The sequence below is a fragment of the Amycolatopsis sp. SB7-3 genome (assembly GCF_041021335.1).
Lineage (GTDB): Bacteria > Actinomycetota > Actinomycetes > Mycobacteriales > Pseudonocardiaceae > Amycolatopsis > Amycolatopsis japonica.
This window is the reverse complement of the sequence record NZ_JBFPJQ010000001.1, coordinates 1,129,322-1,242,314: the sequence shown is the minus strand read 5'-3', so window position 1 is coordinate 1,242,314 and position 112,993 is coordinate 1,129,322. Positions and strand designations below refer to the sequence as shown.

Below are 112,993 nucleotides of genomic sequence, written 5' to 3'. Positions count from 1 at the left end.
CGGTCCCGGGCAGGTCGGTGCCGCGGTGATCATCGACGGCAAGACCGTTTCGGTGGATCGTGTGCAGCAGCTGATCGACAAGGCCGTCCGTGAGCACCCGTACGGGCAGCAGCTCGCCAGTGAGCACAAGCTCGACCTCGTCGGCCGCGAGATCGTCCGGCAGGAGATCCTCCACGACCTCACCGAGCGTGCCGCTCAGCGGGAAGGCGTCCGGGTCGACGAGTCCCTCGTCGTGAACGCGCTGCAGAACGACCCGCTGGCCAAGCCGATGGAGGCCAACCCGCAGAACGATCCCGCGCTGAGCGTGCAGCAGCTCGTGGCGCGGGTGCGGGACCACCGTGACGCACTGGTCGACGCGGCGCTGCAGACCCAGCTCGCGATGAAGTACCTCGACAAGCTCACCGTCACGTTCGATTTCAGCTCGGTCTCCTCGACCGACGCCACCGGTTCCGACGCGGACAAGCTGCGCGAGCAGGCGATCGAGAAGGCCAAGAAGTTCGCCGCGTCGCCGAACGCGGCCGCCGAGCTGATCGCGCAGGACCAGCAGACCGCCGACACGCAGGCGGGCACCGGCCAGAAGCTGCCGGCGATGCAGTCGCCCGCGACCGCGGCCACCGTCCTGTTCGGTCTCGAACCCAACACCGTCGCCGCCTTCCAGCCGACACCGCAGCAGCCGCTTTGGGTCGTCGTCGTGGTGCGCGAGCGGGCCGCCGACAAGCCCGTCGCGTCGGACCAGGCCGCGCAGCCGAGCGCTCAGCAGCTGGCCGGAGTGGGTATCCGGCTCCTCCAGCCGTACCTCGACCAGGTCGACCTCAAGGTGAACCCGCGCTACGGCGTGTGGGATGTTGTCGGCATGGACCTCGCGCCCAACGAAGCTTCGAAGAAGGGCATCGTGCTGCCTGTGCACGGTGCCGCGCCGCAAAACCCGTGACCGCTGCCGTCGTCGTGATCGCCCGCGGGGCGACACTGCCCGCCGCGGCACTTCCGATCCTGCGAAGCAGCGCCGCCGTGTACGCGGCTTCCGATGTCGATCCCGACGTTTTCGGGGTGCCCCCGCTCGGTGACACGCAGGTGCGCGACCTCGTGCTCATCGCGGGTTCGCGCCGGGAAGCCAAGGCCGCGGCGCTGATCAGGGCGGGCGCGCGGGTGATCGAAGCGCCCGTTCCGCCGCTGGTCGAAGCCGCCGAGGTGATGGACCGCCTGCGTTCGCCCGGCGGATGTCCGTGGGACGCCGTCCAGACCCACGAATCGCTGCGCCAGTACCTGGTCGAGGAGACCTACGAGCTGCTCGACGCGATCGAGGAGGGCGACAGGGCCGCCTTGCGCGAGGAGCTCGGCGACGTCCTGCTCCAGGTGCTCTTCCACGCGCGCGTCGCCGTCGAGGACGCGGCCGATCCGTTCGGGATCGACGAGGTCGCGTCCGACCTGGTCGCGAAACTCGTCGGACGTCATCCCCATGTCTTCGCCGACGCTCCTCGGGTCGAGACCGTCAGCGATCAGAACCTCAAATGGGAGGAACTGAAGCAGGCCGAGAAGAGCCGTCAGTCCATTGTGGACGGTGTGGCGCTCGGGCAGCCCGCCGTGGCGCTCGCCGGGAAGCTCGGCCAGCGCAGCGGCCGGGCCGGGATCCCGCTCGACCTGTTCCCCGACGGCACCGAGGCGGCGGCCCAGCTGTTCCGGGTGGCCGCGACCGCGCGCCGGGCGGGGATCGATCCCGAAGGCGAGCTCCGCGCCGTCGCGAAGCGGTTCGCGCGCGACATCCGGGACGCCGAACAAGCCGCCCGGGACGCCGGTCTGGAGCCGACGACGCTGGAGGCCGACGGCTGGCGCAAGTTCTGGCCGAGCTAGATCGTCAGCACGAGTTTGCCCCGGACGCGTCCGGACTCGCTCAGTTCGTGTGCCTTCGCCGCCTGTTCGAGCGGGAGGACCTCGGCGATCGAGACCCGTAGTGAACCGGCGTCGGCCAAAGTGGCGATTTCGGCCAGATCGGTTCCGGACGGGGAGACGTAGAACTCGTCGAAACAGACCCCGAGTTCCGCGGCTTTCCGCCGGACCTCCGTCCGGTCCGGGCCGTGCCCGACGATGTCGATCAGCGAACCGCCCGGTTCGAGTACGTCGAGCGACCGGGGACCGTAATCCCCGGAGATCGGGTCCAGCACGACGTCCACGACCTGCGATTTCGCGAAATCGTCGGCCGTGTGGTCGATGAGTTCGTCGGCGCCGAGGTCGCGCAGGAACGCGTGGTTCGCCGCCCTGGCGGTTCCGATGACGTACGCCCCGCGGGCCTTCGCGATCTGGACGGCGAGATGTCCGACCCCGCCCGCCGCGGCGTGGACGAGCACCCGGTGCCCCGGTCCGACCGGGAACACGTTGGTGAACGGCTGCCACGCGGTCAGCGCCGCGATGGGGAGCGCGGCAGCCTCGACGTGATTCAGACTTTTCGGTTTCGGTGCGAGCGCGTCTTCGCTGACCGCGACGTACTCGGCGTACGAGCCGTTCGGCGGGAACGTGACGCCGTAGACCTCGTCCCCGGGCTGGAACCGTGTCCCGGCCGAATCGACCACACCCGAGAAATCGAGGCCGACGGTCAGCGGCAGTTCGCCGATGACCAGCCCGTTCCGGATCTTCCAATCGGCCGGATTGACCCCGGCCGCGTGGACGCGCACCAAGACCTGGCCCGCACCCGGAACGGGTTTTTCGGATTCGGTGAGTTCGAGGACGCCGGGTCCACCGAAGGAGACTTGCTGGATCTTCCGCATGGAAACGAGCATTTCGCGGTCGGTACCTGTTGTGAAGTAGGCACTCCACTGATATCTAGGTACCTCATGGGTACCTTCGACGAGCGGCGGTTGTTCGAGGAATGGGTGGCCGTGCACGGCCGTGACTGCCCGTCCAGGACGGTCATCGAAGTGCTCGCGAACAAATGGGCGCTGTACGTCCTCGGCGCGATCCGGCGCTACGAACGGCCGATGCGGTTCAGCGAACTTCGCCGGTTGCTCGACGGGATCACGCAGAAGATGCTGACCCAGACGCTCCGCTCGCTGGAGCGGGACGGGCTGATCCGGCGCGACGTCTATCCCACCGTTCCGCCGCGGGTGGAGTACGGGCTCACGCCGCTCGGCGTCGACGTCGGCAGGCTGACGAACGCCGTCGCCGAATGGGCCGTCGAAAACGTCGACCAGATCCTCGCTTCACGTTCCGCTTTCGACGAGAAGGCCGCCGAAGCCGTCCGGCCGCTGTGACGCGGAACACAATCGGGTGAGAACCGGTTCGGTGATCTCGGCGTCTTGCCGGATGTGAAGGGAACGGAACCGGACGAAGAGCAGCTCGTCCGCCGCACCGCCAAAGGCGACCGTGCGGCGTTCGAGGAGCTCTACCGCCGCACGTCGCCGTGGCTCGCCGTGCGCCTGCGCCGTCGCTGCGCCGACGAGCAGATCGTCGCCGAGGTGATGCAGGAGACCTACCTCGCGGTCTGGCGCGCGGCCGGTGCGTTCGCCGGTGCGGCCGTCGGCGGAAGTGCCGTCGGCTGGCTGTGGACGATCGCCGCGAGGCGGCTGGTCGACGCCTTCCGCCGACGGGCGAAGTTCGCGCAGCCGCTGCCGGTCGCGGAAACGGCCGTTTCACCCGCGGCCGAGGACGAGGCACTGGCCGGTGCGGTCGGTGACCACGTCGGTGACGCGTTGCGACGGCTCGCTCCCGAACTCCGACAGGTCCTGCAGGCCATGGTGCTCGACGGGCTGACCGTCCGCGAGACCGCGGTGCTGCTCGGCGTGCCGGAAGGAACCGTCAAAACCCGCGCCAGGCGGGCTCGGATCGCGATGCGGGAGGCGCTGTCGTGAACAAGGAACACGTGTCCGAACAGCTCCTCGCCGGTTACGTCCTCGGTGACGACGGCTTGGCCGGTGACGAGGTCTGGGCGGTTGAAGCCCATCTCGAATCGTGCGCGGAATGCCGGGGGAGGCTGTCGGCGATCAGTCTGCCGTCGGTGTCTGCGCTGGTGGACGACGTCTGGGCCGGGCTGGGGCCGAAACTCGCCGAAGCGGGGCCGAGCCCGATGCCGAGGCGGTGGGCCGGACGGCTGCACACCTGGGTGACGCCGGTGATGCTGCCGTGGCTGGCGATGATCCTCCTGATCCCGGCGATCGGTGTCCTGCTGGACGGGGTCGGGTTCACCGGGAGCAAGGGCTACTCGTTCGTCCAGCTGTTCTCGCCGGTCCTGCCGGTGCTCGGGGTGGCGGTGTCGTGGGCGAAGGGGCTCGACCCCGCGTACGAACTCGTCACTTCGACGCCGAGGGCCGGGCTCTACCTGCTGCTCCGCCGGACGACGGCGGTCCTCGCCGTCGTCTTGCCGATCCAGGCTCTTTCGAGCTGGCTCGGCGGCGGCGGATTCGGGCTCGGGCTCCTGCCGAGCCTGGCCTTCACCACCGGGACGCTCGCACTCGGCGGGCTGATCGGCGTGGTGCGGGCGGCCTATGTCCTCGCCGGGGTCTGGGTGGCGGTGATCTTGGCGCCCGCGGTGGCTTCGCAAGGGCGTGCCACCGCGCTCGAACCCCGGCTGCTCCCGGTGTGGGGCGCGATCTTCGCGGTGACCGCGGTCGTGGTGGTGCTCCGGCGGAGCGTCTTCGGCCTGCTCACCGGGTCCGAACGGTGAACGAAGGGGAGAAACTGATGCGTGCTGTCGGGGCCGCGGAGGTCGCGCCGACGACCTACGCGTGGCAGATCAAGGCCGAGGGATTGAAGGTCCGGGTCGGCAAACGCAAGTTCGCCGTGAACGGGCTCGACCTGGACCTGGGCACGGGGGTGCACGGTCTGCTCGGCCCGAACGGGGCCGGGAAGACCACGCTGATCCGGGCACTGGCGACGGTGCTCCGGCCGGCGGAGGGAGGCCTGACGCTGCTCGGTGAATCCGTCGGGGGGTTCACCGATCAGCGCCGCCTGCGCCGCCGTATCGGCTACCTGCCGCAGAATTTCGGTTTCTACAAGCGATTCACCGTCCGCGAGTTCGTCGAGTACATCGCTTGGCTCAAGGAAATGTCCAAAGAGGACATCCCGGCGGCGGTGCAGCGGTCGATCGAACGCGTCGGCCTCGCCGATCGCGCCGACGACCGGATGAAGACACTGTCCGGTGGCATGGTGCGCCGGGTCGGGATCGCGCAGGCGATCGTCAACGATCCGGACATCCTCCTGCTGGACGAGCCGACCGCCGGACTCGATCCGGCGCAACGCGTGCGCTTCCGGGAGCTCATGCAGGAACTGGGCCGAGACGCCTGCGTCGTCGTCTCGACGCATCTCGTCGAGGACGTCGCGACGGCGTGCACCGACGTCGTCCTGTTCGAAAACGGGAAGCTGGTCTTCCAGGGCACGCCGGACGAACTGGCCGCCGCCGGGAGCGAGGAGCACGTCGGCGACAGCCCGATCGAGCGCGGCTACTCGGCGCTGCTGGGGCACGAGCCGGGGAAGGGGAACTGGTGAACACTCGCGTCCTGCGGACCGAAGCCCGCCGTTCCATCGCCCCTTGGGCCACGCTCGCGATCCTCGTCGTCGCGTTCGGCTTCCTCTACTCGTTCAGCGGTCCGTGGACGAAGGTGCCACTCGCCTGGGACGAGCACTGGACGCACGCCGCGGAATGGAGCCGGTTCCTGCTGGTGTTCCTGTGGCCGATCGCGATCGGCGCCGGGGTCATCCAAGGCATGCGCGACAAACGGTCCGGCACGGTCGAACTCATGGCCACCATGCCGCGCCCCGGCTGGCAGCGGGCCGCGAAACTCGCCGGCGCGCTGGGCGGCCTGCTGGTGCTGGGATATCTGCTGATCTTCGCCGTCGGTGCCGTCCAGGCCGCCTTCAACGGCGGATTCTTCACCTTCGGCTGGCTGCCGATCGTCGTGGTCGGGGTGCTCGCGATGCTCGCGGGCGCCTGGATCGGGCTCGGGATCGGCCGGTCGCTGCCGCATCCGCTGACCGCGCCCGCGGTGGCCGTCGCCGCGTTCGTGGCCGTTCTCCTGTTCCAGTTCGCCGGGGCGGAAGGCAGCGCGCTGGCCGGGTTCGTGCCGTTCCGGGTCTCCTTGCTCTCGCCCGCGATGGATGTCGTCAGGGATCCGTTCAAGACCACGGCGGGCTGGATGGATCTCGGGCAGGGAGTCTGGCTCGCCGGACTGGCCGTGACCGGATTTCTCCTCCTGGCAGCCCGCTCCAAGCGGGCGAAGTGGCTCGCCGTCGTCCCGGCGCTGGCGGCGGTCGTGATCGCTTTGCCCGTTCTTCCCGGCAGCACGGCCGAAGCCGAGGTCGCCGACCCGGACGCGACGGAGATGGTCTGCGACGGCCCGGTCTGCGTCCCCCGCATGCTCGAAGCCGAGCTGCCTCGCCTCGCCGGTCCGGGCAGGGAAGCGTTGCGGCTGCTGGGAACCTTGCCGGACGCGCCGGTGAAGGTCGCAGTACTGGACCGGCGGCTGGGCTACGACGAGGTGCCGCCGCGTGCCGCTGACACCGTCTACGTGGACCTGGTGGACTGGTCCATCCGTTCGGTTCTGAATTCGGACGACATGACGCGGACACTGGTCGCCGGCTCCGGGACGCCGACCTGCTACAGCCCGCGCGGTGTCAACAAGTCCTTTTTGGACGAACTCGCCGCGCGGTCCATCTCGGCGAGCTGGTTCCTCGGCGAATGGAAGGTGACCGGGGCTTCCTGGCTGAGCGACGACACGAAGAACGAGGTCGTGCGGAAGTGGGAGGTCTTCCGCGCCCTTCCGCCCGATGTGCAGCGAGAGCGGATCATCGCGCAGCGGCGGGCGGGCCTGACCTGCGAAGGTGACCAGCTCGGCATCCTGCTCGGCGGTGCGCGATGAGATGGGCGGTGTTGTACGCCCGCTCCCGCGCCGTGCCTGCGTCCTTCGCGGGGCTGGCGGTGAGCATGGCCGTGATCTGGTTCCTCGCGCGGGATCATTGGACGGAGGTCCCGGTCTCCCTGGCGCTCCTGGTGGCGATCGCGGTGACCGCCATCGGCCTCAGCGGGCAGGACGCCGACCTCGACCGGACCGCCGCGATCCGCTGGGCGCCCCGCCGCGTCCTGCATCTCCTGCTGATCGGCGGCCTCGGCGCCGGTGCCGCGCTGCTGCCGCGGCTGTGGGAGACGGGGCGGGTCCCGGTGGAGATCATCGTGCGGAACGCGGGCGGGCTGCTCGGTCTCGCCGGGATCGCCGCGGTGCTGTTCGGCGGGGCCTTCGGGTGGACGTTGCCGCTGCTCGGCTTCGCGGTCGCGTTCCTGGTCTGGGCCACCACGTCGAGTACGGAGAGCGCGCAACTGGTGATCACCTGGCTCTTCCAGCCGGCCGGTGTCGCGGAAGCCACGTGGACGGCCGTGGTGCTGGCCGCGGCGGGCCTCGGGATTTACGCGGTCTTCGGCAACCGCCGCTGAAATGTCATGAAAGGGCCGTTCCTGACGTTTTTCGTCAGGAACGGCCCTTTCATGACATCCGCAGGGCTCAGACGTTCCGGTTGTGCGGAACGAGATCGAGCGGATCGTGGTCCGGGTCGTCGACACCGAGGCTGATGATCCGCGACGGGTGGATCCGGATCACCGCGCCGTCGAAATGCCCGTCGGCCGTGCGGGCGCCGGTGAGCGCCTCGGCCCGGCCGCGGATCTCGAGGCAGCGGATCCGAGGCGGGTCCTGTGAAGGCATGTCGTCCACCACGAACGCGGCCTGCCCGTTCGCGGCCACGTTCCGGAACTTCTTGCTCTTCGCCAGTTCGTAGCCGGTGATGTCGATCGTCTTGGTCTCGGTGTTGTAGGCGTAGCCGACGGGGCTGACCTGCAGCGTGCCGTCCGGCTGCGCCGTCGCGAGCCGTCCGAGACCTTGGGCGGCGAGGTAGTCGAGTTCCGCTTCACTGAACATGGGCCCAGTGTGCGACCTCCACTTAACTGGAGGTCAAGAGAACAGGCCCTCGCCCCAGAAACCGCCTTCGCGCACGCCCGGCGGGACGGCGAAATGAGCGGATCCGGTGTGCTGCAGGTACTCCATCATCGCGTCCTTCGACGAAAGCGCCTGCTGCATCGGCACGAACTGCTTGCGCGTGTCCCGGTTGAAGGCGAGGAAGAACAGCCCCGCTTCGAGGTGCCCGACACCGTCGGAGCCATCGACGAAGTTGTAGCCGCGCCGCAGGATCCGTGCCCCGTTCAGGTTTTCGTGCGAGGCCAGCCGGACGTGGGAGTCCTCCGGGATCAGCTTCTCGCCGCCGGCGCCGCCGACCTGGAAATCGGGGGTGTCGAATTCGGCGGCCTGGCCCAGCGGCGCGCCCGAGCCCTTCGATCGGCCGACGATCCCTTCCTGCCCCTTCAGCGATTCCCGGTCCCAGGTCTCGATGTGCATCCGGATCCGCCTGGCCACGAGGTACGACCCGCCCGCCATCCACGGCTGCCCGTCTTCGGCCGTCGCCCACACCTGGTCGCGCAGGACGTCGGTCTCCTCGGCCTTGATGTTGCGCGTCCCGTCCTTGAACCCGAAGAGATTCCGCGGCGTGGACTGCGCCCGCGACGTCGACGAGCTGCGGCCGAACCCGAGCTGCGACCAGCGCACCGCCGTGACGCCGAAACCCAGCCGCACCAGGTTCCGGATGGCGTGCACCGCCACCTGCGGATCGTCCGCGCAAGCCTGGACGCAGATGTCGCCGCCGCTACGCGCGGGGTCGAGTTTGTCCTGGGGGAACAGGGGGAGATCGATCAGCGCGGCGGGCCTCTTCGAGGCGAGCCCGAACCGGTCGTCGAACAGCGACGGGCCGAAACCGATCGTCAGCGTCAGCGAGGACGCCGCCAGATCGAGTGCCTCGCCGGTGTCGCTCGGCGGGGCGGCGGGGGCGCCACCGACGGCGCCTCCCGTCCCGACCTCCTGGCCCGCGGTCATCCGCCGCGCCGCGTCCGTCCACGTGCGCAGCAGCTTGACCAGTTTTTCCCGATCCTTCGTCGTCACGTCCAGCGCGACGAAATGCAGGTTCTCCTGCACGGGAGTCACGATCCCGGCCTGGTGCTCGCCGTGGAACTCGACGACGCTCTGCGCCGCCTGCGCCGGGCTGTCCCCGCCGAGGAGCTGGTTCGCGCCGAAGCCCGCCGCAGCGCCGGTCCCGACCAGGGCGGCGCCCGCGCCCGCCATGCCGAACAGCTTCCGGCGGGTGACCGGGGTGTGCTCCGCGCCGGTCATTGCGCCGCGACCTCGGCGACCTTGCTCAGCGGTTCGCTCAGCGCGTCCACCGCCGACGCGAATTCCTTGACCTGGTCCTGGCTCAGCGTGGTGTACAGCTTGAAGCCGTCGCCTTCACGCTGCTTGTCCAGCAGTGCCTGCACGTTGCCGAACTCTTTGTCCAAAGTGGACACCAAGGCCGGGTCCTTCGCCTGCAGCAGCGGACGCAGCGAGGCGATCGCGGCCTTCGAACCGTCGAGGTTGCCCTGGAAGTCCGAGAGGTCGGTGTGCGAGAACGCCTCCTCCTCGCCGGTGATCTTTCCGGTGGCGATCTCGTCGAGCAGTTCCTTCGCGCCGTTGGCCAGGTCGAGCGCGTTCAGCTCGATCGACGCCGACTTGGTCACCAGTTCCTTGACGTCGGCTAGGAGCTGGTCGGCGATCTGCGGCGAGTCGGCCTGCAGACCGGTCACCCAGAGATCCTTCTCCAGCCGGTGGAACCCGGTGAACTTCTGGCCCGGTTCGAGGTCGGCCTCGCGTGCGTCGATCTTCGGGTCGAGGTCGCCGAACTTCTCTGCCACCGGCTCGACCCGCTCGAAGTAGACGCGCGTGCGGGCGTACGCGGCCTTCGCCTCGTCGACCTTGCCCGCCTTCACCAGCGCGACGAACTTGGCGGTCTCCTCGTCGAGCGCCTTGGTGTTGTTCGCGACGTACTCCGCGTAGCTCTTGACCGCCTGCGCCTTCTGCGAGTTCGGGTCGTTCTGCTTCGCGCCGCCGCCGGTGACGGTGAAGTCGCCCCGGATGCCGGTGCCGGTCATACCGGGTTTGCACGCGGTCTGGTACTTGCCCGCTTCGGCGACCTCGACGATGAGCCGCCGGTTCAGCCCTGGCGCGATGTTCTCGACCTCGCCCATGATCCGGTCGCCCTCGGCGTAGAGGTAGAACTCGGTGACCTTGGTGCCCTTGTTGGTGATCTCGAAGGTCACGTTGCCAGCGTTCGCGGTGGTCGCCGAGACGGCGCAGGCCGAGTCGGAGGCTTCGACCTTGATCGGGCCGCCGGCCGCGGTGGGCGCTTCCTCGCCGCCACCGCAGGCGGTGAGCACGATGGCGCCGACGCCGGCGAGCGCGACGAGCGGGAATCGACGAGACACGAGGGTCACTCCTTGATCGCGGCCGCGGCGGGTGCCGTGGCCTTCTTCTTGGGCCTGAGGAACAGCGGCAGCACGATCGCCACGTAGGCGACCCACGCGACGGCCTGCAGGACCGTCGTCTGCTGCGAGTAGTTGAAGATCCCCTTGAGCAGCGCGCCGTACCAGCTGTCCTCCGGCAGGACGGCCGAGGCGTCGAACGCGAGCGTGGTCAGCCCGGGCAGGAAGGCGGCCTCCTGCAGGTCGTGCAGGCCGTAGCCGAGGACGCCCGCCGCGACGAACACCAGCAGGACACCGGTGATCGTGAAGAACTTGCCGAGGTCGAACCGGACGGCGCCGCGGTAGATCAGGTACGCGAGCACGACCGCGACGAGGATGCCCGCGCTGAAACCGATCAACGGTTCGGTCGTGCCGCCCTGCGCGGTCTGCACGGTGGAATAGAAGAACACCGCCGTCTCCAGGCCTTCGCGGCCGACGGCGAAGAACGACAGGACGAGCACCGCGACCGGGCCGACGTCGAGCGCTTCGTCGAGTTTTCCGCGCAGTTCCGCGGCGATCGTCCTCGACGCCTTGCGCATCCAGAAGATCATCGCCGTCACGAAACCGACCGCGACGATCGACAGCGTGCCGCCGAGCAGCTCCTGCTGTTCGAAGGTCAGCTGGGCGGTGGAGTAGGTGAGGATCGCGCCGACCCCGACCGACAGCGCGACCGCGACGCCGACCCCGAGCCAGACCCAGCGCAGCGCGTGCCGTCGTTCGGTCTTGACCAGGAACGCGACGAGGATGCTGACGACGAGGGCCGCTTCGAGGCCTTCACGCAGGCCGATGAGCGCACTCGCGAACCACACGTCGTTCTCCCTGGTCGTGCCGACTGAACCTCCTGGTTTTAGGTAAGGCTTCCCTGAAAGTCCAGGGGGAGTGACACGGTCCAGAACTGGACGAAACGCATGAAGAGACCTTGATCGGACGGGGTGTTTCGAAGCATTCCCAGGTCAGCGTGAACTCGGTGCTTCAGATAACGAATCGGCCGCCGAGGACCGGTTACCGATTCGCTTTACCGTCAGTTGGCTTCGTAAGCCGAATGGGTCATCGCCCGGAAGTGTGGCGAAGTAACCTGTCCGGGTGGCCGAAACCGCCCAGAGCACCGACGCCCCGGAGCATCCAGCGCGCCCTCTGCCGCCGTACGTCCCCAGGCTCGCCTTCGCGGGCGGGCTCGTGCTCACGGGCGTGGTGCTGATCATGACGGTCGGGGTGAACCGGCCTGCCGGCGAGGAACCGCCTCCGGCACCTCAGCCCCAGCCCGCGCTCGCGGTCCCCGACCAGAAGCCGCAGCCCGGGGTGGCGACGCCGCGTGCCGGGCTCGCCGCGCCGCCCGACCGGCCCACCGTTTCCGACGCGGCCGAATTGGAGACCTGGGCGAAGCGCGTGGCCGCGAAGACCCGGCTCTCCGTCACCGATCTGTCCGCCTACGGCCGGGCCGAGATGTGGCTGCGGCGGCAGAAGCCGGGCTGCCATCTCTCGTGGGCGACCCTCGCCGGCATCTCCCACGTCGAGACGGCGCAGGGCAGGCCCGGTCCGATCACGCTCCCGCCCGAGATCTGGGCCAAGCACTCCGCCCGGGCCAGGAGCGACGGCAAGCAGCCGGATCCGAAGGACCTCGACGACGCCGCCTTCGCCACCGCCCGCTACCTCTGCGCCGCCGGCGACGACGTCGCCACCCCGGACGGCTGGTGGAAGTCGATGCGGGTGTTCAACCCCGCGGTGCCCTACGTCCAGGAAGTCTTCAGCGCGGCCGACACCTACGCGGACGCCAGCGTCGCGCCCTGATCTTCGAGCACCAGATCGAAGTTGAGCGCCGCCGCCATCCGGTAGGCGTCACCCGCCGCGACGACGAGCTGCGCCATCGGATCGACGACGTTCCCCGCCGCCCAGACACCGTCGACGTTCGTGCGGCCCTGTGCGTCCACCGCGATCGCGCCCGTTTCGGTCCGGGCGCAGCCGACCTGGGCGAGTAGCCGGTCGTGCGGGACGAACTTCGGGCCGACGAACACGACGTCGCGTTCGACGAATTCGCCGTCGACGAGCCGGACGCCGGTCAGCCGGTCGTTTTCGACGGCGAGCTCGGACACCTTCCCGTCGACGATCCGGACGCCCAGCCCGGTCAGCTTCGCCCGGTCCTCGGCCGAGAGCTGCTGGGTATGCGTGAAGAAGGTCAAGTCCTTGCTCCACTGCCAGACGATCAGCGCCTGGTGGACCGAATTCGCGGATGTGGCGAGCACGCCGAACCGCTGATCGCGCACCTCCCAGCCGTGGCAGTACGGGCAGTGCAGCACGTCGGCGCCGAAGCGCTCCGCGACGCCGGGGACGTCCGGCAGTTCGTCGGCCAGCCCGGTGGTCACCACGATCCGCCGTCCGCTGACGACCCGTCCGCTCGCCAGTTCCACCGCCTTGTCGTGCCGCAGCCGGTGGACGACGTCGTCGATGATCTCGACGCCGTACGCGCGGACTTCGTCACGGCCTATCTCCAGTAGTTCTTTGGGTGGAATGCCGTCCCTGGTCAGGAAACCGTGTGCGTGCGCGGCGGGCGCGTTGCGCGGAGTGCCGCCGTCGATCACGGCCACCTTGCGCCGGGCCCTGCCCAGCACCAAGGCCGCGCTGAGGCCCGCGACGCCACCACCGATGATCACCACGTCGAATTCTTCGTTCATGGTCCCGAGCATCCGGATCTCCGCGAAAGTTGGCAAAGTTCATTGCCGATTTGGCAAACTGAAGACATGGAGGACATCGAACGGCGGCTCGCCGAGGTCGGCCCGAAGCTCAAGGCCCTTCGCAAGGAACGCGGTACCACCCTCTCCGCGCTTTCGGAGGCGACGGGGATCTCCGCCAGCACGCTCTCGCGGCTCGAATCGGGCACGCGGAAGGCCACGCTTGAGCTGCTGCTCACGCTGTCGGCGGCGCATCAGGTCCCGCTCGACGAACTGGTCGGCGAACCCGAACCCGCCGATCCGCGGGTCCGGATGAAGGCACAGAAGTTCGGCCGGTTCACCGCGTGGGCGCTGACCGCGCAGCCCGGGCAGCCGCAGGCGTTCAAACTGCTGATCCCGGTCGAGGACATCGAGCCGGTGCAGCGCACCCACGAGGGCTACGAATGGATGTACGTCCTCAGTGGACGGTTGCGGGCGTTGCTCGGCGATCGCGACTTCACGATGGGGCCCGGCGAGGCCGCCGAGTTCGACACTCGGGTGCCGCACTGGTTCGGCAGCGCGGGGCCGGGACCGGTGGAGCTGCTGGTGCTGTTCGGCAAGCAGGGCGAACGGGCGCATCTGCGGGCCAGGTCGAAATGAGGCGCCCGGTCAGTCGCGCAACGCGATCCGCGCGCTGACCTCGCTGATCGCTTCCAGATACTCCGGGATCGGATGCATCGCCGACGCTATCCGCATCTGCGCGAGCGCCTCGGTCAACCGGCCGAGGCGCTGGAGGGTCCGTCCGAGTACGAACCGCGCGTAATGATCGGTGGGATCCAGCTCCAGCACCCGGGTGAAGGCACGCTCCGCCCGCCGCAACTGTGCGGAGTGGAAGTACGCGCGGCCCGCCAGCAACTGAACACTCGGTTTGTCGGTTTCGTGTTCCAGCAAGGGCTCGAGTGCCTTGAGCGCGTCGAGCGGCCTGCGGCTTTCGACCAGCGCCTCCGCCTGTCGGAAGGCGCGGAACCGTGACTCGCCGGACGGGTCCGGGCCGGGTTCTGGGGCGGGTTCGGCATCCATCATGGTCCGCTCCACGATACGCCTGGGCAGGGCCGATCTCGACTGCTGAAACGGTCATGGTGGACTGTCCTGCCATGAGCAGTACCGAAGCGGATAGGCCCGAAAACGAGCCCGGATACCTCGGGCTCGCGCCGTACCTCTACTACGCCGACGCCACCGAGGCGGTCGCGTGGCTGGTCAGAGTGTTCGGGTTCACCGAGGAAGTGCGCTTCGCCGACGGCTCGGGAGAGGTGTTCCAGGCCACGCTGTGCGCCGGTCCGGCCAAGATCCAGCTGGCGGGGGTCGGCCCCGAGTACTGGCAGGCCAAGGGCGTCGACGGCCCGGTCGGGCAGCTGAACATCGTCTACGTCGCCGACGCCGACGCGCAGTACGAGCGGGTCCGCGCCGCGCTGGGCGACGACGCCGACATCGACGCGCCCCAGGACCAGCCGTACGGCGCCCGCGTGTTCACCGTCTCCGACATCGGCGGCAACAGCTGGACCTTCTGGCAGCAGTTCTCCGACACGGTCGAGCTCCCGTCGGGCTGGAAGGAAGTCCGGGCGGACGAACCAGTCGAGGAATAGCCCGGTCGGCGGCTGATGTGGCGCGTGCCTCCAACGGGTGAACTGCGGTGACGGCTAGGCTGGGCCCGGTCACCGCAGGCACAACCCACATGAGGAGCATGGCGTGGCGCTCATCGAGCAGGTAGGCGCTCGCGAGATTCTGGACTCGCGAGGCAACCCGACGGTCGAAGTGGAGGTGGCTCTCGACGACGGCACGCTGGCGCGGGCCGCGGTCCCCTCGGGTGCGTCCACCGGCGAACACGAAGCCGTCGAGCTGCGTGACGGCGACACCGGCCGGTACAACGGCAAGGGTGTCGAGCGCGCGGTCGCGGCCGTCCTGGACGAGATCGGCCCGGACCTGGTCGGCACCGACGCCGTCGACCAGCGCATCGTCGACCAGAAGCTGGTCGACCTCGACGGCACGCCGGCGAAGTCCCGCCTCGGCGCGAACGCCATCCTCGGCGTTTCGCTCGCCGTCGCGAAGGCCGCCGCGGAGTCGGCCGAGCTGGAGCTCTTCCGCTACCTCGGCGGGCCGAACGCGCACGTGCTGCCGGTGCCGATGCTGAACATCCTCAACGGTGGCGCGCACGCCGACACCGATGTCGACATCCAGGAATTCATGATCGCGCCGATCGGCGCCGAGTCGTTCCGCGAGGCCCTGCGCTGGGGCACCGAGGTCTACCACTCGCTGAAGTCGGTCCTGAAGGGCCGCGGCCTGGCGACCGGCCTCGGTGACGAAGGCGGCTTCGCGCCCAGCCTGAAGAACAACCGCGAAGCGCTCGACCTGATCCTTCAGGCGATCGAGAAGGCCGGGTACGCCCCGGGCCGCGACGTCGCGCTCGCGCTCGACGTCGCCGCCACGGAGTTCTTCTCCGACGGCGCGTACACCTTCGAAGGCGCGAAGAAGAGCGCCGAGCAGATGTCCGCCTACTACGGCGAGCTCGTCCGCGACTACCCGCTCGTGTCCATCGAGGACCCGCTGAGCGAGGACGACTGGGACGGCTGGGTCCAGCTGACCACCGAGATCGGCGAGAAGGTCCAGCTGGTCGGCGACGACCTGTTCGTCACCAACCCGGACCGCCTCGAAGAGGGCATCACCCGCCGCGCCGCCAACGCGCTGCTGGTGAAGGTCAACCAGATCGGCACCCTGTCGGAGACCCTCGACGCGATCTCGCTGGCCACCTCCTACGGCTACAAGTCGATGATGAGCCACCGGTCCGGCGAGACCGAGGACACCTTCATCGCCGACCTCGCCGTCGCGACCGGTGTCGGCCAGATCAAGACCGGCGCCCCGGCGCGCGGCGAGCGGATCGCCAAGTACAACCAGCTGCTCCGCATCGAGGAGACCCTCGCTGACGCGGCTCGCTACGCCGGCGACCTCGCGTTCCCGCGGTTCAGCCCGGAGGGGTAATCAGCCATGGCGGACCGGGGGAGGGCGCGGACGACGACCCGTCGTAGCGGCGGGCGCGCGAGCGGTGGCGGCTCCAGCAGGGGCCGCCGGCCGGAGCGTGCCCGTCGCACGACGACGACGGAGGTCCGCGCCCGAACCCGGCTGCGCCGCAGCCTGGCGGCGAAACGGGCATCGGGTGCCGCGAAGGTGCTCGGCATGTCCACCACCCGCCGGGCCGCGGTGGTGGCGATCGTGGTGTGCGCGCTCGCGTTCACCATCGCCGTCCCGCTGCGCACGTACCTCAGCCAGAAGTCCGAGGTGAACGAACAGCAGCAGCTGCAGTCCGAACTGCAGCGCAGCGTCACCCAGCTGGAAGGCCGCAAGGCCGAGCTGAGCGACCCCGCGCAGATCGAAGCCGAGGCCCGCAAGCGGTTCGGTTTCGTGAAGCCCGGCGAGACGCCGTACATCGTGCAGCTCCCCGAGGACAAGGCGCCCGAGCAGGGACAGCCGCAAGGTCAGCAGCCGGTGCCCGCGGGCTCCTGGTACGAGAAGCTGTGGGATCAGGTCGCGGGCGGCTGAAGCACTCCCTTTAGCCTTAGGGGTGTGAACAGCACGGAAAAGTCTTCCTTCGAGCCCGTGACCGACGCCGACCGCGAGATCATCGCGGAACAGCTCGGCCGGGCACCCCGTGCGCTGCGCGCCGTCGCCGCGCGCTGCCCGAGCGGCCACCCGTCGGTCGTGCAGACCAGCCCCCGCCTCGACGACGGCACGCCGTTCCCCACGCTCTACTACTTGACCTGCCCGAAGCTGACGTCGATGGTCGGCACGCTCGAAGCGTCCGGGCTGATGAAGGAGATGACCGACCGGCTCGCGGAGGATCCCGAGCTGGCGGCCGCCTACCAGCGGACCCACGAGAGCTACCTCGCCGAACGTGACGCCATCGACTCGCTCGGTCACGAGGTCAGCGCGGGCGGGATGCCCGGCCGCGTCAAATGCCTGCACGTCCACCTCGCGCACACGCTCGCCGTCGGCCCCGGCGTGAACCCGTTCGGTGACGAAACCCTCGCGCTGCTCAAGGCGAACGGATGGCCATCGGGCGACTGCCAGGGGTAACACCGGCCACCGATGTACAGATAGTTCCTCCAGGTGGGTTAATTCACCCGATGTCGGCCAACTGGTCGTCCTCAATGGGGTGAAACCGGTCACCGCATGCGGCAGGCTGTGTACCAGTCGTGGGTTTGTCGGGGTGGGTTTACCGGATCACCGAGTCGTGATCCGCCGGGGAGGGTTCAGGGGTATGCGCGTGAGGCAGGTGCCAGGCGCGGTCTCCGGTCATGTCCGGAGACTTTGTCTCCGGCACCGCACGATCGCCGCGGTGGCCGGAGGTGTCCTCGCCATCGTCCCGGCCGGTGCCGCGGTCGTCGGTACCGGCAGCTGGGCCGCGACGGCGAGCACGATCCACACCGACAACGTCGCCCTCGTCGGCGGCTACGACCCCAAGAACCCGCTGGTCCAGCAGATCGGTGTCGACGGCAGCCTGCCGAACGCGCCGACCCCGCTCCCGCTCCCCGCGGACGAACTCCCCAACGGACCGCTCGGCATCCCGGTCACCGCGCTCGCCGCGTACCGCAACGCCGCCGACATCCTCATCGCCGAACAGCCCGGCTGTCATATCGACTGGGCGCTGATCGCGAGTATCGGCCGCATCGAGTCCAACCACGCGCGCGGCGGTTACGTCGACGCGAAGGGCAACACCCTCGAACCGATCCTGGGCCCGCAGCTCAACGGCGCCGGCCCGTTCGCCGCCATCCCGGACACCGACGGCGGGAAGTTCGACGGCGACACGGTCTGGGATCGCGCCGTCGGCCCGACGCAGTTCATCCCGTCGACCTGGGCCCGCTACGCCTCCGACGGCAACGGCGACGGCGAATCCAATCCGAACAACATCTTCGACGCGGCGCTGGGCACGGGCCGGTACCTGTGCTCCGGCGGCCTCGATCTGTCGAAACCGGATCAGTTGCGCGCGGCCGTGTTCCGCTACAACAACTCGGACACCTACGTGAACACCGTGCTGATCTGGGCCGAGGCCTACCGCACGGGGGTGCTGCCGACGCCGGACAGCAAGGTGCCCATCGGCGCGCCGAACGCCGGTGCCGCTCCGCCGCCCGTGTCGGTGCCGCCGCCTCCGGTGCCGTCGACACCACCCGGTTCGGTGACGCCGCCGCCGTCGAGTTCGCTGCCGCCGAGCAATTCGGGTTCGTCGTCCTCGTCGAAGCCTGCAACCACTTCGAATACGTCCACTCCGTCTTCGTCGACTTCTCTGCCGCCCTGCCCGACAGAGAGCCCGTCTTCGACTCCGCCGAGCACGTCCCAGAGCCCCACGGCGACGCCGACGTGTACACCTCCGCCGAGCTCGGAAGGGTCGACCAGCGGCAAACCCACCTGATCGGCATTGACTACGCTGGCGTCATGCCTCGTGTTGCCGCGATCGACTGTGGGACCAACTCCATCCGCCTGCTCGTCGCCGAGCTGACCCCCCGCCACGACGGGACGGTCGACCTGCGCGACCTGCACCGCGAGATGCGGATCGTCCGCCTCGGCCAGGGTGTGGACGCCACCGGCAAGCTGGCGCCCGAGGCGCTCGAGCGCACCCGCAAGGCGCTTGCCGATTACACGATCGCCGCGCGCCGCAAGGGTGTCGAGAAGGTCCGCATGGTCGCGACGTCCGCGACCCGTGACGCGAGCAACCGTGACGAGTTCTTCGCGATGACGCGCGAGGTGCTCGGCACCGAGGCCGAGGTCATCAGCGGCGACGAAGAGGCGCGCCTTTCCTTCACCGGCGCCGTCGGTGAGCAGGATCCCGACGACGGTCCCTTCGTGGTGGTCGACGTCGGCGGCGGTTCGACCGAACTCGTGGTCGGCACCTGGGACGGCCGCCAGGCGGAGGTCATCGCGGCCAAGTCGGTCGACATCGGCTGTGTGCGGATCACCGAACGCGCGCTGAAGTCGGACCCGCCGACCGCGGCCGAGATCGCCGAAGCCCGCGAGTTGGCCGCGAAGGTGCTCACTGAGGCCTTCGACGTCGTGGACGTGTCCACCGCCAAGACGTGGATCGGCGTCGCCGGGACGGTCACGACCCTGACCGCCGTGGCGCAGGGCCTGTCGGAGTACGACTCCGAGCGCACGCACCTTTCGAAGCTCTCCCACGCCGACATCGACCGGGTCGCGCAGTCGCTTCTCACGGCCGACCATGCCACCCGCGCCGCGAACCCGGTGATCCACCCGGGCCGGGTCGACGTGATCGGCGGCGGCTCGGTGATCGTGCAGGTGCTGGCGGAGCAGTTCGCCACGCGCGGTGGTCCCGACGAGCTGGTGATCTCCGAGCACGACATCCTCGACGGGATCGCGCTGTCCTTGGCTTGACAGTCGGGTTTTCTCTTACGTGAAGCCATTTCTTTAGGTGATCAAGTGGTGACCTCCAGCCAGGATTGGGCCATTCGGCGCAGCGTCGTTCCTACCAACGTTGTGCTCTAACCGGGTGGTCCGGGAGACCGTCACACATTTGCAACACCAACGCACTGTGATCGCCTTCACCTGTCCCATAGCGTCGTCTCACCTTCTGGGCGGTAGGGCGCGACCAGCGCCCGCCGACAATCCGACGACGAGAGTTGGAGGGGACATGCGGGCTTCACGCGGGTTCTGGGGAGCGACGGCGGTGGTGGCCACGGCGGCCCTGCTGCTGACGGCCTGTGGGGGTGGTGGGTCCGGTGAGAACAAGGGATCCGGCGCCACCGACGCCAACGCGTCGGTTTCGGTCTACGGCACCGAGCCGGAGAACTCGCTGATTCCCGCCAACACCAACGAGCTCGGCGGGTCCAAGGCCCTCAAGCCGGTCTTCTCGGCGCTGGTCGGCTACAAATCCGACACCGCCGAGCCGTACAACCTGATGGCCGAATCGATCAACACGACCGATTCCAAGGTCTTCGACATCAAGATCAAAAAGGGCTGGAAGTTCCACGACGGGACCGAGGTCAAGGCCAAGAACTTCGTCGACGCCTGGAACTACAGCGCGAACGGCAAGAACGGCATGCAGAACGCGTCGTTCTTCGAGCAGATCCAGGGCTACGACGAGATCAGCGCCAAGGAACCGGCCGTCAAGGAGATGTCCGGGCTCAAGGTCGTGAACGACTACGAGTTCCAGGTCACCCTCAAGGGGCCGTTCTCGGTGTTCGCCACCAAGATCGGTTACCTCGCCTTCGCGCCGCTGCCGGACAAGTTCTTCGCCGACCCGGAGGCGTTCGCCAAGGCCCCGATCGGCAACGGCCCGCTGAAGTTCGTTTCGCGTACGCCCAACCAGAACATGAAGCTCACGCGGTACGACGAGTACCAGGGCGAGGACAAGGTCAAGTTCAAGGACCTGGAAGTCCGTATCTACACCAGCCAGGAGACCGCGTACCAGGATCTGCTGAGCAACCGCCTCGACTTCATGGAGGCGCTCCCGCCGGCGGCGAAGGCCGGCGGCAAGTACAAGACCGACCTCGGTGAGCGTCTGGTCGAAGGGAAGCTGCTCGGCATCAGCGCGCTCGCGCTCCCGTACTACGTCCCGGGTTACAACAACCTCGACCTGCGCAAGGCGATCTCGCTGGCCATCGACCGCGAGCAGATCGTCAAGACCGTCATGAACGACACCTACGCGCCCGCCGACGGCTACGTGTCGCGCGGTATCGAAGGCTACCGGCCCGGTGTCTGCGGCGAGTTCTGCAAGTTCGATCCGGTGAAGGCCAAGGAGTTCTTCGCGAAGTCCGGGTTCACCGGCAAGCTGACCATCGCGTCGAACGCCGACGGTGGCCGCAAGGAGCCGCTGGTCGCGGCGTGCAACAGCATCAAGAACGCGCTCGGCGTCGAATGCGACTTCGTGCCGGCGACCGATTTCGGGCAGTGGCGCAGCATCGTCAACAACCGTCAGCTGACCGGTATGGGCCGCTCCGACTGGTCCGCCGACTACCCGTCGATCGAGAACTACCTGAACCCGCGCTACAAGAGCACCGGTTCGTCGAACGACTCCACGTACAACAACCCGGCCGTGGACGCGCTGCTGACCCAGGCGGACCAGACCGCCGACAAGGCGGCCGCGATCAAGCTGTACCAGCAGGCCGAGGACCTGATCGCGAAGGATCTGCCGCAGATCCCCGTGTGGGAAGAGAAGGGTGTCGGCGGCAAGTCGAACCGGCTCAAGGTCGCGAAGCTCGACTTCGGTCGCCTCGCGGACTACTCGTCCATCGAGGTCGCGGCGAAGTAATCGCGTGGTTGCGCTGGTCGTGAGTGCCGTTTCGGGTTCTAACCCGAAACGCCACTCACGACCAGCCGGACCGAAGGCTCCCACCACGCGATCCCCAGGACGGCACGCCCATGCCCCAGTACATCCTTCGACGACTACTTCAACTCATCCCGGTCTTCTTCGGCACGACGTTCCTCATCTACGCCCTCGTGTGGGCGGTGCCCGGTGACCCGTTCGCCGGCAAATGCGGCCAGGTCGCCTGCCCGCCCGCCTACATCGAGATGATGACGGCGAAGTTCAACCTCGACGATTCGATCTTCGTCCAGTACTTCAAATACCTCGGCAACCTGTTCACCGGCGACTGGGGCGAGACCTTCAACGGTGTCTCGGTCGGCGAGCTGATCGGCAACGCCTATCCGGTGACCGTCCGGCTCGCCCTCATCGCGGTGGCCATCGAAGCGATCATCGGTTTGTCCGCGGGCATCCTGACCGGCTTGCGCGGCAAGGGTTTCCTCGACAACCTCGTGCTGATGTCCACCACGTTCCTGATCTCGATCCCGGTGTTCGTGACCGCGATCGTGCTGCAGATCGTCCTCGGTTCGGAACTGGGCATCATCGACGCGAGCGTGTCCGAGGACGCCACGATCGGCGAACTGATCGTGCCCGGAATCGCGCTCGGCAGCCTTTCCATGGCCTACATTGCCCGGCTGACCAGAACGAGCATCGCGGAGAACCGGCACGCCGACTACGTCCGCACGGCCGTCGCGAAAGGACAGCCGCGCAGCCGGGTCGTCGGTGTGCACCTGCTCCGGAACTCGGTGATCCCGGTGCTGACCTTCATCGGCACCGACATCGGCGCGCTCATGGGCGGGGCCATCGTCACCGAAGGCGTGTTCAACATCAACGGCATCGGCGGGCTCATCTTCCGCGGTATCCAGAACCGGGAGGGCGCCACCGTCACCGGCGTCGTCGTCCTGCTGGTGATGGTCTATCTGCTGGTGAGTCTCATCGTCGACCTGCTCTACGCCGTTCTCGACCCGAGGATCCGTTATGACTGACCCCAATGTGGCCGGCGGGGTGTCCTCTGTGGACGTCGCGAGCGCCGGTGTCGCCGACGATTCCGCGGTGGCGCACAAACCGCGCAGTCTCGGCGGCGACGCCTGGCGGATGCTGCGCAAGCGGCCGTCGTTCATCATCTCCGCCGTCATCATCGCGCTCGTCGTGCTCATCGCGATCGCGCCCGACCTGTTCAGTTCCCGGCCCGCCGGGTTCAGCGATCTGCTCCACGCCAACGAAGGACCGTCCGCGGACGCCTGGTTCGGTTACGACAACCAGGGATACGACGTCTACGCGCGGACCATCCACGGCGCGCGGGCGTCGCTGCTGGTCGGTGTCTTCGCGACGATCCTGACGATCCTGATCGGTTCGGTGGTCGGGATCGTCGCCGGGTATTACGGCCGTCTCGTCGACAGCCTGTTCTCGCGGGTGGGCGACATCTTCGCGGCGCTGCCGTTCGTGCTCGGCGCGATCGTCATCCTGACCACGTTCAACGCGCCCGGCTCGAATCCCGGCGTGGTCACCATCATCGTGCAGGTGGTCGTCTCGATCGCCGCGCTGAGCTGGCCGGTGGCGATGCGCATCATGCGGTCGGCGACGCTGGTGGCCAAACAGCTCGACTACGTCAAGGCCGCACGCGGTCTCGGCGCGAGCACGCCGCGCATCGTGTTCCGGCATCTGCTGCCCAACACGGTCGCGCCGGTGCTGGTCTACGGGACCATCGCGCTCGGCGCGTTCATCGGCGCGGAAGCGACACTGGCGTATCTCGGCGTCGGCGTGCGGCCGCCGGTCGTCTCGTGGGGCGTGATGATCAGCGACGCGCGGGACTACTTCCGGGTGAATCCGCACATGCTGTTGTTCCCCGCCGGGTTCGTGACCATCACCGTGCTCGCTTTCGTCATGCTCGGTGACGGGATCCGCGACGCGCTCGACCCGAAGGCCCGGTGATCGGCCGTGACCGACGAATTGCTGCTGGAAGTGGAAGACCTCCACGTCGAATTCCGTACCTCCGACGGTGTCGCGACCGTGCTCAACGGCGTCGACTACTCCGTGCACGCCGGGGAAACCCTTGCCGTGCTGGGAGAATCGGGCTCCGGTAAAAGTGTCACGGCGCAGACGGTGATGGGCATTCTCGACAGCCCGCCCGCCGTCGTCACCGGCGGTGCCGTCCGGTACCGCGGCGAGGATCTGCTCACCGCCACCGAAGAGCGGCGGCGTGAAGTGCGGGGCGGGGAGATCGCGATGATCTTCCAGGACGCGCTGTCGGCGTTGAATCCCGTGTTCACCGTGGGCTTCCAGATCGAAGAACAGCTGCGGGTCCGGCTTGGTATGTCCAAAAAGGACGCACGCAAACGGGCGATCGAACTGCTCGACATCGTGCGTATCCCGGCGGCCGCCCGCCGCGTCCGCGAGTATCCGCACCAGTTCTCCGGTGGGATGCGGCAGCGCGCGATGATCGCCATGTCGCTCGCGCTCGACCCGGATCTGCTGATCGCGGACGAGCCGACGACCGCGCTCGACGTCACCGTGCAGGCCCAGATCATGGACCTGCTGGCGGAGATCCAGGCCGAACGGCGGATGGGGCTGATCCTGATCACCCACGACCTGGCGGTGGTCGCCGAGGTCGCCGACCGGATCGCGGTGATGTACGCGGGCCGGATCGTCGAACAGGCCGACGTCGCCGAGTTGTTCCGCTCGCCGGGGCATCCCTACACCGAGGCGCTGATGGCCTCGCTGCCGCGGCTCGACCTCAAAGGACAGACGCTGGAGACCATCAAGGGCCTGCCGCCGAGCCTGTTGAACGTGCCGCCCGGCTGCCCGTTCCATCCGCGCTGCCCACGGGCGGAAAGCCGGTGCGAGACCGAACGGCCCGCCCTGCACAGTCTCGGTTTCGGCCGGGTCAGCGCCTGCCACTTCGCCGACGAGGTGGTGAGCGGCCGTGTCTGAGCCCATTCTGCGGGTCGAGAACCTGGTGAAGTACTTCCCCGTGCGGGCGGGGATCCTCTTCAAACGCACCATCGGGCACGTGAAGGCCGTCGACGGGGTCTCCTTCGACCTGATGCCGGGGGAAACACTCGGCGTCGTGGGGGAGTCCGGCTGTGGCAAGTCCACGCTGGCCCAGGTGCTGATGCGGCTGGAGGAACCCACGGGCGGGCTCGCGACCTTCGAAGGCCGCGACATCTTCGCGTTGCGGGGAGCGGAACTGCGGAGGCTGCGGCGTGAGATCCAGATCGTGCTGCAGGATCCGTACACCTCGCTGAACCCGAGGATGACGGTCGGCGACATCATCGGCGAGCCCTTCGAAATCCACACCGAGGTGGCGCCGAAGGGGTCGCGGGCGGCGAAGGTGCGGGAACTGCTCGACGTCGTCGGGTTGAACCCCGAGCACATCAACCGCTATCCGCACCAGTTCTCCGGCGGGCAGCGTCAGCGCATCGGGATCGCGCGGGCGCTGGCGTTGCGGCCGAAGGTCATCATCTGCGACGAACCCGTTTCCGCGCTGGACGTTTCGATCCAGGCGCAGGTGATGAACCTGCTCGGTGAACTGCAGAAGGAATTCGGCCTTTCCTATGTGTTCATCGCACATGATCTGTCCGTTGTCCGTCACCTTTCCACGCGGGTCGCGGTGATGTATCTCGGCAAGATCGTGGAAATGGGGACGGAAGAGGAGATCTACGAACATCCGTCGCATCCCTATACGCAGGCGCTGTTGTCCGCGGTGCCGGTCGCGGATCCGGCGTTACGCGGGCAGCGTCAGGTGATCCGCCTGGAAGGCGACGTGCCGAGCCCGCTGGATCCGCCGTCCGGCTGCCGGTTCCGCACGCGGTGCTGGAAGGCGCAGGACATTTGCGCGGATCAGGAACCCGAATTGATCACCCGGTCCGGTGGGCATTTGTCCGCCTGTCATTTCGCGGAGGAGAAAACCGTCGTCCCCTGACTTTCGTAGGGACTTCGTTGATACGTGATGGACAGCTGACGTAGTTTGCACGAATAGCATTCTTCAGGAGGCAGGAAGTGAAAAAGCCAAGATCTCTCGTGATCGCGCTCGCGGTACCGCTGTTCGGTGCAATCGTGGCCGCGCCGACGGCTTCCGCGCAGCCGCAGCTTTCCGGTGCGGCGACCGAATTCTCCGTACTGGCCCGTGAAGGCCAGAGCGTGGCCTCGGTGGAAAGGGCGATCCGCGCCGCCGGGGGCACCGTCGTGACGAGCAACGCCGCGGTCGGCCTGATCACCGCGACCGCGCCCGCCAACGGTTTCGCCGAGCGGGTCTCCGCGGACCGCGCGGTCTTCGGTGCCGCCAAGGCGAAGGCGATCGGCACCGCGCCGAAGCAGGGCAAGGCGAAGGTCAAGCCGGGTGTCGTCGAGAAGGAGGGCCGGGGCGCCGCGTCGGCCAAGAAGCCGGTGCAGGCGAACGCCGTCGGCATGGACCCGCTCGACGATCAGCTCTGGGGACTCAAATCCGTCCGGTCGGACCTTTCGCGTACCAAGCAGCCGGGTGACAAGCGGGTGAAGGTCGGCGTCATCGACACCGGCGTCGACGGCAGCCACCCGGACATCGCGCCGAACTTCGACCGCGCCGCGTCGCGGAACTTCACGAAGGACATCGTCTCCGACGTGAACGGCGGCGTCGTCGACGGACCGTGTGAATTCCGCGGCTGTGTCGACCCGGTGGATCACGACGACAACGGCCACGGCACGCACGTCGCCGGCACCATCGGCGCCGCCGCGAACGGTTTCGGTGTCTCGGGTGTCGCCCCGAACGTGACGCTGGTGAACCTCCGCGCCGGGCAGGACTCGGGCTTCTTCTTCCTGCAGCCGACCGTGGACGCGATCACCTACGCCGGCGACGCCGGTGTGGACGTCGTGAACATGAGCTTCTTCACTGACCCCTGGCTGTACAACTGCACCGCGAACCCCGCGGACACGCCCGAGCAGCAGGCCGAGCAGCGCACCATCATCGAGGCGACGACCCGTGCGCTGAACTACGCGCACCGCAAGGGTGTCACCCAGGTGGTCTCGCTGGGCAACCAGCACAGCGACCTGGCCGCCCCGCAGCCGGACGCGTCGAGCCCGGGCTACCCGTCGAACAGCACGCACCCGCGGCAGATCGACAACGCGAGCTGCCTCTCGCTGCCCATCGAAGGCCCGCACACGATCGGCGTCTCGTCCTTCGGCCCGTCGCAGGCGAAGGCGGACTACTCGAACTACGGGACCGAGCAGATCTCGGTGTCCGCGCCCGGTGGTTACTTCCGTGACTACTACGGCACCCCGTGGTTCCGCACGGTCGAGAACCAGATCCTCTCGACCTACCCGCGCAACGTCGGTGTCGCCGAGGGCATGATCGACGCGGACGGGAACGTCACGCCCGACGGTGTGACCGCCGGTGTCAAGAAGGCGACCGCCGCCGACGGCCGCGTCGGCTACTACCAGTGGCTGCAGGGGACGTCGATGGCGTCGCCACACGCGACCGGTGTCGCGGCGCTGATCGTTTCGCAGTACGGCAAGGGTTCGCGCGATTTCGGGATGAACCCGGACGCCGTGCAGCGGGTGCTCGAGGGCACGGCTTCGGACATCGCCTGCCCGACGCCGCGGACCGTCGACTACCTGAAGGAAGGCCGGGACGCGTCGTTCACCGCGACCTGCACCGGTGACGCTTCGTTCAACGGCTTCTACGGTCACGGTGCCGTTGACGCCTGGTCGGCCGTGACGCGCGGTTCGGAGTTCCTGCGCGGCTGACCCTCGTTTCCTTCGAGTGCTATGAACGGTCCGTTCCTTGCAAATTTTGCAAGGAACGGACCGTTCATAGCGTATGCGGCCGGGCCGTCACGCGGCTCGATCGGTGCGGACCACAGTGACATCAGGCCTCGGGCGTCGCGCCGCTGCGTCGGCCGCGGCACGGAGTTCGGCGATGACCTTCTCCGGTTCGTCGCGAATCCGCGACGGCAGGGTCTGGACGACGATGATCCCCGCAGCCGCATAGCGATTGTTGCGATGGAGGGTCTTCCGATAAACGTCCCTGCCGAAGTGGAAGGCATACGAATCGACTTCCCATGCCATGCCGAGCTCGTCGCACCATGAATCCGGCTTGCCGATGTAGTTGCCGAAGGCGTCGTAGATCTTGACGTTCCGCTCGGCAGGCGGCAGGCCCGCCTTCTTCCAGATCGCCAGCGATGCAGCTTCAGGGACAGACTTGACATCGGCGGCGAGCTCTCGGAGCACGGCGCGAGGGAGAGCTGTTCCTCGTCTGCTGCCGGATTCGAGTTCGGCGCTCAACTCGTCCACCGTGCAGAGGCCCGTCTCGATGGCTTCGATGAGCAGAGCGCGAACCGGGTCGAGATCCCGAATGCGCCTTACGCCATCCAAGACGGCTCGAGCCGGTGCCGCCAGCGGTACCCCTTCGAGCACGCGGCGTTCCGGCATCGCGATCGTTCGTTCGATGATCGCGAACTTGACGCTTCGTACTTGGTGCTGTTCGGGGATGAGCACGTGGACTGTCCCATGGGGACCGGATTGTCGTAGCCCGTAACGTCGTGCAGCCTCGAAGCCGGTGACGACCCCCAGGGCATGGGTGAGCATCAGTGCGGCTTCCACCCGCTGCCGTGCGCTTGGCTGCTCCTTCGAGAGAAGGACGATGCCCGGTAGGAGGTGAGTCCACCTTCCACCAGGCTGGCATCTTCGATACGACGTGCTTTGTGTGACCCCGAGTCTCTCCAGGGTCGCCACGCGGATTACGCCGTGCCGACTGTGTTGACGTAGGTATGAGTCCGTTAGTGGAGCCCGTGATAGGTACATGCCGACATGGTGGACCGGAGAACCGACAGAACTCGGTGCCGGAGTGCCATGAACGGTCCGTTCCTTGCAAAATTTGCAAGGAACGGACCGTTCATGGCGTCTGAGGGGACACTTGGAGGGCCGAGGGCGACTACTTGCCCGAAGCGGCTTTGATGAACTTCGCGAGGTCCTTCGCCTGCCGCACCCGCGACTCCTCGTGCACGTACATCATGTGTCCGGCCGGGTAGTACGCCGTGTCGATGTTCTCCCGCAGTTCCTCGGGAATCTGAAGCCGCGCCAGCACGTGCTCCGACGCGAAGTACGGCGTCGCGCCATCGTAGTGACCGAAGGCGACGTGCACCCGAAGGTGCGGGTTCGCCCGCATGGCCGACGCGAGCGAGTCCACAGAGGACACTGAGCGTCCCTCGAAGTCCGAGTACGACCAGGCCTTGAAGACGTCCGTCGAGAGGATCTCGTACGGCAGGTCGTTCTCGTAGCCCAGTTCGGCGCGTACATAGTGGTTGAGCCCGCCCGTGTAGGCGCCGATGATCCGCGAGATCGACGGATCGTCGCTCATGTGCTCGCGACCGCCGTCGGGCTCCCAGGTGGTGAACCGGCCGTCCATCCGCCCGACGACCAGCCCCTTGTCCCGCAGCAGTTCGGTGAAGTACCGCACGTGCTCGATCCGCAGGTTGACCCGGTCCACATAGGACTCACTAAGTCCGGTCAGCGAAGCGAGTGTCGCCACCGCTTCCGCGCGGTCCTGTGTGGACAGACGCGCGCCGCGGGCGAGGGCCCAGGGGAGTTCCTTGGCCGCGAAGTCCTCGGCGTCGGCGAGGACGTCGTCGAGCGGCCGGTCGCCGTGGAGACCGTGGTAGTGCGCGATCGCCGCGTAGGTCGGCACGTAGAGCGAGTACGGCAGGTCGTTGCCCTCGGTGAACCGCAGTGTGCCCAGGTCCAGCACGGACGAGATGAGCAGGAGCCCGTTGAAGTACATCCCGTGGCGTTCCTGCAGATGCGACGCCAGCCCGGCCGCGCGGAGCGTGCCGTACGACTCGCCGGCCAGGAACTTCGGCGACAGCCAGCGCTGTTTGCGCGAGACCCACAGCCGGATGATCTCGCCGATGGACTCGATGTCTGCGGTGTATCCGTGGTACTCCTTGGCCGCCTCGCCGTCCACGGCGCGGGAATAGCCGGTCGACACCGGGTCGATGAACACCAGGTCGCTGTGCGCCAGCAGGGTTTCCTGGTTGTCGGTCAGCCCGTAGGGCGGCGCGACCGGGTCGTCGACATCGCCGGAAAGCACGCGGCGCGGGCCGAGCAGGCCCATGTGCAGCCAGACACTCGCCGAGCCGGGCCCGCCGTTGAACGCGAACGTGACCGGCCGCGAGCCGGGCTCCGCGTCGTCGAGCGTGTAGGCGGTCAGGAACACCTCGGCCTTGGCCTTGTGGCCTTCGGACTTGCCGTCGGTGATGACCTCCTTCCGCAGCACGATCCGCCCGGTCTGGGCGGTGTACGCGAGCTTCTTGCGCTTGAGCGTCAGCGTGTGCTTCGTGGTGACCAGGTCGTCGGTCGGCTCGACCTTGGTTTCCACCGACGGGGTGTCCTTCTCGTCGGTGGCCTTCGAATCGGGATTCGTGTCCGGCATGCTTCCAACTTACTGGCAGTCTGTAGGAGTGGACATCGTCACGGCGCATGATCGCCCGAGCACGCCAGGGCAGGCGATCGAGATCCAGGAAACCCTGCGTGGCCTGGTCGATCTCGAAGATCGCTGTCCACAAGAGATCGTCACGGTCACCGGGCTGGACGTCGCGTACGACGAGGCCAGCGGCCTGATCGCCGCGGCCGCCGTCACCCTCGAAACCTCCGGATTCCGCGTCGTGGAAAAGCGATCGGTCGTCTCCCGGGTTTCGTTCCCGTACGAACCGGGCCTTTTCGCGTTTCGCGAGCTTCCTCCGCTGCTCGACGCCCTCCGCGCGCTCGATCACGTCCCGGATCTGCTGGTCTGCGATGGGCACGGCCTGGCGCACCCGCGCCGATTCGGGCTCGCCTGCCACGTCGGCGTCGTGACCGGCCTGCCGTCCATCGGGGTCGGCAAGACCCGGTTCATCGGCGAACACGACGAACCCGGCGGCACCCGTGGCTCGCGGGCGCCCCTGCTGGACGAAGGCGATGTCGTCGGCGCGGTTCTGCGCACCCAGGACGACGTGAAGCCCGTTTACGTCTCCGTCGGCCACAAGATCTCGCTGGAGAACGCGTGCCGCCAGGTGCTGCGGCTGGCACCGTCGTTCCGTCAGCCGGAGACGACCCGGCACGCCGACCGCCTCGCCCGGGACACCCTGAAAGAAGCGTTATGAGGTTCCGTTCGCTCGCCGAACTCGACGCCGAGGTCGTGGACTGCCGTGCCTGCCCGCGGCTGGTCGCCTGGCGCGAGGAGATCGCCGTGGCCAAGCGGGCGGCGTTCGCCGGCGAGACCTACTGGGCCCGGCCGGTACCCGGCTTCGGACCGCCGGACGCGTCACTGGCCATCGTCGGCCTGGCTCCCTCCGCGCACGGCGCGAACCGGACCGGCCGCCTGTTCACCGGCGACCCGTCCGGTGACGTTCTCTTCAAGGCGCTTCACCGGGTCGGGGTGGCGTCACAGCCGACGTCGACCCATATAGGTGACGGGCTCGAGCTGCGGGGTACCCGGATGGTCTCTCCGGTGAGATGCGCGCCACCCGCCAACAAGCCCACACCTGAGGAACGGGAGACCTGCCGATCGTGGCTCGCGGCCGAACTCGCGTTGCTGAAGCCGACGCTGAAGGCCGTCGTGGTGCTCGGCGCGTTCGGCTGGCAGGCGTTGCTGCCGGTGCTCGCGGAGGCGGGCTGGCCGGTGCCCGCGCCACGCCCGAAGTTCGGTCACGGAGCGGAAGTGGAACTCGGCGACCTGCGCCTTTTCGGCTGTTACCACGTGTCGCAGCGCAATGTCCAGACCGGCCGCCTGACGCTTGACATGGTGTGCGACGTCCTGGCCTCCGCGACCTCGGCGGCCGGCCTGAACTGAATCGGTGCGGAAACCGTGGCGACGCTGGTCACAGCCGGATGGGGTCTGCGAGCGATCTCAGCAGATGGGTGCGACTATAGGAATATGGCTGGTGTTAAGTCGGAACCGACACGGATCCTCGTCCTTGGTGGTGGGTACGTCGGGCTCTACACGGCGTACGGGCTCCAGAAGATGCTCCGGGCCAACGAAGCGTCCGTGACGGTCGTTGATCCGCAGCCGCACATGACCTATGCCCCCTTCCTGCCCGAGGCGGCGGCCGGTGCGATCGAACCGCGGCACGTGGTCGTGCCGTTGAGGCGCGTGCTCAAGCGCTGCCACGTGCTCACCGCGCGCGTGACGAAGATCGAGCACGAGCGCAAAGCCGTGACGGTCGAGGCCGCCGACGGGCACGTCGAGCAGCTGAACTACGACGTCCTCGTGGTCGCGCTCGGCGCCGTCGCGCGCATCCTGCCGATCCCGGGCCTGGTCGAGGAAGGTATCGCCTTCAAGACCATCGGCGAGGCGATCTACCTGCGCAACCACGTCATGACGAAGCTGGACGAGGCCGCCAGCACGCTCGATCCCGAGCAGCGCAAGCGCCTGCTGACGTTCACCGTCGTCGGCGGCGGGTTCGCCGGTATCGAAGCGCTCGCCGAACTCGAGGACATGACCCGGTTCGCGGTGGAGAACTACTACCCGAACCTCAAGGTCGAGGACATCCGCTGGGTGCTCGTCGAGGCCGCCGGGCGGATCCTCCCCGAGGTGCGCGAGACGCTCGGTGTGTACACCGTCGAGCAGCTCGAGAAGCGCGGCATCGAAGTCTATTTGTCGACAGCCGCGAAGTCGTTCGAGAACGGCCACGTCGTGCTCTCGGACGGCACCGAATTCGACACCGACACGATCATCTGGACCGCCGGTGTGAAGGCGAACCCGGTGCTCGCCAGCTCGGACCTGCCGCTGGACAAGCGCGGCCGGGTCGAGGCCACCGCCGCGATGCAGGTCGTCGGGCACCCCGACGTCTGGACCGCCGGTGACAACGCCGCCGTACCGGACCTCTCGCGTACCGAGCAGGACCCGACCGCGACCTGCCCGCCGAACGCGCAGCACGCCGTGCGCCAGGCGCGGCTGCTGTCGAAGAACATCATCAAGGTGATCCGCGGCGGCAAGCCGAAGGACTACTACCACAAGAACCTGGGTGCGGTGGCCAGCCTCGGCCTGCACAAGGGTGTCGCCGACGCGCTGAACCTGAAGATCAAGGGCTTCCCGGCCTGGCTCTTCCACCGCGCGTACCACCTCAAGGCGATGCCGACGTGGAACCGCAAGATCCGCATCCTGTTCGACTGGATGCTCGGCGGCCTGTTCCGGCGCGAGGTCATCTCGCTCGGCCAGATCAACAACCCGCGCGAGGAGTTCGACCGGCTGTCGAAGTCCTGACTTCGTAGTTCCGTGAAGGCCTCCTTCCCTACCTTGAACGTAGGGAAGGAGGCCTTCACGGCGTTCGCGCTCCGGCTCTTCCGGCTCCGCGAGGAGCTCAGGCTCCGTTGGCTCGAATATCGGCGTACTGAAGCGGCGAGCTGACAGGGATCGCCTAGGCTGTCGGTGCCCCGGTAGCCCAACTGGCAGAGGCAGTCGACTTAAAATCGACACAGTGCGGGTTCGATCCCCGTCCGGGGCACGTACAGCATCCACACAGCGCTCAGGCGCTCGTGAGCTGCTGCTCTCCGCGACTGTCAGGATTGCTCGACGTCGTCGTAAGGGCGGTGATGCCGGGTGACTTCGCAAGATTATGTTGTGCTCTCCTGGCGGTGTGTGGCGCTCGCCATTGAGTCGTTGGGGAGGCTCCAGCACGTGCGGTCCCTGCGGCGCAGGTGCCTGCCCTTGGCAGGACTACCAAAGGATGAGTGCGGGACTGACCAGGGACTTTTTAGTGGCACGTTGGTGCTCGAGGCGAGCTTCGAGCTGCCGGGCTCGGGAAGGAGCCCGGCATGAGCGCCAATTCGCAGACAGTTGCTCGGTTTGTCACGGTCATGATGGGGCTGGTCATCGGGCTCACATTCCTGTTCGGGTTCGGGAACGTCCTGAATCTCGCGTTGAAGCTGCAAGTGCCGATGTTCGTGGCACCACTGGTGGCGCCGGCCGTTGACTTGACGGTGCTGGGCCTGCTCGTCGGAACTCGGCACCTGGCGCTTACCGGAGCCAGTGACGACGCGCTAAGGCCAGCGCGCCACCTACTGCTTGCGGCGAGCGTCGTTACGCTATTCCTGAACGTCGCAGACCCGGTGTTCGCGGGCCACTGGGGCAAGGCCGCGTTTGACTCGGTTGGGCCGCTGCTGCTGATCGGGTGGGCCGAGGCGGGGCCTGGCCTGCTCCGCGCGCTGAACACCGCAAGTGGTGATCCCGGATCAGGGCAGTCCGGCGTCCCGTCCTCAGAGCCGAAGTGCGACCACGGGGAACTGAATGTGTACGAGCCCACGAACGTTCGGCGTAGCGAGCAGATAGCAGTGGAATCCCGTCGGACGGCTGCCCTCGATGAGGAACTGGTGGAACGTGCTCGCCGAGCGGACGCTGACCACTGGCGACGTTACCGGCGTCCAATCTCCGCTGAGACGCTCCGGAAGCAGCTTCGAATTGGCGCGACAATGTCACGGTCTTTGGTAACGGAGGTGCGGCTTGATAACGCTTCGGCAAGCCTGACGAAGACCGAGCTCGAGGGCGCATAACGGCGGTACGTGACCGTCGAACGATGCCGGTCACATCGGCCAGGTTCTACACGCATAAGCTGGCAGCTTGCCCGATCGGCGATCCGACCGTGGGAATGCACGAGACCCAGTATGTGGGTTATTTCGCCTTCCACGACGTCCGTGTGCTGGAACCCGCCACTACTGCGTACGTAGGTCCTTCCGATGATGGCGTTGTTCGCGGCGGACGCCTCGGCTTAGCTCCCGTATCGGCGCAGCTCAACCGTGGACGTATTTTCGCTATCCATCAGAGGTTTCCGCGTGGTGCGCCGGGACTCCTTTGCTGTCGTCTTTGCTGTCGTCGATCGCTTCGGAACCTGGAGCGTCGCGTGACACGCCTGTAGGTTCCGAAGCGGTAGCTGGCGTGTCATCTCACTGATCGGGAACAATGTCTCGTCCTGGGCCTGGCCAACGATGAACTTCCTGGTCGTGCAGGGCAGCGCTGGCCGTCCGCGGCCAGCGAGGATCGCAACCCGGAGACGAACCGAGTGACCAGCTGAACGGTCGCGCAGCGCTGGCCGTCCGCGGCCAGCGAGGATCGCAACGTACCCGCGCCCGCGTCGACGGCCGCGAGCGGCGACAGCAGCGCTGGCCGTCCGCGGCCAGCGAGGATCGCAACGTCGCCGGTACGCGGCGCGGCGACAAGGTCACGTAGCAGCGCTGGCCGTCCGCGGCCAGCGAGGATCGCAACCCGTACGGTGGGGTGTAGGGAGTTTCATACAGGGGCAGCGCTGGCCGTCCGCGGCCAGCGAGGATCGCAACCGGTGGTGAGGGCGACGGGGCGCCCGGCGGCGCTGAGGCAGCGCTGGCCGTCCGCGGCCAGCGAGGATCGCAACGTGGCCGACAGCCAGCTGAACGTGCGGGCAGGCCTGCAGCGCTGGCCGTCCGCGGCCAGCGAGGATCGCAACCGGGTCAACCACGACCGCACGCGGGCCTCCGGCACGCAGCGCTGGCCCTCCGCGGCCAGCGAGGATCGCAACGTGCGCCAGATGAAGCGCAACGCCAGGTAACGACCCGCAGCGCTGGCCGTCCGTGGCCAGCGAGGATCGCAACCCGGCGGCCGGGTACGGAGTCGTCAGGATCCGCGCCGAGCGGCGCTGGCCGTCCGCGGCCAGCGAGGATCGCAACCGGGTGTTTCGGCAGCACGCCTGACGCCTCAACAAGCAGCGCTGGCTGTCCGCGGCCAGCGAGGGATCGCAACGTTGTCTGGGTTAGGACGCAACTTTGCCTGGGTTAGGAGGCGAGGGAGGTCGCCGGACAGTAGGCGCCTGGAAGAACGGGTGAATCTCTAAGCATCGTGTTACGCCAGCAGCCAGTGAATCCTCGAGGTGCACTGGCGGAGGATCGTAACTGCGGGTTACTTATGGGAATGGCCAACTGAACTCGGGCGGCAGGAGAATGTCGCTTCTGAGATCTGCGCGTCTAGCGCTGACTTCGTTCCGAAGTTGTCGTGTTCGGCTGTTCGAGTGAACAGGTGGCGTGTTGTGTAATGGATCGCGTGTTGTGAACGTTAGGTGCGCCATGATGGCTGGCTCGGGGAGAGGGGGTTGATTGGTGGCGCCGCCGATTTTGGCGCACAGCGTCAATGGCGTGGGTGTGCGGCATGGGTTGGCTGATCATGTTCGGTCGACTGCGGAGTTAGCGGCGTCGTTCGCCGCGCGGTTTGGTGCGCGCGATTTGGCGTGGGCGCTGGGGTTGTGGCACGACGCGGGTAAGGCCGAGTGCGGCTGGCAGGAGCGTCTGTTGCTGGCCGAGAAGACGGGCGGCCGCGTCGGGGGTGATCACAAGTCGTTGGGTGCGCGTATGTTGCGGCCGGTTGCGAGTGTGTACGCGATGGCCGTCGCGGGACACCATGGCGGGCTCGAGGACCGGCAGCAGGTGGCGCGACTGACGCCGCAGCACGGCGATGACGACACCTTGGCGCGGTTCTACAGCGAGGTGCCCGAGGCCCGCGGGGTTCTGGACGTCGAAAATCTAGTTCCGGTGCCGTGGCGTCGTGATCCGTTGGTTGCGGAGATGGGGCTGCGGTTGGTGTTTTCGGCTCTGGTGGATGCCGATCATCTGGATACGGCGGCGCATTTCGCCGGGCTCCCGCGGGCGGTGGTCGCTGCTGAGGCGAATATGGCCGGGTTGTTGCGGCGTTTCGAGGAGCGTCGGACTGAGCTGTTGGCGGCTCGGCCGGTGTCGCCGATCGACGTCGTGCGGTCAGAGTTGTACGAGTCGGTGGTGAAACAGGCCGGCGGCCGGCCGGGTGTGTATCGGCTGCCCGCGCCGACTGGTTCCGGGAAGACGTTGACGTCTGCGGGATTCGCGTTGCATCACGCGGTCGCGAACGGGCAGAGGCGGGTGATTGTGGCGGTCCCGTTCATCACGATCACCGAGCAGAACGCTGCGGTGTATCGGAGCCTGCTCGGGGCGGATGTCGTGCTGGAGCATCATTCGCAGGTCGAGTTCGACCAGCGGTGGTCACGGTTGGGAGCGGAGAACTGGGACGCCCCGTTCGTCATGACGACGATGGTGCAACTGTTCGATTCCTTGTTCGGGCGTAAGCCGGCGCGGTCGCGGAAGCTGCATCGGCTGGCGGGCGCGGTGATCGTGCTGGATGAGGTGCAGGCGTTGCCGCTGACGTTGCTGGTGCCCATCCTGGACGCGCTGAAGGTGTTGACGACGTATTTCGGAACGACGGTGTTGTTGACGTCGGCGACGCAGCCAGCGTTCGATGACCTCGCGGTGTGGCGCGACCGCGCGGTCGTGGATCTGGTTGATCAGCCCGCGGCGTTGTTCGAGCGATTGCGCCGGGTCAGCTACGAGTGGTGGCTGGATCCGCGGCCGACGCTGGCCGAGGTCGCCGAGCGCGCCGGCGCGGAGCATCAGGCCCTGGTGGTGGTGAACACGGTCGATCAGGCGCGCACGGTGCATCGCTTGATATCCGGCTGCGCGTCGGGGGTGGTGTTGCATCTGTCGACGCGGATGTATCCGGCTCATCGTCGTCAGGTGCTTGACCGGGTGCAGCGGCTGCTCGCGGCGGGGAAATCGGTGGTGCTGGTCTCGACACAGCTGATTGAGGCCGGAGTGGATCTGGACTTTCCTATGGTGTTCCGGGCGTTGGCTTCCGCCGAGGCGTTGCAGCAGGCAGCCGGGCGTGCGAACCGTGAAGGCAAACAGGATCGGCCGGGACGCGTGATCGTGTTCGACGCCGCCGACACGCGAATTCCCGGTTTCTACCGTACCGCGGTCGGCTCAACGAGAGCCTATTTTGGTCCGGATAAACAGGATCCGGACGATGTGGACGCGTTGCGCGCCTACTACCAGCACCTCTACCGCAGCCTGAACGTGGAACACGGGGATCGAGCCACGGCGATCCAGCGACACCGGAAGGCCTTCGATTTCCGTTCGGTCGCTGATGGGCCGGTCACAGACGGCGGCGTGGGGCAGCGTGACCGTGCGCTGGCGTTCCGGATGCTCGATGACGACACGGTCCCGGTCGTAGTCAGCACCCATGTGGACCAGAACGTGGTGAACACCTTGCTCGACCGGGCCCGGGCCGCGCAGGGCGCAGATCGGAAGGTCTGGCGGAAACTACAGCCGTACACGGTGTCGCTGCCCCAGCGTGTGATGAACGACCCTGGGATACAGGCGCTGTGCCGTCCGGTGCTGGAGGGGCTGTGGGAGTGGGCCGGCCCCTATGACGAGTGCGTCGGCATCGATGAAGGTGAGATTGGCAAGGAGTGCGTGTGGTAAGGCCGCAATTGCCCCGGTCGTCCGGGGGCGAACCGCCTGTAGTGGTCCAGGTCTGGGGGAATGCCGCGTTGTTCACCCGGCCGGAGCTGAAAGTGGAACGAGTCACCTATCCGGTGATGACACCGACAGCCGCGGTGGGTGTGCTGGAGGCGATCTACTGGAAGCCGGAGTTCTCGTGGCAGGTGGTTGCCATCGAGGTCTTGAAACCGATCAAGCAGTTCACTCAGCGGCGCAACGAAACCACCGACCTGGCGTCGCTGGCCGACGCCGCGAGCGGACGGCGGCGAGTGGACACGGTCGCGAACCGGGTGCAGCGCAACGCCGTGTGCCTGAAGGACGTCGCCTACCGCATCCATGCCCATGTGCTCCTGCGTCCGCGTGCCACGAAGCGGGAAGCGGCTTACCGTGACCAGTTCCGCCGCCGGGTCACGAGGGGAAGTTGCTTCTCCCAGCCCTATCTCGGGACTCGCGAGCACACGGCCTACTTCAGCGACCCGGACCCTGCGATGACGCCGATCGAGCACACCGAGGATCTGGGGATCATGCTGCACAGCATCGACCGGTCGAGTTCGCCGCCGGGCTTCTCCTGGTTCACCGCTCGTCTGGATGGCGGGGTCTTGCACGTGCCCGCCGACGGTATCCGCGTGCCGGGAGCGAATTGATGTTGCTGCAGCGTCTGGCGGATTTCGCCGCGAGGGATGACACGGCCAAGCCGTTCCACCGCTCGAAGTTGTTGTCGTGGCGGCTGGACCTGGATGCGCAGGGCCACCCGTTGTCCACGCATCTTCAGCCGCTGGTCCCGGCCGAGGCGGCGGGGCGGCGTGCGACCGGGGTGGCGCATGTGGTGCCCGCGGTTGTCCGCACGGCAGGGGTCGCGGCGAATCTCGCGGCCGATGACGTGCAGTACGTGTTCGGCTGGGCCGACGAGGACAGCAAGCCCGAGCGTGTCGCGCAATGCCTGCAAGCATTCATTGACTTGACCCGGCAGTGGGCCGGTAGTAATGCCGGGGTTCACGATCCGGTGGTGCAGGCACTCGCCGCGTTCTACACCTCCGGCGCGCTGGCCACGATCGAACGACCGCCGGAGTGCACGGCTAAACAGGGGGTCCTGATCACCGTGGCGGGCCGGCCCGCCTATCAGGCTGACTCGGTGGTGGACTTCTGGTCGGCCGAGGTCGCCCGCCGCAAAGGCGGCGGCAAGACCGGAATCTGCCTGGTGTGCGGCAAGATCGCGCCGCTGCTGGACACCGTGCCCGGCAAGGTCCCGTCCCGCCTGGTGCCGGGTGCGACCAATGACGCCGCACTGGTCAGCGTCAACGAGCGTGTGTTCGGCTACGACCTGACCACCCAGCTGGCGTGCTCGCCGGTGTGTTTCTCCTGCGGCGAAGCCGCCTCCGCCGGTCTGGTCGGGGTCTTGAGTTCCGCGCACTCCACCGCCTATGGCGGGCAGGACAGCCGGATGGCCTGGTGGGTGACCGGCACGGAGCCGTTCGACGTCATGCGCCTGCTGGAACAGCCCGACCCGGACCAGGTCACCGCGTTGCTGAACTCGGTCCGCACTGGAGCACGACAGTTAGGGGTCGACGGGGAGAAGTTCTGCTCGCTGACCGTGGGCGGCAACATCGCCCGTGTCATGGTGCGCGACTGGGTCGAGATGCCGCTCGCCCAAGTGGAAACCAACCTGGCGCGCTGGTTCACCGACCTCGAGGTTGTGCCGCTGTGGCCGGACGGGCGACGCCGGCACGGCATCGGCCTGCTCACCCTGGCCACGGGCCGATGGCAACGCGACCGCAACCGCTACGCCGACTTCGGCGCCAAAGGAGCGGACCGGCCCGAGGGCGTGCACCGCGACCTCCTGCGTGTCGCCGTGTTCGGCCACGTGCTGCCGCCCTCGCTGCTGATCCACCTGATCCACCGCATCAGCACGGACGGGCACCTCGACGACCCCCGCGCTGCCTTGCTGCGCCTAGCGCTGCTGCGATCCCCGACCGCGACGGAGAAACCGATGCCTGGACTGGACACCACCAACACCACCCCGGCCTACGTCGCCGGCCGCGCGTTCGCCGCCCTGGAAGCCCTGCAATACGACGCCTCCGGCGGGGCACTGAACACCACCTACGCCGACCGCTACTTCCCCGGCGCGATCAGCAATCCGCGCGCCGCGCTGCTGCACGGCCGCAAATCCGCGAACGCGTGGCTGCGCAAACTGCGCCGCAGCAAGAAAGGCGCGGCGGTCAACCACGAGAAGACCCTCGACGAGCTGTTCAACCTGATCACCGTCGAAACCGGACTTCCCGCACGCACCACCCCCGCCCAGCAAGCACTGTTCATGCTGGGCTATCACCACCAACGAGCCCACCGCATGGCGGCCATCACCTCCGCCAAGGCCAAGAATTCCGAGGAGCACTCCGCATGACCCTGCCGCACCTGAACCCGGCCGTCCGCCACGACGCGGTGTTCCTCTTCGACGTCGTCGACGGCAACCCCAACGGTGACCCGGACGCCGGCAACCGGCCCCGCACCGACGACGAAACCGGGCACGGCCTGATCACCGATGTCGCCCTCAAACGCAAAATCCGTGACACGCTTGCGCTAGCCGCGGCCGACGACCCCCGTTACGGCATCTTCGTCCAGGCCGGATACGCCCTCAACCCCCGCCTGGAAGCCTCCTACGAGGCGACCGGCTTGAAGCTCGGCACCAAGATCACACCCGAAGACGCCGACCGCGCACGTGCCTGGCTGTGTGACCGCTATGTCGACATCCGACTATTCGGCTCGGTTCTCTCGGTCGGCAAAACGCAAGCTCTCGGGCAGATCCGCGGGCCAGTTCAGGTCGGCATGGCACGCAGCATCGACCCGGTCTTTCCGATCGATCACGCCATCACTCGGGTCACCCAGACCAGGCAGGAAGACATCGACAAGGGCGAAAGCACCGAGATGGGTGGTAAGTGGACGATCCCTTACGGACTGTACAAGGCCGAGGTCTACTACTCGGCCACGCGTGCCGGTAAGACCGGAGTGGACGTTCGAGACCTCGAACTGCTCTACCGCAGCCTGGAGATGATGTTCGACCACGACCGGTCCGCGACTCGCGGCACGCTCAGCCCACGCGGTCTCTACGTGTTCAGCCATGCCGACGCGTTCGGCTCTGCGCCCGCGCACACCCTCACCGAACGAGTACGGGTGACCCGCATCGACTCCAATACCATGCTCACACCCCGGTCGTTCACCGACTACGTCGTCTCCGTCGACGACAACGACCTGCCCGCCGGGGTCACCGTCAGCAAACTGATCGGCTGACTTCAGCCGTGGCCGCACACGGTGAGGATCTCCGCAGCGTTCCGATCTCGGCACTGGAGCACTATGCGTACTGTCCGCGCCAGGCGACACTTATCCATGCCGAGTCCTACTTCCAGTCCAACGTAGACACGGTGCGCGGAGACCTTGCGCACGCCGCGGTCGACCGGATCGGGCCTGGTAGCGACCGCAACCGGCAGAAAGTATGGCGGTCACTACCAGTCTGGAGCGACACGGTCGGCATCCATGGTGTGTGCGACATCGTGCAGTTCACCGCCGACGGGCCACAACCGGTTGAGCACAAATCCGGCCGCTACCACTCCGGCGGTCCGGCCGACCTGCAGGTTGCCGCGCAGGTGCTGTGCCTCCGCGAGATGTTCGACGCGGACGTTCCTTACGGTGTGGTGTTCTCTGGCCGTGATCGTCGACGCCATCAGATCGACGTCGACAATGAGCTGGCGGGCAAGGTGGTCGAGGGAGCAGATGCCGTTCGTGAGCTGCTGGAGAGCGGCCTACTGCCCGGACGAGCACACGAATCGCGATGTCGGCGCTGCTCGCTCCGGCCGGGGTGCGTGCCCGAACTGCCGCGGTCCGTGCTGAACACGTTGTTCACACCACGCGCCGAGGGGGACTGGAATGACTGAACTGCTGGCGACCCTGTATGCGATTACCCCCGGAACCAGTCTGCATCTGGACGGCGACGCACTCCGGATTGTGCACCCCGAACGGCCTGGACGACATCTGGTTCCGCTTGTTCGGCTGGATCACATCGTTGCCTGGAACGGCGTCGACCTGTCCGACGATCTCATCCACCGATGTGCCGCCGATGGCCGATCAGTCACCTGGCTCACCCGGAATGGTCGTTTTCTCGCCCGCACCACAGGTCCTCAAACTGGAAATCCGTTACTACGCCTAGCCCAGTTTCGTTCCTACGACAATCCTGAGTCGCGACTGGCGCTTGCCCGCGCGATGGTAGCGGGCAAATTACACAACTACCGGCAGTTGCTCCTGCGTTCCGCACGGGACATTCGTGGGCCACGCCAGTCTCAGCTACGGGGCCTCGCGGATCACCACGCTCAGGCACTTGCTCAGTTGGCCGACGCGGAATCGCTCTCGGAAGTTCTCGGCATCGAGGGAAACGCAGCTCGCGGCTATTTCCAGGCACTCCCCGTCATCGCCCCATCAGCGACTTCCGGGCGAACACGACGGCCGCCACTGGACCCGGTCAACTGCCTACTGTCCTTCGGATACGGGATGCTGCGGGTTGCGGTCCACGGCGCGTTGGAGCAGGTCGGGCTCGACCCCTTCCTCGGATACGTGCACGGCGTGCGCCCCGGCAAACCCGCACTCGCGCTCGATCTCATGGAAGAACTGCGTCCACTGCTGGTGGACAGGTTGGTGCTCACCCTCGCCAACCGTCAGCAAATTGCACCGTCGCACACCGAGAAACTTCCCGGCGGAGCAATCCAGCTCACCGAGGAAGGACGCAAGTTCTTTCTTGAACAATGGACCCAGGCACGTGAACGAACCTGGCAGCACAACGGACTCGGCCAGGACATTCCTGCAGCCTTGCTACCGCTGGTGCAGGCCCGTCTGCTCGCACGGCACTTGCGTGGCGCCACCGATGCTTATCTGCCCTGGACGGTGACGTGATGGAATTACTGATCACCTATGACGTCGAGACGGTCACTCCCGAGGGGCAACGGCGACTACGCCAGGTCGCGAAAGTTTGCGAGGGTATCGGATACCGCGTACAGAAATCCGTCTTTGAGGTCGTCTGTGACGCCAGCCAGCGGCTGAAGCTCGAGGCGAACCTGCGCGACATCATCAACCCCGATGCGGACTCGATCCGAATCTACCAACTCGACCGAGGAACCTTCGGACAAGCGAGGCACCTCGGCGCCGCGGTCGAGCCACCGCACCAAGGACCGTTGATCGTGTAGTAGCTGGGAACCCCAAGCGTCGCCCGACACGCCGGGAGGTCCTCAATCGTCGTCTGGCGTGTCATCTCGCAATATGGGATGGCGGAGATGGCTGTCGGCGCAGTGCTAGAGACATCCCTGGTCATTCAGGGCAGCGCTGGCCGTCCGCGGCCAGCGAGGATCGCAACCTGGAGACGACGACGATGTTCGCGCAGGGCGAGCAGGCAGCGCTGGCCGTCCGCGGCCAGCGAGGATCGCAACACCCGGGAGGGCATTCGCCTGCCGGATGTGGCGCCGCGGCAGCGCTGGCCGTCCGCGGCCAGCGAGGATCGCAACCACGGTCGGCGAGTACGCCAAGATCAAGGGGCTGGGCAGCGCTGGCCGTCCGCGGCCAGCGAGGATCGCAACGACGAGATCGGCGCCCAGCTGGAGAAGATCGCGAAGGCAGCGCTGGCCGTCCGCGGCCAGCGAGGATCGCAACGGCGGCCTGGGTCATGGGTACCGGGTGCGGTTGTTGCAGCGCTGGCCGTCCGCGGCCAGCGAGGATCGCAACTTGAGCGGCATCACGGTCACCGCCGATTGGTACGGCAGCGCTGGCCGTCCGCGGCCAGCGAGGATCGCAACCTTCACCGGGTCGGTCGGGTCGGGGCTGTCCGAGAGCAGCGCTGGCCGTCCGCGGCCAGCGAGGATCGCAACCCGAAGGACATGATCGACGCCTCTGGCGCGATCTCCAGCAGCGCTGGCCGTCCGCGGCCAGCGAGGATCGCAACTCTCGCGCGCGCCAGCTCTACTACTCTGCCGACGCCCGCAGCGCTGGCCGTCCGCGGCCAGCGAGGATCGCAACGTGAAGTACAACAAGGTCGACGCCGAAACAGCGGCGCAGCGCTGGCCGTCCGCGGCCAGCGAGGATCGCAACGTGGATACCGAGCACACGTCGGTCACGGAGAAGACGCAGCGCTGGCCGTCCGCGGCCAGCGAGGATCGCAACTGCTGCCGGAACCACGGCGGGCAGGCGGTCGCCCCGCAGCGCTGGCCGTCCGCGGCCAGCGAGGATCGCAACCGTGCCTCAGGAGAGGCAAGCCGATCCAGCTCACCGGCAGCGCTGGCCGTCCGCGGCCAGCGAGGATCGCAACGCCTACGGCGGCGTGCAACCGCACGTTGCCATGGGCAGCGCTGGCCGTCCGCGGCCAGCGAGGATCGCAACCACAGCTGCGGCACCGCGCCCCGGTTCATGCGGATGAGCAGCGCTGGCCGTCCGCGGCCAGCGAGGATCGCAACACTGTGGGGATGTGGGCGAAGGTCGCGGTGGTCGGCAGCGCTGGCCGTCCACGGCCAGCGAGGATCGCAACTGCGGCACGGCGGTGTTGTTCTGCTCGCCCCAGTGCAGCGCTGGCCGTCCGCGGCGAGCGAGGATCGCAACATGGCTCACCTCCTCGGGGTGGTTGGGGGTGGTGGCAGCGCTGGCCGTCCGCGGCCAGCGAGGATCGCAACGACGGCACCGGCTGGACGCTCGAACCCCCTGGCGTCGCAGCGCTGGCCGTCCGCGGCCAGCGAGGATCGCAACAAGGAACGCGCGGCAAAGATCCTCGGGTGCGCGGAGGCCGCGCTGGTCGTTCGTGTCCAGTGAGATCTGTGACTGTGAGTCGTAACTGTCACCAGGAAGCGCCCTCCACCTGCGCTCCGTGCCTCGTTGTGAGCGGTATCTGTCACCAAATGTGAGAGCTATCTGTCACCAGCGGCTCGACTGCTTCCACCGCCGAGCGGCTGACAAGCAGGCTGTCTGGCCCCGGTCCGAGTTTGTGACAGTTGCGATCCACAGGTGGCGGATACGGCTCATGGTCACAAGATCGCGACGACGGCACGGAGGCAACGCCCCGTCAGAGTCGTGCGAACGTATGTTCTACTCATGGTGGACCAAGGTGTTCGCTGGCGTCGGACTAACTGCTGGATAAGGAGGTGGCCAAGCTGAGCTGGCTGGTGCGGGAGCGTGCGACTGGGCGTGAGTGGCACGTCGAGACAAGCGACATGGCTTGGGAGGCGGGTGGTCATGACCCCGGGCGCTTCGAGGTTCATGTAGTTGACGGATATGTGAATGGCGCGTCGTCTTGCGGCTCTGGCTTGACGAGGTTGCCGAATTTCGGAGGAGAAAGTTCTGTGGGCTCCGGCGATCCTGCGGAACTCGATCACCCATGATTGGTGACTGAACGTGCATCGGTCGCCAGGGCCGGTGCCGCCCTGGTGGTCCGGGTCAGATCGGCAACGTCGTCCGGGTGGATCGGTTCACCGACGGACATCTGATCGCTACGGGCGGTGCTATGTCTTCGGAAGGTGAACACCGTCGCGTGATTCGGCCGAAATCGGCCTGTGTGGGTTGACCTCAGCGTGGCGTATCCGGTCGAGGAGCCGAAACTGCTACTCCCCGCTGGGCTCGACCTCACGGTCACCGTGCCTGGATTGCTCGGCCAATGGCAGGCGACGACCGGCCACTGGTCTGGATGGGGTCAGTTTCATGTTGGGTACGCCCGGCAAGGGGGCTACACCTCATCGACAGTGGGTCCTAGCAGACGCGCTGGAACCGCGAGGACGACGAAATACTTGGTCAGGCGACTACGTGTCTCCTCGCCGGGAGCAGTGAGGGTGACCAGGAACTCGGCGCTACGTCGCCGGTATGGCGGGCCCGACGCACAAAGGGGGAGGGGTGCGCCGGGCCCGAGGACACCATGCCACACCTCGAACAGATGTTCAGCTCGGCAACCTCCGGGGCCCGGTCGTGCCGACTGGGCGAGTTCCAGGACGGATCCTGGCATCGCGAAGCTGAGGACTCCGGCGACGTCGGGCCTCAGCGCGAGGCGCGGTTGAATTGATGATCACTGCAGCGTGATGGGAACAACGGGACACGAATCTGCGGTTTCGACTACGCTGAACGCTCGACTGACTACGCTCGTGTGGTAATCGCGGGCGTAGCGGTCGGGCCGTGGGGGCGGCTTGTAGATGTCGGGCGACGGGGAGGGCGAGCCGGCGTGTCATTGAACGTGGCCAGGTTGCGGCAGCAGGCTGATGAGCTTGACGCTGAGCTGGAGCAGGCTAGGTTTACGGGGCGGTCGGCTGACGGTATTGCGTCGGCGGTGGTGACCGGTCAGGGCAAGCTCGTGGATCTGACGATCGCGGATCATGTGATCCGGAGTACGCATCCGCAGCGGCTGGGGCCGGCAGTGATCGAGGCGGTGTCCGCGGCCCGGCGTGAGGCCGCGCAGGTCGGCGTCGCCAAGGTGCTAGCAGTGGTGGACAAGGACCAGGAATGGGCTCCTGAACCCGCCCGCGGATCGGCACCCGGTCGGCTGGAGGACTCTGTTCCGCCGTCTGCTCCCCGAGCTGGGATGGCGGCCGAGCCTCGTGCGGTTCGCCGCGATACCGATGAGGTCGAGGAAGAGAGTTTCGATCAGCTCGACTTCCTGGACGCTGATCTCGAGGATGAGGGGCGGGATCGCTGGTGAGCTACCAGGACGAGCTGTATCACCTGGCGCGAGAGATCGACGCGACGGTGGCCGCGGTCGAGCAGGCCGCGACGAGCGCGGCGCGGGATCGCGTCACGTGGACGTTGCCGGGAGAGCTGGGGTCGGTGACGGTGACCGGTGGCGGCGAGCTGGTCGACGTATCGGTGGACGTGGCCGCGATGAAGGACTACACCGCGGCGAGCCTGTCGCGTCAGCTGCTGCTGGGAATCCAGCGAGCGGAGGAGACCGCGGCCCGCCGGTTTGAGACGGCGATCGCCGCCGTCCGGGATGAGGAGCGGCTGGTATGAGTCTTCCGGATCCGTTCGACCCCGGTCCCGGTCAGGGCTATCACGTCTACCCGGAGAAGCTGCGGGCCGCGGCCGACACGATCGCGGAGGCGGCGGACCTGCTGCAGAACTTCGCGATCGTGGATCTGGCGAATGTCGCGCTCGGCCCCTATGACTTGGGTTTGCCGGGGACGGCGACGAACCTGATGCCCGGGCTCAACGGTCTGGGGACGGTGGACCGGTACAACGCGGCCATCGACACGATTCAGCGGATCACGGCCGAGAATTCGGCCCAGCTCGCTGTGTTGAGCGCTGCTTTGAGCAAGGCCGCGAACCATTACGAGCAGCTGGATCAGGAAGCGTATGAGCGGATGAAGAAGCTGGAGGGTGAGATCAAGTGACCACCTCCGACCCGGGCCAGGCCGCTGCGGAACTCACCACCATGACCTATCCGGAGGCCGCGGACGCGAAGATCCGGGAATACGCGGACTTGATCGGCGCGCACGGGATCATCGGGCTGCTGGACAAGCTGCGTGTGTTCGTCGCCGGCGACCTGCAGAAAACGCTGGATCTCGCGGACGTGTTCGCCAGGCAGAGTCGGTTGAAGGACGCGGCCGAGAAGGTCAATGACGCCAAGCTGTCGCTCAATGCCGCGTGGCATGGCGACGCGTTCGACCAGTACTCCATGTATTCAGGGATGGTCGTCGACGGCCTGACCAAGGGCCAGGCCTCCGTCACGACCCTAACCAAAACGGTGAGCACGGTCGCGATCACGGTGATCGACACGTACAAGAACCTGTTGCTCGCACTGGGGAACTGTGCGGCGAACCTCGCGCAGCTGAGCGGGAAGTTCGCGATCGTTCTCGGGTCGTTGGTCGTCCCGCCACTGGCGGTGTTGTCGGCCAAGGACTTCGTGGACGCGATCAACTCGGCCTTCGAGAAGTTCTGGCGTGACTGCAACACCCTCCTCGCCAGCATGATCACCAACATCGGGGCGCTGGTCGGGACCGGTCTCGAGCTGACCGCCATCGAGACCACCTTCCCCAAGATCCCGGATGTCGGCACGAGTGCCGAGGTGGTCGGGGAACCCCGCCGCTGGCGGATCAAACCGGGAGCCGATCCTTCGTGAAACCACGTCTCGCCCGAGGACTCGCCCTGCTGATGGCCGGCGGCATGGTGGTGCTGGCCGGCTGCGGAACCAGCCCGCCACCTCGCCCGCCGGAACCGTCGGTGTCGGTCCCGCCGATCCCCGCACAGCTGAACGGCGCCAAGTTCAAGGCAGATCCGTGCACGGCGATCACCGTGGAACAGCTGCAGAGCATCGGATTCAGTGACAACGGCACCCAGCAGCGCGGCAGGGACGGGGAATGCTTCGTCGCGTTCGGCAAATCGGTCGAGGTGACCGCATCGTGGCATCCGGTGCTGGAGGACAGCAACAACATCCGCACGCTGTACCGCGATCACGCGAGTGGCCGCCACAACCCGAAAAACTGGGAAGAAGTCACCATCAACGGCTACCCCGGGGTGATCACGGAGATCGAGGAGAACGTCCTGACCAAGCAGGACGAGGGACCTCTGGCGTGCAGGCTGGCTCTCGGGGTCGACGACACCACACTCGTGTACGTCGGCGCCAACACCCGCGGCCGTGCGGAAGCCGGTCCCTGGAAGAACGATCCCTGCGGCGCGGCCAAGAAGATCTCCGAGTTCGTCATCGACAACCTGCGCGGCTAGAAGAGGACGGCATGGCTGAACAGAACACCGTCGGTGGCGACTTCATGGCGGGTCTGAACTTCTTCGTCGCGGACGATCTCAACAGAGCCGGTTCGTGGGGACGATTATCGGAAAGATTGAGACCGCGTTATGCAGGGCTCCCTTCCTCACCCTCAACCTCGCCAACGCACCCGAAGAGCATCTGCGGCGGTTGTTCGAGATCGTTCAGCTCGCTGTACGCCTCGTCGACGATTCCGACGAGGTGAAAATCGAGGCCAGGCTCCCCGCGCATGACCTTCCGCATATCGCCGACCAGGCAGTAAGGACGATTCAAAGCATGCCCTCCGCACAAGAAGTGCCTGCTCAGCGGGTATATGGCGCTCCTGTGGATGCCGTACGGGTCTCCTCCGGGGCACGAACGGCGTTCCGGACCTGAAGTGTTCCGCTCTGTGGACATGCTGGTCCGCGCGGTCGGCCGCTGCCGACAATGAGCCGCATGACCGGAACCGGCCTGACCGACGAAGCCACCTACGACCGCACGCGGATCGAGCAATGGCGGGCGGGGAACGCGCTGTCGCGGCGCGGGATGCTCCGGCTGACGGCCGGCGGCTCGCTCGCGCTGACGGCGCTCGGCGCGCTTCCGTCCGGTACGGCGTCGGCGGCCACACCGATCGTGAAACCCCTGCCGCCGGAGATCTTCGAGGTCTACGGCACCAACGCGGAGACGCGCTGGGAGGCGCTGAGCGGCCAGGGCTATCTGACCCCGGTCGAGCGGTTCTTCGTGCGGAACCACACCGCCACTCCGGCGATCGACGTCGGCACCTGGCGGCTGAAGCTCTTCGGGAGCGGGCTGCGTGGTGGGCCGGTCGAGTTCAGCTACCGGGATCTGCTCCGATTGCCGTCCGAGACGATCACTTCCGCCATCGAATGCGCGGGCAACGGACGGAGCTACTTCACCAGCCAGCAAGGGCAAACGGTGTCGGGCACGGCCTGGAAGCTCGGCGCGATCGGCGTCGCGCGCTGGCGTGGTGTCCGGCTCGCCACGGTGCTGGCCAAGGCGGGCCTGACGCGGAACGCGGTCGACGTCCTGCCGGAGGGGCTGGACGCCGATTACATCACCGGCGGGGTCAACCTGGGAAAGGTGCGTCGTCCGCTGCCGGTCGCGAAGGCGCTGCAGGACGTTCTGCTGGCGTATGAGATGAACGGGCAACCGCTCCCGCCGGATCACGGCCATCCGGTCCGGCTCGTCGTGCCGTCCTGGGCCGGAATCTCGTCGATCAAATGGCTGGGGCGCATCGAAGTCTCCGAAACGCCACTGGTGTCCCCGTGGAACACGCAGTACTACCGGCTGCTCGGGCCGGGCTATCCGGCGGAGGGCACGCTCGTGACCAGGCAGGTGGTCAAGAGCGCGTTCGAACTGCCCTGGAACGCCGAGTTCGCGGCCGGTGACCGAAAGGTGCTGCGCGGCCGCTCGTGGTCGGGCAACGGCCGGATCCGGCGGGTCGACGTCGATACCGGAAGCGGTTGGCGGCAGGCGAAGTTCGTGGGCGCGGCGGCGGATCGGGGGTGGCAGCGTTGGGAAATCCCCTGGCGCGCAGGCGTTCCCGGAGTCCACACGCTGCGGGCGCGTGCCACCGACATCACCGGTGTCACCCAGCCCGAGGTCACCCCGCACAACACCCAGGGCTACCTGTTCGACGCCGTCGTCCGGCATCCGGTCCGGGTGGTGTGAGATGACGCAGTCGGTCGCGGTGAGCATCGAGCCGACCGTCGAGCTGACCCTGGCGTTGCGGGTGAGCACCGACTCCGAGCACGCCGCCACGATCGCCGCGCGCCTGCTTGAGTCCTTTGAGGACACTGTCGGCGTGACGCTGACGGCGCGGACCGTCCAAACCGGCCAGGTCGTCGAACTCGCCGGACGGCGGCGGTCCAGTGAGTTCGCGCCGCAGTTGCGGATCGAGCCGGATTCGCGGCGAGTGCTGCTGCGCGGCGAGGTACTGGAGTTCACCAGGCTCGAGTTCGACCTCCTGCTGTTCCTGAGCCGGAATCCGGACCGCGTCTTCGACCGCATCACGCTGATGGAGCGGGTGTGGGGCCTGTCCGGCGGCAACGTCCGGACCGTGGACGTCCATGTCCGCAAGATCCGGGGCAAGCTGGAACCCGTGCTGACACCGATCGCGACGGTGCGCGGGGTCGGTTACCGGTTCGACGGGGCGGGGCAGGTGCTCATCGCGGACTGAGCCGTCGGCCGGGCAAAGCCGGGATGTCAGGATACGAACGTGAATCCCACTTACGTCCTGCTCCACGGTTCCAACAGCGCCTCGTTCACCTGGGGACCGCTGCAACGCGAGCTCGCCCTGCTCGGCCACCGCACGCTGGCCGTCGACCTTCCCGGCCACGGCTTCGCCGCCGGTTTCCACCCCGCTTACCAGGCGCCGCAAGACCTCGAAGCGCTGGCCGCGGCGCCGTCGAACCAGGCGGGCGCCACCTTGGCCGAGGCCGTCGAGCAGGTGGTGGACGTCGTGCGCAAGGTCGCCGAGCACGGTCCCGTCATCCTGGTCGGGCACAGCCGCGGTGGGCTCCCGCTCACCGGCGTCGCGAACGCCGTCCCGGAGCTGATCGACCGGATCGTCTACATCTCCGCGTGGTGCTGTGTCGACGCGACGGTGGGCGAGTACATGCAGGGGCCCGAGTACGCGAGCAGCGCGCTCAACGACGTCGGCGGGGTCGTCGTCGCGAATCCGGCCGAACTCGGCGCGCTCCGGATGAACTGGCGCACCGCCGATCCCGCGCTGCTGGCGGCGTTGAAGATCGCGATGATCGAGGACGGCACCGACCAGGAGTTCTTCGCCTACCTCAACACGCTCGAACCGGACGAGAGCCTCGACGCCGGCACCGAACTCGCCGACGCCGCCACTTGGGGCCGGATCCCGCGCACCTACATCAGGCTCACCGAAGACCGGTCGATGCCGCTCGCGCTGCAGGACCGGTTCATCAAGGAGGCGGACGCGCTCACCCCGGGCAACCCGACGGACGTGCGGTCGCTGACGAGCAGCCACGTCCGGTTCCTCGTGCACCCGCAGGAAGCCGCCGCCATCCTCGCCGGGCTCGCGTAATGACGGAAGCGCGGTTCACCAAAGGGCATCTGATCACCTTGCTGATCAGTTCCGCGATCGGCGTGGGATTCGGTGCCGGATGGTGGTTCTTCGGCGCCTCCTCCGTCGGAGACGGATCGACGCCGCTGGTCGTCGTGGGCATCGTCGCGGTGCTGGGCTTGGTGGGCTGGCTCGTCCTGACCGCCCGTCGGGGTGCCGGGCTGCCCGCGGGCGGCGGCCGGGAGGAAAGCCCGTTCGGCAAGCAGTACGGGATCGCCGTGCTGCTCATGCTGGTGGGGATCTTCGCCGGAGCGCGAGTGTTCTCAGCGGTCTTCGAACTTCCCGAAGCCGTGCCGGCGTGGGTGCTCTTCGTGGTCGGCCTGCACTTCCTGCCGTTCGCGAAATTGTTCGGCTCACGGCGTTTCCTGGTGCTGAGCGCGCTGTTGTGCGCTGTCGCCGTACTGGCCGCCGTGCTCGCGATCGCGGGCTGGACCGCGGCCTGGCAGCTCGTGCCCGGCTTCGGAGGCGCCGTGGTCCTCTGGGGGACCGTCGCCGCCGGGCTGCTCGCGACGGAAGGTCAGGGAGCGACGAGCCCGGCTTCGTAGGCGAAGATCGTCAGCTGGACCCGGTTGGTCGCGTCGAGTTTCGCGAAGATCCGGGTGATGTGGGTCTTCACCGTCGCCTCGCTCAGGTGCAGTTCCGCGCCGATTTCGGCGTTGGTCCCGCCTTGCGCGACGGCGGTGACGATCTGCCGCTCACGTTCGGTCAAGGTGCCCAGCCCGGCTCGTGCCCGATGACGGCGCGGGCTCGTCCTGGTCGCGACGAAATGCCCGATGAGTTTCCGCGTCGTCCTCGGCGAGAGCATCGCCTCACCCGCCGCGACCACGCGCACCGCGTCGATGATCTCCTGCGGCGAGCCCTCCTTCAGCAGGAACCCGCTGGCGCCCGCGCCGAGCGCGTCGAAGACGTATTCATCGAGGTCGTAGGTTGTGAGCACGAGAACTTTCGGCGGGTTGGGCAGCGCGGTGACCGCGGCGGTCGCGGTGAGACCGTTCATCCGCCGCATCCTGATGTCCATCAGCACGACGTCGGGCGCGTGCATGGACACCTTCGGCACGGCTTCGTCCCCGTCACCAGCTTCCGCGACGACCTCGATGTCGCCCGTGCTGGACAGGATCATCGACAAACCGGTTCGCACGAGCGGGTCGTCGTCGACGAGCAGCACTCGCAGTGGGCGCTGGTTCACCCGGACAGGTTAGTGGTGTCCCCACGGTAGCCAAGCCCGGACGGCGAATGTGCGCTCTTCGGTGGGGCCCGCGCTGACGTTGCCGCCGATCAGCGTGACACGCTCACCGATCCCGGTCAGGCCGGCTCCAGCGCCCGGCGGCTTTCCCGCCGCGGCGATCGCGGGCAGCGGATTGACGACCTCGACGGTGAGCCCGTTCCCAGGCCCGCCGCGAACCGAAACCTCGGCCGTCGTACCCGGAGCGTGTTTCAGGATGTTGGTCATCGACTCCTGCACGATCCGGTACGCGGTCGTGCCGAGCAACGCCGGCGCGCCGCCCGCGTCGTCGAGCAGGATCGTCACGTTGACCCCCAAACCCGCCCGGCGGGCGTTGGCCACGAGTTCGGGGATGTCCGCCAGCGTCGGCTGCGGCGGCTCCGGATGGATTCCGTTCTCGTTGGTTTCGCCGAAACCCTGGCCATCGCGGAGGACCCCGATGACCTGCCGCAGATCTTCGAGCGACTGGCGCGCGGTAGTACGGACGGTTTTCGCCGCTTCCGTCGTCGCGGGTCCCTTGCTGACTTCGAGCGCACCGGCTTGCAAGGACAGCAGCGAGAGCCGGTGCCCGAGGACGTCGTGCATCTCGCGCGCGATCCGGGTGCGCTCCGCGCGGCGGGTCATTTCGGCGCGGAGTTCTTCTTCCTTGGCTTCACGGATCGCGAGCGTGTCCTGCATCCCGCGGACGACTCCGACGGTGAGCGGCACGGCCGTCATCACGACGGCGACCGTCAACGTCCCCATCAGTTGCACGGCGGAGAACTGCTTGCCGACGATCTGCCCCGCGACGGTCACGTCGGGATGGCGGTTGGCGTCGCCGAACAACGCCCACGCGGTGGCGACGTAGACCAGGACGGACCCGCTCCACAGGACGCGGTCGCGGCGGCGTGCGGCCAAGGCGGCGAGGGCGACCAACGCGGCCAGCGCGTCGGACCGGAAACAGAGCGGGGGTACCAAGGCGATGCCGAGGACGAGTTCCGGCCATTTGTGCCGCCAGCAGAGCATGACCGCGGCCGCGATCCCGGTGAAGAAACCGAGCGTGGACCACCATGTCGGATCGAAGGATTGTGTCGCCGGAAGGTAACCCTGGGCGCTGAAGACGAAAATGCTGCTGATCACGCACGCCGCGACCGCCACGACGGTGAGCACCACACCGAGCACGCGCCTTGCCATGCGCTGAGCGTACGCAAACCCGCTTGGCCGGAGGCATCAGCGGAAACGGTCCTTCACGACGCGTGGATTACGACTTTCGTCGTACCGGGTTCGCGCGCCGAGGACGACGCGGGCACCTCGCGATCGCTGGTTGTATGCCGCCTCGTTCATCCCTTTGGAAAGGAAAATCCCCCGTGACCCAGCAAACCCCCTACACGCCGGCCCCGCAAGCCCCCGCCAGCCCGATGCCGCCCCGCAACGGCATCGGCGTCACGGGCTTCGTCCTCGGCCTGGTGGGGCTGGTCTTCTCCCCGATCCCGTTCGTCGGCGTCATCGCCTGGCCGCTGGTGATCCTCGGCCTGATCTTCTCGATCATCGGGCTGATCCGCGTCAAGAACGGGAAGGCCTCCAACAAGGGGCTCTCCATCACCGGTATCGCCTTGTCCGCACTCGGCCTCGTGGTCTGCGTGGTGTGGATCTTCGTGTTCAACGCGGCGGTCAACGAGGTCAACGACGAAATCAACCGCACCGCCAAGGTGTCCTACGAGGTCACCGGCGACGCCACGAACGTCGAGGTCATCTACGGCGAGGTCCTCAACCCCGTCACGGAGACCGTCCCGGCGCTGCCGTGGAACAAGGAAGTCGAGAACAAGGGCGTCTACAAGGGCGGGACGCTCACCGTCACGACCGGCGAGACCGGTGGATCCGTCACCTGCAAGATCACCGTCGACGGTGCGGTGGTCTCCACCAAGACCGCTTCCGGCGAATTCGCGATGGCCGCCTGCACCGGAGTGTGACGGTCGGACCGTGAAAGGCCTCCTTCGTCATTCTCGGGGTGGCGGGGAGGCCTTCGCGTTTCCGGCATGATGCGGTCATGACCGAGCCCGTCCATCCGTTCGCCCCACCCGCCAACGAACGTCACTGGATCGAAACCGTCACCGAACTGGCGAAGGATTTCGCCGCGAGCGCCGCCGAGTTCGACGAAACGGCCGAGCTTCCCATCGACAACCTCCGTGCCTTGCACGCGGCCGGACTCGACCGGGCCACCTTGCCCGCGGAGTTCGGCGGCGAAGACCTCAGTTATCGGACCTACGGCGAGATCGTCCGGATCGTCAGCGCGGCCTGTTCTTCGACGGCGTGTATCTGGGTGATGCACATCGGCGCCGCCGTCGGACTCGCCCAGTTGTCCGCCCCTGATGTGGGGCGCTTCTACGCCGACGAGCTGATCGGCGGCAAGCGTTTCGCCAACGCGCTGTCGGAACCGAGCAGCGGCAACATGTTCCTGATGCCGCAACAGGTCGCCGAGCCCGTGGACGGCGGATACCGGCTCACCGGCGCCAAGCGGTTCGTCTCCGGTTGCGAGGTCGCCGACCACTTCCTGGTCAACGCGCTCGTCGGCGGCGTGCCCACGTTCTTCGGCGTCGCGCCGGACGACACGATGACCTTCGTTCCCATCTGGGACACGATGGGATTGCGCGCCAGCCGAAGCCAGCTCGTCTCGTTCGAAGGCACAGTTCTGCGGGAGGACCGCCGGTGCCCGCCGTCGACCGTGCGGCGGCCGAACCACATCGCGGCCGGCCTCGCCTTCCTGTCGCTGGGGATCGCCGACGCGGCGGAGCAGGCGCTGATCTCGCACGCCCGGAGCCGCGTCATCCCCGCGACCGGGGAGCCGCTCGCCGGAATGCAATGGCTGCAGTTCGAAGTCGCGGACGTCCACGCCCGTCTCGAAGCGTCGCTCATGTACGCCCGGAACATGGCGTGGCTGGCGGATCAGAACTCGCCGGAGTTCCTGCCCGCGACCATGACGGCGAAGGTGCTCGCGAACGACATCGCCCGCGACGTCGCCCAAGTCGCCCTGAAAGCCGGCGGGGGTTCGGGGTTCCTGCGCACTTCGCCGATCCAGCGGCTGTTCCGGGACGCGCAGGCGGGCGGGCTGATGGCCTATTCGGCGGAAGTCAGCAAGGACCGGATCGGGAAGACGGTGCTGCTGCCGCAGGACTGACCTCGGATGGCCGGCCGGGTGACGTCAAGCCCGGCCGGTCCCGCCGGAGCGGGTCAGCAGCAGCCGCTGCCGCAGCAATCGCAGTCGCACCAGTCGTCGTTCCGCATGGTCATCCACCTCCTCCCTCGGGTCCGCATTCGGGCGGGCACCAGGCGCCGGGAAGCGGATCGGCGCATTCGTCGCCGGACATCCCGGACAGCAGGGAAGTGAGCTCGGCGCGCAGCTCGCTGAGGCGGGCCATCTCCGCTTCGATTTCGGCGAGATGGCGTTCCAGCATGGTTTCGGCGGGTTCGCACGGGCACACCCCGGTGTCGCGCACGCTCAGCAGGTCACCGATCTCCGTCAGCGTCAGCCCGAGCCGCTGGGTGCCGCGGATGAACCGCAACCTGTCGATGACGTCCTCGTCGTAGCGCCGGTGTGCCCCGGTCGTCCGCGCGGGTGCGGGCAGAAGACCGATGCGCTCGTAGTAGCGCACGGTGTCCGGCCGGACTCCGGCGCGAGAGGTCACCTGGGACATGGTCAACGCCGTCAGCGCCTTCGCCGCTTCGGTTCGCATGATCCGAGGGTAGAACTTGGACCCGGCTCCAGAATCAAGTCCGAATTCGACGGGGCTCACGAAGAGAAGACGACGGCCCGGCGCGTCCGCATCATTCGAGAGGGTGGAAACGGCGAGAGGACGGCACGGTGACTGACTTCCGGTACGTGATCAGGGACCTCACCACGGAGGGCGAACAGGTCGATGCCCTGGTGGCCGGCCTGGACGACGCGGGATGGGAGCTGCCGACCCCCGCGGCGGGCTGGTCGGTCAAACACCAGATCGCGCATCTCTCCTTCATCTTCAAGATCGCCGGATTGTCCGCGGGCGAGCCGCAGAGGTTCGCCGAAGTCATGAAGAGCTCGATGGTGCGCGGTTTCGACGCCGCGGTCAACGCGGCTCTCGACGACTACCTCGGTGACCCCAACGAGGTCGTGCTCAGCCGCTGGCGTGCCGAACGCGACGCCGGGATCAAGGCGCTCGCCGCGGTCCCGGCGGACCAGGTCGTCCCGTGGCTGGTCAACCCGCTGCCGCCGGCCATCCTCGCCTGCGCCGGGATGATGGAACTGTTCGCCCACGGTCAGGACATCGCGGACGCGCTCGGAGTGCGCCCGGAGCGGACGGACCGGCTCGCGTACCTCGTCGGTTTCGCCGTCCGGGTGCGGGACTTCGGCTACGAGGCCCGGGGGCTGACCCCGCCCGAGCAGGAGTTCCGGTTTGAGATCACCGCGCCGTCCGGGCAGCTGTGGACGTTCGGCCCCGAGGACTCCCGGCAGCGCGTCACCGGGAGCGCGGAGGACTTCTGTCTGCTGGTCACCCGGCGCCGTCACCGCGACGACCTCGACGTCCGCGCCGAGGGCGCGCTGGCGGACCAGTGGCTCGACATCGCGCAGGCGTACCGCGGTCCCGCGGGCGAGGGACGCTCGCCGGGACAGTTCGGCCGGTGAAGATTCCGCCACTTCCGCGGTGATTGGGCATCCTGGAAGACGCGATCAACTCCGCTCGGTGCGATCGTCGATGGCACACGGGGTCTAGGAGGCGATCGTGGCACGGGTGTGGCTGATCAGACATGGCGAAAGCGAATCCAACGCGGGGCTTCCCGGCGGCGAGCCGGGAGCTTCGGCGTTGACCGAACTCGGCCGGCGGCAGGCCGTCGAAATCGCGGATTCGCTGGCCGAACCGCCTCGTTTGATCGTGACGTCGCCGTTCTTACGGGCGCGGCAGACCGCCGAGCCGACGATCGAGCGGTTCCCCGGCGCGGAGCGTGAGGAGTGGCCTGTCCAGGAGTTCACCTTTCTCGGCGAACTCCATGGACAGGTCACCACCACCGCCACCCGCAAGCCGTACACGGAGGCCTACTGGTCCCGTGCCGACCCGCACCACGCGGTGAACGGCGCGGAATCCTTCGCCGCTCTCTTCATCCGGACCCAGGAATTCCTGGCACGGCTGGGAGAACGGGAACCCGGGCCGATCGCCGTCTTCACGCACGGCCTCTTCATCCGCGCGGTCATGTGGTCACTGCTGACCGGGACCACCACCCCGGACAGTGCGGCCATGCACCGATTCCGCACTTTCGCCGACACCTACGTCGTGCCGAACGGCAACATCACCGAACTGCGGTACACGCCAGGGAAGCGGATTCCGCGCATGGTGGTCCCGCTCGCCTCCCGGTTCGCCGACCGTTAGGGCTTCAGTAGCAGCCGGAGCTCGTTCACCCCGGTCATGTGCGGGCTGGGGATGAACGACGGAGGAACAGCCGGATCGGTGCGCAGATCCGGGAAACGGTCCAGCAGGATGTTGAGCGCCGTCTTGCCTTCGAGCCGGGCGAGCGGGGCGCCGATGCAGAAATGGATCCCACGTCCGAAGGCCAGATGCGGGTTGTGCGCCCGTGCCGGGTCGAAGACGCCCGGATCCGTGAAGGTGCGCGGATCCCGGTTCGCCGCGGCGACCCAGATGCCGAGCATGCTGTCCGCCGGGATCGTTTGGCCACCCAGTTCGACTTCGGTCGTCGTGGCGCGGGCGACGAGTGCGAACGGGCTGAGGAAGCGCAGGGATTCCTCGATGGTGGCGGGCAGCAACGCACGGTCCTCGCGGACACGCCGGTACTCGTCCGGATGGGAATCCAGGCACAGCACGGTGTTCCCGAGCAGCATCGTGGTGGTGATGTGCCCGGCGAGCAGCAGCACGTTCGCGAAGTTGACGACTTCGTTCTGCGTGAGTTTCGTGCCGTCGACCTCGGCTTCGACGAGTTTCGTCAGCAGGTCCTCGCGCGGATTCCGCCGTCGATCGTCGACGTGCTCGGAAAGGTAGTTCACCAGGTTCTTCACCTGCGCGGACGTTTCCTCCGCGGCCTTCTTGTCCTCTTCGGTCTGCTTGATCAACGACCGTTGCTGGCTGTTCCGCAGCAACGTGTCGACCCATTCCTTGAACAGGTCGCGATCACTCGCCGGGATGCCGAGGAGTTCGGCGATGACGATCACCGGCAGCGGGTAGGCGAGATGAGTCACCAATTCCATCGAGTCCGCGCCGTCGACCGCGTCGAGGAGCTCGTGCGTCAGTGCGGCGATGCGCGGTTCGAGATCCGCGACGACCTTCGGTGTGAAGGCGTGGCTCACCAGCGTGCGCAGTTTCTTGTGATCCGGAGGATCCATCTGGAGCAGATTGCCTTCGACGAACAGATCCTTGTCCGGCGAGATCTCCTTGGGGATCAGCCGGGTGGTGTCGGAAGAGAACACCTTGGGATCGCTCAAGGTCTTCAACGCCTCGGCGTGGCCGTAGACGTTCCACATGCCCGTCTCGGCGTCGAAACGGACCGGGTCGGCCGGGAATTCGTCCCGAAGCCAGAACTGGGCTTCGTGGACACCCCAGGTTTCGGCGATCGTGGTCATGGCTTGCCCCCTTCTTCTCGTGGTGGAGGAGCGCGGATCAAGCGGGCTCCTCGGGGCCGTCCTTCCGGTAGATCCAGGCGTGATAGGACGAGATCAGATCCTGGAACGCCTGGATCACTTCGGCCGCGGTGGCGGCCAGATTCGCGGTGGACGGTGGCTCCGGCGGCTCGAACGCCGTCCGGATGATGTGCGCGAGAGCGTCGGCCTTCTCTTCGCTGGTGAGGTCGGCGCCGTCGCCGGTGAAACTGTCCATCAGGTAGAACCCCAGCGCCGAAGCACGCAGGGAGAACAGCAGGTTCGGGATGTCGTCGCGCAGGAATCCCCGGTCGGTCATCGTCTTCAGGTACCGCTCGGTCACGACCGCGTCCTGATCCTGCAAGGGATGTTTCTTCAGCCGGCCCAGAAGTTCGGTGTTGCCGGTGATGAGCGCGCCGAGCAACGGGTTTCGCTGGGTGTACAGGAAAGCGGCCCGCTGGAACCGATGCGGGACGACTTCCGCCGGATCTTCGGCCAGCCGCTCGAGAAGGTTCTCGGCGGCACGGAGGGATTCACGCAGGAGCAGCGCGTGGAAGAGGGTTTCCTTCGTGGGCCAGTGCAGGTAGACCGTGCCCTTCCCGATACCCGCCTGGCTCGCGATGTCCTCGATGGTCACCTTGCGATAGCCCAGCCGCGACAGCAGGACGCCGGCCGCGTCGAGGATGCGATCGGCGCGACCGGTGGTGCGGTCCGGACGTTCTGCCACGTGCGCTCCCATGCTCTGACTTCATGACCAGATTTGCTCATCTGGTCATCCGGTCAGTTCGACGGTAGCGCCGGATGGGCTCGTCCGGCAAGGAAATCGACGAGTTCTTAACGCAGACGGTGGGCGAGCAGGAACTTCCAGATGACCGGGGTCGCGTCGATGACGATCGGAGTGGCGGAGTCGTTGTTCGGTGCGGTGCTCGGCCAGACGTGCCCGGCTCCTTCGACCCGGTAGTGCTGAAGCGAGCAACCGAGCCATCGCAGGACGGTGACTTCGGTTTTCGGCGAGTACTGAATCGGTCGCGGGAAACAGCCGTTCCGGTCCGCCCATGCCGCGAGCCAATCCGGCAGGGTCGGCAGGCCCTTGGCGGGGTTCCCGGTGTAGGGGATCGTCGCGTCGGCCGTGCCGTGGAAATCGAGAATCGGCGCGGGGCGCGAGGGGTGGCACTCGCCGCCTTGCGGGTAGAACGCGCCGGCGACCGGGGCGAACGCCGCGATCCGGCCCGGCATCCGGCAAGCGAGAACACCGACGAACCCACCGCCGTTCGACTTGCCCGTCGCGTAGATCCGGCGGGAATCGACGCACAGTTCCCGCTGGAGCGTGTTCAGCAGATCACTGGTGAAGAGCACGTCGTCCGCGGCGGCCGAGTACGGCGCGCCGGTCCATGCCGACTCCCCATCCGTACCCGGAAGTCCTTGCGGGTAGACGGAAATCGCGTCATACGCGGAAAACCCGGAGAGCTCCTCCTGATACTTCGACGTCCGTTTGTGGCCATGGAACGACAACACCAGCGGGTACGGCCGTGAAGACCGGTACTGCGCCGGGACGTGCACCGTGTACTCGCGGACCAGACCGCCGGACGTCAACGTCCGCAGCGTCGTCGCCCCGGCGGGGACCGGGGACGGACGCTGGCAGCCGGTCGTTCGCACCGGATGGTCGACCGGCGACGGCGTGGCCGACGCCATCGGAGCGGCGAGCAGGCTCAGGCCGCCAGCGGCGGCGGCCATCAGCGCGAGACGACGCAGGTATTTCGTGGGACCAGGCACGCGATCCTCCTTGATCGGGCGGCAGGGCGGTGATCAGGGTCACTCCTGACGCGGGCCTGGTCAGCATTGTGTTCATTGAGTTTTCGGACTGCTTTTCACGTCACCCCGCCGGGCGACCCGCCTGATCGACCCGGCCTCCGTTGCGACCGGCCAGGTCAGCCGCAGGCGCGTTTCGCCGTGAGCACGCGGGTCAAGGCCTCTTCGACCCGGGCGGCCGGGAGATCGCCGGACGCCAGCGCTTGCTCCAAAGTGGCCAGCACCGTGCCGACGTTGCCGCCGGAGGACCACAGCGCCTGATCCGCCCCCGCCTGCAATGCCTTGAGCACGGCCGTTTGCAGCGGGTACTGCGACGTGATCGCCTTCATCGCGCCGAGATCGTCCGTGATCACCGGGCCGTCGAACGCGTAGTCCTTCCGCAGCAGCCCGTACGCCGCCGCCGACAGGGTCGACGGCGTGCCGCCGGTCAGGTCGGGCACGTCCAGATGTCCGACCATGACGCCGATCTCGCCGTACTCGCCGATGTCGCGGTACGGAACCAGGTCGACCTTCCGCAACGAGGCCAGCGGCGGTGTCCGCACTAATCCCTTGTGGGAATCCCCGCTGGCGTGCCCGTGCCCGGGAAAGTGCTTCAGCACTGGCTGCACTCCGGCGTCCCGCAAGCCTTGTGCGAACGCCAGGACGTACTTGCGCGCGACTTCGGGATTCGCGCCGAACGACCGGTCGCCGACGATGTCGCGGTCCGGCTGGTCGGTGATGTCGGCGTCGGGCGCGTAATCGACGGTGACGCCACGGGCCAGCATCTGCCGGCCTCGCTCGGCGGCCTTCGCCCGCACCTGTGCCGGTGTCAGGGTCGAGGCCATCTTGCGTGCGCTCGGCATGTCGCCGTCGAGGGCGTCGATCCGCTGGACGCGGCCGCCTTCCTCGTCGATCGCCACCGAGACCGGGATCTTCGCGGCACGCTGGACCTCGTCCAACGCGCGGTTCCGCAGAAGGGCCGTCTCGTTGCCGCCGAGGAAGATTCCGCCGACCTGCTGATCGCGTACCAGCTTCACCGCCGCCTGCGGGTCACCGGCGTTCACGCCGACCACCACCAGCTGGGCCAGCCGCTGCCGGGGGCTCATCCCGGCGATGACGGCTTCACAGCCTGGAACGGGCGCCTGCTCCACCCTCGGTGACGGCGAAGGTGAAGGCCTGCTGGAGCTGGGTGGGACTGAGGCGACGCTGCTGCGCAGCGGAGGCACTGTCCCCGCCGGCTGTGCTGATCCGGCCTCGTCGTTCGCCGTACCGCACTGCACGCTGGTGAGCAGAACGGTCGCGGCTCCCAGGATGACGGTCGCCCATCGCTTCGTCGTCTTCGGTCGCCCGGAGTTCATCGGCTCGTTTCGTTCGTCGTCCATGCCGGTATCGACGGTAACCCCACTTGCCCTTTCGTACGCGCTCGCGTGCCCTTCGGTGCGTGCTTGCGCCCTGCCGGGTCTTTGGTTCTCCTCTCCTTCCTCTTCTGCGTTTTCCCTCGTCAAACGGATGCTCGGACTTGACAGCTCGATCTGCTCCGTCGTAGATTACCATATGGTTATGGAACCGCAAGGTTATCCAGCGGAGCCGGCCGATCGTGAGAAGTCGAACTCGTGAGAACAGATGAACGAAAGGCGGGCGACCGTGGCACAGGATCTGCTCGATGTCACCTTCGCGGCGCTCGCCGACCCGACCCGTCGCGCGATCCTCGCCCGGCTCGCGCGGGGTGAGGCCACGGTGACGGAGCTGGCCGAGCCGTTCGCGATGAGCCAGCCCGCCATCTCCAAGCATCTGAAGGTGCTGGAGCGGGCGGGGCTGGTGGCGAGGGGGCGCGACGCCCAGCGCCGTCCCTGCCGGCTGGTGGCCCAGCCGCTGAAGCGGGCGAACGAATGGCTCGGCGGCTACCGCCGCTACTGGGACGAGGCCTTCGCGGACCTGGATCTCGTCCTGGAAGGGGAGATCCAGCACCCGGAACACCGGGGCGAGACCGATTGACCACCACACGAGCGGAAAGGAACAGCACGATGGGACGAACTCTCAGCGTGACGAAATCCGGCGATCTCGAGATCGTCATGACGAGGTCCTTCGACGCGCCGAGGACGCTGGTGTTCGACGCGTGGACGAAACCCGAGCTGGTACGCCGTTGGTTCGGTCCACGCGACTGCGAAGTCGTCGAATGCGAGATCGACCTGCGGGTCGGCGGCAGATGGCGCTACCGGCTGCGCCACGGCGGCGGGATGGAGATGCTGCTGCAGGGCGTCTACCAGGAGATCGATCGTCCGGGCCGGCTCGTCTCCCTCGAAACGAACGAGGACTGTGAGGCGTCTGAAGGTCAGGCCTTGGCGACTCTGACGTTGGTCGAACACGACGGGGTCACCACGCTGACCCAGGTGGTGCGGTACGGCTCGGAGCGAGTCCGGGACGCCGTGCTCGAATCCGGGATGGAGCGGGGCGTCGGCGAGGGCTTCGACAAGCTGGCCGAGGTCATGGCCGCTCCGGTGCGGGTGGGAACACGATGAACGCCATCGCCGACCGTTATCGCGTAAGGGCCGACGCCTTCGAGAGCAAGGTCGCCGCCGTCGAGGCCGGGCAATGGGAGAGCAAGTCTCCTTGCGCGGAATGGAACGCCAGAGATGTCGTCGGGCACATCGTCGACATGCACGGCGCGATGCTGAGCCCGTTCGGGCGCGACCTCGGGCCGGCGCCCTCGCTCCTGGACGACCCGCTGGGCGCTTTCCGGGCGGCCCGCGCCGATGTCGAAGCCATCCTCGGCGATCCCGTGCTCGCGGCCACGGAGCACGAGACACCGACGGGGAAGATGACCGCCGAACAGCACATCGATCAAGTCGTCAGTGCCGACATGGTGATCCACGGCTGGGACCTGGCCAGGGCCACCGGTCAGGACGACACGATCGATCCGGAAGAGGTCGAGCGGATGTGGCCGGCGGCGCAAGCGATCCCCGACCAGATGAGGATCCCGGGCGCCTTCGGGCCCGGCATCGTCGTCTTCGGTCCTGAAGTGAAGGTGCCCGAAGACGCGCCCTTGCAGGACAGGCTGCTCGGACTGATGGGCCGAGACCCGAACGCCTGATACAGGTCAGACATGGATCCCGCGATGGCGCCGGACGGGCCGGGCGGGAACCGGTACCTCGGCGGTATCGGTCCCCTTGGCCGCGGCCAGGACACGTTCCAGAACCGACAGAGAGGTGGTGAGCAAGGAAATCTGGTTCTGGATGCGGATCTTGGCGATCTCCAGTTCGCCGGTCAACTCCGGCGAAGGCACCAAATGCGTGTGATCCCCGGAAACACAGGGAAGGAGTTCCGCGATCTTGCCGCTGCACAACCCGGCTGAATAGAAGAGCTGGATCTGCAGCACCCTGGCGATGTCGTCTTCGGAGAAGGTCCGGTAGCCGTTGCCGCATCGGTCGGGTCGCAGCAGGCCTTCTGCTTCGTAGTACCGCAACGAGCGGACGCTCACCCCGGTCCGCTTCGCCAGTTCGCCGATCCGCATGAGTCCACAGTAGCCGCGGAAACCGAGGTTGACCGTGACGCCGGTGTCAGGGTTTAGCTTCGCGTCCATGAGGTTGCTAGAAGCGTTCCGCGGTGCCGCGATCCAGCTGCCGAACCGCATGGCGATGGCTCCGATGACCAGGGGCCGTGCCGACGATCTCACCGGCGTGCCGCATCCGCGGACGGCCGAGTACTACGCGCAACGAGCGAGCGCCGGGTTGATCGTGAGCGAAGGCATCTGGGTGAGCAGGACCGGCAAGAGCGGCCCGGGAATCCCAGGGCTGGTGACAGAGCAGCAGACCGAGGCATGGCGTGAGGTGACGGCGGCCGTGCACGAGGAAGGTGGTCGGATCTACGCGCAGCTCTGGCATGCGGGACGGGTCAGCCATCCCGGCGTGACGGGCCGGGTACCGGTGGCGCCGTCGGCGGTCCGGCAGGCCGGACGGATCTTCACGGCCGGCGGCTGGACGGACACCGTCGAACCCCGCGCGCTCGGCGAGGAGGAGATCGGCGAGGTCGTCCAGGACTTCGCCGAGGCGGCACGCCGGGCCGTCGAGGCGGGATTCGACGGCGTGGAACTCCATGGTGCCAACGGCTACCTCATCCAGGAGTTCCTCGCCGGCAACACCAACCGCCGGAAGGACCGCTACGGCGGTTCGGTCGCCGCCCGGCTCACCTTCCCGCTCGAGGTGGTGGCGGCCGTGACCGAGCGGATCGGTGCGGCCAGGGTCGCTCTGCGAATCTCGCCGGGCAACCCGGAGAACGACATCGTGGAAGACGATTGGAAGGAGGTGTACTCACGACTGCTCGCGGAACTCCGCCGGTACGAGCTCGCGTACCTGCACGTCATCGATACCCCTGACGTCGAGGTGCTGTCTCACCTGCGACCTTTGTGGCCGGGAACGCTCGTCGCGAACCTGCGATCCGAGAAGCCGACCAGCCGCGCCGAGGGGGAGTCCTTGATCGGAGCCGGTCTGGCCGACGTGGTCGCCTTCGGCAGGTTGTTCATCGCGAACCCGGATCTGCCTGCCCGATTCGCTCTCCACGCCCCGCTCGCCGAGGCGGATCGCGACGTCTACTACGGCGCCCGGCTCGACGGCTACACCGATTTCCCGGCGTTCGAACCGGACTCGGCGAAGTTCGCCTGTTCGGCGCGCAGCTGATCTTGGCCGCCCGTTCTACAGTGCGGGGATGGTCAAGACGGCAGTGGAAATCGCGGCGGCTGTGCGCGCCAAGGAACTCGACCCGGTCGAGGTGACGCGTGAGGCGTTGGCCCGGATCGAGGCGGCGGACGGGGTGGTCGGCGCGTTCCGCCGGGTGCGGGTCGAGGAAGCCCTCGCCGAGGCCGCCGCTGTGGCCGAACGCGCGGATCTGGCCGATCTGCCCCTGGCCGGAGTGCCGGTCGCGGTCAAGGACGTCGCGCCGATCGAGGGGGAATACGCCTCGTGGGGTTCACGCGCGGGTTCGTCGACGCCGTCCACAGAGGACGGTGAGATAGCGCGGCGGCTGCGCGCCGCCGGTGCGGTGATCGTCGGCCTGACCCGGGTGCCGGAGCTGTGCATCTGGCCGTCGAGCGACGATCCGGACGGGACGGCGCGCAATCCGCGCAACCCGTCGTACGCCGCCGGCGGTTCGTCGGGCGGGAGTGCCGCGGCCGTCGCGGCCGGACTCGTGCCCATCGCACACGGCACCGACGGTCTGGGCTCGATCCGGCTGCCGTCCGCGATGTGCGGGATCGTCGGTCTCAAACCGGGTAAGGGCGTGGTCCGCGTACCGGGGGAGGACGGCTGGTTCGGCCTGTCCACGCACGGTCCGATGACGACCACGGTGGCGGACGCCGCCGTGCTGATGTCGGTCCTCGCCGAGCAACCCGGCCTGGCGGACCTCACCGAGCCGAAGCGATCCCGCATCGCCCTGTCGACCCAGGTCCCGTTGACGAGGGCGCCGCTGCCGCGCGCGTTCAGGCAGGCCGTCACCCGTGCCGGCGAGCTCTTCCGCGAGGCCGGGCACACCGTCGCGCCCGGAACACCGCGGTACAACGCCGGAGCGATCGGTGGCCTCCTCGCGCGCTGGGTCGCGGGCCCGGCCGAGCATGCGGCCGAGTTCGATCTCGGCGCGCTCCAGCCCCGCACCCGTACCCACGTCCGGCTCGGGCGGCTGATGGCCAAACGCGTCCGGGAGACCACCCGGGAGCGCTGGCTGGAACGTGCCGAGGAGTTCTTCACCGACCACGATGTCCTGGTCACGCCCATGATCGCGACCCTCCCGCTCAAGGCACGCACGTGGCACGACAGTCGATGGATCGCCAACGTGCTGCCGTCGGTGCGGGTGGCGGGTTTCGCCGGGCTGTGGAATCTGGCGGGCTATCCGGCGATGTCGGTGCCGATCGGCGTGCATCCTTCGGGTATCCCGGCCTGCGTCCAGCTCGTCGCCGCGCCCGGCGGGGAAGCGCTCCTGCTGGGCCTCGCCGCCCAGCTCGAAGCGGCCAATCCCTGGCCACGCACCACCGCGTCCTGACCAAGTCCGAAAGAGAGCAAGGGACCTTTGCTACCACTCTCCACATGGAGTGGTAGCAAAGGTCCCTTGCTACTTCGCGCTGGTCAGGAGCCGGTTTTGGCCGGTGACGGCTTCTGCCCGTTCGCCTTCGGGCCGTTCTGCTCGCCCTGTCCGTTCTTCGGCGCAGCGGCGGCAGGCGCCGAAGAAGCGGGCTTGGCGGGCGAGGGCTTGGCAGCGGCCGGAGCGGCGGCCTTCGAGGCGGGCGGCTCGGCGGGCTTACCCGCCGGCTTCGTCTCCTCGGCCTTGTTGTCTCCGCCGACGAGCTTCGAGGCGTGCGGGATCACCGACTCCTCGGGCAGCGCGGCGAGCATCGCTTCGCTGCCCTTCAGGACCTCGTCGGCCTGCATGAGGCTCTTACGGGCCTGTTCGCGGATCTCCGCCAGCCGCTCGACCTTCCGCTGGGCGGCCGTCGTGCGCTGGGCGGCGGTCGTCGTGGCTTCGTCGAGCCGGCGCTTGGCCTCGGCCGTCGCCTCGTCGATGCGGCGCTTGGCCTCCGCGGTGGCCTCCGCGATCCGGCGTTCGGCCTGGTTCTTGCTGGCCGTCTGCTGGTCGGCGATGTGCTTCTCGTGCGCCGCCTTCTGGGCCGAGATCGTCTGCTCGAACTCGCGCTCGATCTTCCGGCGCTTGCGCTCGGCCTCGTTGTCCAGCAGCTCCCGGCGCTGGGCGGCCTCGACGGTCAGCCGCTGGACCTCGGCGCGCGTCTCGGCGAGCGCGGATTCGTGCTCGGAGTGCAGCGCGTCCGCCTGCTTGTCCAGCTCGGCGACGAGCCGCGTGTAGCGCTCGCGGAGCTTCTTCGAGGCTTCACTCGACGAAGCCCAGTGCTTCTCGGCGGCGACTTCGGCACGCTTCGTGATCTCGTCCGCGCGCGCCTGCGCGAGCGTGACGGTGCGTTGCATCCGCTCGTCGAGGTCTTCGAGCCGCTCCGGCGGCTTCTTCAGTTCCTCGATCCTGGCGTTCAGCTTCGCCACCTCGTGGCGGACGGTTTCGAGTTCGCGCGTGGCCGACGTCGCCTGCGCGATCGCGGCGTCGCGGTCGTTGATCACGCGATGCAGCTGGGCTTCGAGATGATCCAGATACTGGCGCACTTCGTTCCGGTCGAAGCCGTGCCAGGCCTGGGTGTACTCGCGCCGCAGGGGCAACAGGCCGTTGTCTCGCTCGGGAACCATGGCCACGACGGTACCTGCGTACGCGGGGTCGCCGTTGTCAGGCTTGGTGATTCACCGACGTGTGTCGTCTCTCAGCTGCGATCCCTCACCTGAACGGCCGCCACCCGTGTGCGCAGTGTCACCAATGGAACCCGCGGCTGAGCCGGGCGAGCGCCATCGCCGCACGGGACAGGTGCTGCTCGCCCTTCCCGATCTTGAGTCCGCCTTCGCCGCCCGCGGCCGCGGAATCCGGGAACACGCGGAATCCTTGGTAGGCCACGGCATCCGTGAGCCCCGGCGTGAGCGTGTACGCGAGCCCGATCGCCTGCCCGGCGGGCGTGCCGATGTGCTTCGGACGTTCCCGCAGCGCCTTCATCACCATGTCCGCGGCCTGATCCGGGGATTTGGTCGGGAACGCGTCATAGATCTTCGTCGGCCGGATCATCGGCGTCCGCACGAGTGGCATGTGGATGGTCGTGAAGGTGATTCCGTCGCCGTGGGTCTCGGTCGCGGCGATCCGGGAGAAATAGTCCAAAGCGGCCTTCGACGCCGCGTACGCCGAAAAGCGCGGCGCGATTCCCTGCACGCCGATCGACGAGACGTTGACGATATGCCCGAATTTCCGCTCGGACATATGCGGCAGCACCGCAAGGATCAGCCGCACGGCGCCGAAGTAGTTGATGGCCATCGCGCGTTCGTAATCGTGGAACCGGTCGTACGACAGTTTGATCGACCGGCGGATCGAGCGGCCGGCATTGTTCACGAGCATGTCGATCCGGCCGTGCTCGGCGAGCATCGCGTCGACGGCCTTGTGCACCGATTCCTCGTCGGTCAGGTCGGCCGGGTACACCGACGCCGTGCCGCCGGCGGCGATGATCTCGTCCCGCACTTCTTCGAGTTCGTGACGGCGCCGCGCGACGAGCAGCGGCACCCCGCCCGCGGCCGCGACCTTGATCGCGGTCGCGCGGCCGATCCCCGAGGACGCGCCGGTGATGATCACGCGACGGCCGTCCAGCTCGCCGCGGGGTCCGTGCTTGCGCGCGCGGAACGGGTCCAGGTGCTCCCGCCAGTAGCGCCACAGGGTGGGCGCGTACTCCTCGATCCGGGGCACCTCGACACCCGAGCCGATCAGGGCCTTGCGCGTCGACGCCGACGAGAACACCGACGGGAAGGCCATGGTCTCCAGCAGCACCGGCGGGATGCCGAGCCGCTCCATCACGGCGTCGCGCGCGATGGTGAAGCCAGGGATGTGCTCGCTCAGCTTCACCAGGTTGACGATGCCCTTGGACACGCGTTCGTTCAGCTGCACGGAGATTGTCGGCGCACCCGCGGCCTTCGCGAAGGCGTTGTAGACCGACACGACCGGCTGCGGCTCCGGGTTGACCAGGTGGAACGCGCGCCCGTCGAGACCCTTCGTGGTGACCAGGGCGTTCAGCGACTCGGCGACGTAGTCGACCGGGACGACGTTGGTGTCGCCGAGGTCGGGGCCGACGATCGGCACGTCGGGCAGCCCGGCCAGCCTGCTGATCGCGGGGAACAGGTAGTACGGGCCGTCGATCTTGTCCATCTCGCCGGTCTCGGAGTTCCCGACGACGACCGCGGGCCGGTACACCCGCCACGGCACGTCCTGCTGTTCGCGCACGAGGCGCTCCGCCTCGAACTTCGTGCGGTGGTACGGCGTGAGGAGCCGCTGGCCGACGTCGAACATCTCCTCGGTGAACATGCCCTCGTGGTCACCGGCGACGGCGACCGAGGACACGTGGTGCAGGCAGCCGGCGTTCAGTTCGGCGGCGAGCGCGATCACCTGCGCGGTGCCTTCGACGTTGGCTTTGATGCTGGCTTCGTCGTCGGCGGTGAGGTCGTACAGGGCGGCGAGGTGCACGACGTGGTCGACGCCGCGAAGCTTCTCTCGATCCTCTTCGCCGACGCCGAGCAGCGGCTCGCCGAGGTCACCGGTGACGAGGGTGACGCGTTCGGGATGCGGCCAGGCGTTCACGAGTTTCGCGAGTTTGTCCCGTGAGGACGCGCGGACGACGAGCGCGACCTTGTCGACGTCGTCCCTGGTGAGCAGTAGCCGGGTGAACTGGCGCCCGATCAGTCCGGTCGCCCCGGTCACCAGAAAAGTCGCCATCTGCCTCACCCTTCACCGTGCTCGCCCGCGTCCCCCGGCATTCTGCTGCATCGGGACGGCGAGGACCACCACGGCGCCGGTGAAGTTACTCACGGGTAACTAGGCCGGGTCGGCGATGACGACCCGGTTCTCGGCGTAGCCGGTCTCCCCGCCGACCCAGCGGCCGCCGCAGGTGACGAGGACGATCCGATGTGGACCGGACTGGCCGAACAACTCGTCCGCCCGCTGTGGCAACTCGTTCTTCTTCAGCGTGATCAGCTGGGAGACCTTGTACTGCCAGGACTTCCCGGCCTTGTCGACCACGGTGACGGCGCCGCCGATCCGCTCGGTCCACAGTTCCGCGAACGGACCCGTCGCGCCCTTCCAGTTCACGTGCCCGGCGAACACGCTCGCCCCGGTGGCCGAGCTCAGCTCGGCGCCCCACCAGGTCACTTCGCCGAGGTTCTCCGGCACCGGAAGCTCCGCGCCCGGCCCGAGTTCCTTGCGCACGAGTTTCGCCGCGCCGCCCGCGGGCAGCCGGATCGTCCCCGGGCCCTGCGGCTTCGGGGCTTCAGGCTCCTTCGACGGCGGCGGCGGAGCGGACGTCGGGGTCGTGGGGACGATGTCCGGCGGAGGCGGGACCTCCTGCTGTGCGGGCGCGGCGGGGGCGCCACCCGCGACGGTGACGGAGACGGGCTGAGCCGTCCCCGTCACCACGGTCGTCGGCGGCCAGATGAGCAGGGCCGCGACGAGGTCCGCGCACAGGACCGTGACCGCTCCCAGCGCGAACCCGCGTCGTACTGACATTCCTGAACCCTCTTAGCGTCGCGAAGACCGCCGCGCGGCCACGCCCACCATTACGGAACCGAGCAGCGCGAGCGCGCCGACGCCGAGGATGCCGGCGGTCGACGCCGAGTTCTCGACGGTGCCCTGCATCATCGCCACCGGCCGGTCACCGGCGGGGATGGTGCGCGGTACCTCGTTGGGCGTGTTGGCGACCTTGAGGGCCAGCGTCTCACCCGGCTTGAGCTCGCCGCAGGCGGACGGCGGATTCTTCGGGTCGAACGCGTTGGTGTAGCCCGGCGGCGCGCTGACCTCGACCACGCAGATCTCCTGCGGGGTCCGCAGGTTCTCCACGGTGACCGTGCCGTTCTCGCCTTCGGTGGTGACGACGGCGGGTTTGCCGTCGGCGCCGTTGAGCGGCTTGCCGTCGTGGCCGACGGCGGCGGTGGACTTGTCCTTGGCGGTGATCCGCAGCGCGGCGCCCGCGATGCCCTTGCCGGTCTTCGCGTCGACCTTGGTCACCTGGACCTTGCCCGGCTTCGCGACGACCGCGACCCCCTGGGCCTTCAGTTCCTTCTCGCCACCGGTCGACACGACCTTCTGCACGCCGGTCTCGACGGGGAACTGCACGTACGGCCGGTCCGCGGGGGCGGACAGCGAGCTGGCCAGCTTCGGCTGGTCACCGGTCGGCGTCACCTTTACCGTGACGGTGCCGTCCTCGCCGGTCTTCACCGTGGTGGCCTTCTCGGCCTTGGCGTTCGAGGTCGACGCGGGCTTCGTGCTCTCGCCGCCGCCGATGGTCGCGTTCGAAGGCGTGAGCTGCACGGGCACGCCGGAGACACCCTTGCCCTTGGCGTTCTTGACGCTGATCGTCCACTCGCCCGCGGTGCCGATGTGCTGGTCTTCCTTCGGCGGCGCGATCGCGGTGGTCCACGGGCCGCGGTTGGCTTCGGCGTCCTTGGTCAGCTTCTCGACGGCCGTCGCGGCGTCGGCGTGCTGCGCCTTCAGCTTGTCGAGGTGGCTCTGGACGTTGTAGCCGATCGCTTCCGGGCCACGCGTCGGGTCGAGATCCGCGTCGGAGCGCGGCTTCGACGTCCACGAGTGCAGCAGATGCGCGAGCGCGGCCGCCTCGGCGTTGTCCTTGGTGCCGCCGTAGCGCAGCAGCAGGTAGGAGATGTTGGCCGCGGTGTCCTCCGGGAGCTTCGCGCCCCACTTGTCGAGGAGTTCGTCGCCGGGCTTGTACTTCTCATTGGTGTGCGGCGCCTTCAGCAGGAAGGAGACGCAGAACACGTGCTTGCCGTTGACGACGTAGGAGCCCAGCCAGTCGCGGTCTCTGGGCTGGTTCTTGACCGTCTGGCCGGGCGTGACCTGGTAGCCGACGCCTTCGTTGTCGACGGCCGAAGCCGGTGTCGCCGCGACGGTGGCGGACAAGGCGCCTAGCAGGCACGTCGCGATCAGGCTGGTCAAGGCGCGCGAACGCACGCTCGGGCGTGTGGTCCACCCCATGGTGTGTTGACTCCTTTGGCCGTGCTCTGCCGCCGACGCCTGTACGTCGACGCAGGTCACACGATCGATAGGTTCCCCGACACGCCTTCGGTGATTATCCGAACACGCAACGTGGAGAGTGTCCTGTGAGCAGCGCTTTTGGCAATAGGGCATCAGGTGGGGTATCGGTGAACGGTCGGTGATCTCCGCCGCATACGGTGTGGGGGATGGGCGTCGCGCCGATTGTGAGTAAAGTCGTCTTTACTTCGACGGGAACCGGGCGGCCCTCGCGGTCGTTGAACCCGATGCAGGTGCCAGTAGATCCAGGAGGATCAGGTGCGATCCAGTAGCAACCCGGCGTTCCGGAACCTGCCGCGTGGCGCGGCTCAGTACGGACCCAACGTAGGCTTCAACCAACCCCAGGGCGGCGTGCCCGGCTACGGCCCTCCGCAGACCTCCGCCGGCGCCGACGACCGTCCGATGACCGTCGACGACGTCGTCATCAAGACGGCGCTGAGCCTCGGCACCGCGCTGGTGACCGGTGTGCTCACCGCGATCTGGGCGCTCAGCCAGCTGCCCACGGACGCCGCGGGCCGGATCACCGGTATCAGCGGTGGCGTGATCGGCGCCCTCGTCGGCGGCATGATCGTCGGCCTCGTGATCTCGCTCGTGATCATCTTCAAGCAGAAGCCGAGCGGCCCGCTCACGCTGGCGTACTCGGCGGCCGAGGGTGTCTTCCTCGGTGCGATCAGCGGCCTTTTCGAGGCGCTGTACCCCGGTATCGCGCTGCAGGCGATCATCGGTACCGCGGGTGTCTTCGTCGCGATGCTGGTCGTCTACAAGACCGGCGCGGTCAAGGTCACCCCGAAGCTGACGAAGTGGATCATCGGCGCCGTCGTCGGTGTCGCGATCCTGATGCTGGTCAACCTCATCACCAGCTTCTTCGGCTTCAACCCGCTGCGTGACGGCGGGCCGATCGCGATCATCTTCAGCCTCGTGGTGATCGGTGTCGCGGCGTTCAGCTTCCTGCTCGACTTCGACCAGGCCGATCGGATGATCCGCGAAGGCATGCCGTCGAAGTGGGCGTGGTTCGCCGCCTTCGGTCTCATGACCACGCTGGTCTGGCTGTACCTCGAGATCCTGCGGCTGCTGTCGTACTTCCAAAACGACTGACGCGGATTCTCCGCGAAAGGGCGCTCCGAGTGATCGGGGCGCCCTTTTCCGTGGCGGCGAATACCCTGCTGGCATGACCGAACACAGGCGTTCCAAGTGGTTCTGGCTGGGCATCCTGCTGCCGGTCGCGATCGTGGTGCTCAGCGCGTCTTCGTGGATCATCGGTTATCTCTCCAACACGGACGACGTCCGGGTGGGCGACTGCTACGCGGTCACCACCTTCGGCGACGTCGACGAGGATCCGGCCAAGGCGGACTGCGGCTCCGTCGAGGCCAACGCGAAGGCCGGGGCGAAGACCGACGCCGGCGGCGCGTGCCCGGCGGGCGAATACGACCAGCTCACCGTCGACAAGACGTTCGCCTCGTACCGGCTCTGCATGATGATCAACGCGAAGCAGGGCGACTGCCTCGAGAACTTCCTCGCCGACAGCGTGGCCTATCAGAAGGTTCCTTGTTCGGACCGTGCGAAGGACGCCGAGGTCCTGAAGGTGGTCGACGGTGTCGCGACCTGTGACGACACGGAAGCCACCCATCTCAAGAGCTACTCGACGCCGCCGTCGACGGTCTGCGTGAAGAGCCTCAAATAGCGACCTCCACCAGGGGCTTTCACCCTTTCGGGGGGCTGGATGGTGGCCCAGCCCGACGTCTTCGGTCAGCCGTCTGCACCCAAGAAGTCCAAGCTCACCTGGCTGAGATTCGCCATCCCGGTGCTCGTCGTCGTGACCGGCGGAGGCCTGTTCCTCTTCAACCACTTCACCGGGACGGGCAGCGCCCAGGCGGGCGACTGCCTGAGCGTGACCGAATTCTCCCGGACGGCCGACGACCCGAAGCAGATCGACTTCGGCGCGCCGGAGGCGAACGTCAAGGTCGCCGCCCGCGTGGGCGGCGGCGAGTCCTGCCCGGAGGGCGGCTACGACAGCGTCTCGATGTCCGGCCGGATCTCGTACAAGCTGTGCCTCATGCCCAACGTCAAACAGGGCGACTGCCTCAAGGGCTACGTCTCGCAGACCGCCGGCTACCAGAAGGTGTCCTGCTCCGACCCCGCCAAGGACGCGGAACTTGTGAAGATCGCCAACGTTTCGGACGAGGCGACCTGCGAGGGCACCGAAGCCAAGCGAGTGGCGACGTACTCGACGCCGCCGACCACGTTCTGCATCAAGACGGCGGAGTAGACCTAAGCGCGTGAAGGCCCCCTTTCCTCGGCTCAGTCGAGGGAAGGGGGCCTTCACGCGTGCCGGGGGAGCAAGGGACCTTTGCTACCACCCCGCCATCCGGCCGCGTCGGAGCCGCCGTTCGTCGCACAGTGTGGGACGGGCTGCGATCGGACGGTCACCGGTCCTAACGTTGCTCGTCCCCCACCCCGCCGATCGATCAGGAGTCCTGGTGGCGACGACGGAAACCCAAGCCGGTGAGAAGAAACTCCTCGACTTCCCGACCTCTTGCGCCGCCCCGGTCCCGCAACCGGAGGAACCGGTCAAGGTCGTGCCGCTAGCGGTCGCGGGCGCCCTCGCGGTCGGGCTGACCTGGTACGTCTGGGCTGCGCACGGCGCGAAGTTCGGCGTGCTGCTCATCCTCGGCCTGCTGCTCGGCCTCGCGCTCTTCCATTCCCGGTTCGGATTCACCTCGGCCTGGCGGCAGCTGATCGCGGTCGGGAACGGCCAGGGCCTGCGGGCGCACACGCTGCTGCTCGGCACGGCCGCGACGTTGATCGCGCTGATCGTCGGCACCGGCTCCGGGCTCTTCGGCAGCACTCCGAAACCGACCGCGGGCGGGCTCGGGCTCGCGCTGTTCGTCGGCGCGACGATCTTCGCCATCGGCATGCAGCTGGGTGGTGCGTGCGCGTCGGGAACGTTGTTCGCCGTCGGCTCCGGGCAGTCGACGATCGTGCTCACCCTCGGCGGGTTCATCACCGGATCGGTCCTCTACACGTGGGCGTATCCGCTGCTGTCGGGCTGGCCCGAGTTCAAGGGTGTCCTGCTCGCCGACCACGTCGGCTGGTTCGGTTCGTGGGTGATCACCGTCGCCGTCCTCGCCGCGATCGTGCTGGGGACCCGGTTCGTGCAGAAGCGCCGCAACCCGCCGCCGGTCGACGTCGTCCCGACCGCGCGCGGATTCGCCCGGATCTACCGCGGCTCCTGGCCGATCCTCGTCGGCGCCGTCGTCCTCGGGGTGCTGGCGGGCGCGGTCTTCCTGGTCTCCGGCGGGATCTGGGGTGTCACGAGCGCGTTCAGCCTGTGGGGCGCCAAGATCCTGCAGGTGTTCGGCCTGCACCCCGAGACCTGGGAGTTCTGGCGGATCAAGGCGAACGCGGCTTCGCTGGCGGGGCCGATCTGGAAGGACAAGAACAGCCTCACCGACATCGGCATCATGATCGGCGCGGGGGTCGCGGCCGCGGCGGCGGGCGCGTGGAAGATCCACAGCTCGATCCCGTGGCGGACCGCCGTGGCCGCGGTGCTCGGCGGGATCCTGATGGGTGTCGGCGCGCGGATGGCGGGCGGCTGCAACATCGGCGCCTACCTCGGCGGTATCTCGGTCGGCAGCCTTCACGGCTGGCTGTGGGGCGTCTTCGCGCTCGGCGGCACCTGGATCGGGCTCAAGCTGCGGCCGCTGTTCGGGCTCGGCAATCCGGCTCCGACCGACAGCGTCTGCTGATCACTCTTCGTCACGCCCTGTACGCGGGTCTGCCCTTTCGGCCCGCATACAGGGAAAAAGTTGGCAGGTAAAACCCGTGTTCGGCTACCCTCGGCTACATACCTGAGCTTGCGCCCTCATGCACAAGCTCGGTTGGGGAAGGCCCGGCGCTTCGCCGGGCGTCGATCTCGTAGTCGCGACCACGGGGGTTGTCGCGTCCACTCAGTACCAGGGGACGGACCTTTCATGTCAACGCAAAGCCCGGCCGCACCGGGCGGCGACAAACTCGACGCCGGCGTGCTCAAGGTCGCCGGCGTCGTCATCCTCGGCGCGATCATGGCGATCCTCGACACGACGGTCGTCAACGTCGCGCTCCAGAAACTGACCATCGAGTTCCAGACCTCGTTCGACACCATCCAGTGGATCGCGACCGGCTACATGCTCGCCCTGGCGACGGTCATCCCGATCACCGGCTGGGCTTCGGACCGGTTCGGCACCAAACGGCTCTACATGACCGCGATCGGGCTGTTCCTGATCGGCTCGATGCTCGCCGGGATGGCCTGGAACGTCGAATCGCTCATCATCTTCCGGGTCCTGCAGGGGTTCGGCGGCGGCATGTTGATGCCGGCCGGCATGACGATCCTGACCAGGGCCGCCGGTCCGCACCGGATCGGGCGGGTGATGGGCGTGCTCGGGGTGCCGATGCTGCTCGGCCCGATCGGCGGCCCGATCCTCGGCGGCTGGCTGGTCGACGCGGTGAGCTGGCGCTGGATCTTCTACATCAACGTGCCGATCGGCCTGATCACCATGGCGATGGCCTGGCGCCTGCTGCCGAAGGACCGGCCGGAGCCCAGTGAGCGGTTCGACTTCATCGGCATGCTGATGGTCTCGCCGGGGCTGGCGGCGCTGATCTTCGGCGTCTCGAACATCCCGGCGGCGGGCGGTGTCGGCGCGGTGGACGTCTGGCTGCCCGCGCTGGCCGGGGTCGCGCTGCTGGTGGCGTTCGTGTTCCGGGCGAACCGGGTCACGAACCCGCTGCTCGACCTGAAGCTGTTCAAGAACCGGTCGTTCTCCGTCGCCATGGTGACGATGACCTTCTTCTGTGTCGCGTTCTTCGGCGCGATGCTGCTCCTGCCGACGTACTTCGTGCTGGCGCGCGGCGAATCGGCGATGAACGCCGGCCTGCTGCTCGCCCCGCAGGGTGTCGGCGCGATGCTGACCATGCCGATCGCCGGCCGGTTCGCGGACAAGATCGGCGCGCGGAAGATCGTGCTGCCCGGTCTCGTGCTGATGCTCGCCGGGTTGATCGCCTTCACCCAAATCACCGCGGCGACGCCGTACTGGCTGCTGCTTTCGGCGCTGTTCGTGATGGGGCTCGGCATGGGCGCGACGATGATGCCGATCACCTCGGCCGCGTTGCAGACGCTCAAGTCGCAGGACATGGCGAAGGCGTCGACGGCGACGAACATCCTGCAGCAGACGGCAGGGGCGATCGGTTCGGCCGTGTTGTCGATCATCCTGGCGGCGCTGCTCGCCGGGAAGTTCGGCGTGCCGACCGCGCAGGGGCAGCTGGCCGCGACGGCCGCGGTGATGAACCCGGCGACGCGCGAAGCGGCTTCGGGGCTGACCGCGGACGCGTTCTCGACGACGTTCCTGTGGTCGATGATCCTGCTCGCGCTGTGCCTGATCCCGGCGGCGTTCCTGCCGAAGACCAGGCCCACCGTGCCGGAGGGCGCGGCCGACGGTGAGGTCGCCGCGGCACCGCCGGTCATGACGCACTAGGGCCCGAAAAAGAGAGCAAGGGACCTTTGCTATCGCTTACTTAGCCACGCTAAGCGAGTGGTAGCAAAGGTCCCTTGCTCTCTTTCCGCAGGTCAGCGGGTCAGGAGAGGCGCTCCAGCACCATCGCCATACCCTGGCCGCCACCGACGCACATCGTCTCGAGGCCGAACTGCTTGTCGTGGTGCCGCAGCGAGTTGATCAGCGTCGAGGTGATCCGCGCGCCGGTCATGCCGAACGGGTGGCCGACGGCGATCGCGCCGCCGTTGACGTTCAGCCGGTCGAGGTCGATCCCGAGGTCCTTGTACGACGGGATGACCTGCGCGGCGAACGCCTCGTTGATCTCGACGAGGTCGATGTCGCCGATGGACATCCCGGCACGCTCGAGCGCCCGCTTCGACGCCTCGACCGGGCCGTAGCCCATGATCTCCGGCGACAGTCCCGAAACACCGGTCGAAACGACGCGGGCGAGCGGCGTGAGGCCGAGTTCCTTCGCCTTGGTGTCGGACATGATGATCACCGCGGCGGCGCCGTCGTTGAGCGGGCAGCAGTTGCCCGCGGTGATCCGGCCGTCGGGGCGGAAGACCGGCTTGAGGCCGGAGACACCTTCGAGGGTGACGCCGGCGCGCGGGCCGTCGTCCTTCGAGACCACCGTGCCGTCCGGAAGGGTCACCGGGGTGATGTCGTTGGCCCAGAAGCCGTCGGCGATGGCCTTCTCGGCGAGGTTCTGCGAGCGGACGCCGAACTCGTCCATCTCCTCACGCGAAACGTTCTTCAGCCGCGCCAGGTTCTCGGCGGTCTGGCCCATCGCGATGTAGACGTCCGGCAGGGCGCCGTTCTCGCGCGGGTCGGTCCAGCTGTCGGCGCCCTCGGCCGCCACCTGCGCGGTGCGGGCCTCGGCGTCGGCGAACAGCGGGTTGTGCGTGTTCGGCCAGGAGTCCGAGCTGCCGTTGGCGAAGCGGGAAACCGTCTCGACGCCGGCGGAGATGAACACGTCGCCTTCGCCCGCCTTGATCGCGTGCAGTGCCATGCGGGTGGTCTGGAGGCTCGACGAGCAGTACCGCGTGATCGTGCAACCGGGCAGGTGGTCGTAGCCGAGTTCGACGGCGACGGCCCGGCCCATGTTGAAGCCCTGCTCGCCGCCGGGGAGACCACAGCCCAGCATGAGGTCTTCGATCTGCGTCGGGTCGAGCTCGGGGACCTTGTCGAGCGCGGCGCGGACCATCTGCGCGGTGAGGTCGTCCGGACGGATGCTCACCAGCGATCCCTTGCCGGCGCGGCCGATCGGGGATCGGGCGGTGGAGACGATGACGGCTTCGGGCATGGAACGACACTCCCTTGTTCTCGATCCAGACGCGCTAAGCGGTTGCTCACCCCGCATCCTCCACCGGAGGGAGGTGCGGGTCAAAGGCGAACGCGACCCACGCCACTCTCCGAAAGTGCGGTTTTCACGCCGCCTGGTTGAGTGGACACATCACGACCTGCGGCGTTTAGGCTGTGGGAGTGGAATACGTCGAGCACATCGTGGACCTCGTGGGCAACACCCCTCTGGTCAAGCTGAACGCACTGGCCGAGGGGCTGCAGCCGCTCATCCTGGCCAAGGTCGAGTACGTCAACCCCGGCGGCAGCGTCAAGGACCGCATCGCGCTGCGGATGATCGAAGCCGCGGAGCGGTCCGGCGAACTGAAGCCCGGCGGCACCATCGTCGAGCCGACGTCCGGCAACACCGGCGTCGGGCTGGCCATGGTGGCGCAGCGCAAGGGATACAAGTGCGTGTTCGTCTGCCCGGACAAGGTCAGCGAGGACAAGCGCAACGTGCTCAAGGCCTACGGTGCCCGCGTCGTGGTCTGCCCGACCGCGGTGGCGCCGGAGCACCCGGACTCCTACTACAACGTCTCCGACCGCCTCGTCCGTGAGATCGAAGGCGCCTGGAAGCCGAACCAGTACGCCAACCCTGAGAACCCCGCCAGCCACTACCACTCGACCGGCCCGGAGCTCTGGAGCCAGACCGAGGGCAAGATCACGCATTTCGTCGCGGGCGTCGGCACGGGCGGCACGATCTCGGGCACCGGCAAGTACCTCAAGGAGGTCAGCGACGGACGCGTCCAGGTCGTCGGCGCCGACCCCGAAGGTTCGGTGTACTCCGGCGGGACCGGACGGCCGTACCTGGTCGAGGGCGTCGGCGAGGACTTCTGGCCGGACACCTACGACCGCGACATCGCCGACCGGATCATCGCGGTGTCGGACGCGGACTCCTTCGACATCACCCGCCGCCTCGCGCTCGAAGAGGGGCTGCTCGTCGGCGGTTCGTGCGGTATGGCCGTCGCCGCCGCGCTCAAGCTCGCCGAGGGGCTCGGCCCGGACGACGTCGTCGTCGTGCTCCTGCCGGACGGCGGCCGCGGCTACCTCACCAAGGTGTTCAACGACAGCTGGATGTCGTCCTACGGCTTCCTGCCGCCGGACTCCAGCGGCGCGACCGTCGGCGACGTCCTGATGAAGAAGAGCGGCTCGCTGCCGAGCCTCGTGCACAGTCACCCGAACGAGACCGTCGCCGAAGCGGTGGCGATCCTTTCGGAGTTCGGCGTCAGCCAGATGCCCGTGGTCAGCGCGGAGCCGCCGGTCATGGCGGCCGAGGTCGTGGGCGCGGTCAACGAGCGCGACCTGCTCGAAGCGCTCTTCACCGGCAAGGCTCAGCTCGCCGACCGGCTCGAGCAGCACATGTCGCCCCCGCTGCCGACCATCGGCGCCGGTGAACAGGTGAGCGCGGCGATGAACGCGCTCTCGGGCGCCGACGGCGCGCTGGTGCTGGTCGACGGCAAACCGGCGGGGGTCGTCACCCGGCACGACCTGCTCGCGTTTCTCGCGGGACGGTAAAGAGGCATTTCATCGGATGGTCGGGCCGGGGCGTTACGAGCGGCCCGCCCGGCTATCCGATAGCGTGTCCGGTGAGTTGAACTTTTATGTCCTCGTCAAGGGGGTTCAAGACCCAAATGAGTGCTCCGCAGCCACCGAATCAGCCTTGGGGTGGCGCCCAGCCACCGCAGGGACCCCCGAGTGGCCCTCAGCCGCAGCAAGACAACCCGTTCGGTTCCCCGGAACCGACCCAGGTGGTGCAGCCCGGGCAGCCGGCCCAGCCCGACTACGGGCAGCCGCAGTACGGGCAGCCTTCCCATGAGCAGCAGGGCGGCGGGTTCGGCGACACGCCGGAGCCCACGCAGGTCGTGCAGCCGGTCCAGCCGGGTTCCGGCGACGCGAACGCGACCCAGGTCGTGCAGCCGGTGAGCGGCGGCGGCGAAAGCCCCACCGCCGAGTCCACCCAGCTCGTGCCGCCGGGTTCGCAGCCGCCCGCCATCCCGTACGCCCCGCCGCCGAGCGCGGCCGACAACCCGGCCGCCGGTGCCTACGGCGCCCAGGGTGGCGGCTTCGGCCAGCAGCAGGGTTTCGGCCAGCCCCAGCAGGGCGGGTTCGACCCGGCGCAGGGCCAGCAGCAGCCCGGTTTCGGCCAGCCGCAGCAGGGCTTCGGCGGACCGCCGCAGGGCGGCTTCGGCCAGCAGCCCGGTTTCGGCGGGCCGCCGCCGGGTTACAGCCCCGCCGCGGCGGGCGGGGGCGGTGGCAACCAGATGTTCGGGCTCATCGCCGGCGGCGTCGTGGCGTTGCTCGGCCTGATCGCCTTGATCGTCTCGTTCGTCTACTTCGGTGACGCCAGCGACTACTCGAAGGTCTTCGACAGCGCTCCGAACCAGGAACAGATCGACAAGTTCCTCGACGAGGCGGGCCTGGTCGGCCCGGGCGCGATCTGGTTCTACGTGATCATGCTTCTGGTCGGCTCGCTCGCTTCGCTCGCCGGTGGTGTCGGGCTCGCCCTCGCGGGCAAGCTCCCCGGCACGGTGAAGAAGATCGCGCCGATCGTCGTCGCCGCCGGTGGCGCGCTGCTGGTGCTGTTCGGTGTCCTCCTGCTCAGCGGTTCGTCCCCGTCGTCGGACTTCCTGGACAAGCTGCCGCCGTCCGCCAGGGACAGCGCCGGTATCGGCGGTGGCCTGCTGCACCTGCTCCTCGGCATCGTGATCCTGATCGTCGGTGCGCTGGGCCTGATCCCGGCGACCGCGCAGTTCGTCGGCCTCGGTGGCGGCGGTTCGGTGCTGGGTGCCCCGCAGGGCGGCCAGCCCGGTGGTTTCGGCGGTCCGCCGCAGGGTGGCTTCGGCCAGCCGGGGCAGCCCGGTCAGCCGGGCCAGCCCGGACAGTTCGGCCAGTCGCAGCCGGGTGGCTTCGGTCAGCCCGGACAGCCCGGTCCGTCTTCGGGTGGTTTCCCGCAGCAGGGTCAGCCCGGTGGGTTCGGGCAGCAGCCCGGCCAGCAGGGTCCGCCGAGCGGCGGGTTCGCCCAGCCCGGTCAGCCGCCGCAGGGTGGTTTCGGCCAGGCTCCGCAGCAGCCCGGCGGTTTCGGGCAGCAGCCCGGACAGCAGGGTCCGCCGAGCGGCGGTTTCGGCCAGCCGGGCCAGCCCGGTCAGCCCCCGCAGCAGTGGTGATTAGCCGCCACTGAACGGTTTCGTACGGAACACCCCCGGCCCGTGGCCGGGGGTGTTCCGTTTGGCCGGGGTATACCGATTCGCCTGCCAGGGCCGGTGCACGCGGACTAGGGTGAGCGCGGTCAACCCACACCTGGCCCGACGGGAGCGACGTGACCGGTCCGTACGGATATCCCGCCCAGCAGCCCGGACCGCCAGGTTTCGGGTATCCCGCACCGCAGGCCAAGCCGTCCGGGGCGACGGCGATCATCGCCGCGGTGCTCGGTCTCGTCGGGGCGCTCGCGTCCGGTTTCATCCCCATCCGCTACTTCATCGAGCTCCCGTCGGGGTTCAGCCTCTCGAACCTGCCCGGTTTCGCGCTCGTCGAGCTGGTGCTGTACCTGCTCGCCGCGCTGTTCCTGCTGATGGGCGCGCTGACGACGTTCTTCCGGTCGCTGATCGGCGCCATCCTGCTGATCCTCGGCTCGCTGCTCGCCATCCTGGCCGTCGTGCTGGAGCCGATCGCGTTCCGCGTGCCGTACCGGATCCACCTCGACATCCTGCTCCGGTTCGCCACCTTCGACGGTGTCCTCCGGCTGGCCATGGTCGTGTTCGGCCTGGTGGCGCTGTTGCTGGCGGTGCTCCCGCCGACGTTCAGGTACCTGCGCTGGCGGCCCGCCCCGGTGCAGCCGTACCGGCCGCAGAATCAGTTTCCCTAGCAGGGCGGATGGTGAGATCCTGAGCCGTCCGGCTCGGCTTGGGGGAGTTCGATGGGTCAGAACCAGTCTTCGGGGACCGCGATCGGCGCGGCCGTCCTCGCCATCCTGTGCGGCATGCGGTACTTGTCCGAGGCGGGCACCTTCGTCGGGCAGCTCGCCTTTCTCGGGCCGGCTCCCCAGTACTTCGCTGGAACGGCGTGGAACGGGGTGCTGACGGCGACCCTGTTCGTGGGCGGCGTCCTGTTGCTGCTGCGTAGGACACTCGGCCGCACACTGGTCGTCGCCGGGACGGCGCTCGCGATGGTGGCGACGTTGCTCGCGAACGGCGCGGTCCGCGCGTACTTCTTCGCCGAAGTGGACGGAGAGCCGCTGGTGACGGGTGAGGTGGTCGCGTTCCTCCTGTTCGTGATGACCTTCACCGCGCTGGTGCTGTCGGTGATCAGGCCGACTTCGGACTGGCTGGAGGGGCGGCGGCGTGACGACGACGAGCCGTCGAAGCAGGATCGGCTTCCCGGCTGGTAGCCCGGGGTGGAACGAAGATTCGGCAAAGGGGAGAAATGACTTTCCAGCACTACCCGCCACAGGGCGGCTATCCGGCACCCGGTGCCTATCCGCCGCCGGGCATGGCGCGGCAACCGAGCGGGGCGACCGGGATCATCGCCGGGGTCCTGGCGATCCTCGGCGGGCTCTGGTTCCTCGCCGGGGTCGTGTCCCACGTCGTCGAGCTCTCGCATTACGTCATTTCGTTCCTCGTGGTGGGGGCGGTGCTGGACTTCGTCAGCGCGGCTCTGCTGCTGGGCGGCGGGATCCTGCTGCTCGTGCGCAAACGCGCCGGACGGGTGCTCACCGTGATCGGGTCCGCGGGCGCGATCGGGTTCGTGGTGCTGACCTTCCTGTTCCGGGCGATCGGCTCGAGTTTCTACTTCTCGTACGGCGGCGTGATGCTGCATTTCGGCTTCGGCTGGCTTCTCTTCGTGGTGCTGATCCCGGCGATCGTGACCCTCGTGCTGGCGCTGATCCCGCCGACGGGGCGCTGGCTGGCGGCCAAGGACACGGCCGCGAACCCGCAGAACTTCGGGTACCCGCAGCAGCCCGGATACCCGCCGGCTCCCGGCGCCCAGCAGCAGGGACAACCACCCGCGCAGTGGTGAGTTCAATCCCAGACGATGGGATCTCGAGTGGGTGGCCGTACCCTTGGGGGTATGGCCGACGATTACTCTCTGCTGGGCTTCGAGACGCGCGCGATCCACGCCGGGCAGACCCCTGATCCCCGGACCGGCGCGGTCATCGTGCCGATCTATCAGACCTCGACCTACGCGCAGGACGGCGTCGGCGGCACGCGCGAAGGTGACTACGAGTACTCCCGCACCGCGAACCCCACGCGCACCGCGCTGGAGGTCGCGCTCGCGGCGCTCGAAGGCGCGCGGCACGGTCTGGCGTACGCGTCGGGGATGGCGGCCAGCGACGTCCTGCTGCGGGCGACCCTGCGGCCCGGAGACCACCTCGTGCTCGGCAACGACGCGTACGGCGGCACTTTCCGGCTGATCGACAAGGTGCTCAGCCTGTGGGGCGTCGAGCACACGGTCGCCGACCTGGGGAACATCGCCGAGGTCCGCGCCGCGATCCGGCCGGAGACGAAGCTGATCTGGTGCGAGTCGCCGACGAACCCGATGCTGGGGATCGCCGACATCGCCGCGCTCGCCGAGGTCGCGCACGGCGCCGGCGCCCGCCTGGTCGTCGACAACACCTTCGCCACCCCGTACCTGCAGAACCCGCTTTCGCTGGGTGCCGACGTCGTCCTGCACTCGACGACCAAGTACCTCGGCGGGCACTCCGACGTCGTCGGCGGCGCGATCCTGACGAACGAGGACGAACTGCGCGAGCAGCTGTTCTACCTGCGCAACGCCGCGGGCGCGGTCCCCGGCCCGTTCGACGCGTGGCTGACCCTGCGCGGGATCAAGACGCTCGCGCTGCGGATGGAGCGGCACAGCGACAACGCCGAACTCATCGCCCGGATGCTGCTGAAGCACCCGAAGGTCGAGCGGGTCTACTACCCGGGTCTGCCGGAGCACCCCGGCCACGAGGTCGCTTCGAAGCAGATGCGGCGCTTCGGCGGGATGATCTCGTTCACCCACGTCGACGGCGAGCAGGCCGCTCTCGAGGCCGCGTCGAAGACGAAGCTGTTCATCCTGGCGGAGTCGCTGGGCGGGATCGAGTCGCTCATCGAGCACCCGGGCCGGATGACCCACGCGAGCACCGCCGGGTCCACCCTGGAGGTGCCGGACAACCTGCTGCGGCTGTCGGTCGGTATCGAGGACGGCAGCGACCTGGTCGCCGATCTGGCGAGCGCCCTGGGCTGACCGCCGCCGGGCCCGGAGAGTGAGCAAGGGACCTTTGCTGTCGTTCGCGTAGCCATGCTAAGCAAATGACAGCAAAGGTCCCTTGCTCCTTTCGCGCTGGTCAGCGCGGTGTGGTGGGAGGAAGCGCCCGGTTACGGGCGGAAGTTGCTGGGCGTGACGCCGGTCTTCGCGTCCGCCTCGTGTGAAGTCCCCTGCGGCGCGGCGGGCAGCTCCGAGCCGTCGACACAGCCGCCGACGAGCTCGATGTGGTTGTCGTGCCGGATGTACTGGCCGGGGTCCACGCAGCCGGCGCGGTCGACCGTGTAGACGGCGGCGCCGGTCAGCAGCGCGGCCGAGGTGAGTGCCAGCACGACCGGGAGCATCCCGGCGGAGCGGGTCGTCCGGACCCTGCCGATGTTCCCCCGTGCCATGTGTGCTCCCTGGTCGCCTTCGCCGACGCCGTCAAGAGTACCCGGACCGCGAACTTGTCACGTGACGTATCCGTCAGGTGGCATCTTCCGGCCGCGGATCGGCCTCGAACACTTGAGTCCTAAGTGGACGGCCGGCCGGTGATCGCGGCGACCGCCAGTTCCCGTTCGGGCTCGCCGACCTCGGGCAGGGTGAACCGCAACGCCCGGATGTGGCCGAGGAGTTCGGGATCGGGAGCGACGTCGTGCTCGCGCAGGTAGTAGGCGACCGCGCCCGGCCAGTACCACCGGCCGTCCGTGCGGAAGTTCAACGGCACCAACGGTTCCCGGTCGGGGTCGAAGGCGTCGGCGTCGTAGGTCCGCGACGCCAGCACGACCGGTGCGCCGTCGAGGTACCGCAGCACCCGGTCCCGCTCGGCCGGGGACAGCGGCTCACGGTTCACCACCGGGCGGCCCGACTCGTCGAGGCCGTCGTGGACCCGCGGCGACTTCAAGGCTTCCGGTGTCTCCGCGGGTGGGGTGGCCACCGGCAAGGGCGCCAGCCCCGCCCGTTGCCGCAGCCACGGCGGGATGTACTGCTCGGTCCGCGGGAAGAACCGCAGTTCGTCCTGGAACCCGATCGGCGGCGGGGGACGACGCCAGACCGGCTCCTGGTCGAGCATGAAATCGACGGAGGTGCCTTGAGCGGCGTCGAAGGTCAGCGTCGCGGCCAGCCAGGTGCCCTGGCCGGGCTGGTACATCCCGGCCCGCAGCGTGCCGAGGAGCTGGACCAGTTCCGGCGGTGCCGCGATCGGCTGCGTCGTTCCGTCCGGTCCGGTGATGAGCACGTCGGTCTCGAGATGCCTCCCGACGGCCCGGTGCTCGGTCCGCAGCCTCCGCCAGCCGGGCGGGGCCATCGACGCGAGGCCGTTGCCGATCTGGGCGACGATCTGCTGTTGCTGTTCCGGGCCGAGCGGCCCGGGCGGCGTGGTCATCGATGCTCCCCTCAGCTCCGCGGCGGCGGGGGCTGCGTCGTCGCCTGCGGGATCTCCACGAGGGAGCCGTCGGCGAGCAGGTCCGCGACCGACCGGGCGAGGACGTACGCGGTACCGCCGCCGGCCTGCTCGTACCAGGCGACGGCCGTACCGGTGATCGCGCGCACCGGTCGCACCAGCCGATAGACGTGGTACTCCCGCTCCGCCCGCTCGGCTTTGTGCGACCGGTGGGTGAATTCGGTGCGGGCGGCGAACAGCGTGTTGCCCGACGGGTCGCCGTAGCGGTCCATCTCGGTTCCCGGCGGCAGCGTCACCAGCCGTTTCCCTTCGTACAGCGACAGCCCGCCGTCATCGCTCATCGGCTGGATCGGCCAGGCCGACGTCGGTCGCTTGGCGTCCGGCGGCAGTTCGTCGCGGAAGGCGGGCCGATTCAGGTACAGGTGACCGGTGAAGTACCGCGCGGCCTCCCACGCGGTGGCGAACTCGGCCCGGGCGAAGCGGTCTTCTCCCTGTGCCCAGAACACCGCCCAGCGGCCTTCTTCGGGAACGAGGCACCACGCGCCGTCCGCGACCTCACCGATCCGGTAGCGGCTCGTGTCCAGTTCCAGCTCGATCGCGGCCTGACTCGCCGCGGCCAGCGCTTCTTTGGCCGCGATGTCCGCGTCGGAGTGTCCGGCGAGTGTCGCGACGGCGGCCCGGCCCGCCCGGTCGGCCAGCCAGTCCGGCACCATCCCGGCGTCACGGGGGAAGTCGGCGAGCTCCCGCACGAACGCCGAGGCGGGCGGTTCGCCGTCCCACGACGGTTCCTGATCCCAGACGTAGGTCGACTCGATCCGCGAATCGAGGTGGACGTGCGCGGTGGTCTCGCTCCACGTTCCCCGGCCCGGCCGGTACATCCCGGCTCGCAGACGGGAAATCAGGCCGGCCAGTTCCGGTCGCGGCGTCCACAGGTTCAGTCCGCCGTCGGTGGCCCGGCGGACCATCACCGAAAGCTCGGTGTAATCCCCGACCGCGCGGTAGGTGATCATCACCTGCGACCAGTCCACCGGGCAGAAGTTGGTCACCAGGTTGGAGACCAGACTCCAGAGCTCGTCCTGTTCCTTGGCACCGAACGGTTCCTGTGCGGTGGTCATCGGCCTTCCTCCGCGGCTCCGGCCTCGGCCAGTTTCTCGTTCAGCCAATCCGGGATGTGCGCCTCGTCGCGCGGGAACGCCTCGAGGTCACGCGCCCAGCCTTCGGTCGCGATCGACGGGTTCCACAACGGATCCCAGTCGTAGTTGTACTTGACGTAGATCGTCCCCGGCGCGTCGATGATCACCCGCGACGAGAACCACGTTCCCTTGTCGGGTTCGTGCATCCCTTCGCGGAGCCGGAGCAGGCTCTGGCGCACCTCGTCGGGAATGAGCACGGCAGGGTTGGAGCCGTCCGCGAGCAGCACCGTCAGCGACAGGTCGTGCACGTCGATGTTGGCGAGGCACATCAGGTCGATGCGCCGCCAGCCCTCGGGAGCCGCGTCGACGAGGGCGATGCCCACGGCGTTCGTCAGCTCTTGCCGTTGCGTGGCGTCGATCGCCATCACGTACCGCCCCCTGCGCTAGGTGGCACATTCGGGAAACTCCGAATGCGCACGGTGCGGACCACGTTGCCGTCCGCGTCGGTCACATTCTCCACCCACCGCACCTGCAAGGTGTGCGGTGCCCGGTCGCCGTCCGCGCGCAGCGCGTACGTGTCGACCTGTTCGATGCTCCGGTTGAGCCCGTCCGTGTGCTTGGCCGGATCGAGGAAGTCGGACAGGTCGCTTTCGAAGGCGTACCAATGCGCGTCGCCGGCGGAGTGCAGACCCTGGTTCTGCGCCCGCCACTGGCCGAGCATGTTGAGCAGCTCGCCGGGACCGCGGAACTGGTTGCCCGCGATATGCCCGCCGTCGTACTTGTTGATGTTGCGGCCGGTCGGGTTGCCGTCGGCGTCCAGCTCCGGTTCCTTGCCTTCGACCCCGCCGCCGCGCTTCTGCGAGGATTCGTCGCGCCGGTCGATCTCGTGCTTGTCAGCACGCTCCAGGTCGTTGCTCGTGGCCGCGACCGTGTCGGTGTCGTAGGACCGCGTGCCGTGCCGGTTGCCGACCTCCGGGCCCGTCTCGTACACGAACCGTCCGCCGTCGACGTTGTAGACCATGTTCGGCTTCGGGTAGTTCAGGTCCGGGTGATGCGGCTGGTAGGTCTCGGCGAGCCGGATGTTCCCGTGTTCGTCGGTCCAGTAGACCGCGCGCTGCCTCGTGACGGTCTTGTCGCCGTCCTTGTATTCGCTCTCGACGACGTACCGCGAATTCGCTTCGAGGGGCGGCGTGTGCCTGTCGAAGAAGGATTCGTTCTTGTCGAGGGGGACCTTTCGCTGCGTCGAGCCCTCGAAATCCTGCGGGTTGCGCACATTGGGCGGGACCTCGGCGTCCGGGTCGATCCGCTGGACCAGCCGGACCTCCCCGATGTCGGCGCGCGGCATGTTCGCGAGATCGGGATTCGTCCGCGCGATCCGGCCGGATTCGACCTCGGCCCAGCGGACCCGGCCGTTGCCGTCGGTGTAGTAGGTGCCCCGGTAGTCGCCGTTGGTGTCGTGCACCCGGTAGGCGGTGTTCTCCTGCAGGTCCGTGCGGGCGACGAACGGCTGGCCGGGCTTCGGCGGGTTGGGTGAGTCCGGATGACCCGGCCCGATGTCGACGTGCCTGTCCGCCGGGAAGTCGGGCCGGTGGAACCGGACGGCGGGCTCGGGGAGCCCGTCGGGACCGGTGCGGAACACCTGGTGCTCGCCGTCGATCTCCACCCGGTACGTCGTGTCCGGACGGGGGTGCAGCAGATCCGGGTTCGCCCGGTAGTCCGGGTTCGGCGAGCCGTCGGACAGCCGGTGCGGGACGTTCGGCTGGTTCGTGTCGATATGCGTGACCCGGCCGGTGCCGTCGGTGTGGTAAGTCCCGCGCAGGGTGCCGTCGCTGTCGCGGACCTCGTAGCTGCGGTTGTTCTCGAGTCGCTGGTTCCCGGGGAACGGCTCGTCCGGACGGGGAGCCCGCGGCGCGCCCGGCTCCGGGTTGTCCGGCCGCACCCGGACCGGCTCGCCGACGGACTCCGGCGTGAAGTCCGTGATCCGCTGCGGGTTCTGGCGGCGCTGCTGCTGCCGGTCCTCGTCCAGCAGATCCCGTTCCTGCTGACGGGATTCGGGATTCCGGTTCGGATGGTCGCGATCCGGCGGCTCGGTGCCCTGCCGGTCCGGTGTCGTGTTGTCGTCCGCGTCCGGCGGTTCGTCGCCGTCGCCGCGGCTGCGGGCGCTGTCGGCGTCCACGTCCTGCTTGTCCGCGTGCGTGGTGTCCGGGGTGAAGCCGTCGTCGCTCGCCCGGCGGGCGGTGCCGTCGGGGCTGTGGACGTCCCAATCGCCGTTCGGCGGGATCTTGGGCCGGGGGCGGCCGTCGGGGCCGATCTCGTAGTCGGACGAGAAGACGCGCCCGTTCGAGTCGGTCCACGCCGGTTTGCTCGGCGCCATCACCTCGGTGTCGAGTTCCCGCGACAGACGGCGCGCGAAGTCGTTCGAGCCGGCGTCGCAGCCGATCAGCCTGATCGGGCGGCCGTCGTAATCCCCGTTGCGCCGCAGGATGTCCGCGAACTCTTCCGGGGTGTAGGTGCGGTTGCCGATCCGGGCGTGGCCGTCCGGCGTGACGTGCACGTCGACGGTGTAGCGGCCGTCCGGATCCGGCTGGACCCGGTGCGGCAGGTCGCCCATGTCCGAGTCGCCGCGGTGATACGAGCTGCCCGCGGGTGTGCTTTCGGAATGCCGCTGGTTGACCTCGTCCGGCGTCAGCGGACGATCCGGCTCGGCGTCGGGGCCGCGGTCGTGCGGCGAACCGTCGGGGTGACCGTCCTGGCGCGGGCCGTGCCCGTCGGGGCCGTGGCCGTCCGGCGAGTGCGGCGGCCCGGAGTGGCCCCCGGGGCCTCGGCCGCCCGGACCGGTGTTGCCGGGACCAGTGCCGCCCGGCCGGTTGCCCGGGCCGTGGGTGCCGGGAGTGCCGGTGTGCGGCTGGGCGCCGGGGCCGAAGTCGTTGCCACGGGCGACCGGCTGCGGCTGATGCGGCTGGTTGGGCCGTCCGCCGGGGCCGGTCTGACCGGGACCGCGGCTGGGACCGGTGTGGGTGTCGGGTGTCCGCGGGGCGTGCGGGTCCGGGGTGCGCGGCGAACCGGGCGTCCCCGTCCAGCCGCCACCTTGCGGCCTGCCGCCGGGCGAACCCGGAGTGCCGCCGGGGGTGCCGCCCGGAGCGCCTTGAGGCGGCATGCCGCCCGCCATCGGCTGGCCCTGCGGCGGGACACCGGGCGAACCGTCGCCGCCGGGACCGCCGCGCTGCGAAGGCACGTGCGACGGGCCCGCGTCGCCGAGACGCGGTGCCGTCGGCGCGGTGCCGCTGGTCGTCGTGCCGCTGTCGGTCGGCCTGGTGGGGCTGCCGCCGTCGTTGCCGCCGTGGTGGCCGGGCGACGGGTCGGAACGAGGGGTGGGTGAACCGCCGCCGTCGCCGCCGTGCGTCCGGGGCGAGCCGCCGCCGTCGCCGGTGTGGCTCGGGGAGCCGCCGCTGTCGGTACGGGTGTGCGGAGCGGGCGAGCCACTGTCGGGTGTGTGGCTCGGGGAACCACTGTCGGCACGGGTGTGCGGGGCGGGCGAGCCTCCGTCCGGTGTGTGGCTGGGGGAACCGCCGCTGTCGGCCCGCGTGTGCGGGGCCGGGGAGCCGCTGTCGGGTGTGTGGCTGGGAGATCCGCCCGTGTCGGCACGGGTGTGCGGAGCGGGGGAACCGCCGTCGGCACGGGTGTGCGGAGTGGAGGAGCCGCTGTCCGGTGTGTGGCTCGGGGACCCGCCGGTGTCCGCACGGGTGTGCGGGGCGGGGGAGCCGCCGTCCGGTGTGTGGCTGGGCGAACCGCCGGTGTCCGTGCGGTTCGGGCTCGGTGAGCCGCCGTCGGACCGGGTGTGCGGAGTCGACGTGTCGGAGCGGGCGGTACTGGGGGAACCGTTGCCGCCCGTATCACCGTCCGAAGTGGACGGTCCGTCGCCGGCGCGGTCGGGAGAGCCGCCGTCGGACCGGGACGGCGAGCCGCCACCGTCCCTTGTGGACGATGAGCCGCCGCCGTCGCCGCGGGTGGTGCTCGACGGGGCGCCCGAATCGCCGGAGCCGCCCGTGTGGCCGTCGGAACCGTTCGAACCGTTGGAGCCGTCGCCCGAGCCGCTCCCGTCGCCGGAGCCGCTGCCGGAATCACCGGAGCCATTGCCGTCACCGGAGCCACTGCCCGAGCCGTCGCCGGAGCCGCTACCGCTGCCCGAACCGTCACCGTCCGGGCCGTCCCCGGAACCCGAGCCGGAGCCGCCGCCGGATCCACCGGATCCGCCGCCGCTGCCGCCGCGCTGGATGAACCCGCCCGTCTTGATGTTCTTGGTGTTGATCACGTCCAGGCCGGTGACCTTGCCCGCGATCTTGCCGAAGATCTTGATGATCTTCTCGAAGACGTCGGCCAGCTTGCCGAGCAGCGGCGAGACCCGCCGCATCGCGTCGCACAGTTCCTTGAGCTTGTCGGCGATCTTCGCGGCCCACTTGGCGATCGCGGTGACGGCCTGGGCGACCACCACGGGCGTGCCGAAGCCGAGGGAGAACACAGTCTCCATGACCCACGCGATGAGCTTGCCGACCGCGTCCGCGATCAGCTGGCGGATGAACTCACGGACGAACGCGACGATCTCGCCGAAGATCATCACGACGGTGCTGATCGCGCCCGCGACCGTCGCCGCGCCGCTGATCGCCTCGGCCTGTTCCGCGGCCTGCTTGCGGTACTGGTCGGCCGCCTCGCCCGTCCAGCCGGTCGTGCCGTTCTTGACCGCGTTCGAGAACTCGACCTGGGTGTCTTCCAGCTTCTTGGCGACGTTGCCCCAGGTTTCGGAGTACGACTGGATGACCGGCGGGTCGCCGGCGACGGCGTCCAGCATGTCCTTCAGCGGCTGCATGTGTTCCATCAGGAACGAGGCCACCGACGACATCAGGTAACCGAACGGGTCGATCGCCGCGCTGGCGAGCTCGCCCGCGAGGCTCAGCACACCGAGCCCGCCGCCGATCCAGTCGCCGTTCGAGATGCCGTTGAAGGCGTCCATGGCCGACTCGGCGACGCCGATGCCCGCCCCGTAGCCGTATTCACTGTTCCCGGCCGTCAGCGGACCCGGGCCGTCTCCATCCGTCGGCGCCTTCGCGACGAGCGGGTTTCCCTCGGGCATCAGTCAGGCACCTGCGCGTTCTTGAACTCTGCGGCGAAGTTCTCGTCCTGCGTCTGGTAGGCGTTGGACGCGGACCGCACGTTGTTCGCCACCGCCGTCGCGGCCTCGACGGCCTTGGTCAGCGCGTTGATGCCGAATTCCTCGACCGGGTCGAGCATCATCCGGAACGGCTGGCAGATGATGCCGTACGCGTCGGTCGGCATGCTCACCTGCTGCGCGGCGTCGACCGCCGTGCGCAGGCCGTCGGCGATGCCGTCGATCTGCTTGGCGTGCGCGTCGAGGTCGGCGCCGAGCTCAAAACCCTTGCCTGCCATGGTTTCTCCCCTCTACCAGGCCGGATGGAACGGCTACGAAAGAATGCTGCCGCCGAAGTCGTCGTCATCGTCGTCCTGCGTGCGGCGGCGACGCGGGATCGGCTTCGGCTGAGGTGGGCTCTGGGGCGGGTTCGCCTGCGCCGGCGGCGGAGCGGGATCGTCCTCCTCCGGGCCGAAGCGGTGGTGCCGCTCGGGCTCCGGCGGTGCGAGGTCCTCCTCCGGCGGAGCTTCCGGGAAGGTGCTCTGCGCCTCCGCGATCACCCTGTTCGCCGTCTCGTCGTTCGTGCCGACGGTCTCGGCCATCGCCGCCTGCAGCAGTTCCGGGATCCGTGACTGCGCGAGCTGGACGAGGCGCATGACCTGCGCCGAGACCTCCGCCATCCGTTTGCCGCTCGCGGCTTCGGAGATGACGAGGTTCGTGAGGAGGCCCTTCGAGTCGATCGTGACCTCGATGGTGTTGTCCTTCGACCGCTCGGTCACGGTCTGACCCTGCATGCGGGCGGCCATCGCCTGATAGCGCGCGGCGGTCTCCTGGATCTGCTTCGTCCAGTTGTCCACCATGCGTTCGCTGGCGTCGACGTTGTCCGGCATCGGGACCCTTCCAAGCTGCGTGCTGACGTCTTCACACTGACGGTCCGGAGAGGCCTCCGGTTCCGGGTGCGCTCGAAGTTTAGTTCCCGTCCGGTGTACCACCCTCCGCCGACAAAGTCGGCCCCGTCACGTAGCGAAAGGGCCCTCCACCGCACGAAGTGCGATGAAGAGCCCTTTCACGCCCTGCGAACTGCCGGGGTCAGAGGTTGCCTCGACGCTCCTGCTCACGCTCGATGGCTTCGAACAGGGCCTTGAAGTTGCCCTTGCCGAAGCCGAGCGAACCGTGCCGCTCGATGAGCTCGTAGAACACCGTCGGGCGGTCGCCGATCGGCTTGGTGAAGATCTGCAGCAGGTAGCCGTCCTCGTCGCGGTCGACCAGGATGCGGTGCTCCTTGAGCTTCTCGATCGGCACCCGGACCTCGCCGATCCGCGCGCGCAGCTCCGGGTCGTCGTAGTAGGAGTCCGGGGTGTCGAGGAACTCGACGCCCGCCGCGCGCATCGCCTTCACCGTCGTGACGATGTCGTTGGTGGCCAGCGCGATGTGCTGGCAGCCCGCGCCGCCGTAGAACTCGAGGTACTCGTCGATCTGCGACTTCTTCTTCGCGATCGCCGGTTCGTTCAGCGGGAACTTGACGCGGTGGTTGCCGTTGGAGACCACCTTGCTCATCAGCGCCGAGTACTCGGTCGCGATGTCGTCGCCGACGAACTCCGCCATGTTCACGAAGCCCATGACGCGGTGGTACCAGTCGACCCAGTAGTCCATCTTGCCGAGTTCGACGTTGCCGACACAGTGGTCGACGGCCTGGAACAGTCGCTTCGGCGCGCCTTCGGGCCGGACGATCTTGCTCTCGCGCGGCTCGTAGCCGGGCAGGTAGACACCGGTGTACTTCGATCGGTCGATCAGCGTGTGGCGGGTCTCGCCGTAGGTCGCGATCGCGGCGATGCGGACGGTGCCGTGCTCGTCGGAGACGTCGTGCGGCTCTTCGAGGACGGTGGCGCCCTGCGCGCGGGCGTGGTCGATGCACTTGTCGACGTCGGCGACCTCGAGGGCGAGGTCGATGACGCCGTCGCCGTGACGGCGGTGGTGGTCGAGCAGCGCGGAGTCGGGCTTGACGCCCCCGGTGATCACGAAGCGGGCCGAGCCCGACTTCAGCACGAACGACTTGCGCTCGAAGTTCCCGGTTTCGGGGCCGGAGTACGCGACGAGCTGCATGCCGAACGCGACCTGGTAGAACCAGGCGGTCTGCGTGGCGTTGCCCGCGATGAACACCACCGCGTCCATCGACTTCACCGGGAAGGGGTCGGTCGAAGAGTCGTGGTCGACGAGGCCGACGAGCTGACGCAGCTGGTCGTAGCTCACGTCGTCAAGAGCACCCTGGGGTTCCACTGTGTGCGTCATGCCCTGAAGCATCCGAGGGCGTGACAAAATGTGCAATGGTCAAAGATTTTGCTGCGCACTATGTCCAGTGAGAGGGCGGGAGGCGCAGTCAAAGTGGGCAACCTGCGTAGGAGGTAGGCACGATGTCGGACTCGCTCGACGCGCTGGACGCGCGGCTGCTGCTGTTGCTCACCGACTCGCCCCGGCTCGGCGTGCTCGAATGCGCCCGCCGTCTCGGCGTCGCGCGGGGCACCGTTCAGGCGAGGCTGGACCGGTTGACCGAACGCGGGATCCTCGGCGGGTTCCCGCCCGAACTCGACCTCGCGGCGATGGGATACGGCCTCACCGCGTTCGCCGTCCTGGAGATCGCGCAGGGCAGGCGGGCCGAGGTCGCGGAGGCGCTGTCCGCCATCGACGAGGTGTGCGAGGTCCACGCGACGACCGGGCAGGGCGATCTCTTCGTGCGGATGGTGGCGCGCAACAACGACGACCTGCAGCGAGTGGTGGACGAAGTGGTCGGCTCGCCGTACGTGCGGCGGACGTCGACGTCGATCGCGTTGTCGACGCCGGTTCCGCCGCGCGTACGGCCGCTGCTGGAACGGCTGGCGAGGAGCTAGCCCACCTGGCTCAGGTACCGCTTCGCCGACCGCTGGACCGCCTCGTGCCCGTCGGTGCGGATGATCGCGTCCCACCAGGCGCCGTAGATCGCCTCGAACGCGTACGGTTCGAGCAGTTCGGCCGCGCGGCGGACGACCTCGGGGCGCTCCGGGATCAGGTTCGGGTAGCTGTACATCATGCCGACGAAGCGACGGTCCGGGATGACCTGCAGGATGTCGCCCGAGAGCACCGCGCCGCGGCCGTTCTCCCCGCCCGGCCAGTGCAGCACCGTCCCGCCGGCGAAATGCACGCCGAGGTTGATGAGCCGCAGGTCGGGGGCGACGTCGAGGGTCGTCCCGCTCCACAGCTTGATCGCCGGATCCGGCCTGCCGATCCACTGCTCGTCGCCCTCGTGCAGGTAGATGGGCGCGTCGAAGGCGTGAGCCCACTCGACCATGGTGGTGTAGTAGTGCGGGTGGCTGATCGCGATGCCGGTGAGCCCGCCGAGGTCACGGACCTTGGCGACGAGGTCGTCGTCGATGAAGCCCGCGCAGTCCCACAGGAAGTTGCCGGATTCGGCCTTGACCAGCAGCGCGCGCTCGCCGATGGCGAAGTTGGGAGTGGACCCGACCCCGATGAGGCCGGGCCCCTGCTCCTCGATACGTGCCTGATACGTCCCGCTCGCGCGGACGGCGTTCAGATCGGTCCAGCGCTGTCCGGCCTGCGGGACATACTGACGTTCGTCCTCGCAGATCGGACAGTCCGACCGGGGCTCCGCGTACTGCATGCCGCAGGCGACGCAGATGGGTAGTTCGCTCATCGTTTCCCTCCAGAATTCTCCGGAGGTCACGCTAACGGCTCATATGCGCGCCCGGCCATGTCGGGCCGGGCGCGCGGGAGGCTACTTGCCGGTGTACGGCACGGCCTTCACGAGCGTCACCTTCTGGATGCTGCCGTTGGGCAGCTCGTACTCGCGGGTCTCGCCCTCTTTGGCGCCGAGCAGCGCCTTGCCGAGCGGGGACTCCGGCGAGTAGACGTCCAGGTCGCCCTCGGTGCCCTCTTCACGGGTCGCCAAGAGGAAGTTCTCGTCCTCGTCGTCACCGTCGTAACGCACGGTGAGGACCTTGCCCGGTCCGGCGCTGCCGTCGTTGGCGGGCGGCTCGCCCACCTTGGCCGAGCGGAGGAGCTCTTGGAGGTGGCGGATGCGGGCCTCGTGCTGGCCCTGCTCCTCACGGGCGGCGTGGTAGCCGCCGTTCTCCTTGAGGTCGCCCTCTTCCCGGCTGTCGTTGATCTTCGCAGCGATGACCGGGCGGAGCTCGATGTAGTGGTCGAGTTCCTGCTTGAGCCTGTCGTAGGCATCCTGGGTCAGCCAGGTCACCTTTGTGTCGCTCACGGTCACCATCTCCTAGTAGGGCCTGCCAGGCTTGGGTGTACAAGCCGGCCACCGGACCGGCATGGCGCGCCGGCCTGGCTGAGATAAAGGAAAAACACGGCCCGTCTTGGGCCGTGCCGGTAGATCAGAGTAACACGGCGCGAGGTATCGCCGCCGGTGGAATTCGGTCGCGCCTCGGCGTTGGGCGCCTGTTTCACCCCGTTGGCCGCTATGGCCTTGACAGGTACCGTGGTACGTCGTATGAGCATCCGAAGATATCAGCCGTGACCGGCTTTCCGATGCTCTTGATGGTGGTCGTCACCCGGCTGTTCTTCGAACCAGGCTGAACGAGGACCTCTTTACGGCCGCTTTCCGCGCCGGCCTTGTCACGGACCCGCACGACGCACACGCCGGGACGGTTCACATCGTCCCTGGTCACGTTGATGGTGATCTCCATCGCGTCGCCCGGCTTCTCGGAGAACGAGACGCGTTCGCCCTCGATGGGCGCGCTGCCGAAGTTCGTGTACGCGACATAGGCGATCCCACCGCTGACCAGCAGCGCGACCAGGGCGAACACCAGGCGCCGCCAGCGGGCGGGCTTCGCGGCGCGGGTCTTGCCGTACCGGTCTCCTGGCACGTCCGTCCGGGTGCTTTCCGCGGTGGGAGCGTCCTGTCCCGTGCTCAACCCGGGCCTCCCGGTTGGTGTCGTCGTGCTCGCAGGGACAATGGGGTCGTATGCGAGTGGTTCCCCTCGAGTATCCGCGCCCGGCCGGGCGAGCCGTCAGGCAGGGTCTGGAGGGGAATAGGGAACGAGAAGGGGACGTTCGGAGCATGGTGTCTGCCGAGGAACCGCCGAAGTCACACCTCCGCCTGATGGCGGTGCACGCGCACCCCGACGACGAGTCGAGCAAGGGTGCCGCCACCATGGCCAGGTACGCCGCCGAGGGGCACGAGGTCATGGTCGTGACCTGTACCGGTGGCGAAGCGGGCAGTGTGCTGAACCCGGCCATGGACCGTCCCGAAGTACTGGCCAACATGACCGAGATCCGCCGGGAGGAGATGGCCCGCGCGGCCAAGATCCTCGGCGTGAGCCACACGTGGCTCGGGTTCATCGACTCGGGGCTGCCCGAGGGCGACCCGCTTCCCCCGGTCCCCGAAGGCTCGTTCGCGGTCATCCCGCTCGAAGAGTCCACCGGCGCCTTGGTGAAGGTCATCCGCGAGTTCCGCCCGCACGTGATCGTCACCTACGACGAGAACGGCGGGTATCCGCACCCCGACCACATCCGCACGCACGAGATCTCGGTCGCGGCCTTCGACGCCGCGGGCGAGGCGGAGCGGTACCCGGAGGCGGGCGAGCCGTGGCAGCCGATGAAGCTGTACTACGTGCACGGGTTCTCGCGCGCCAGGATGACCGTGTTCCACGAGGCCCTGCTCGCGCGCGGCCTGGAGTCGCCGTACGAGGAGTGGCTCAAGTCGTGGGACCCGGACAAGGCCGACGTCATGGAGCGGGTAACCACACGCGTCGAATGCGGCGAGTACTTCGAGCAGCGTGACGAGGCGCTCAAGGCGCACGCCACCCAGATCGACCCGAACAGCCGCTGGTTCGCCGTCCCGCGCGACCTGCAGCGCGAGGTCTGGCCGACCGAGGAGTACGAGCTGGTCCGCTCACTGGTGGACAGCACCCTGCCGGAGGACGATCTGTTCGCCGGCTTGAAGGAGGGTTAGATGAGTTTCGTGGTGCCGGCGTTCGCCGTCATTCCGGTGACGGTGTCGTCGCAGTTCCTGGCGCAGCAGCCCGGCAACGGCGACAACGGCGGCCAAGGTGAGGACTTCGGCAAGTCGTCGCCGGTGGGTTTCCTGATCCTGATCCTGTTCCTGATCGCCGTCGGGCTGCTGGTGCGGTCGATGACCAAGCACCTGAAGCGGCTGCCGGAGAGCTTCGACGAGCCTGCGGAGGCTCCCGCTTCGGCCGAGGAGGCTCCCGAAGCCCCGAAGGCCGACGCGGAGGAGCCCGCGGCGAAGGCCGAGAAACCGACCGCCAAGTCCGACTGAGCGCTGCCATGAAAGGTCCTTTCCTTGCAAAATTTGCAAGGAAAGGACCTTTCATGGCGTTTCCGAAGCGCGTCAGAGGCGCGGGTCGACCGGATCCGACTCCAGCGCCAGCACGGCGAACACGCACTCGTGCACCCGCCACAGCGGTTCCCCGCGCGCCAGCCGCTCCAGCGCCTCGAGCCCCAGCGCGTACTCGCGCGACGCCAGTGCCCGCTTCCGGTTGAGGCCCCGCTTGCGAAGGCGCGAGAGGTTCTCCGGCAGCGTGTAGTCCGGTCCGTAGATGATCCGCAGGTACTCGCGCCCGCGCACCTTCACCCCCGGCTGAACCAGCCCGCGTGCGCCGCGAGTCAGGTTCGCCGCCGGTTTGACGACCATGCCTTCGCCGCCCGCACCGGTCAGCTCCAGCCACCATGCGACGCCGCGTGCCACCGACACCGGGTCGGTGGTGTCGACGGCCAGTGTCCGCGTGCGGGTGAACCGGTCGCCGGTGAGCCGGTCCAGCAGCGAAAGATGCCACTCGTGCGGCCGGTCGTGGTACGTGTGTCCCTCCGACGCCAGGATCTGGAACGGCGCCAGCCGGACACCGTCGAGACCGTCGGTCGGCCAGCAGTAACGCCGGTACGCCTGCCGGTACGCGTCCACAGTGGACTCGCGAGTCCTGGTGCGCGCCAACAGCTCCGACACGTCGATCCCGCGAGCCGCGGCCGCGTCCAGTGACGCGACGGCGGCGGGCAGCACGGACTGCGCCGCCGCGCCGACGGCCGCGTACTGGCCCGAGATCAGCGACCCGGCCTTCGCGCTCCACGGCAGCAACTCCGCGTCGAGCAGCAGCCAGCCGGTGTCCAGTTCCTCGAACAGTTCCGACGCCGCTTCGCGCACATCGGCGAGCAGCCGCGCGTTCTGGTCCGGAGCGAAGAACGGACGGCCAGTGCGGGTGTAGACCGCCCCGGGTCCCTGGATCCCGAACCGCGCGGGAGCCACGTCCTCGTCACGGCACACGAGCACGACGGCCCGCGAACCCATGTGCTTCTCCTCGCACAGGACGTGATCGACACCCGCCGCGCGGAACTCGGCGAAAGCCTCCTCGGGATGTTCCAGGTAGTCGTCCGTGGCGGACGTCGAACACGGCGCCATGGTCGGCGGCAGGTACGGCAGCCAGCGCGGGTCGACGGCGAAACGGCTCATCACCTCCAGCGCCGCCGCCGACTGCTCGGCGGAGACGCCGACCCGGCCGTGGTGCCGGGTCTCGACGATCCGTTTCCCGGTGACGTCGCCCAGTTCCAGCACCGCGGGCTCGCGTCCGCCCAGCGGCCGCGCCGGTTCGAGCGGCCGGGCCGGTTCGTACCAGACCTTCTTCGCCTTGACCGAGACGATTTCCCGCTCCGGGTAACGCAAAGCGGTCAGCTTGCCGCCGAACACGCAACCCGTGTCGAGACACATGGTCCCGTTGATCCATTCCGGCTCCAACGTCGGGGTATGTCCATAAAGGACCATCGCCTTGCCGCGGTAGTCGCGTGCCCAGGGCAACCGGACCGGCAGGCCGTACTCGTCGGTCTCACCGGTGGTGTCGCCGTAGAGCGCGGTGCTCCGCACCCGGCCGGACGCGCGTCCGTGGAATTTCTCGGGCAGGCCCGCGTGCGCCACGACGAGCTTGCCGCCGTCGAGGACGTAGTGCGCGATGAGTCCTTCGCAGAAGGCGTGCGCCTTCGCGCGGAAGTCCTCGTCTTGCGCCGAAAGCTGCTCCAGCGACTCCGCGAGACCGTGTGTGGTCTTGACCTTGCGCCCGTTCAGCGCGCGGACCAGTTTCTGTTCGTGGTTCCCGCAGACGACCAGCGCGCTGCCCGCCTCGGCCATCGCCATCACTCGACGCAGCACGCCCGGCGTGTCGGGTCCGCGGTCGACGAGGTCGCCGACGAACACGGCGGTCCGTCCCTCCGGGTGGACGCCGTCGACGTAGCCCAGTTCGACGAGCAGTTCGTCCAGTTCCTCGCGGCAGCCGTGGACGTCGCCGATGACGTCGAACGGTCCGGTGAGGTCGCGACGGTCGTTGCGCAGCGGCTCGACGACGATCTCCGCTTCGGCGGTCTCGGCCTCGCTCCGCAACACGTGCACGCGACGGAAACCCTCGCGCTCCAACGACTTCAGCGAGCGGTGCAGTTCACCGCGCTGACGCCGGACGACGTGCTCGCCGAAATCGCGGTCCGGCCGGGCCTCGTTGCGTTCCTGGCAGACCTTCACGGGCAGATCGAGCACGATCGCCGTCGGCAGGACGTCGTACTCCTTCGCCAGCTTCAGCAGGCTCGCCCGCGACGCGCGCTGGACGTTCGTCGCGTCGATGACGGTGATCCGTCCCGCTTCGAGTCGCTTCGCCGCGACGTAGTGGAGCACGTCGAAAGCGGCGCCCGAGGCGCTCTGGTCGTTCTCGTCGTCGGCCACCAGGCCGCGGAAGTAGTCGCTGGAGAGCACCTGCGTCGGCGCGAAATGCGTCCGCGCGAAGGTCGACTTGCCGGAGCCGGAGGCGCCGACGAGCACGACGAGGGACATGTCGGGAATGGTCAGTTTCATGCCACGGCCTCCTTTCGAGACGTGAAGACCGCCATCTGGGTCGGCGGTCCTGATTCCTGGGACTCCTGTCCCACCGGCAGGTGGCGGACGTCGTAGCCGCGCCGTGCCGCGACTCCTTCGGCCCACGTGCGGAACTGCTCGCGTGTCCACTCGAAACGGTGGTCGGCGTGCCGGAACCGGCCTTCTTCGAGGAATTCGAAGTGCCGGTTGTACTCGGCGTTCGGCGTCGTGACGAGGACCGTCCGCGGCGCGGCGACCCCGAACACGGCGTGCTCCAGCGCGGGCAGGCGCTCCTCGTCGACGTGCTCGATCACCTCCATCAGCACGGCCGCGTCGTAGCCGGACAGCGACGGATCCGCGTAGGTCAGCGCGGACTGCTTCAGGGTGATCCGCGACTTGTCCTTCAGCCGCTTTTCGGCGATGTCGAGCGCGCTCGCGGACACGTCGACACCGACGATCTCGGTGAACGACGGCTCCTTCTGCAGCACGCGCAGCAACGCGCCACCACCGCAGCCGAGGTCGAGCACGCGCCGCGCGCCCGCCGCCCGGAGCGCCGCGAGCACACTGCCCTGACGCTGGACGGCCAGCGGTTCGGGCCGGTCCGGCAGCTCGGTGACCCGGGCCTCGGCTTCGGCGGGCACGTCGTCCGCCTCGGCGAGCCGGCCGAGCGCGTACGAGACGATCGGGCGGCGTCGTTCGAGGTACCGGTTCGTGATCAGGTCGCGTTCCGGATGAGCGGCGAGCCAGCCTTCGCCGACACGCAGCAGCTTGTCCGCTTCGTCCTGGCCGATCCAGTAGTGCTTGTCCCCGTCGAGCGCGGGCAGCAGGACGTACAGGTGCCGCAACGCGTCGACGACACGCTGGGTGCCGGTCAGCCGGAGATCGACGTAGCGGGAATCGCCCCACTGCGGGAACTCGGGATCGAGCGGGACGGCCTTCGCCTCGACCTGCCAGCCGAGCGGTTCGAAGAGTTTGTGGACGACCTCGGCGCCTCCGCGCGCGGTCAGCGACGGGACCCGGATCTCCAGCGGGAAACGCTCGTCGACCAGCTCCGGCCGGTTCGCGCACCGGCCGGCCAGCGCCGTGGTGAAGGCGGCCCGCAGCGCCACCGCCAGATACGAGCCACCCGCGTACGGGCGGTCGTTGACGTATTGGGTCAGCGACGTGCCGCCACCGCGCACGAGGTCGACCGGGTCGATCTCGACCAGCAGGGAAACGGTGCAGCGCTCGTCGGACGCCTCCGGATAGAAGACGTGCGCCGTCCCGGCCGAGAGCGTGAGCGATTGCGCCTTCTCCGGATGCTTGTGCAGGAGAAAGCCGAGGTCGGTGGCCGGGTTCCGGGTGGTGGTCATGGTCAGGAGCACCGGACGAGTGTCGCGCAGACGGCCGTTCTGCGCCCCCGCTTTTCCGCATGCGACCCTGGTGACATGTCGAACCGCCTGAAGGCCGCGACCAGTCCGTACCTGCTGCAGCACGCCGAGAACCCGGTGGACTGGTGGCCCTGGGGCGAGGAGGCGCTGGCCGAGGCGAAACGGCGGAACGTGCCGATCCTGCTTTCGGTCGGCTACGCGGCCTGCCACTGGTGCCACGTCATGGCGCACGAGTCCTTCGAGGACGAAGCCACCGCGACGCTGATGAACGCGAACTTCGTCAACATCAAGGTGGACCGCGAGGAGCGCCCGGACATCGACTCGGTGTACATGGCGGCCACGCAGGCGATGACCGGTCAGGGCGGCTGGCCGATGACGTGTTTCCTCACCCCGGAAGGGGAGCCGTTCCATTGCGGCACTTACTATCCGCCGTCGCCGCGCCCAGGGATGCCGTCGTTCTCGCAGCTGCTCGTCGCGGTCGCCGAGGCCTGGGGCGAGCGGCCGGACGAACTGCGTTCCGGCGCCCGGCAGATCATCGCCCACCTCACGGAGAAGAGCGGTCCGCTGCCCGAGTCCGTTGTGGACGGTGCGGCGCTGGACGCCGCGGTCGCCACGCTGCGCAAGGAGTTCGACACCGGGAACGGCGGCTTCGGGGGAGCGCCGAAGTTCCCGCCGACGATGGCGTTGAACTTCCTGCTCCGTCACCACGAGCGCACCGGAGCCGATCTCGCCATGGTCGAGCACACCGCCGAGGCGATGGCGCTGGGCGGGCTGAACGACCAGCTCGCGGGTGGGTTCGCGCGGTACTCGGTCGACGCGCGCTGGGAAGTGCCGCATTTCGAGAAGATGCTGTACGACAACGGTTTGCTGCTGCGGTTCTACGCGCAGTTCCACGGCGTGACCGGGTACGGGTACGCGCGGCGGGCGGTCGAAGAGACGGCGGAGTTCCTGCTGCGCGACCTCGGGACGGCCGAGGGCGGTTTCGCCGCGTCGCTCGACGCGGACACCGATGGCGTCGAAGGGCTCACCTATGTCTGGACGCCCGCGCAGCTCGCCGAAGTGCTCGGCGACGAGGACGGTGCTTGGGCGGCCGAGCTGTTCCAGGTGACCGAACGGGGCAATTTCGAGCATGGCGCCTCGACGCTGCGGCTGCGTGAACCGCATCCAGAGGACGAAACGCGGTATGAGCGAGTCCGCCGTGCGTTGCTGGCCGCGCGAAACGAGCGCCCCCAGCCCGCCCGCGACGACAAGGTGATCGCCGCCTGGAACGGGCTCGCGATCGGCGCGCTCGCCAAAGCGGGCTCGCGGCTCGATCGTCCACAGTGGATCGAAGCGGCGGCTCGCGCGGCGGCTTTCCTGATGGACACCCATTTCGTGGCCGGACGCCTGCGCCGGACCTCCCGTGACGGCGTCGTCGGCACGACGGCGGGAGTGCTGGAGGACTACGCGTGCCTCGCCGAGGGCCTGCTCGAACTCCACCAGGCGACCGGGGAACCGCGATGGCTCGCCGACGCCATCACCTTGCTGGACCTCGCGTTGGCCCATTTCGGCGTCCCGGACTCGACGGGTGCCTACTACGACACCGCCGACGACGCGGAAGTCCTGGTGCAGCGGCCTTCCGACCCGACCGACAACGCGAGCCCGTCGGGAGCGTCGGCCTTGGCGAACGCCTTGCTGACCGCGTCGGTCCTCGCCGGGCACGACCGGGTGGGCCGCTACCGCGAGGCGGCCGAGCAGGCGCTCGCCCGGGTGGGACGGCTCGCCGCCCACGCGCCGCGGTTCGCCGGACACTGGCTCACCGTGGCCGAAGCGGCCGCCGCCGGACCGGTGCAGGTCGCCGTCGTCGGCCCGGATGCCGCTTCACGCGCGGAGCTGCTGGCCGCGGCCGTCGCGTCGTTGCCGGACGGCGCCGTCGTCGTGAGCGGGACCCCGGATGCCGAAGGGGTGCCGCTGCTGGCCGATCGGCCGCTGGTCGACGGCGCCGCCGCCGCGTACGTGTGCCGTGGTTACGTGTGCGAGCGGCCCGTCACCACCGCCGAGGAGCTGAGGTCTCAGCTCACCAGTCCCACGACGTAGGGGCGAAGGCGCCGCCGCCCGTCTGCGGTGCCCCGACCGGCTTCACCGCGACCTGTGGCTTCGGCTTCGGCTTGGCCGACGTGGTCTTGGTGGGTTTCGGCGGCTTCGTGGTGGTCGGTGGCTTCGTGGTCGGCGGCGTCCCGATGATGGTGAAAGTGCGGGAAGTCTTCGTGCCATCCGAGCAGGTGAATGTCGCCACGTACTTGCCCGGTGTCTTGCCGACCTTGCCGTAGCCTGCGGCCTTCCCCCAGTTACCGCCGATCGTCCACTGGAGCGGCGCCGCGAACCCCGGCGACGTCACCGGGGTCGCCGGTCCGCAGCCGCCCATCGCGGCCTTCGTCTCGGCGTAGATCTGCCCGCCGGGTTCGACTTCGGTCGGGGCCAAGAACCAGGACACGTCCTTGGCCTCCGCCGCCGCCGGTACGACCACGCCGAGCTGGGCCGCTCCGAGCACGAGAGCGCCGATCATGGCTTTCTTCAACATGAGGTCCCCTTCCCTGTCGACTGCTGGTGGGAACACGTCCGTGCAGGTCATCAGGTTGCCCCGGGTTTTCGCCCGGGGAGAACACGCGTGAGGTTCGGCTGTTGCGGGCGTAGCGTCGGTAGCGTTGTAATCATGTAATCGAGGAGGCGGGTCAGATGGGACGCGGAAGCTGGAAAGGCCGGGGCGGCTGGCAGCAGGCGGACATCCCGGCGGCGGACGACGCGGCCGCGTGGTTCGGCGGCAGGCTCCCCGAGGGCTGGTTCACCGGCGACCCCGAGGTCACGGTGGATCGCGAAGAGATCGTCATCGTCGGCGAACTCCAGCCGCTCACCGGCGAGTACGCCGACGACGCGGCCCGAGCGGCGGCCGAGGACGGCCGGATCAGCCGGTTCCGCGAGGAGACCCGCGACGAGCGGATCGAGATCGCGCGCCAGGCCGAGCACCGCTATCAGCGCAAGGTCGCGTGGGGCGCGAGCCTCGGCGGCACACGGCATCTGTTCACCACGCATTCGGCGCCGGTCATGACCAGGCTGCGGCAGCCGGAACGCCTGGTGCTCGACACCCTCGTCGACGCGGGTGTCGCCCGGTCGCGGTCGGAGGCGCTCGCCTGGGCGGTCCGGCTGGTCGGGGAACACGCGGACGCCTGGCTCGCCGAGCTTCGGGAGGCGATGACCAAGGTCGACGATCTCCGCTCACAGGGACCGGACCTTTCCTGAGGCCGGGGTCCGCCCGTAGAGTCGGGATTCCGCCGTCTTCACCGAAGTCCTCTTGCGAAAGAAGGCGTCATGGACGGCAGATTCTCCCGGCGTTGGCTCATCAAGGGCGGTCTCGCGGTGGCCGCGAGCCCACTGCTCGCGCCCACCGCCTCGGCGGCCCCGGCCCTTCCCTGGCCCGCCGCCGAAGACATCGTCGCGCGGACGAAACGTCCGGTCTTCCCGGACCGGACGTTCTCGGTGCTCGACTTCGGCGCCAAGGGTGACGGGAAGACCGACAACACCGCGGCGATCAGGAAGGCGATCGAGACGGCCAACGCGCGCGGCGGCGGACGCGTCGTCGTGCCGAAGGGCACCTTCGTCACCGGTGCGGTGTACCTCAAGAGCAACGTGGACCTGCATCTCGCGGCGGGTGCCGTACTCGCTTTCGGTTCCGACGCCTCGAAGTTCCCGAACGTGCTCACCCGCTACGAAGGCATCGAGTGCGTGAACCGGTCGCCGATGATCTACGCGTATAAGGAATCCAACATCGCCGTGACCGGGAAGGGCACCCTCGACGCGGCGGGCACGGCGTCCTGGAACAAGGGCAAGGACCGCGAGTACCTGGAATCGTTGGTGGCCAAGGGAATCCCGCCGGAGCGGCGGATCGTGCCCGGCTCCGGGCACGCCATGCGCTCCACGTTCGTCGAGCCGTACTCGTGCGACACCGTGCTCATCGAAGGAATCACGCTGAAGAACCCGATGTTCTGGCAGCTGCATCCGACGCTCTGCCGGAACGTCACGATCGACGGCGTCCGCACGGACGCGAGCACCGCGCATTCCAACACCGACGCCTGCGATCCGGAGTCCTGCGACCACGTCGTGATCGTGAACTCCCACCTGGGCGCGCACGACGACAACATCGCGCTGAAATCGGGCCGGGACGCCGACGGCCGCAGGGTCGGCGTGCCGTGCCAGAACATCGTCGTCGCGAACTGCGTGATGGACGGCAACTGGGGCGCGATCACCTGCGGCAGCGAACAGACCGGCGGTATCCGGAACGTCTACGCGCACAGGCTCACCGTCACCGGCGAGACGAAGTACGGGCTGTACGTCAAGTCGAACACCTTGCGGGGCGGATTCACCGAGAACGTCAATCTCGACAGCGTTTCCGGCACGTTCGTCCGTTCGGTGGTGTACGTGCTGCCGGACTACAACGGACAGACGGGCGAGCATGTGCCCCGGTTCGGGCCGTTCACCCTCAGCCGTTCGACCGGTACGAAATGCGGGCAAGCGGCGTTCAACGTCCGAGGGTTGCCCAACTCACACGTTCGGGGGCTGCGGGTGAGCGATTGCCGCTTCGACGGCGTCGCGAACACGGAGAACACCCTGAAACACGTCGACGACCTGCGGTTCGAGAACACGACGATCAACGGGGAACCGGTCTGATTCGTCCTGCGCTTCCCGATGCGGTGCGGCAGGCTGAACGCAGACCGCACCGCATCGGAGGAATCGTGGACACACCAGGACTTCCCGCGAAGATCGACCCGGACGTGCTGACCACCGTCCTCGATGGACGGTGGGCCGGGCTCCGCCGCGCGGTGCGCGCGCAGATGGCCGCGGAGGTCTTCGAAGACCCTGTCGACGTCGACACCGAAACGCATCGCGCCCAGGTGCTCGAATGGCTGCGGCTGCTCGCCCGCACCGACCGGCCGGGGCTCGGTTTCGACCCGGCGTACGGCGGTGGCGGAGACGTCGGCGGCGCGTTGACGTCGTTCGAGATGCTGGGCTTCGGCGATCTCTCGCTGATGGTGAAGGCAGGTGTCCAATGGGGTCTGTTCGGTGGTGCCGTGCAGCTGCTCGGCACCGAACGCCACCACGAGCGGTATCTGCGCGACATCAAGGATCTGGAGCTGCTGGGTTGTTTCGCGATGACCGAGCACGGCCACGGCTCGGACGTCCAGCATCTGCGCACCACCGCGACCTACGACCCGGCGACGCGCGAATTCGTCGTGCACACGCCGGACCGGGGCGCGATGAAGGAGTACATCGGCAACGCCGCCCGCGACGGCGAACTCGCGGTGGTGTTCGCGCAGCTGATCACCGGTGGCGAGTCCCGCGGGGTGCACGCGTTCCTGGTGCCGATCCGCGGTGAGAAGGCGCGCGGCGTCGTGATCGAGGACTGCGGCCGCAAGGCGGGCCTCAACGGCGTCGACAACGGACGGCTCACGTTCGACCAAGTCCGGATCCCGCGCGAAGCGCTGCTCAACCGCTTCGGTGACGTCGCCGAGGACGGGACGTACACGAGCCCGATCGAAAGCGACGGACGCCGGTTCTTCACGATGCTCGGCACGCTCATCCGCGGCCGGGTCAGCGTCGCGGGCAGCGCCGGCAGCGCGACGAAACGCGCGCTGGCGCTGGCCATCCGCTACGGCGAGCAGCGGCGGCAGTTCGCGCGGCCCGACGGCGAAGAGGTCGTGATCCTCGACTACCGCGCCCACCAGCGGAAACTGCTGCCCGCGCTGGCGACGTCGTATGCGCTGCACTTCGCGCAGGAAGGGCTCGTCTCGAAGCTGCACGACATCGCCGAGGACGCGCCGGAAGAGGAGCAGCGAGAGCTGGAATCGCGCGCCGCCGGCATCAAGGCCGTCTCGACCTGGCACGCGACGGCGACCATCCAGGCGGCCCGGGAGGCATGCGGCGGCTCCGGTTATCTCTCGGAGAACCTGCTCGCCGGGCTGAAGGCCGACACGGACGTCTTCACCACCTTCGAGGGTGACAACACCGTGCTGCTGCAGCTGGTCGCGAAGGGTTTGCTGACCAGCTACAAGGATCACTTCGAGGATCTCAGCCCGCTCGCGACCGCGAGGTTCGTGGCGGAGCAGCTCGTCGAGGCCGTGATCGAGCGGACGTCCGCGCGCAAGGTCGTCGAGCGGCTCACCGAAGCCGACGACGGCGACGTCCTCTACTCCCGCGAGTGGCACCTGAAGTTGTTCGAAGACCGCGAAGAGCATGTGCTTGCCGGCGTCGCGCAGCGTCTGCGTAAGGCGGGCTCAGATCCCTTCGGTGTTTTCAACGACGCGCAGGACCACGTGCTGCGCGCGGGCCGAGCGCACGTCGACCGGGTGGTGCTGGAAGCGTTCGTCGACGCCATCGAACGTTGTGCCGACGGGGAGGCCCGTGAGCTGTTGGAACGGGTCTGCGACCTCTACGCGCTCGCGAACATCGAGGCGGATCGCGGCTGGTTCCTCGAACACGGACGCCTGACCTCCGGACGCTCGAAGGCCGTCACCGCCGCGGTGAACGCGCTGTGCGCTGACCTGCGCCCGCACGCGCGGACCCTCGTTGACGCCTTCGCTATCCCCGAGCCGTACCTAGCGGCTCCGATGCTGCGGGACTGACCTGGGCGCGCTGCTCGGCGAGCTCGGCCCGCAACGCCTTGACCTCGCGGGTCAGCTCGTCGAGATGCTCGCGGGTCACGGCCTGCGCGTTCTCGTCGGCCTCGGTCACCCGGCGGATCAGCCACGACGCGAGCGTCGCGGTGACCACACCGAGCAGGGCGATCCCGGCCACCATGAGCCCGACCGCGACGATCCGGCCGGTGCCGCTGACGGGATAGCGGTCGCCGTAGCCGACCGTGGTGATCGTCGTGATCGACCACCACACCGCGTCCGGGAAGTCGGTGATCGGCGCGTCCGGCGCGGCGCGTTCGGCGTCGAGCACGGCGAGCGCCGAACAGAACACGATGAGCGCCGTCGCGCCCACCGTGTAGACCACTACCCGGCCGCGCAGCGACAGGCCGGCGTTGCGGTTGAGGACGTTGAGCACCGTGACCAGCCGGAGCAGGCGCAGCTGCCGGATCAGCGGGAGCACGATGATCAGCAGGTCGAAGACGTTGTTCTTCAGGAAGACCCGTTTGTCCTCGGCGTGTTTGAGGCGGACGCCGTAGTCGAGGGCGAAGACCGCCCACGCGAGCCAGGTGACGACCTCGCACCAGACCCGCCCGGTGTGCCCGAGCGAGGGCTGGAGGATCGGCCAGGCGTACGCGGCCAGGAACAGTACGGCGGCGGCGTTGAGCGGCCACTCCATCCGCTTTTCCCACATCGGACGTCTCCTCACCTGGCCTTTCCCAGGTGCGTACGTTAAGCGATGTCGAGGGCCGTTCCATAGAGTTTGTCGGTTTTGAGGGTGATGTAGAGCCTTCGCTCGCCTTCGGGTGTTGGCGTGACTTCGGAGAGTTCCGCCTTCCCTTCCACGACGGCGAAACTCCAGTGGTCGGCGCTGGAGACGTAGAGGGAGGCGGTCGGATTGTTGCGCAGCTGCTTGACCTTCAGGCGGTCTTCGGTCGTGCTGATCCGGATCTCGCGTGTCTCCGGGTCCCACGTGTAGACGACGGTGGAGAGATGCGGGCGGCCGTCACGTTTGACGGTCGCGAGGGCGCCGAAGGTGTGTGCGGCGAGGAAGTCACTGAGGGCCGCGTCGTCGAGGCGGCGGGGAGGTGCGTTCTTGGCCATGCGGTGATCATGGCTCCTCGGCCGAGGCGCCGGAAGAAGGCACTTTCTTGTGCCAGAGGGAACACGCTTGTGTCCGTCCTGGTCACGGGATCACGGCACTCGCGTGATTGGAGACGTAACTCGCGTGTTCGAAGGCGGAACACGGAGTTCCGTCTCCAATCACGCGAGTTCCGGGCTCAATCACGCGAGTTACGTGTTCGGGCACGCGAGGCTAGGCGTACATGGCCAGCCAGATCGCGATGTAGTGCGAAACCGCGGCGAGGACCGTGCAGGCGTGGAAGTACTCGTGGTATCCGAAGGTGTCCGGGAAGTGGTTCGGCCACTTCACCGCGTAGAACACCGCGCCCAGCGTGTAGAACAGCCCGCCGACGCAGAGCAGCACGAGCGCCGCGACGCCGGCGTGCGTGGCCAGTTCGGGCAGGACGAAGACGGCGACCCAGCCCAGCGCGATGTAGATCGGCACGCCCAGCCACCGTGGCGCGTTCGGCCACAGCATCTTCAGGGTGACGCCGCCGATCGCGCCACCCCACACGATCGCGAGCACGATGTACCCGGTCGGCTGGGACATGGCCAGAAGGGTGAACGGCGTGTAGGTGCCGGCGATGAACAGGAAGATCATCGAATGGTCGGCGCGCTTCATCCATTCGTATGCTCGTGGGCTCCACAAGCGACGGTGGTACAGCGCGCTGACGCCGAAGACGCCGAGGACGGTCAGGCCGTAGACCGAAGTGGACAAAGCGGCTATACCAGACACAGTGGACGCCGCGAGGCTGATGAGGGTCGCGGCTCCGGCGACGGCGCCGAAGAAGGACCAGAAATGGATGTGCCCACGCAATCGAGGACGCGTGTCCACCACGGGCGCGGGGCCGGACGGCTGGGGTTCGGTCGCTACGCTCACTCACTCAGGTTACGGCACCGTAGGTTTTTCGCCAGTCTCCGTGGCGCGTCCCACTGGGGCCCGCGGGGTGACTAGTCTCCACTGGCGTGAGTCTTCGGTCCTTCTTGTCAGACGTCGTGTACAGCGCCTACGGCAGGCGCCTGATCCAGCAGGCCAAGGGGCGCCATCCACGCCACATCGCCATCATGCTGGACGGCAACCGCCGCTGGGCGCGCGAAGCGGGCTTCACGGACGTCGCCGACGGCCACCGGGCCGGCGCCAAGAAGATCGCCGACTTCCTGAGCTGGTGCAACGAGGCCGACGTCGAGGTCGTCACCATGTGGCTGCTTTCGACGGACAACCTCGGGCGCGCGGCCGAGGAACTCAGCCCGCTGCTGAAGATCATCACCGACGTCACCGACGAACTCGCCGCGCCGCACACGCCCTGGCGGCTCCGCATCGTGGGAGCCCTTGACTTACTGCCGCCCGAGGTCGCGAAGGCCCTCAGTGCGGCCGCGGAGCGTACTGAAGGGCGCTCCGGGATGGAGGTCAACGTCGCGGTCGGTTACGGAGGACGTCAGGAGATCGCCGACGCGGTCCGCAAACTCCTGCTC

General features: G+C 68.2%; 110 protein-coding genes, 1 tRNA gene and 2 CRISPR repeat arrays (2 of these 113 cut by a window edge). Of the genes, 72 read left to right on the top strand and 39 right to left on the bottom strand.

Annotated features, from left to right (window positions below; translation table 11 throughout):
* Together AB8M46_RS06010 and AB8M46_RS06005 are read left to right on the top strand one after the other, a co-directional pair.
* Positions 1-931: the 3' portion of a hypothetical protein gene (locus AB8M46_RS06010; protein WP_125733513.1), read on the top strand. It extends 74 nt beyond the left edge of the window; the window shows 931 of its 1,005 coding nt (coding positions 75-1,005); its start codon lies off the left edge, out of view; it ends in the stop codon at positions 929-931.
* The gene (locus AB8M46_RS06005; RefSeq protein ID WP_394359759.1) at positions 928-1,848 is read left to right on the top strand and encodes a MazG family protein; all 921 of its coding nucleotides are present in this window, start codon (positions 928-930) and stop codon (positions 1,846-1,848) included. Before AB8M46_RS06010 ends, AB8M46_RS06005 begins: the two co-directional genes overlap by 4 nt.
* Here AB8M46_RS06005 and AB8M46_RS06000 read toward each other — a convergent pair.
* Positions 1,845-2,759 carry an NADP-dependent oxidoreductase gene (locus AB8M46_RS06000; RefSeq protein ID WP_394359758.1) on the bottom strand — a complete coding sequence of 305 codons (915 nt, stop codon included), beginning with the start codon at positions 2,757-2,759 and terminating at the stop codon, positions 1,845-1,847. The genes AB8M46_RS06005 and AB8M46_RS06000 overlap by 4 nt on opposite strands.
* A gap of 66 nt (positions 2,760-2,825) precedes the next feature.
* Between AB8M46_RS06000 and AB8M46_RS05995 the strand changes: the two genes are divergently transcribed.
* The 6 genes from AB8M46_RS05995 to AB8M46_RS05970 are packed head-to-tail and all read left to right on the top strand — an operon-like array spanning position 2,826 to position 7,411.
* Positions 2,826-3,242, top strand: coding sequence for a helix-turn-helix domain-containing protein (locus tag AB8M46_RS05995; protein WP_037340693.1), 417 nt, complete (start codon positions 2,826-2,828; stop codon positions 3,240-3,242).
* Between the two features lie 54 nt (positions 3,243-3,296).
* Positions 3,297-3,839: an RNA polymerase sigma factor gene (locus AB8M46_RS05990; RefSeq protein WP_038508262.1), complete on the top strand. Its 543-nt coding sequence runs from the start codon at positions 3,297-3,299 to the stop codon at positions 3,837-3,839.
* Positions 3,836-4,651 carry a zf-HC2 domain-containing protein gene (locus tag AB8M46_RS05985; protein ID WP_394359757.1) on the top strand — a complete coding sequence of 272 codons (816 nt, stop codon included), beginning with the start codon at positions 3,836-3,838 and terminating at the stop codon, positions 4,649-4,651. The genes AB8M46_RS05990 and AB8M46_RS05985 overlap by 4 nt, the downstream gene beginning before the upstream one ends.
* Positions 4,652-4,668: 17 nt before the next feature.
* Complete coding sequence (locus AB8M46_RS05980) at positions 4,669-5,472, top strand: ABC transporter ATP-binding protein (protein ID WP_037342448.1); 804 nt, start codon at positions 4,669-4,671, stop codon at positions 5,470-5,472.
* Complete coding sequence (locus AB8M46_RS05975; protein WP_394359756.1) at positions 5,469-6,842, top strand: hypothetical protein; 1,374 nt, start codon at positions 5,469-5,471, stop codon at positions 6,840-6,842. Before AB8M46_RS05980 ends, AB8M46_RS05975 begins: the two co-directional genes overlap by 4 nt.
* The gene (locus AB8M46_RS05970) at positions 6,839-7,411 is read left to right on the top strand and encodes a hypothetical protein (protein ID WP_394359755.1); all 573 of its coding nucleotides are present in this window, start codon (positions 6,839-6,841) and stop codon (positions 7,409-7,411) included. The genes AB8M46_RS05975 and AB8M46_RS05970 overlap by 4 nt, the downstream gene beginning before the upstream one ends.
* Positions 7,412-7,478: 67 nt before the next feature.
* On the opposite strand, the gene AB8M46_RS05965 is transcribed toward AB8M46_RS05970, so the two are convergent.
* Genes AB8M46_RS05965 through efeU form a run of 4 tightly spaced genes read right to left on the bottom strand, consistent with a single transcriptional unit; the run spans position 7,479 to position 11,160 of the window.
* Positions 7,479-7,889 carry a PPOX class F420-dependent oxidoreductase gene (locus tag AB8M46_RS05965; RefSeq protein ID WP_037340705.1) on the bottom strand — a complete coding sequence of 137 codons (411 nt, stop codon included), beginning with the start codon at positions 7,887-7,889 and terminating at the stop codon, positions 7,479-7,481.
* A 33-nt stretch (positions 7,890-7,922) separates the two neighbouring features.
* The gene (efeB, locus tag AB8M46_RS05960) at positions 7,923-9,188 is read right to left on the bottom strand and encodes an iron uptake transporter deferrochelatase/peroxidase subunit (protein WP_037340707.1); all 1,266 of its coding nucleotides are present in this window, start codon (positions 9,186-9,188) and stop codon (positions 7,923-7,925) included.
* Complete coding sequence (gene efeO / locus AB8M46_RS05955) at positions 9,185-10,315, bottom strand: iron uptake system protein EfeO (protein ID WP_378421146.1); 1,131 nt, start codon at positions 10,313-10,315, stop codon at positions 9,185-9,187. Before efeO ends, efeB begins: the two co-directional genes overlap by 4 nt.
* A 5-nt stretch (positions 10,316-10,320) precedes the next feature.
* A complete protein-coding gene (gene efeU / locus AB8M46_RS05950) occupies positions 10,321-11,160 on the bottom strand; it encodes an iron uptake transporter permease EfeU (protein ID WP_037340711.1) in 840 nt (279 codons plus the stop codon).
* Between the two features lie 274 nt (positions 11,161-11,434).
* Between efeU and AB8M46_RS05945 the strand changes: the two genes are divergently transcribed.
* Positions 11,435-12,139: a murein transglycosylase gene (locus AB8M46_RS05945; protein ID WP_125733520.1), complete on the top strand. Its 705-nt coding sequence runs from the start codon at positions 11,435-11,437 to the stop codon at positions 12,137-12,139.
* Here AB8M46_RS05945 and AB8M46_RS05940 read toward each other — a convergent pair.
* Positions 12,112-13,032: an NAD(P)/FAD-dependent oxidoreductase gene (locus AB8M46_RS05940; RefSeq protein ID WP_394359754.1), complete on the bottom strand. Its 921-nt coding sequence runs from the start codon at positions 13,030-13,032 to the stop codon at positions 12,112-12,114. The two genes, AB8M46_RS05945 and AB8M46_RS05940, sit on opposite strands and share 28 nt — an antisense overlap.
* A gap of 54 nt (positions 13,033-13,086) precedes the next feature.
* On the opposite strand from AB8M46_RS05940, the gene AB8M46_RS05935 reads away from it, so the two are divergent.
* Complete coding sequence (locus tag AB8M46_RS05935; RefSeq protein ID WP_007028810.1) at positions 13,087-13,656, top strand: helix-turn-helix domain-containing protein; 570 nt, start codon at positions 13,087-13,089, stop codon at positions 13,654-13,656.
* Between the two features lie 9 nt (positions 13,657-13,665).
* Here AB8M46_RS05935 and AB8M46_RS05930 read toward each other — a convergent pair whose 3' ends face one another.
* On the bottom strand, positions 13,666-14,079 hold the full coding sequence (locus tag AB8M46_RS05930; protein ID WP_016337278.1) for a tetratricopeptide repeat protein: 414 nt from the start codon (positions 14,077-14,079) through the stop codon (positions 13,666-13,668).
* 71 nt (positions 14,080-14,150) lie between these two features.
* Between AB8M46_RS05930 and AB8M46_RS05925 the strand changes: the two genes are divergently transcribed.
* The 12 genes from AB8M46_RS05925 (at position 14,151) to AB8M46_RS05870 (ending at position 27,079) form a co-directional block, all read left to right on the top strand.
* Positions 14,151-14,639, top strand: coding sequence for a glyoxalase/bleomycin resistance/extradiol dioxygenase family protein (locus tag AB8M46_RS05925; protein ID WP_037340717.1), 489 nt, complete (start codon positions 14,151-14,153; stop codon positions 14,637-14,639).
* A 103-nt stretch (positions 14,640-14,742) separates the two neighbouring features.
* Positions 14,743-16,029 carry a phosphopyruvate hydratase gene (eno, locus tag AB8M46_RS05920; protein ID WP_016337276.1) on the top strand — a complete coding sequence of 429 codons (1,287 nt, stop codon included), beginning with the start codon at positions 14,743-14,745 and terminating at the stop codon, positions 16,027-16,029.
* Between the two features lie 195 nt (positions 16,030-16,224).
* The gene (locus AB8M46_RS05915) at positions 16,225-16,587 is read left to right on the top strand and encodes a septum formation initiator family protein (protein ID WP_123799156.1); all 363 of its coding nucleotides are present in this window, start codon (positions 16,225-16,227) and stop codon (positions 16,585-16,587) included.
* Positions 16,588-16,611: 24 nt separating this feature from the next.
* The gene (locus AB8M46_RS05910) at positions 16,612-17,121 is read left to right on the top strand and encodes a DUF501 domain-containing protein (protein ID WP_037340723.1); all 510 of its coding nucleotides are present in this window, start codon (positions 16,612-16,614) and stop codon (positions 17,119-17,121) included.
* Between the two features lie 184 nt (positions 17,122-17,305).
* Entirely contained in the window at positions 17,306-18,454 is a 1,149-nt protein-coding gene (locus AB8M46_RS05905) for a lytic transglycosylase domain-containing protein (RefSeq protein ID WP_037340724.1), read from the top strand.
* A 23-nt stretch (positions 18,455-18,477) separates the two neighbouring features.
* On the top strand, positions 18,478-19,431 hold the full coding sequence (locus AB8M46_RS05900) for a Ppx/GppA phosphatase family protein (RefSeq protein WP_037342450.1): 954 nt from the start codon (positions 18,478-18,480) through the stop codon (positions 19,429-19,431).
* A gap of 256 nt (positions 19,432-19,687) precedes the next feature.
* Positions 19,688-21,307, top strand: coding sequence for an ABC transporter substrate-binding protein (locus AB8M46_RS05895; RefSeq protein ID WP_016337271.1), 1,620 nt, complete (start codon positions 19,688-19,690; stop codon positions 21,305-21,307).
* Positions 21,308-21,417: 110 nt separating this feature from the next.
* Entirely contained in the window at positions 21,418-22,344 is a 927-nt protein-coding gene (locus AB8M46_RS05890; protein WP_016337270.1) for an ABC transporter permease, read from the top strand.
* Entirely contained in the window at positions 22,337-23,290 is a 954-nt protein-coding gene (locus tag AB8M46_RS05885) for an ABC transporter permease (RefSeq protein ID WP_038508285.1), read from the top strand. Before AB8M46_RS05890 ends, AB8M46_RS05885 begins: the two co-directional genes overlap by 8 nt.
* A 6-nt stretch (positions 23,291-23,296) precedes the next feature.
* Positions 23,297-24,289, top strand: coding sequence for an ABC transporter ATP-binding protein (locus AB8M46_RS05880; protein ID WP_016337268.1), 993 nt, complete (start codon positions 23,297-23,299; stop codon positions 24,287-24,289).
* On the top strand, positions 24,282-25,280 hold the full coding sequence (locus AB8M46_RS05875) for an ABC transporter ATP-binding protein (protein ID WP_037340729.1): 999 nt from the start codon (positions 24,282-24,284) through the stop codon (positions 25,278-25,280). Before AB8M46_RS05880 ends, AB8M46_RS05875 begins: the two co-directional genes overlap by 8 nt.
* Before the next feature lie 77 nt (positions 25,281-25,357).
* On the top strand, positions 25,358-27,079 hold the full coding sequence (locus AB8M46_RS05870; RefSeq protein WP_125733526.1) for a S8 family serine peptidase: 1,722 nt from the start codon (positions 25,358-25,360) through the stop codon (positions 27,077-27,079).
* An 87-nt stretch (positions 27,080-27,166) separates the two neighbouring features.
* Here the strand turns inward: AB8M46_RS05870 and AB8M46_RS05865 are convergent, their stop codons facing one another.
* Together AB8M46_RS05865 and AB8M46_RS05860 are read right to left on the bottom strand one after the other, a co-directional pair.
* Positions 27,167-27,934, bottom strand: a complete 768-nt coding sequence (locus tag AB8M46_RS05865; protein WP_394359753.1) for a hypothetical protein — start codon at positions 27,932-27,934, stop codon at positions 27,167-27,169.
* Positions 27,935-28,265: 331 nt separating this feature from the next.
* Positions 28,266-29,762: a S10 family peptidase gene (locus AB8M46_RS05860; RefSeq protein WP_037340732.1), complete on the bottom strand. Its 1,497-nt coding sequence runs from the start codon at positions 29,760-29,762 to the stop codon at positions 28,266-28,268.
* Positions 29,763-29,790: 28 nt separating this feature from the next.
* On the opposite strand from AB8M46_RS05860, the gene AB8M46_RS05855 reads away from it, so the two are divergent.
* The 22 genes from AB8M46_RS05855 (at position 29,791) to AB8M46_RS05750 (ending at position 52,028) form a co-directional block, all read left to right on the top strand.
* Positions 29,791-30,471, top strand: coding sequence for an endonuclease V (locus AB8M46_RS05855; RefSeq protein WP_394359752.1), 681 nt, complete (start codon positions 29,791-29,793; stop codon positions 30,469-30,471).
* Positions 30,468-31,160 (top strand): uracil-DNA glycosylase, encoded by a 693-nt coding sequence (locus tag AB8M46_RS05850; RefSeq protein WP_394359751.1) that lies wholly within the window; start codon positions 30,468-30,470, stop codon positions 31,158-31,160. The genes AB8M46_RS05855 and AB8M46_RS05850 overlap by 4 nt, the downstream gene beginning before the upstream one ends.
* Positions 31,161-31,244: 84 nt before the next feature.
* Positions 31,245-32,573 (top strand): NAD(P)/FAD-dependent oxidoreductase, encoded by a 1,329-nt coding sequence (locus AB8M46_RS05845; protein WP_005155795.1) that lies wholly within the window; start codon positions 31,245-31,247, stop codon positions 32,571-32,573.
* Between the two features lie 167 nt (positions 32,574-32,740).
* A tRNA-Leu gene (locus AB8M46_RS05840) sits at positions 32,741-32,814 on the top strand.
* A 310-nt stretch (positions 32,815-33,124) separates the two neighbouring features.
* Positions 33,125-33,859, top strand: a complete 735-nt coding sequence (locus AB8M46_RS05835; protein ID WP_394359750.1) for a hypothetical protein — start codon at positions 33,125-33,127, stop codon at positions 33,857-33,859.
* 454 nt (positions 33,860-34,313) lie between these two features.
* A CRISPR array of direct repeats spans positions 34,314-35,078; the repeat unit is 37 nt; unit sequence GCAGCGCTGGCCGTCCGCGGCCAGCGAGGATCGCAAC.
* Positions 35,079-35,431: 353 nt separating this feature from the next.
* On the top strand, positions 35,432-37,618 hold the full coding sequence (gene cas3, locus AB8M46_RS05830; RefSeq protein ID WP_394359749.1) for a CRISPR-associated helicase Cas3': 2,187 nt from the start codon (positions 35,432-35,434) through the stop codon (positions 37,616-37,618).
* The gene (gene cas5c, locus AB8M46_RS05825; protein ID WP_394359748.1) at positions 37,606-38,280 is read left to right on the top strand and encodes a type I-C CRISPR-associated protein Cas5c; all 675 of its coding nucleotides are present in this window, start codon (positions 37,606-37,608) and stop codon (positions 38,278-38,280) included. Before cas3 ends, cas5c begins: the two co-directional genes overlap by 13 nt.
* A complete protein-coding gene (gene cas8c, locus AB8M46_RS05820) occupies positions 38,280-40,034 on the top strand; it encodes a type I-C CRISPR-associated protein Cas8c/Csd1 (protein WP_394359747.1) in 1,755 nt (584 codons plus the stop codon). The genes cas5c and cas8c overlap by 1 nt, the downstream gene beginning before the upstream one ends.
* Positions 40,031-40,918: a type I-C CRISPR-associated protein Cas7/Csd2 gene (gene cas7c / locus AB8M46_RS05815; protein WP_394359746.1), complete on the top strand. Its 888-nt coding sequence runs from the start codon at positions 40,031-40,033 to the stop codon at positions 40,916-40,918. Before cas8c ends, cas7c begins: the two co-directional genes overlap by 4 nt.
* A gap of 8 nt (positions 40,919-40,926) precedes the next feature.
* A complete protein-coding gene (gene cas4, locus AB8M46_RS05810) occupies positions 40,927-41,559 on the top strand; it encodes a CRISPR-associated protein Cas4 (protein WP_394359745.1) in 633 nt (210 codons plus the stop codon).
* Complete coding sequence (cas1c, locus tag AB8M46_RS05805) at positions 41,552-42,568, top strand: type I-C CRISPR-associated endonuclease Cas1c (protein ID WP_394359744.1); 1,017 nt, start codon at positions 41,552-41,554, stop codon at positions 42,566-42,568. The genes cas4 and cas1c overlap by 8 nt, the downstream gene beginning before the upstream one ends.
* Entirely contained in the window at positions 42,568-42,858 is a 291-nt protein-coding gene (gene cas2, locus AB8M46_RS05800) for a CRISPR-associated endonuclease Cas2 (RefSeq protein WP_394359743.1), read from the top strand. Before cas1c ends, cas2 begins: the two co-directional genes overlap by 1 nt.
* 130 nt (positions 42,859-42,988) lie before the next feature.
* Positions 42,989-44,474: a CRISPR direct-repeat array (repeat unit 37 nt; unit sequence GCAGCGCTGGCCGTCCGCGGCCAGCGAGGATCGCAAC).
* Positions 44,475-45,857: 1,383 nt separating this feature from the next.
* The gene (locus AB8M46_RS05795) at positions 45,858-46,331 is read left to right on the top strand and encodes a YbaB/EbfC family nucleoid-associated protein (protein ID WP_394359742.1); all 474 of its coding nucleotides are present in this window, start codon (positions 45,858-45,860) and stop codon (positions 46,329-46,331) included.
* Positions 46,328-46,639, top strand: a complete 312-nt coding sequence (locus AB8M46_RS05790; RefSeq protein WP_394359741.1) for a hypothetical protein — start codon at positions 46,328-46,330, stop codon at positions 46,637-46,639. Before AB8M46_RS05795 ends, AB8M46_RS05790 begins: the two co-directional genes overlap by 4 nt.
* The gene (locus AB8M46_RS05785; RefSeq protein ID WP_394359740.1) at positions 46,636-47,019 is read left to right on the top strand and encodes a hypothetical protein; all 384 of its coding nucleotides are present in this window, start codon (positions 46,636-46,638) and stop codon (positions 47,017-47,019) included. Before AB8M46_RS05790 ends, AB8M46_RS05785 begins: the two co-directional genes overlap by 4 nt.
* Entirely contained in the window at positions 47,016-47,747 is a 732-nt protein-coding gene (locus tag AB8M46_RS05780; protein ID WP_394359739.1) for a hypothetical protein, read from the top strand. The genes AB8M46_RS05785 and AB8M46_RS05780 overlap by 4 nt, the downstream gene beginning before the upstream one ends.
* Entirely contained in the window at positions 47,744-48,349 is a 606-nt protein-coding gene (locus AB8M46_RS05775; RefSeq protein ID WP_394359738.1) for a DUF3558 domain-containing protein, read from the top strand. Before AB8M46_RS05780 ends, AB8M46_RS05775 begins: the two co-directional genes overlap by 4 nt.
* A gap of 94 nt (positions 48,350-48,443) precedes the next feature.
* Positions 48,444-48,764: a hypothetical protein gene (locus tag AB8M46_RS05770; protein WP_394359737.1), complete on the top strand. Its 321-nt coding sequence runs from the start codon at positions 48,444-48,446 to the stop codon at positions 48,762-48,764.
* Between the two features lie 60 nt (positions 48,765-48,824).
* Positions 48,825-50,060, top strand: a complete 1,236-nt coding sequence (locus tag AB8M46_RS05765) for a sulfite oxidase (RefSeq protein ID WP_394359736.1) — start codon at positions 48,825-48,827, stop codon at positions 50,058-50,060.
* A 1-nt stretch (position 50,061) separates the two neighbouring features.
* On the top strand, positions 50,062-50,568 hold the full coding sequence (locus AB8M46_RS05760) for a winged helix-turn-helix domain-containing protein (RefSeq protein WP_394359735.1): 507 nt from the start codon (positions 50,062-50,064) through the stop codon (positions 50,566-50,568).
* 39 nt (positions 50,569-50,607) lie between these two features.
* Entirely contained in the window at positions 50,608-51,444 is an 837-nt protein-coding gene (locus tag AB8M46_RS05755; RefSeq protein WP_394359734.1) for an alpha/beta fold hydrolase, read from the top strand.
* Positions 51,444-52,028 carry a DUF7010 family protein gene (locus tag AB8M46_RS05750; protein ID WP_394359733.1) on the top strand — a complete coding sequence of 195 codons (585 nt, stop codon included), beginning with the start codon at positions 51,444-51,446 and terminating at the stop codon, positions 52,026-52,028. Before AB8M46_RS05755 ends, AB8M46_RS05750 begins: the two co-directional genes overlap by 1 nt.
* On the opposite strand, the gene AB8M46_RS05745 is transcribed toward AB8M46_RS05750, so the two are convergent.
* Both AB8M46_RS05745 and AB8M46_RS05740 read right to left on the bottom strand, forming a co-directional pair.
* Positions 52,001-52,648 carry a response regulator transcription factor gene (locus tag AB8M46_RS05745; protein ID WP_350591920.1) on the bottom strand — a complete coding sequence of 216 codons (648 nt, stop codon included), beginning with the start codon at positions 52,646-52,648 and terminating at the stop codon, positions 52,001-52,003. The two genes, AB8M46_RS05750 and AB8M46_RS05745, sit on opposite strands and share 28 nt — an antisense overlap.
* A 30-nt stretch (positions 52,649-52,678) precedes the next feature.
* On the bottom strand, positions 52,679-53,878 hold the full coding sequence (locus tag AB8M46_RS05740) for a sensor histidine kinase (RefSeq protein WP_394359732.1): 1,200 nt from the start codon (positions 53,876-53,878) through the stop codon (positions 52,679-52,681).
* A gap of 224 nt (positions 53,879-54,102) precedes the next feature.
* Between AB8M46_RS05740 and AB8M46_RS05735 the strand changes: the two genes are divergently transcribed.
* Together AB8M46_RS05735 and AB8M46_RS05730 are read left to right on the top strand one after the other, a co-directional pair.
* On the top strand, positions 54,103-54,654 hold the full coding sequence (locus AB8M46_RS05735) for a DUF4190 domain-containing protein (RefSeq protein ID WP_037340750.1): 552 nt from the start codon (positions 54,103-54,105) through the stop codon (positions 54,652-54,654).
* A 77-nt stretch (positions 54,655-54,731) separates the two neighbouring features.
* Positions 54,732-55,859, top strand: coding sequence for an acyl-CoA dehydrogenase family protein (locus AB8M46_RS05730; RefSeq protein ID WP_394359731.1), 1,128 nt, complete (start codon positions 54,732-54,734; stop codon positions 55,857-55,859).
* Positions 55,860-55,968: 109 nt separating this feature from the next.
* Here the strand turns inward: AB8M46_RS05730 and AB8M46_RS05725 are convergent, their stop codons facing one another.
* Entirely contained in the window at positions 55,969-56,415 is a 447-nt protein-coding gene (locus AB8M46_RS05725; protein ID WP_394359730.1) for a heavy metal-responsive transcriptional regulator, read from the bottom strand.
* A 128-nt stretch (positions 56,416-56,543) separates the two neighbouring features.
* On the opposite strand from AB8M46_RS05725, the gene AB8M46_RS05720 reads away from it, so the two are divergent.
* Together AB8M46_RS05720 and AB8M46_RS05715 are read left to right on the top strand one after the other, a co-directional pair.
* The gene (locus tag AB8M46_RS05720; protein ID WP_125733533.1) at positions 56,544-57,341 is read left to right on the top strand and encodes a TIGR03084 family metal-binding protein; all 798 of its coding nucleotides are present in this window, start codon (positions 56,544-56,546) and stop codon (positions 57,339-57,341) included.
* 97 nt (positions 57,342-57,438) lie between these two features.
* Complete coding sequence (locus AB8M46_RS05715; RefSeq protein WP_037340757.1) at positions 57,439-58,080, top strand: histidine phosphatase family protein; 642 nt, start codon at positions 57,439-57,441, stop codon at positions 58,078-58,080.
* Here the strand turns inward: AB8M46_RS05715 and AB8M46_RS05710 are convergent.
* The 4 genes from AB8M46_RS05710 to AB8M46_RS05695 form a co-directional block, all read right to left on the bottom strand.
* Positions 58,077-59,282, bottom strand: a complete 1,206-nt coding sequence (locus AB8M46_RS05710) for a cytochrome P450 (RefSeq protein ID WP_037340759.1) — start codon at positions 59,280-59,282, stop codon at positions 58,077-58,079. The genes AB8M46_RS05715 and AB8M46_RS05710 overlap by 4 nt on opposite strands.
* A 37-nt stretch (positions 59,283-59,319) precedes the next feature.
* Entirely contained in the window at positions 59,320-60,024 is a 705-nt protein-coding gene (locus tag AB8M46_RS05705) for a TetR/AcrR family transcriptional regulator (RefSeq protein WP_394359729.1), read from the bottom strand.
* Between the two features lie 107 nt (positions 60,025-60,131).
* Positions 60,132-61,070 (bottom strand): alpha/beta hydrolase family esterase, encoded by a 939-nt coding sequence (locus AB8M46_RS05700; protein WP_394359728.1) that lies wholly within the window; start codon positions 61,068-61,070, stop codon positions 60,132-60,134.
* Between the two features lie 155 nt (positions 61,071-61,225).
* Positions 61,226-62,467: a glycoside hydrolase family 3 N-terminal domain-containing protein gene (locus AB8M46_RS05695; RefSeq protein ID WP_394359727.1), complete on the bottom strand. Its 1,242-nt coding sequence runs from the start codon at positions 62,465-62,467 to the stop codon at positions 61,226-61,228.
* Between the two features lie 262 nt (positions 62,468-62,729).
* Between AB8M46_RS05695 and AB8M46_RS05690 the strand changes: the two genes are divergently transcribed.
* The 3 genes from AB8M46_RS05690 to AB8M46_RS05680 are packed head-to-tail and all read left to right on the top strand — an operon-like array spanning position 62,730 to position 64,176.
* Complete coding sequence (locus tag AB8M46_RS05690; protein ID WP_125733709.1) at positions 62,730-63,080, top strand: helix-turn-helix transcriptional regulator; 351 nt, start codon at positions 62,730-62,732, stop codon at positions 63,078-63,080.
* Positions 63,081-63,109: 29 nt separating this feature from the next.
* The gene (locus AB8M46_RS05685) at positions 63,110-63,604 is read left to right on the top strand and encodes an SRPBCC family protein (RefSeq protein ID WP_350591676.1); all 495 of its coding nucleotides are present in this window, start codon (positions 63,110-63,112) and stop codon (positions 63,602-63,604) included.
* Positions 63,601-64,176, top strand: a complete 576-nt coding sequence (locus tag AB8M46_RS05680) for a TIGR03086 family metal-binding protein (RefSeq protein WP_394359726.1) — start codon at positions 63,601-63,603, stop codon at positions 64,174-64,176. The genes AB8M46_RS05685 and AB8M46_RS05680 overlap by 4 nt, the downstream gene beginning before the upstream one ends.
* A 6-nt stretch (positions 64,177-64,182) precedes the next feature.
* Here the strand turns inward: AB8M46_RS05680 and AB8M46_RS05675 are convergent, their stop codons facing one another.
* The gene (locus tag AB8M46_RS05675) at positions 64,183-64,596 is read right to left on the bottom strand and encodes a MerR family transcriptional regulator (protein ID WP_394359725.1); all 414 of its coding nucleotides are present in this window, start codon (positions 64,594-64,596) and stop codon (positions 64,183-64,185) included.
* Positions 64,597-64,663: 67 nt separating this feature from the next.
* Between AB8M46_RS05675 and AB8M46_RS05670 the strand changes: the two genes are divergently transcribed.
* Together AB8M46_RS05670 and AB8M46_RS05665 are read left to right on the top strand one after the other, a co-directional pair.
* Positions 64,664-65,758 carry an alkene reductase gene (locus AB8M46_RS05670; RefSeq protein WP_394359724.1) on the top strand — a complete coding sequence of 365 codons (1,095 nt, stop codon included), beginning with the start codon at positions 64,664-64,666 and terminating at the stop codon, positions 65,756-65,758.
* Positions 65,759-65,786: 28 nt separating this feature from the next.
* Positions 65,787-67,112, top strand: a complete 1,326-nt coding sequence (locus tag AB8M46_RS05665) for an amidase (RefSeq protein ID WP_394359723.1) — start codon at positions 65,787-65,789, stop codon at positions 67,110-67,112.
* An 83-nt stretch (positions 67,113-67,195) separates the two neighbouring features.
* Here the strand turns inward: AB8M46_RS05665 and AB8M46_RS05660 are convergent, their stop codons facing one another.
* From AB8M46_RS05660 to AB8M46_RS05645, 4 genes are all read right to left on the bottom strand, one after another.
* Positions 67,196-68,317: a hypothetical protein gene (locus tag AB8M46_RS05660; RefSeq protein WP_037340777.1), complete on the bottom strand. Its 1,122-nt coding sequence runs from the start codon at positions 68,315-68,317 to the stop codon at positions 67,196-67,198.
* 118 nt (positions 68,318-68,435) lie between these two features.
* Positions 68,436-70,427, bottom strand: a complete 1,992-nt coding sequence (locus AB8M46_RS05655) for an SDR family oxidoreductase (RefSeq protein WP_037340779.1) — start codon at positions 70,425-70,427, stop codon at positions 68,436-68,438.
* 99 nt (positions 70,428-70,526) lie between these two features.
* Entirely contained in the window at positions 70,527-71,213 is a 687-nt protein-coding gene (locus tag AB8M46_RS05650; protein ID WP_378421189.1) for a class F sortase, read from the bottom strand.
* 12 nt (positions 71,214-71,225) lie between these two features.
* Positions 71,226-72,695, bottom strand: coding sequence for a SpaA isopeptide-forming pilin-related protein (locus tag AB8M46_RS05645; RefSeq protein WP_394359722.1), 1,470 nt, complete (start codon positions 72,693-72,695; stop codon positions 71,226-71,228).
* Positions 72,696-73,010: 315 nt separating this feature from the next.
* Between AB8M46_RS05645 and AB8M46_RS05640 the strand changes: the two genes are divergently transcribed.
* From AB8M46_RS05640 to AB8M46_RS05620, 5 genes are all read left to right on the top strand, one after another.
* The gene (locus tag AB8M46_RS05640) at positions 73,011-73,847 is read left to right on the top strand and encodes a Bax inhibitor-1/YccA family protein (RefSeq protein WP_038508335.1); all 837 of its coding nucleotides are present in this window, start codon (positions 73,011-73,013) and stop codon (positions 73,845-73,847) included.
* A gap of 73 nt (positions 73,848-73,920) precedes the next feature.
* The gene (locus AB8M46_RS05635; RefSeq protein WP_125733547.1) at positions 73,921-74,433 is read left to right on the top strand and encodes a hypothetical protein; all 513 of its coding nucleotides are present in this window, start codon (positions 73,921-73,923) and stop codon (positions 74,431-74,433) included.
* A gap of 39 nt (positions 74,434-74,472) precedes the next feature.
* Positions 74,473-75,018 carry a hypothetical protein gene (locus AB8M46_RS05630; protein ID WP_394359721.1) on the top strand — a complete coding sequence of 182 codons (546 nt, stop codon included), beginning with the start codon at positions 74,473-74,475 and terminating at the stop codon, positions 75,016-75,018.
* A gap of 211 nt (positions 75,019-75,229) precedes the next feature.
* Entirely contained in the window at positions 75,230-76,498 is a 1,269-nt protein-coding gene (locus AB8M46_RS05625) for a YeeE/YedE family protein (RefSeq protein ID WP_350591662.1), read from the top strand.
* A 225-nt stretch (positions 76,499-76,723) separates the two neighbouring features.
* Positions 76,724-78,259, top strand: a complete 1,536-nt coding sequence (locus AB8M46_RS05620; RefSeq protein ID WP_394359720.1) for a DHA2 family efflux MFS transporter permease subunit — start codon at positions 76,724-76,726, stop codon at positions 78,257-78,259.
* Between the two features lie 100 nt (positions 78,260-78,359).
* Here AB8M46_RS05620 and AB8M46_RS05615 read toward each other — a convergent pair whose 3' ends face one another.
* Positions 78,360-79,580, bottom strand: coding sequence for an acetyl-CoA C-acetyltransferase (locus AB8M46_RS05615; protein WP_037340795.1), 1,221 nt, complete (start codon positions 79,578-79,580; stop codon positions 78,360-78,362).
* 179 nt (positions 79,581-79,759) lie between these two features.
* Here AB8M46_RS05615 and AB8M46_RS05610 point away from each other — a divergent pair, with 179 nt between their 5' ends.
* The 6 genes from AB8M46_RS05610 (at position 79,760) to AB8M46_RS05585 (ending at position 85,837) form a co-directional block, all read left to right on the top strand.
* On the top strand, positions 79,760-81,130 hold the full coding sequence (locus AB8M46_RS05610; RefSeq protein WP_037340797.1) for a cystathionine beta-synthase: 1,371 nt from the start codon (positions 79,760-79,762) through the stop codon (positions 81,128-81,130).
* A 233-nt stretch (positions 81,131-81,363) separates the two neighbouring features.
* Entirely contained in the window at positions 81,364-82,779 is a 1,416-nt protein-coding gene (locus AB8M46_RS05605; protein ID WP_394359719.1) for a hypothetical protein, read from the top strand.
* 152 nt (positions 82,780-82,931) lie between these two features.
* Positions 82,932-83,477, top strand: a complete 546-nt coding sequence (locus tag AB8M46_RS05600; RefSeq protein ID WP_394359718.1) for a hypothetical protein — start codon at positions 82,932-82,934, stop codon at positions 83,475-83,477.
* Between the two features lie 51 nt (positions 83,478-83,528).
* Positions 83,529-83,999 (top strand): hypothetical protein, encoded by a 471-nt coding sequence (locus tag AB8M46_RS05595; RefSeq protein WP_037340804.1) that lies wholly within the window; start codon positions 83,529-83,531, stop codon positions 83,997-83,999.
* A 35-nt stretch (positions 84,000-84,034) separates the two neighbouring features.
* On the top strand, positions 84,035-84,628 hold the full coding sequence (locus AB8M46_RS05590; RefSeq protein ID WP_394359717.1) for a hypothetical protein: 594 nt from the start codon (positions 84,035-84,037) through the stop codon (positions 84,626-84,628).
* Between the two features lie 51 nt (positions 84,629-84,679).
* A complete protein-coding gene (locus AB8M46_RS05585; RefSeq protein WP_037340807.1) occupies positions 84,680-85,837 on the top strand; it encodes a cystathionine gamma-synthase in 1,158 nt (385 codons plus the stop codon).
* 131 nt (positions 85,838-85,968) lie between these two features.
* Here AB8M46_RS05585 and AB8M46_RS05580 read toward each other — a convergent pair whose 3' ends face one another.
* From AB8M46_RS05580 to hppD, 8 genes are all read right to left on the bottom strand, one after another.
* Entirely contained in the window at positions 85,969-86,247 is a 279-nt protein-coding gene (locus AB8M46_RS05580; RefSeq protein ID WP_125733555.1) for a hypothetical protein, read from the bottom strand.
* Between the two features lie 119 nt (positions 86,248-86,366).
* A complete protein-coding gene (locus tag AB8M46_RS05575) occupies positions 86,367-87,218 on the bottom strand; it encodes a ferredoxin (RefSeq protein ID WP_378421204.1) in 852 nt (283 codons plus the stop codon).
* An 11-nt stretch (positions 87,219-87,229) separates the two neighbouring features.
* Positions 87,230-88,351, bottom strand: a complete 1,122-nt coding sequence (locus AB8M46_RS05570) for a TNT domain-containing protein (protein WP_394359716.1) — start codon at positions 88,349-88,351, stop codon at positions 87,230-87,232.
* Positions 88,348-88,794, bottom strand: a complete 447-nt coding sequence (locus AB8M46_RS05565) for a hypothetical protein (RefSeq protein WP_394359715.1) — start codon at positions 88,792-88,794, stop codon at positions 88,348-88,350. The genes AB8M46_RS05570 and AB8M46_RS05565 overlap by 4 nt, the downstream gene beginning before the upstream one ends.
* The gene (locus AB8M46_RS05560; protein WP_394359714.1) at positions 88,794-93,497 is read right to left on the bottom strand and encodes a hypothetical protein; all 4,704 of its coding nucleotides are present in this window, start codon (positions 93,495-93,497) and stop codon (positions 88,794-88,796) included. Before AB8M46_RS05560 ends, AB8M46_RS05565 begins: the two co-directional genes overlap by 1 nt.
* Positions 93,497-93,811 carry a type VII secretion target gene (locus tag AB8M46_RS05555; protein WP_037340818.1) on the bottom strand — a complete coding sequence of 105 codons (315 nt, stop codon included), beginning with the start codon at positions 93,809-93,811 and terminating at the stop codon, positions 93,497-93,499. The genes AB8M46_RS05560 and AB8M46_RS05555 overlap by 1 nt, the downstream gene beginning before the upstream one ends.
* A gap of 33 nt (positions 93,812-93,844) precedes the next feature.
* Positions 93,845-94,402: a YbaB/EbfC family nucleoid-associated protein gene (locus AB8M46_RS05550; RefSeq protein WP_037340821.1), complete on the bottom strand. Its 558-nt coding sequence runs from the start codon at positions 94,400-94,402 to the stop codon at positions 93,845-93,847.
* Positions 94,403-94,601: 199 nt separating this feature from the next.
* On the bottom strand, positions 94,602-95,801 hold the full coding sequence (hppD, locus tag AB8M46_RS05545; protein WP_037340823.1) for a 4-hydroxyphenylpyruvate dioxygenase: 1,200 nt from the start codon (positions 95,799-95,801) through the stop codon (positions 94,602-94,604).
* A gap of 122 nt (positions 95,802-95,923) precedes the next feature.
* Here hppD and AB8M46_RS05540 point away from each other — a divergent pair, with 122 nt between their 5' ends.
* Complete coding sequence (locus AB8M46_RS05540; protein WP_394359713.1) at positions 95,924-96,397, top strand: Lrp/AsnC family transcriptional regulator; 474 nt, start codon at positions 95,924-95,926, stop codon at positions 96,395-96,397.
* On the opposite strand, the gene AB8M46_RS05535 is transcribed toward AB8M46_RS05540, so the two are convergent.
* The 3 genes from AB8M46_RS05535 to AB8M46_RS05525 form a co-directional block, all read right to left on the bottom strand.
* A complete protein-coding gene (locus AB8M46_RS05535; protein ID WP_394359712.1) occupies positions 96,394-97,197 on the bottom strand; it encodes an MBL fold metallo-hydrolase in 804 nt (267 codons plus the stop codon). The two genes, AB8M46_RS05540 and AB8M46_RS05535, sit on opposite strands and share 4 nt — an antisense overlap.
* Positions 97,198-97,278: 81 nt before the next feature.
* Entirely contained in the window at positions 97,279-97,779 is a 501-nt protein-coding gene (gene greA, locus AB8M46_RS05530) for a transcription elongation factor GreA (protein ID WP_016337198.1), read from the bottom strand.
* A gap of 199 nt (positions 97,780-97,978) precedes the next feature.
* Positions 97,979-98,434: a DUF4307 domain-containing protein gene (locus AB8M46_RS05525; protein ID WP_037340828.1), complete on the bottom strand. Its 456-nt coding sequence runs from the start codon at positions 98,432-98,434 to the stop codon at positions 97,979-97,981.
* A 146-nt stretch (positions 98,435-98,580) separates the two neighbouring features.
* On the opposite strand from AB8M46_RS05525, the gene mca reads away from it, so the two are divergent.
* Both mca and AB8M46_RS05515 read left to right on the top strand, forming a co-directional pair.
* Complete coding sequence (mca, locus tag AB8M46_RS05520) at positions 98,581-99,474, top strand: mycothiol conjugate amidase Mca (RefSeq protein ID WP_394359711.1); 894 nt, start codon at positions 98,581-98,583, stop codon at positions 99,472-99,474.
* Positions 99,475-99,801: a hypothetical protein gene (locus AB8M46_RS05515; RefSeq protein WP_394359710.1), complete on the top strand. Its 327-nt coding sequence runs from the start codon at positions 99,475-99,477 to the stop codon at positions 99,799-99,801. It abuts the gene before it with no gap.
* Between the two features lie 72 nt (positions 99,802-99,873).
* On the opposite strand, the gene AB8M46_RS05510 is transcribed toward AB8M46_RS05515, so the two are convergent.
* Together AB8M46_RS05510 and AB8M46_RS05505 are read right to left on the bottom strand one after the other, a co-directional pair.
* Positions 99,874-102,366 (bottom strand): polynucleotide kinase-phosphatase, encoded by a 2,493-nt coding sequence (locus tag AB8M46_RS05510; protein ID WP_394359709.1) that lies wholly within the window; start codon positions 102,364-102,366, stop codon positions 99,874-99,876.
* Positions 102,363-103,730: a 3' terminal RNA ribose 2'-O-methyltransferase Hen1 gene (locus AB8M46_RS05505; RefSeq protein ID WP_394359708.1), complete on the bottom strand. Its 1,368-nt coding sequence runs from the start codon at positions 103,728-103,730 to the stop codon at positions 102,363-102,365. The genes AB8M46_RS05510 and AB8M46_RS05505 overlap by 4 nt, the downstream gene beginning before the upstream one ends.
* Before the next feature lie 63 nt (positions 103,731-103,793).
* Here AB8M46_RS05505 and AB8M46_RS05500 point away from each other — a divergent pair, with 63 nt between their 5' ends.
* The gene (locus tag AB8M46_RS05500) at positions 103,794-105,812 is read left to right on the top strand and encodes a thioredoxin domain-containing protein (RefSeq protein ID WP_394359707.1); all 2,019 of its coding nucleotides are present in this window, start codon (positions 103,794-103,796) and stop codon (positions 105,810-105,812) included.
* Here AB8M46_RS05500 and AB8M46_RS05495 read toward each other — a convergent pair.
* Positions 105,793-106,296 (bottom strand): hypothetical protein, encoded by a 504-nt coding sequence (locus AB8M46_RS05495; protein ID WP_394359706.1) that lies wholly within the window; start codon positions 106,294-106,296, stop codon positions 105,793-105,795. The genes AB8M46_RS05500 and AB8M46_RS05495 overlap by 20 nt on opposite strands.
* A gap of 155 nt (positions 106,297-106,451) precedes the next feature.
* Between AB8M46_RS05495 and AB8M46_RS05490 the strand changes: the two genes are divergently transcribed.
* The 3 genes from AB8M46_RS05490 to AB8M46_RS05480 all read left to right on the top strand — a co-directional run bounded on the left by AB8M46_RS05490 (position 106,452) and on the right by AB8M46_RS05480 (position 110,389).
* Entirely contained in the window at positions 106,452-107,012 is a 561-nt protein-coding gene (locus AB8M46_RS05490) for a hypothetical protein (RefSeq protein ID WP_038508390.1), read from the top strand.
* 69 nt (positions 107,013-107,081) lie between these two features.
* A complete protein-coding gene (locus tag AB8M46_RS05485) occupies positions 107,082-108,437 on the top strand; it encodes a glycoside hydrolase family 28 protein (protein ID WP_394359705.1) in 1,356 nt (451 codons plus the stop codon).
* 65 nt (positions 108,438-108,502) lie between these two features.
* Positions 108,503-110,389 (top strand): acyl-CoA dehydrogenase, encoded by a 1,887-nt coding sequence (locus tag AB8M46_RS05480; protein WP_394359704.1) that lies wholly within the window; start codon positions 108,503-108,505, stop codon positions 110,387-110,389.
* Here AB8M46_RS05480 and AB8M46_RS05475 read toward each other — a convergent pair.
* From AB8M46_RS05475 to AB8M46_RS05465, 3 genes are all read right to left on the bottom strand, one after another.
* A complete protein-coding gene (locus AB8M46_RS05475) occupies positions 110,346-111,092 on the bottom strand; it encodes a potassium channel family protein (RefSeq protein ID WP_125733571.1) in 747 nt (248 codons plus the stop codon). The genes AB8M46_RS05480 and AB8M46_RS05475 overlap by 44 nt on opposite strands.
* A 38-nt stretch (positions 111,093-111,130) precedes the next feature.
* Positions 111,131-111,502: a pyridoxamine 5'-phosphate oxidase family protein gene (locus AB8M46_RS05470; RefSeq protein ID WP_394359703.1), complete on the bottom strand. Its 372-nt coding sequence runs from the start codon at positions 111,500-111,502 to the stop codon at positions 111,131-111,133.
* A gap of 211 nt (positions 111,503-111,713) precedes the next feature.
* Positions 111,714-112,400 carry a hemolysin III family protein gene (locus AB8M46_RS05465; protein WP_369797418.1) on the bottom strand — a complete coding sequence of 229 codons (687 nt, stop codon included), beginning with the start codon at positions 112,398-112,400 and terminating at the stop codon, positions 111,714-111,716.
* An 86-nt stretch (positions 112,401-112,486) separates the two neighbouring features.
* Here AB8M46_RS05465 and AB8M46_RS05460 point away from each other — a divergent pair, with 86 nt between their 5' ends.
* Positions 112,487-112,993 carry the 5' portion of an isoprenyl transferase gene (locus AB8M46_RS05460; protein ID WP_037306485.1) on the top strand. It continues 270 nt past the right edge of the window, so only the first 507 of its 777 coding nucleotides appear in the window; it begins with the start codon at positions 112,487-112,489; its stop codon lies off the right edge, out of view.

Bases quoted from the DNA above. Each gene is read 5' to 3' on its own strand.
- AB8M46_RS06000 (WP_394359758.1), bottom strand. From the start codon at position 2,759: ATGCGGAAGATCCAGCAAGTCTCCTTCGGTGGACCCGGCGTCCTCGAA.
- AB8M46_RS05995 (WP_037340693.1), top strand. From the start codon at position 2,826: ATGGGTACCTTCGACGAGCGGCGGTTGTTCGAGGAATGGGTGGCCGTG.
- AB8M46_RS05980 (WP_037342448.1), top strand. From the start codon at position 4,669: ATGCGTGCTGTCGGGGCCGCGGAGGTCGCGCCGACGACCTACGCGTGG.
- AB8M46_RS05970 (WP_394359755.1), top strand. From the start codon at position 6,839: ATGAGATGGGCGGTGTTGTACGCCCGCTCCCGCGCCGTGCCTGCGTCC.
- AB8M46_RS05965 (WP_037340705.1), bottom strand. From the start codon at position 7,889: ATGTTCAGTGAAGCGGAACTCGACTACCTCGCCGCCCAAGGTCTCGGA.
- efeB (WP_037340707.1), bottom strand. From the start codon at position 9,188: ATGACCGGCGCGGAGCACACCCCGGTCACCCGCCGGAAGCTGTTCGGC.
- AB8M46_RS05940 (WP_394359754.1), bottom strand. From the start codon at position 13,032: ATGCTCGGGACCATGAACGAAGAATTCGACGTGGTGATCATCGGTGGT.
- AB8M46_RS05935 (WP_007028810.1), top strand. From the start codon at position 13,087: ATGGAGGACATCGAACGGCGGCTCGCCGAGGTCGGCCCGAAGCTCAAG.
- AB8M46_RS05930 (WP_016337278.1), bottom strand. From the start codon at position 14,079: ATGATGGATGCCGAACCCGCCCCAGAACCCGGCCCGGACCCGTCCGGC.
- AB8M46_RS05925 (WP_037340717.1), top strand. From the start codon at position 14,151: ATGAGCAGTACCGAAGCGGATAGGCCCGAAAACGAGCCCGGATACCTC.
- AB8M46_RS05915 (WP_123799156.1), top strand. From the start codon at position 16,225: ATGTCCACCACCCGCCGGGCCGCGGTGGTGGCGATCGTGGTGTGCGCG.
- AB8M46_RS05905 (WP_037340724.1), top strand. From the start codon at position 17,306: ATGCGCGTGAGGCAGGTGCCAGGCGCGGTCTCCGGTCATGTCCGGAGA.
- AB8M46_RS05900 (WP_037342450.1), top strand. From the start codon at position 18,478: ATGCCTCGTGTTGCCGCGATCGACTGTGGGACCAACTCCATCCGCCTG.
- AB8M46_RS05895 (WP_016337271.1), top strand. From the start codon at position 19,688: ATGCGGGCTTCACGCGGGTTCTGGGGAGCGACGGCGGTGGTGGCCACG.
- AB8M46_RS05890 (WP_016337270.1), top strand. From the start codon at position 21,418: ATGCCCCAGTACATCCTTCGACGACTACTTCAACTCATCCCGGTCTTC.
- AB8M46_RS05885 (WP_038508285.1), top strand. From the start codon at position 22,337: ATGACTGACCCCAATGTGGCCGGCGGGGTGTCCTCTGTGGACGTCGCG.
- AB8M46_RS05860 (WP_037340732.1), bottom strand. From the start codon at position 29,762: ATGCCGGACACGAATCCCGATTCGAAGGCCACCGACGAGAAGGACACC.
- AB8M46_RS05850 (WP_394359751.1), top strand. From the start codon at position 30,468: ATGAGGTTCCGTTCGCTCGCCGAACTCGACGCCGAGGTCGTGGACTGC.
- AB8M46_RS05845 (WP_005155795.1), top strand. From the start codon at position 31,245: ATGGCTGGTGTTAAGTCGGAACCGACACGGATCCTCGTCCTTGGTGGT.
- AB8M46_RS05835 (WP_394359750.1), top strand. From the start codon at position 33,125: ATGAGCGCCAATTCGCAGACAGTTGCTCGGTTTGTCACGGTCATGATG.
- cas8c (WP_394359747.1), top strand. From the start codon at position 38,280: ATGTTGCTGCAGCGTCTGGCGGATTTCGCCGCGAGGGATGACACGGCC.
- cas7c (WP_394359746.1), top strand. From the start codon at position 40,031: ATGACCCTGCCGCACCTGAACCCGGCCGTCCGCCACGACGCGGTGTTC.
- cas1c (WP_394359744.1), top strand. From the start codon at position 41,552: ATGACTGAACTGCTGGCGACCCTGTATGCGATTACCCCCGGAACCAGT.
- cas2 (WP_394359743.1), top strand. From the start codon at position 42,568: ATGGAATTACTGATCACCTATGACGTCGAGACGGTCACTCCCGAGGGG.
- AB8M46_RS05785 (WP_394359740.1), top strand. From the start codon at position 46,636: ATGAGTCTTCCGGATCCGTTCGACCCCGGTCCCGGTCAGGGCTATCAC.
- AB8M46_RS05765 (WP_394359736.1), top strand. From the start codon at position 48,825: ATGACCGGAACCGGCCTGACCGACGAAGCCACCTACGACCGCACGCGG.
- AB8M46_RS05760 (WP_394359735.1), top strand. From the start codon at position 50,062: ATGACGCAGTCGGTCGCGGTGAGCATCGAGCCGACCGTCGAGCTGACC.
- AB8M46_RS05750 (WP_394359733.1), top strand. From the start codon at position 51,444: ATGACGGAAGCGCGGTTCACCAAAGGGCATCTGATCACCTTGCTGATC.
- AB8M46_RS05740 (WP_394359732.1), bottom strand. From the start codon at position 53,878: ATGGCAAGGCGCGTGCTCGGTGTGGTGCTCACCGTCGTGGCGGTCGCG.
- AB8M46_RS05735 (WP_037340750.1), top strand. From the start codon at position 54,103: ATGCCGCCCCGCAACGGCATCGGCGTCACGGGCTTCGTCCTCGGCCTG.
- AB8M46_RS05730 (WP_394359731.1), top strand. From the start codon at position 54,732: ATGACCGAGCCCGTCCATCCGTTCGCCCCACCCGCCAACGAACGTCAC.
- AB8M46_RS05725 (WP_394359730.1), bottom strand. From the start codon at position 56,415: ATGCGAACCGAAGCGGCGAAGGCGCTGACGGCGTTGACCATGTCCCAG.
- AB8M46_RS05710 (WP_037340759.1), bottom strand. From the start codon at position 59,282: ATGACCACGATCGCCGAAACCTGGGGTGTCCACGAAGCCCAGTTCTGG.
- AB8M46_RS05695 (WP_394359727.1), bottom strand. From the start codon at position 62,467: ATGGACGACGAACGAAACGAGCCGATGAACTCCGGGCGACCGAAGACG.
- AB8M46_RS05685 (WP_350591676.1), top strand. From the start codon at position 63,110: ATGGGACGAACTCTCAGCGTGACGAAATCCGGCGATCTCGAGATCGTC.
- AB8M46_RS05680 (WP_394359726.1), top strand. From the start codon at position 63,601: ATGAACGCCATCGCCGACCGTTATCGCGTAAGGGCCGACGCCTTCGAG.
- AB8M46_RS05675 (WP_394359725.1), bottom strand. From the start codon at position 64,596: ATGCGGATCGGCGAACTGGCGAAGCGGACCGGGGTGAGCGTCCGCTCG.
- AB8M46_RS05670 (WP_394359724.1), top strand. From the start codon at position 64,664: ATGAGGTTGCTAGAAGCGTTCCGCGGTGCCGCGATCCAGCTGCCGAAC.
- AB8M46_RS05665 (WP_394359723.1), top strand. From the start codon at position 65,787: ATGGTCAAGACGGCAGTGGAAATCGCGGCGGCTGTGCGCGCCAAGGAA.
- AB8M46_RS05660 (WP_037340777.1), bottom strand. From the start codon at position 68,317: ATGGTTCCCGAGCGAGACAACGGCCTGTTGCCCCTGCGGCGCGAGTAC.
- AB8M46_RS05655 (WP_037340779.1), bottom strand. From the start codon at position 70,427: ATGGCGACTTTTCTGGTGACCGGGGCGACCGGACTGATCGGGCGCCAG.
- AB8M46_RS05650 (WP_378421189.1), bottom strand. From the start codon at position 71,213: ATGTCAGTACGACGCGGGTTCGCGCTGGGAGCGGTCACGGTCCTGTGC.
- AB8M46_RS05645 (WP_394359722.1), bottom strand. From the start codon at position 72,695: ATGGGGTGGACCACACGCCCGAGCGTGCGTTCGCGCGCCTTGACCAGC.
- AB8M46_RS05635 (WP_125733547.1), top strand. From the start codon at position 73,921: ATGACCGAACACAGGCGTTCCAAGTGGTTCTGGCTGGGCATCCTGCTG.
- AB8M46_RS05630 (WP_394359721.1), top strand. From the start codon at position 74,473: ATGGTGGCCCAGCCCGACGTCTTCGGTCAGCCGTCTGCACCCAAGAAG.
- AB8M46_RS05620 (WP_394359720.1), top strand. From the start codon at position 76,724: ATGTCAACGCAAAGCCCGGCCGCACCGGGCGGCGACAAACTCGACGCC.
- AB8M46_RS05615 (WP_037340795.1), bottom strand. From the start codon at position 79,580: ATGCCCGAAGCCGTCATCGTCTCCACCGCCCGATCCCCGATCGGCCGC.
- AB8M46_RS05595 (WP_037340804.1), top strand. From the start codon at position 83,529: ATGGGTCAGAACCAGTCTTCGGGGACCGCGATCGGCGCGGCCGTCCTC.
- AB8M46_RS05590 (WP_394359717.1), top strand. From the start codon at position 84,035: ATGACTTTCCAGCACTACCCGCCACAGGGCGGCTATCCGGCACCCGGT.
- AB8M46_RS05585 (WP_037340807.1), top strand. From the start codon at position 84,680: ATGGCCGACGATTACTCTCTGCTGGGCTTCGAGACGCGCGCGATCCAC.
- AB8M46_RS05580 (WP_125733555.1), bottom strand. From the start codon at position 86,247: ATGGCACGGGGGAACATCGGCAGGGTCCGGACGACCCGCTCCGCCGGG.
- AB8M46_RS05575 (WP_378421204.1), bottom strand. From the start codon at position 87,218: ATGACCACGCCGCCCGGGCCGCTCGGCCCGGAACAGCAACAGCAGATC.
- AB8M46_RS05570 (WP_394359716.1), bottom strand. From the start codon at position 88,351: ATGACCACCGCACAGGAACCGTTCGGTGCCAAGGAACAGGACGAGCTC.
- AB8M46_RS05565 (WP_394359715.1), bottom strand. From the start codon at position 88,794: ATGGCGATCGACGCCACGCAACGGCAAGAGCTGACGAACGCCGTGGGC.
- AB8M46_RS05560 (WP_394359714.1), bottom strand. From the start codon at position 93,497: ATGCCCGAGGGAAACCCGCTCGTCGCGAAGGCGCCGACGGATGGAGAC.
- AB8M46_RS05555 (WP_037340818.1), bottom strand. From the start codon at position 93,811: ATGGCAGGCAAGGGTTTTGAGCTCGGCGCCGACCTCGACGCGCACGCC.
- AB8M46_RS05550 (WP_037340821.1), bottom strand. From the start codon at position 94,402: ATGCCGGACAACGTCGACGCCAGCGAACGCATGGTGGACAACTGGACG.
- hppD (WP_037340823.1), bottom strand. From the start codon at position 95,801: ATGACGCACACAGTGGAACCCCAGGGTGCTCTTGACGACGTGAGCTAC.
- AB8M46_RS05540 (WP_394359713.1), top strand. From the start codon at position 95,924: ATGTCGGACTCGCTCGACGCGCTGGACGCGCGGCTGCTGCTGTTGCTC.
- AB8M46_RS05535 (WP_394359712.1), bottom strand. From the start codon at position 97,197: ATGAGCGAACTACCCATCTGCGTCGCCTGCGGCATGCAGTACGCGGAG.
- greA (WP_016337198.1), bottom strand. From the start codon at position 97,779: ATGGTGACCGTGAGCGACACAAAGGTGACCTGGCTGACCCAGGATGCC.
- mca (WP_394359711.1), top strand. From the start codon at position 98,581: ATGGTGTCTGCCGAGGAACCGCCGAAGTCACACCTCCGCCTGATGGCG.
- AB8M46_RS05515 (WP_394359710.1), top strand. From the start codon at position 99,475: ATGAGTTTCGTGGTGCCGGCGTTCGCCGTCATTCCGGTGACGGTGTCG.
- AB8M46_RS05510 (WP_394359709.1), bottom strand. From the start codon at position 102,366: ATGAAACTGACCATTCCCGACATGTCCCTCGTCGTGCTCGTCGGCGCC.
- AB8M46_RS05500 (WP_394359707.1), top strand. From the start codon at position 103,794: ATGTCGAACCGCCTGAAGGCCGCGACCAGTCCGTACCTGCTGCAGCAC.
- AB8M46_RS05495 (WP_394359706.1), bottom strand. From the start codon at position 106,296: ATGTTGAAGAAAGCCATGATCGGCGCTCTCGTGCTCGGAGCGGCCCAG.
- AB8M46_RS05490 (WP_038508390.1), top strand. From the start codon at position 106,452: ATGGGACGCGGAAGCTGGAAAGGCCGGGGCGGCTGGCAGCAGGCGGAC.
- AB8M46_RS05485 (WP_394359705.1), top strand. From the start codon at position 107,082: ATGGACGGCAGATTCTCCCGGCGTTGGCTCATCAAGGGCGGTCTCGCG.
- AB8M46_RS05475 (WP_125733571.1), bottom strand. From the start codon at position 111,092: ATGTGGGAAAAGCGGATGGAGTGGCCGCTCAACGCCGCCGCCGTACTG.
- AB8M46_RS05470 (WP_394359703.1), bottom strand. From the start codon at position 111,502: ATGGCCAAGAACGCACCTCCCCGCCGCCTCGACGACGCGGCCCTCAGT.